This is a genomic window from Phenylobacterium kunshanense (assembly GCF_003254525.1).
In the GTDB taxonomy this organism is placed as follows: Bacteria; Pseudomonadota; Alphaproteobacteria; order Caulobacterales; family Caulobacteraceae; genus Phenylobacterium; species Phenylobacterium kunshanense.
In genome coordinates this window covers 171,206-281,897 of the sequence record NZ_QFYS01000003.1, presented here as the reverse complement: position 1 = coordinate 281,897, position 110,692 = coordinate 171,206, and the positions used below count along the sequence as shown (strand labels likewise).

General features: G+C 69.4%; 113 protein-coding genes, 1 other RNA gene and 1 pseudogene (2 of these 115 cut by a window edge). 44 read left to right on the top strand and 71 right to left on the bottom strand.

Going from position 1 to position 110,692, the window contains the following annotated elements:
* From ftsA to DJ019_RS09395, 5 genes are all read right to left on the bottom strand, one after another.
* Positions 1-927 carry the 5' portion of a cell division protein FtsA gene (gene ftsA / locus DJ019_RS09415; RefSeq protein WP_111275759.1) on the bottom strand. The gene continues 420 nt to the left of window position 1, outside the view, so only the first 927 of its 1,347 coding nucleotides appear in the window; the start codon lies at positions 925-927; the stop codon falls past the left edge of the window.
* 21 nt (positions 928-948) lie between these two features.
* Positions 949-1,851 (bottom strand): cell division protein FtsQ/DivIB, encoded by a 903-nt coding sequence (locus DJ019_RS09410; RefSeq protein ID WP_111275758.1) that lies wholly within the window; start codon positions 1,849-1,851, stop codon positions 949-951.
* Positions 1,787-2,764 (bottom strand): D-alanine--D-alanine ligase, encoded by a 978-nt coding sequence (locus tag DJ019_RS09405; RefSeq protein WP_111275757.1) that lies wholly within the window; start codon positions 2,762-2,764, stop codon positions 1,787-1,789. Before DJ019_RS09405 ends, DJ019_RS09410 begins: the two co-directional genes overlap by 65 nt.
* A gap of 60 nt (positions 2,765-2,824) precedes the next feature.
* Positions 2,825-4,102: a SulP family inorganic anion transporter gene (locus DJ019_RS09400; RefSeq protein ID WP_111275756.1), complete on the bottom strand. Its 1,278-nt coding sequence runs from the start codon at positions 4,100-4,102 to the stop codon at positions 2,825-2,827.
* A 78-nt stretch (positions 4,103-4,180) separates the two neighbouring features.
* Complete coding sequence (locus DJ019_RS09395; RefSeq protein ID WP_111275755.1) at positions 4,181-5,551, bottom strand: M20/M25/M40 family metallo-hydrolase; 1,371 nt, start codon at positions 5,549-5,551, stop codon at positions 4,181-4,183.
* Positions 5,552-5,653: 102 nt separating this feature from the next.
* On the opposite strand from DJ019_RS09395, the gene DJ019_RS09390 reads away from it, so the two are divergent.
* Positions 5,654-6,085: a PaaI family thioesterase gene (locus DJ019_RS09390; RefSeq protein WP_111275754.1), complete on the top strand. Its 432-nt coding sequence runs from the start codon at positions 5,654-5,656 to the stop codon at positions 6,083-6,085.
* Here the strand turns inward: DJ019_RS09390 and DJ019_RS09385 are convergent.
* The 18 genes from DJ019_RS09385 to DJ019_RS09300 all read right to left on the bottom strand — a co-directional run bounded on the left by DJ019_RS09385 (position 6,082) and on the right by DJ019_RS09300 (position 24,100).
* A complete protein-coding gene (locus DJ019_RS09385) occupies positions 6,082-6,630 on the bottom strand; it encodes a histidine phosphatase family protein (protein WP_111275753.1) in 549 nt (182 codons plus the stop codon). The two genes, DJ019_RS09390 and DJ019_RS09385, sit on opposite strands and share 4 nt — an antisense overlap.
* Positions 6,631-7,536: a UDP-N-acetylmuramate dehydrogenase gene (gene murB, locus DJ019_RS09380; protein WP_111275752.1), complete on the bottom strand. Its 906-nt coding sequence runs from the start codon at positions 7,534-7,536 to the stop codon at positions 6,631-6,633.
* A complete protein-coding gene (gene murC, locus DJ019_RS09375) occupies positions 7,533-8,954 on the bottom strand; it encodes a UDP-N-acetylmuramate--L-alanine ligase (protein WP_111275751.1) in 1,422 nt (473 codons plus the stop codon). The genes murB and murC overlap by 4 nt, the downstream gene beginning before the upstream one ends.
* A gap of 46 nt (positions 8,955-9,000) precedes the next feature.
* The gene (gene murG, locus DJ019_RS09370) at positions 9,001-10,098 is read right to left on the bottom strand and encodes an undecaprenyldiphospho-muramoylpentapeptide beta-N-acetylglucosaminyltransferase (protein ID WP_111275750.1); all 1,098 of its coding nucleotides are present in this window, start codon (positions 10,096-10,098) and stop codon (positions 9,001-9,003) included.
* 13 nt (positions 10,099-10,111) lie between these two features.
* Complete coding sequence (ftsW, locus tag DJ019_RS09365; protein WP_111275749.1) at positions 10,112-11,287, bottom strand: putative lipid II flippase FtsW; 1,176 nt, start codon at positions 11,285-11,287, stop codon at positions 10,112-10,114.
* Positions 11,284-12,699: a UDP-N-acetylmuramoyl-L-alanine--D-glutamate ligase gene (gene murD / locus DJ019_RS09360; protein WP_111275748.1), complete on the bottom strand. Its 1,416-nt coding sequence runs from the start codon at positions 12,697-12,699 to the stop codon at positions 11,284-11,286. The genes ftsW and murD overlap by 4 nt, the downstream gene beginning before the upstream one ends.
* Positions 12,700-12,718: 19 nt before the next feature.
* A complete protein-coding gene (gene mraY / locus DJ019_RS09355; protein WP_111275747.1) occupies positions 12,719-13,828 on the bottom strand; it encodes a phospho-N-acetylmuramoyl-pentapeptide-transferase in 1,110 nt (369 codons plus the stop codon).
* Positions 13,828-15,225, bottom strand: a complete 1,398-nt coding sequence (locus DJ019_RS09350) for a UDP-N-acetylmuramoyl-tripeptide--D-alanyl-D-alanine ligase (RefSeq protein WP_111275746.1) — start codon at positions 15,223-15,225, stop codon at positions 13,828-13,830. The genes mraY and DJ019_RS09350 overlap by 1 nt, the downstream gene beginning before the upstream one ends.
* On the bottom strand, positions 15,218-16,672 hold the full coding sequence (locus tag DJ019_RS09345) for a UDP-N-acetylmuramoyl-L-alanyl-D-glutamate--2,6-diaminopimelate ligase (RefSeq protein WP_111275745.1): 1,455 nt from the start codon (positions 16,670-16,672) through the stop codon (positions 15,218-15,220). The genes DJ019_RS09350 and DJ019_RS09345 overlap by 8 nt, the downstream gene beginning before the upstream one ends.
* Complete coding sequence (locus tag DJ019_RS09340) at positions 16,669-18,429, bottom strand: peptidoglycan D,D-transpeptidase FtsI family protein (protein ID WP_111275744.1); 1,761 nt, start codon at positions 18,427-18,429, stop codon at positions 16,669-16,671. Before DJ019_RS09340 ends, DJ019_RS09345 begins: the two co-directional genes overlap by 4 nt.
* A complete protein-coding gene (gene ftsL, locus DJ019_RS09335) occupies positions 18,426-18,890 on the bottom strand; it encodes a cell division protein FtsL (protein ID WP_111275743.1) in 465 nt (154 codons plus the stop codon). The genes DJ019_RS09340 and ftsL overlap by 4 nt, the downstream gene beginning before the upstream one ends.
* Entirely contained in the window at positions 18,887-19,831 is a 945-nt protein-coding gene (gene rsmH, locus DJ019_RS09330) for a 16S rRNA (cytosine(1402)-N(4))-methyltransferase RsmH (RefSeq protein WP_111275742.1), read from the bottom strand. Before rsmH ends, ftsL begins: the two co-directional genes overlap by 4 nt.
* Positions 19,828-20,295, bottom strand: coding sequence for a division/cell wall cluster transcriptional repressor MraZ (locus DJ019_RS09325; RefSeq protein ID WP_111275741.1), 468 nt, complete (start codon positions 20,293-20,295; stop codon positions 19,828-19,830). Before DJ019_RS09325 ends, rsmH begins: the two co-directional genes overlap by 4 nt.
* 251 nt (positions 20,296-20,546) lie before the next feature.
* An RNA gene (rnpB, locus tag DJ019_RS09320) (RNase P RNA component class A) lies at positions 20,547-20,939 on the bottom strand.
* Between the two features lie 84 nt (positions 20,940-21,023).
* Complete coding sequence (locus DJ019_RS09315) at positions 21,024-21,689, bottom strand: PEPxxWA-CTERM sorting domain-containing protein (protein ID WP_111275740.1); 666 nt, start codon at positions 21,687-21,689, stop codon at positions 21,024-21,026.
* Positions 21,690-21,834: 145 nt separating this feature from the next.
* On the bottom strand, positions 21,835-22,554 hold the full coding sequence (locus DJ019_RS09310; RefSeq protein ID WP_111275739.1) for an N-acetylmuramoyl-L-alanine amidase: 720 nt from the start codon (positions 22,552-22,554) through the stop codon (positions 21,835-21,837).
* On the bottom strand, positions 22,551-23,444 hold the full coding sequence (locus DJ019_RS09305; protein ID WP_111275926.1) for a DMT family transporter: 894 nt from the start codon (positions 23,442-23,444) through the stop codon (positions 22,551-22,553). The genes DJ019_RS09310 and DJ019_RS09305 overlap by 4 nt, the downstream gene beginning before the upstream one ends.
* Positions 23,445-23,506: 62 nt before the next feature.
* Positions 23,507-24,100, bottom strand: a complete 594-nt coding sequence (locus DJ019_RS09300) for a DUF3052 family protein (protein ID WP_111275738.1) — start codon at positions 24,098-24,100, stop codon at positions 23,507-23,509.
* 48 nt (positions 24,101-24,148) lie between these two features.
* Here DJ019_RS09300 and DJ019_RS09295 point away from each other — a divergent pair, with 48 nt between their 5' ends.
* On the top strand, positions 24,149-24,751 hold the full coding sequence (locus tag DJ019_RS09295; RefSeq protein WP_111275737.1) for a histidine phosphatase family protein: 603 nt from the start codon (positions 24,149-24,151) through the stop codon (positions 24,749-24,751).
* Positions 24,752-24,818: 67 nt separating this feature from the next.
* Here the strand turns inward: DJ019_RS09295 and DJ019_RS09290 are convergent, their stop codons facing one another.
* The 5 genes from DJ019_RS09290 to DJ019_RS09270 form a co-directional block, all read right to left on the bottom strand.
* Positions 24,819-25,961, bottom strand: coding sequence for an acyl-CoA dehydrogenase family protein (locus DJ019_RS09290; protein WP_111275736.1), 1,143 nt, complete (start codon positions 25,959-25,961; stop codon positions 24,819-24,821).
* A 6-nt stretch (positions 25,962-25,967) separates the two neighbouring features.
* On the bottom strand, positions 25,968-26,375 hold the full coding sequence (locus tag DJ019_RS09285; protein ID WP_276310002.1) for an endonuclease domain-containing protein: 408 nt from the start codon (positions 26,373-26,375) through the stop codon (positions 25,968-25,970).
* A 53-nt stretch (positions 26,376-26,428) separates the two neighbouring features.
* The gene (locus DJ019_RS09280) at positions 26,429-27,634 is read right to left on the bottom strand and encodes an acyl-CoA dehydrogenase family protein (RefSeq protein WP_111275734.1); all 1,206 of its coding nucleotides are present in this window, start codon (positions 27,632-27,634) and stop codon (positions 26,429-26,431) included.
* A 112-nt stretch (positions 27,635-27,746) separates the two neighbouring features.
* Positions 27,747-28,130 (bottom strand): energy transducer TonB, encoded by a 384-nt coding sequence (locus DJ019_RS09275; RefSeq protein ID WP_165843958.1) that lies wholly within the window; start codon positions 28,128-28,130, stop codon positions 27,747-27,749.
* Positions 28,131-28,184: 54 nt separating this feature from the next.
* Positions 28,185-28,562, bottom strand: coding sequence for a TonB family protein (locus tag DJ019_RS09270; RefSeq protein ID WP_111275732.1), 378 nt, complete (start codon positions 28,560-28,562; stop codon positions 28,185-28,187).
* 103 nt (positions 28,563-28,665) lie between these two features.
* On the opposite strand from DJ019_RS09270, the gene DJ019_RS09265 reads away from it, so the two are divergent.
* A complete protein-coding gene (locus DJ019_RS09265; RefSeq protein ID WP_111275731.1) occupies positions 28,666-29,397 on the top strand; it encodes an endonuclease/exonuclease/phosphatase family protein in 732 nt (243 codons plus the stop codon).
* 3 nt (positions 29,398-29,400) lie between these two features.
* Here DJ019_RS09265 and DJ019_RS09260 read toward each other — a convergent pair whose 3' ends face one another.
* Both DJ019_RS09260 and DJ019_RS09255 read right to left on the bottom strand, forming a co-directional pair.
* Positions 29,401-30,876, bottom strand: coding sequence for a phospholipase D-like domain-containing protein (locus DJ019_RS09260; RefSeq protein WP_111275730.1), 1,476 nt, complete (start codon positions 30,874-30,876; stop codon positions 29,401-29,403).
* Positions 30,877-31,106: 230 nt separating this feature from the next.
* On the bottom strand, positions 31,107-31,445 hold the full coding sequence (locus DJ019_RS09255) for a hypothetical protein (protein ID WP_111275729.1): 339 nt from the start codon (positions 31,443-31,445) through the stop codon (positions 31,107-31,109).
* A 171-nt stretch (positions 31,446-31,616) separates the two neighbouring features.
* Between DJ019_RS09255 and DJ019_RS09250 the strand changes: the two genes are divergently transcribed.
* The 3 genes from DJ019_RS09250 (at position 31,617) to DJ019_RS09240 (ending at position 32,885) form a co-directional block, all read left to right on the top strand.
* Entirely contained in the window at positions 31,617-32,045 is a 429-nt protein-coding gene (locus DJ019_RS09250) for a PaaI family thioesterase (RefSeq protein ID WP_111275728.1), read from the top strand.
* A complete protein-coding gene (locus tag DJ019_RS09245) occupies positions 32,042-32,251 on the top strand; it encodes a DUF1289 domain-containing protein (protein WP_111275727.1) in 210 nt (69 codons plus the stop codon). Before DJ019_RS09250 ends, DJ019_RS09245 begins: the two co-directional genes overlap by 4 nt.
* Before the next feature lie 127 nt (positions 32,252-32,378).
* Positions 32,379-32,885, top strand: a complete 507-nt coding sequence (locus tag DJ019_RS09240; protein ID WP_111275925.1) for a TIGR02281 family clan AA aspartic protease — start codon at positions 32,379-32,381, stop codon at positions 32,883-32,885.
* Here the strand turns inward: DJ019_RS09240 and dusA are convergent.
* Positions 32,829-33,881, bottom strand: coding sequence for a tRNA dihydrouridine(20/20a) synthase DusA (gene dusA, locus DJ019_RS09235; protein WP_276309997.1), 1,053 nt, complete (start codon positions 33,879-33,881; stop codon positions 32,829-32,831). The two genes, DJ019_RS09240 and dusA, sit on opposite strands and share 57 nt — an antisense overlap.
* Positions 33,882-33,978: 97 nt before the next feature.
* On the opposite strand from dusA, the gene DJ019_RS09230 reads away from it, so the two are divergent.
* Positions 33,979-35,040, top strand: coding sequence for a site-specific integrase (locus DJ019_RS09230; protein WP_111275725.1), 1,062 nt, complete (start codon positions 33,979-33,981; stop codon positions 35,038-35,040).
* Between the two features lie 82 nt (positions 35,041-35,122).
* Positions 35,123-35,305 carry a hypothetical protein gene (locus DJ019_RS09225; RefSeq protein WP_111275724.1) on the top strand — a complete coding sequence of 61 codons (183 nt, stop codon included), beginning with the start codon at positions 35,123-35,125 and terminating at the stop codon, positions 35,303-35,305.
* On the opposite strand, the gene DJ019_RS09220 is transcribed toward DJ019_RS09225, so the two are convergent.
* The gene (locus DJ019_RS09220) at positions 35,298-35,567 is read right to left on the bottom strand and encodes a helix-turn-helix transcriptional regulator (protein WP_111275723.1); all 270 of its coding nucleotides are present in this window, start codon (positions 35,565-35,567) and stop codon (positions 35,298-35,300) included. The genes DJ019_RS09225 and DJ019_RS09220 overlap by 8 nt on opposite strands.
* Before the next feature lie 185 nt (positions 35,568-35,752).
* On the opposite strand from DJ019_RS09220, the gene DJ019_RS09215 reads away from it, so the two are divergent.
* Positions 35,753-36,250: a helix-turn-helix domain-containing protein gene (locus DJ019_RS09215; protein WP_111275722.1), complete on the top strand. Its 498-nt coding sequence runs from the start codon at positions 35,753-35,755 to the stop codon at positions 36,248-36,250.
* Here DJ019_RS09215 and DJ019_RS09210 read toward each other — a convergent pair.
* Positions 36,247-36,537, bottom strand: coding sequence for a helix-turn-helix domain-containing protein (locus DJ019_RS09210; RefSeq protein ID WP_205854132.1), 291 nt, complete (start codon positions 36,535-36,537; stop codon positions 36,247-36,249). The two genes, DJ019_RS09215 and DJ019_RS09210, sit on opposite strands and share 4 nt — an antisense overlap.
* A gap of 239 nt (positions 36,538-36,776) precedes the next feature.
* Here DJ019_RS09210 and DJ019_RS09205 point away from each other — a divergent pair, with 239 nt between their 5' ends.
* The 7 genes from DJ019_RS09205 to DJ019_RS09175 are packed head-to-tail and all read left to right on the top strand — an operon-like array spanning position 36,777 to position 42,223.
* Positions 36,777-37,364, top strand: a complete 588-nt coding sequence (locus DJ019_RS09205; protein ID WP_111275721.1) for a lytic transglycosylase domain-containing protein — start codon at positions 36,777-36,779, stop codon at positions 37,362-37,364.
* Positions 37,361-37,663, top strand: coding sequence for a TrbC/VirB2 family type IV secretion system protein (locus DJ019_RS09200; RefSeq protein WP_111275720.1), 303 nt, complete (start codon positions 37,361-37,363; stop codon positions 37,661-37,663). Before DJ019_RS09205 ends, DJ019_RS09200 begins: the two co-directional genes overlap by 4 nt.
* Positions 37,663-37,995, top strand: coding sequence for a VirB3 family type IV secretion system protein (locus tag DJ019_RS09195; RefSeq protein ID WP_111275719.1), 333 nt, complete (start codon positions 37,663-37,665; stop codon positions 37,993-37,995). Before DJ019_RS09200 ends, DJ019_RS09195 begins: the two co-directional genes overlap by 1 nt.
* On the top strand, positions 37,988-40,372 hold the full coding sequence (locus DJ019_RS09190) for a VirB4 family type IV secretion/conjugal transfer ATPase (RefSeq protein ID WP_111275718.1): 2,385 nt from the start codon (positions 37,988-37,990) through the stop codon (positions 40,370-40,372). The genes DJ019_RS09195 and DJ019_RS09190 overlap by 8 nt, the downstream gene beginning before the upstream one ends.
* Positions 40,369-41,070: a TrbJ/VirB5 family protein gene (locus DJ019_RS09185; RefSeq protein ID WP_111275717.1), complete on the top strand. Its 702-nt coding sequence runs from the start codon at positions 40,369-40,371 to the stop codon at positions 41,068-41,070. The genes DJ019_RS09190 and DJ019_RS09185 overlap by 4 nt, the downstream gene beginning before the upstream one ends.
* Positions 41,067-41,285 (top strand): EexN family lipoprotein, encoded by a 219-nt coding sequence (locus DJ019_RS09180; protein WP_111275716.1) that lies wholly within the window; start codon positions 41,067-41,069, stop codon positions 41,283-41,285. Before DJ019_RS09185 ends, DJ019_RS09180 begins: the two co-directional genes overlap by 4 nt.
* Complete coding sequence (locus DJ019_RS09175) at positions 41,285-42,223, top strand: TrbL/VirB6 family protein (protein ID WP_111275715.1); 939 nt, start codon at positions 41,285-41,287, stop codon at positions 42,221-42,223. Before DJ019_RS09180 ends, DJ019_RS09175 begins: the two co-directional genes overlap by 1 nt.
* 12 nt (positions 42,224-42,235) lie before the next feature.
* Here DJ019_RS09175 and DJ019_RS09170 read toward each other — a convergent pair whose 3' ends face one another.
* The gene (locus DJ019_RS09170) at positions 42,236-42,553 is read right to left on the bottom strand and encodes a VpaChn25_0724 family phage protein (protein ID WP_133255274.1); all 318 of its coding nucleotides are present in this window, start codon (positions 42,551-42,553) and stop codon (positions 42,236-42,238) included.
* 360 nt (positions 42,554-42,913) lie between these two features.
* On the opposite strand from DJ019_RS09170, the gene DJ019_RS09165 reads away from it, so the two are divergent.
* The 7 genes from DJ019_RS09165 to DJ019_RS09135 all read left to right on the top strand — a co-directional run bounded on the left by DJ019_RS09165 (position 42,914) and on the right by DJ019_RS09135 (position 50,863).
* Positions 42,914-43,594: a VirB8 family type IV secretion system protein gene (locus DJ019_RS09165; RefSeq protein ID WP_111275713.1), complete on the top strand. Its 681-nt coding sequence runs from the start codon at positions 42,914-42,916 to the stop codon at positions 43,592-43,594.
* Positions 43,591-44,448, top strand: a complete 858-nt coding sequence (locus DJ019_RS09160; protein ID WP_111275712.1) for a TrbG/VirB9 family P-type conjugative transfer protein — start codon at positions 43,591-43,593, stop codon at positions 44,446-44,448. Before DJ019_RS09165 ends, DJ019_RS09160 begins: the two co-directional genes overlap by 4 nt.
* Positions 44,445-45,545: a type IV secretion system protein VirB10 gene (gene virB10, locus DJ019_RS09155; RefSeq protein ID WP_111275711.1), complete on the top strand. Its 1,101-nt coding sequence runs from the start codon at positions 44,445-44,447 to the stop codon at positions 45,543-45,545. Before DJ019_RS09160 ends, virB10 begins: the two co-directional genes overlap by 4 nt.
* Entirely contained in the window at positions 45,542-46,543 is a 1,002-nt protein-coding gene (gene virB11 / locus DJ019_RS09150; RefSeq protein WP_111275710.1) for a P-type DNA transfer ATPase VirB11, read from the top strand. The genes virB10 and virB11 overlap by 4 nt, the downstream gene beginning before the upstream one ends.
* Positions 46,509-48,368, top strand: coding sequence for a type IV secretory system conjugative DNA transfer family protein (locus tag DJ019_RS09145; RefSeq protein WP_111275709.1), 1,860 nt, complete (start codon positions 46,509-46,511; stop codon positions 48,366-48,368). The genes virB11 and DJ019_RS09145 overlap by 35 nt, the downstream gene beginning before the upstream one ends.
* The gene (locus DJ019_RS09140; protein WP_111275708.1) at positions 48,361-48,942 is read left to right on the top strand and encodes an LPD7 domain-containing protein; all 582 of its coding nucleotides are present in this window, start codon (positions 48,361-48,363) and stop codon (positions 48,940-48,942) included. Before DJ019_RS09145 ends, DJ019_RS09140 begins: the two co-directional genes overlap by 8 nt.
* 202 nt (positions 48,943-49,144) lie before the next feature.
* Entirely contained in the window at positions 49,145-50,863 is a 1,719-nt protein-coding gene (locus tag DJ019_RS09135; RefSeq protein ID WP_111275707.1) for a class I SAM-dependent methyltransferase, read from the top strand.
* Between the two features lie 39 nt (positions 50,864-50,902).
* On the opposite strand, the gene DJ019_RS09130 is transcribed toward DJ019_RS09135, so the two are convergent.
* Complete coding sequence (locus tag DJ019_RS09130; protein ID WP_111275706.1) at positions 50,903-51,748, bottom strand: protein NO VEIN domain-containing protein; 846 nt, start codon at positions 51,746-51,748, stop codon at positions 50,903-50,905.
* A 381-nt stretch (positions 51,749-52,129) separates the two neighbouring features.
* Positions 52,130-53,392, bottom strand: a complete 1,263-nt coding sequence (locus DJ019_RS09125; RefSeq protein ID WP_133255273.1) for a hypothetical protein — start codon at positions 53,390-53,392, stop codon at positions 52,130-52,132.
* Positions 53,393-53,693: 301 nt separating this feature from the next.
* On the opposite strand from DJ019_RS09125, the gene DJ019_RS09120 reads away from it, so the two are divergent.
* Both DJ019_RS09120 and DJ019_RS09115 read left to right on the top strand, forming a co-directional pair.
* Complete coding sequence (locus tag DJ019_RS09120) at positions 53,694-54,449, top strand: iron-containing redox enzyme family protein (protein ID WP_111275704.1); 756 nt, start codon at positions 53,694-53,696, stop codon at positions 54,447-54,449.
* A complete protein-coding gene (locus tag DJ019_RS09115) occupies positions 54,446-54,799 on the top strand; it encodes a tRNA-binding protein (protein ID WP_205854131.1) in 354 nt (117 codons plus the stop codon). The genes DJ019_RS09120 and DJ019_RS09115 overlap by 4 nt, the downstream gene beginning before the upstream one ends.
* A 362-nt stretch (positions 54,800-55,161) precedes the next feature.
* Here DJ019_RS09115 and DJ019_RS09110 read toward each other — a convergent pair whose 3' ends face one another.
* The 7 genes from DJ019_RS09110 to DJ019_RS09085 all read right to left on the bottom strand — a co-directional run bounded on the left by DJ019_RS09110 (position 55,162) and on the right by DJ019_RS09085 (position 58,824).
* The gene (locus DJ019_RS09110; RefSeq protein ID WP_111275703.1) at positions 55,162-55,548 is read right to left on the bottom strand and encodes a hypothetical protein; all 387 of its coding nucleotides are present in this window, start codon (positions 55,546-55,548) and stop codon (positions 55,162-55,164) included.
* Complete coding sequence (locus tag DJ019_RS09105; protein ID WP_111275702.1) at positions 55,549-56,616, bottom strand: relaxase/mobilization nuclease domain-containing protein; 1,068 nt, start codon at positions 56,614-56,616, stop codon at positions 55,549-55,551.
* Complete coding sequence (mobC, locus tag DJ019_RS09100; RefSeq protein WP_111275701.1) at positions 56,613-57,134, bottom strand: plasmid mobilization relaxosome protein MobC; 522 nt, start codon at positions 57,132-57,134, stop codon at positions 56,613-56,615. Before mobC ends, DJ019_RS09105 begins: the two co-directional genes overlap by 4 nt.
* A 163-nt stretch (positions 57,135-57,297) precedes the next feature.
* Positions 57,298-57,642: a hypothetical protein gene (locus tag DJ019_RS09095; protein WP_133255272.1), complete on the bottom strand. Its 345-nt coding sequence runs from the start codon at positions 57,640-57,642 to the stop codon at positions 57,298-57,300.
* A 4-nt stretch (positions 57,643-57,646) separates the two neighbouring features.
* Complete coding sequence (locus DJ019_RS09090) at positions 57,647-58,222, bottom strand: hypothetical protein (protein WP_111275699.1); 576 nt, start codon at positions 58,220-58,222, stop codon at positions 57,647-57,649.
* 1 nt (position 58,223) lies between these two features.
* Positions 58,224-58,388 (bottom strand): hypothetical protein, encoded by a 165-nt coding sequence (locus DJ019_RS20935; RefSeq protein WP_165843957.1) that lies wholly within the window; start codon positions 58,386-58,388, stop codon positions 58,224-58,226.
* 121 nt (positions 58,389-58,509) lie between these two features.
* Positions 58,510-58,824 (bottom strand): DUF736 domain-containing protein, encoded by a 315-nt coding sequence (locus DJ019_RS09085; RefSeq protein WP_111275698.1) that lies wholly within the window; start codon positions 58,822-58,824, stop codon positions 58,510-58,512.
* Between the two features lie 588 nt (positions 58,825-59,412).
* Between DJ019_RS09085 and DJ019_RS09080 the strand changes: the two genes are divergently transcribed.
* On the top strand, positions 59,413-59,721 hold the full coding sequence (locus tag DJ019_RS09080) for a DUF736 domain-containing protein (RefSeq protein ID WP_111275697.1): 309 nt from the start codon (positions 59,413-59,415) through the stop codon (positions 59,719-59,721).
* Positions 59,722-59,761: 40 nt separating this feature from the next.
* Here the strand turns inward: DJ019_RS09080 and DJ019_RS09075 are convergent, their stop codons facing one another.
* Complete coding sequence (locus tag DJ019_RS09075; protein WP_111275696.1) at positions 59,762-59,968, bottom strand: helix-turn-helix domain-containing protein; 207 nt, start codon at positions 59,966-59,968, stop codon at positions 59,762-59,764.
* Between the two features lie 69 nt (positions 59,969-60,037).
* Positions 60,038-60,220: a helix-turn-helix domain-containing protein gene (locus tag DJ019_RS09070; protein ID WP_205854130.1), complete on the bottom strand. Its 183-nt coding sequence runs from the start codon at positions 60,218-60,220 to the stop codon at positions 60,038-60,040.
* 157 nt (positions 60,221-60,377) lie between these two features.
* Between DJ019_RS09070 and DJ019_RS09065 the strand changes: the two genes are divergently transcribed.
* From DJ019_RS09065 to DJ019_RS09050, 4 genes are all read left to right on the top strand, one after another.
* Positions 60,378-60,860 (top strand): RNA polymerase sigma factor, encoded by a 483-nt coding sequence (locus DJ019_RS09065; RefSeq protein WP_165843956.1) that lies wholly within the window; start codon positions 60,378-60,380, stop codon positions 60,858-60,860.
* Between the two features lie 10 nt (positions 60,861-60,870).
* Complete coding sequence (locus DJ019_RS09060) at positions 60,871-61,893, top strand: FecR family protein (RefSeq protein WP_111275694.1); 1,023 nt, start codon at positions 60,871-60,873, stop codon at positions 61,891-61,893.
* A gap of 126 nt (positions 61,894-62,019) precedes the next feature.
* On the top strand, positions 62,020-65,103 hold the full coding sequence (locus DJ019_RS09055; protein WP_133255270.1) for a TonB-dependent receptor: 3,084 nt from the start codon (positions 62,020-62,022) through the stop codon (positions 65,101-65,103).
* Positions 65,103-67,622 (top strand): alpha/beta hydrolase family protein, encoded by a 2,520-nt coding sequence (locus tag DJ019_RS09050; protein ID WP_111275692.1) that lies wholly within the window; start codon positions 65,103-65,105, stop codon positions 67,620-67,622. The genes DJ019_RS09055 and DJ019_RS09050 overlap by 1 nt, the downstream gene beginning before the upstream one ends.
* Here the strand turns inward: DJ019_RS09050 and DJ019_RS09045 are convergent.
* From DJ019_RS09045 to DJ019_RS09030, 5 genes are all read right to left on the bottom strand, one after another.
* Entirely contained in the window at positions 67,522-69,315 is a 1,794-nt protein-coding gene (locus tag DJ019_RS09045; RefSeq protein ID WP_165843955.1) for an asparagine synthase-related protein, read from the bottom strand. The two genes, DJ019_RS09050 and DJ019_RS09045, sit on opposite strands and share 101 nt — an antisense overlap.
* Positions 69,305-69,946: a lasso peptide biosynthesis B2 protein gene (locus tag DJ019_RS09040; RefSeq protein WP_111275690.1), complete on the bottom strand. Its 642-nt coding sequence runs from the start codon at positions 69,944-69,946 to the stop codon at positions 69,305-69,307. The genes DJ019_RS09045 and DJ019_RS09040 overlap by 11 nt, the downstream gene beginning before the upstream one ends.
* 40 nt (positions 69,947-69,986) lie before the next feature.
* Entirely contained in the window at positions 69,987-70,112 is a 126-nt protein-coding gene (locus DJ019_RS21535; RefSeq protein ID WP_276309996.1) for a hypothetical protein, read from the bottom strand.
* Between the two features lie 85 nt (positions 70,113-70,197).
* Positions 70,198-70,839: a GntR family transcriptional regulator gene (locus tag DJ019_RS09035; RefSeq protein WP_111275689.1), complete on the bottom strand. Its 642-nt coding sequence runs from the start codon at positions 70,837-70,839 to the stop codon at positions 70,198-70,200.
* 180 nt (positions 70,840-71,019) lie between these two features.
* Positions 71,020-71,967: a DUF2493 domain-containing protein gene (locus DJ019_RS09030; protein ID WP_111275688.1), complete on the bottom strand. Its 948-nt coding sequence runs from the start codon at positions 71,965-71,967 to the stop codon at positions 71,020-71,022.
* Positions 71,968-72,117: 150 nt separating this feature from the next.
* On the opposite strand from DJ019_RS09030, the gene DJ019_RS09025 reads away from it, so the two are divergent.
* Positions 72,118-73,059, top strand: coding sequence for a hypothetical protein (locus DJ019_RS09025; protein ID WP_133255269.1), 942 nt, complete (start codon positions 72,118-72,120; stop codon positions 73,057-73,059).
* Between the two features lie 26 nt (positions 73,060-73,085).
* Here the strand turns inward: DJ019_RS09025 and DJ019_RS09020 are convergent, their stop codons facing one another.
* The 5 genes from DJ019_RS09020 to DJ019_RS09000 all read right to left on the bottom strand — a co-directional run bounded on the left by DJ019_RS09020 (position 73,086) and on the right by DJ019_RS09000 (position 77,417).
* Positions 73,086-73,298, bottom strand: a complete 213-nt coding sequence (locus tag DJ019_RS09020) for a hypothetical protein (RefSeq protein WP_111275686.1) — start codon at positions 73,296-73,298, stop codon at positions 73,086-73,088.
* A gap of 124 nt (positions 73,299-73,422) precedes the next feature.
* Entirely contained in the window at positions 73,423-75,219 is a 1,797-nt protein-coding gene (locus tag DJ019_RS09015) for a ParB/RepB/Spo0J family partition protein (protein ID WP_111275685.1), read from the bottom strand.
* 163 nt (positions 75,220-75,382) lie between these two features.
* Entirely contained in the window at positions 75,383-75,805 is a 423-nt protein-coding gene (locus DJ019_RS09010) for a DUF2958 domain-containing protein (RefSeq protein ID WP_111275684.1), read from the bottom strand.
* Positions 75,802-76,773, bottom strand: a complete 972-nt coding sequence (locus DJ019_RS09005; protein WP_111275683.1) for a DUF7146 domain-containing protein — start codon at positions 76,771-76,773, stop codon at positions 75,802-75,804. Before DJ019_RS09005 ends, DJ019_RS09010 begins: the two co-directional genes overlap by 4 nt.
* Positions 76,770-77,417, bottom strand: a complete 648-nt coding sequence (locus DJ019_RS09000) for a JAB domain-containing protein (RefSeq protein WP_111275682.1) — start codon at positions 77,415-77,417, stop codon at positions 76,770-76,772. The genes DJ019_RS09005 and DJ019_RS09000 overlap by 4 nt, the downstream gene beginning before the upstream one ends.
* Positions 77,418-77,943: 526 nt before the next feature.
* Between DJ019_RS09000 and DJ019_RS08995 the strand changes: the two are divergent.
* Positions 77,944-78,884, top strand: a pseudogene (locus DJ019_RS08995) (transposase); the annotation flags it as partial.
* A 226-nt stretch (positions 78,885-79,110) separates the two neighbouring features.
* On the opposite strand, the gene DJ019_RS08990 reads toward DJ019_RS08995, so the two are convergent.
* The 6 genes from DJ019_RS08990 to DJ019_RS08970 all read right to left on the bottom strand — a co-directional run bounded on the left by DJ019_RS08990 (position 79,111) and on the right by DJ019_RS08970 (position 85,833).
* Positions 79,111-79,728, bottom strand: a complete 618-nt coding sequence (locus DJ019_RS08990) for a LuxR family transcriptional regulator (protein ID WP_133255268.1) — start codon at positions 79,726-79,728, stop codon at positions 79,111-79,113.
* Between the two features lie 570 nt (positions 79,729-80,298).
* The gene (locus DJ019_RS08985) at positions 80,299-82,341 is read right to left on the bottom strand and encodes an ATP-binding protein (protein WP_111275680.1); all 2,043 of its coding nucleotides are present in this window, start codon (positions 82,339-82,341) and stop codon (positions 80,299-80,301) included.
* Between the two features lie 94 nt (positions 82,342-82,435).
* Entirely contained in the window at positions 82,436-84,037 is a 1,602-nt protein-coding gene (locus DJ019_RS08980; RefSeq protein WP_111275679.1) for a globin-coupled sensor protein, read from the bottom strand.
* A gap of 2 nt (positions 84,038-84,039) precedes the next feature.
* The gene (locus DJ019_RS08975; protein WP_111275678.1) at positions 84,040-84,522 is read right to left on the bottom strand and encodes a response regulator; all 483 of its coding nucleotides are present in this window, start codon (positions 84,520-84,522) and stop codon (positions 84,040-84,042) included.
* Positions 84,522-84,845 (bottom strand): hypothetical protein, encoded by a 324-nt coding sequence (locus DJ019_RS20770; protein ID WP_133255267.1) that lies wholly within the window; start codon positions 84,843-84,845, stop codon positions 84,522-84,524. Before DJ019_RS20770 ends, DJ019_RS08975 begins: the two co-directional genes overlap by 1 nt.
* Positions 84,846-85,179: 334 nt before the next feature.
* The gene (locus tag DJ019_RS08970) at positions 85,180-85,833 is read right to left on the bottom strand and encodes a BLUF domain-containing protein (protein ID WP_165843954.1); all 654 of its coding nucleotides are present in this window, start codon (positions 85,831-85,833) and stop codon (positions 85,180-85,182) included.
* A gap of 326 nt (positions 85,834-86,159) precedes the next feature.
* Between DJ019_RS08970 and DJ019_RS08965 the strand changes: the two genes are divergently transcribed.
* Positions 86,160-86,507: a DUF6869 domain-containing protein gene (locus DJ019_RS08965; RefSeq protein WP_111275676.1), complete on the top strand. Its 348-nt coding sequence runs from the start codon at positions 86,160-86,162 to the stop codon at positions 86,505-86,507.
* 167 nt (positions 86,508-86,674) lie between these two features.
* On the opposite strand, the gene DJ019_RS08960 is transcribed toward DJ019_RS08965, so the two are convergent.
* Complete coding sequence (locus tag DJ019_RS08960) at positions 86,675-87,634, bottom strand: TIR domain-containing protein (protein ID WP_111275675.1); 960 nt, start codon at positions 87,632-87,634, stop codon at positions 86,675-86,677.
* Between the two features lie 58 nt (positions 87,635-87,692).
* Between DJ019_RS08960 and DJ019_RS08955 the strand changes: the two genes are divergently transcribed.
* From DJ019_RS08955 to DJ019_RS08945, 3 genes are read left to right on the top strand one after another with little or no spacing between them, the layout of a single operon-like run.
* Complete coding sequence (locus DJ019_RS08955) at positions 87,693-87,905, top strand: hypothetical protein (RefSeq protein WP_111275674.1); 213 nt, start codon at positions 87,693-87,695, stop codon at positions 87,903-87,905.
* Positions 87,902-88,438, top strand: coding sequence for a hypothetical protein (locus DJ019_RS08950; protein ID WP_111275673.1), 537 nt, complete (start codon positions 87,902-87,904; stop codon positions 88,436-88,438). Before DJ019_RS08955 ends, DJ019_RS08950 begins: the two co-directional genes overlap by 4 nt.
* The gene (locus tag DJ019_RS08945; protein ID WP_111275672.1) at positions 88,435-88,992 is read left to right on the top strand and encodes a hypothetical protein; all 558 of its coding nucleotides are present in this window, start codon (positions 88,435-88,437) and stop codon (positions 88,990-88,992) included. The genes DJ019_RS08950 and DJ019_RS08945 overlap by 4 nt, the downstream gene beginning before the upstream one ends.
* Before the next feature lie 361 nt (positions 88,993-89,353).
* Here the strand turns inward: DJ019_RS08945 and DJ019_RS20930 are convergent, their stop codons facing one another.
* A complete protein-coding gene (locus tag DJ019_RS20930) occupies positions 89,354-89,518 on the bottom strand; it encodes a hypothetical protein (RefSeq protein WP_165843953.1) in 165 nt (54 codons plus the stop codon).
* On the opposite strand from DJ019_RS20930, the gene DJ019_RS20925 reads away from it, so the two are divergent.
* The 5 genes from DJ019_RS20925 to DJ019_RS08920 all read left to right on the top strand — a co-directional run bounded on the left by DJ019_RS20925 (position 89,519) and on the right by DJ019_RS08920 (position 94,671).
* Positions 89,519-89,827 carry a hypothetical protein gene (locus tag DJ019_RS20925; protein WP_111275671.1) on the top strand — a complete coding sequence of 103 codons (309 nt, stop codon included), beginning with the start codon at positions 89,519-89,521 and terminating at the stop codon, positions 89,825-89,827. It begins immediately after the preceding gene.
* 683 nt (positions 89,828-90,510) lie between these two features.
* Positions 90,511-92,238: a hypothetical protein gene (locus DJ019_RS21350; RefSeq protein ID WP_240606423.1), complete on the top strand. Its 1,728-nt coding sequence runs from the start codon at positions 90,511-90,513 to the stop codon at positions 92,236-92,238.
* A gap of 34 nt (positions 92,239-92,272) precedes the next feature.
* The gene (locus DJ019_RS08930) at positions 92,273-92,695 is read left to right on the top strand and encodes a hypothetical protein (protein WP_111275670.1); all 423 of its coding nucleotides are present in this window, start codon (positions 92,273-92,275) and stop codon (positions 92,693-92,695) included.
* 223 nt (positions 92,696-92,918) lie between these two features.
* Entirely contained in the window at positions 92,919-93,776 is an 858-nt protein-coding gene (locus DJ019_RS08925) for a type IV toxin-antitoxin system AbiEi family antitoxin domain-containing protein (protein WP_338066076.1), read from the top strand.
* Positions 93,763-94,671: a nucleotidyl transferase AbiEii/AbiGii toxin family protein gene (locus DJ019_RS08920; protein ID WP_111275669.1), complete on the top strand. Its 909-nt coding sequence runs from the start codon at positions 93,763-93,765 to the stop codon at positions 94,669-94,671. The genes DJ019_RS08925 and DJ019_RS08920 overlap by 14 nt, the downstream gene beginning before the upstream one ends.
* A 135-nt stretch (positions 94,672-94,806) precedes the next feature.
* Here DJ019_RS08920 and DJ019_RS08915 read toward each other — a convergent pair whose 3' ends face one another.
* The 3 genes from DJ019_RS08915 to ilvD all read right to left on the bottom strand — a co-directional run bounded on the left by DJ019_RS08915 (position 94,807) and on the right by ilvD (position 98,049).
* Positions 94,807-95,340 (bottom strand): Fic/DOC family protein, encoded by a 534-nt coding sequence (locus DJ019_RS08915; RefSeq protein WP_205854127.1) that lies wholly within the window; start codon positions 95,338-95,340, stop codon positions 94,807-94,809.
* Positions 95,341-95,400: 60 nt separating this feature from the next.
* A complete protein-coding gene (locus DJ019_RS08910) occupies positions 95,401-95,808 on the bottom strand; it encodes a DUF2188 domain-containing protein (RefSeq protein WP_111275667.1) in 408 nt (135 codons plus the stop codon).
* Positions 95,809-96,195: 387 nt separating this feature from the next.
* Positions 96,196-98,049: a dihydroxy-acid dehydratase gene (gene ilvD, locus DJ019_RS08905; RefSeq protein ID WP_111275666.1), complete on the bottom strand. Its 1,854-nt coding sequence runs from the start codon at positions 98,047-98,049 to the stop codon at positions 96,196-96,198.
* A gap of 99 nt (positions 98,050-98,148) precedes the next feature.
* Between ilvD and DJ019_RS08900 the strand changes: the two genes are divergently transcribed.
* Entirely contained in the window at positions 98,149-99,039 is an 891-nt protein-coding gene (locus DJ019_RS08900; protein ID WP_111275920.1) for a LysR family transcriptional regulator, read from the top strand.
* Here the strand turns inward: DJ019_RS08900 and DJ019_RS08895 are convergent.
* Positions 99,031-100,329, bottom strand: coding sequence for an APC family permease (locus DJ019_RS08895; RefSeq protein ID WP_111275665.1), 1,299 nt, complete (start codon positions 100,327-100,329; stop codon positions 99,031-99,033). The genes DJ019_RS08900 and DJ019_RS08895 overlap by 9 nt on opposite strands.
* 40 nt (positions 100,330-100,369) lie before the next feature.
* Positions 100,370-102,397 (bottom strand): amidohydrolase family protein, encoded by a 2,028-nt coding sequence (locus DJ019_RS08890; RefSeq protein WP_111275664.1) that lies wholly within the window; start codon positions 102,395-102,397, stop codon positions 100,370-100,372.
* A 217-nt stretch (positions 102,398-102,614) separates the two neighbouring features.
* Between DJ019_RS08890 and DJ019_RS08885 the strand changes: the two genes are divergently transcribed.
* Together DJ019_RS08885 and DJ019_RS08880 are read left to right on the top strand one after the other, a co-directional pair.
* The gene (locus DJ019_RS08885) at positions 102,615-104,111 is read left to right on the top strand and encodes a S10 family peptidase (protein WP_165843952.1); all 1,497 of its coding nucleotides are present in this window, start codon (positions 102,615-102,617) and stop codon (positions 104,109-104,111) included.
* A complete protein-coding gene (locus DJ019_RS08880) occupies positions 104,108-105,565 on the top strand; it encodes a S10 family serine carboxypeptidase-like protein (protein WP_111275662.1) in 1,458 nt (485 codons plus the stop codon). The genes DJ019_RS08885 and DJ019_RS08880 overlap by 4 nt, the downstream gene beginning before the upstream one ends.
* On the opposite strand, the gene DJ019_RS08875 is transcribed toward DJ019_RS08880, so the two are convergent.
* From DJ019_RS08875 to DJ019_RS08865, 3 genes are all read right to left on the bottom strand, one after another.
* The gene (locus DJ019_RS08875; RefSeq protein ID WP_111275661.1) at positions 105,562-107,256 is read right to left on the bottom strand and encodes a M61 metallopeptidase family protein; all 1,695 of its coding nucleotides are present in this window, start codon (positions 107,254-107,256) and stop codon (positions 105,562-105,564) included. The genes DJ019_RS08880 and DJ019_RS08875 overlap by 4 nt on opposite strands.
* Positions 107,256-108,197 carry an ornithine cyclodeaminase family protein gene (locus tag DJ019_RS08870; RefSeq protein ID WP_111275660.1) on the bottom strand — a complete coding sequence of 314 codons (942 nt, stop codon included), beginning with the start codon at positions 108,195-108,197 and terminating at the stop codon, positions 107,256-107,258. Before DJ019_RS08870 ends, DJ019_RS08875 begins: the two co-directional genes overlap by 1 nt.
* 84 nt (positions 108,198-108,281) lie before the next feature.
* On the bottom strand, positions 108,282-110,692 hold the 3' portion of the coding sequence (locus DJ019_RS08865) for a TonB-dependent receptor domain-containing protein (protein WP_205854126.1). The gene runs 562 nt beyond the window's last position; only the last 2,411 of its 2,973 coding nucleotides appear in the window; the start codon falls outside the window, past its right edge; the stop codon is at positions 108,282-108,284.

The window sequence follows — 110,692 nt, the reverse complement described above, 5'->3', positions numbered from 1 at the left end:
CGGATCGTCGCCGCGCGGCGGGGCCTCGATCATCTCGCGGTCCTCGTTGGCCGAGGCGATGGCCGAGCCGTGCAGGGTCTTGATCCGCTCGGCGCCGGCGATGGAGGTGGAAAGGCCGCGGGCGATGTCCTGTGTCACGTGATGGCCGCCGACCGGCACCGTCTCCACATGCACCAGGCTGCCGCCCCGGAACACCGAGGCCGAGGTCGAGCCACCGCCCATGTCGATGCAGACGGACCCGAGGTCCATCTCGTCCTCCTCCAGCGCGGCGAGCGCGGACACGAACGGCGCGGCAACGACGCCTTCGAGCTGGAGGTGGGCCCGCTCGACACACGCGCCCAGGGTGTTGAAGACCGTCTCGGCGACCGAGACCACCAGCAGTTCGACGCCCAGGGTCTTGCCGAACATCGCGCGGGGGTCGCGCACGCCGCCCTGGCCATCGACCGCCCAGGCGATCGGCACGATGTGGATCGCACGGCGACCCGGCAGCTTGATCTGCGCCAGCGCGTTCTGGATGGCGCGCACGAGGTCGTTGTCCGCGATCGGGCGGGCGCCGATGGAGACGCGGCCCTGCACCCGGCTGGACGTGAGCTGTCCACCGGCGGTGGAGATGGTCACGCCCTGCACGTTCACGCCGGCGACGTTCTCGGCGCGCTCGACCGCCTGGGCTATGGCCGCGGAGGCCTCATCCAGATCCACGATCGCGCCGCCCCGGACGCCCCGCGACTGCACATAGCCGACACCGCAGGTGGTGAGGGTCCGGTCGCCACGCCGGACGCCGTCCGGTTTCATGATGAAGCAGGCCACCTTCGAGGCGCCGAGGTCCACCGCGGCCACCACCTTCGGCGGCGCGAGGGCGGCCTTCAGCCCTTCGCGGCTGTCCTTCTTCGCGGCTTCGGCCTTCGGGCGGGCGGCGGTCTTGAGCATGCGGCGGACTCTTGTTGTTCGTTACACCCCGCTGGCGAGCGGCTCGCCGGGCGGAGTGGTGGTGGCGGCAGTGACCGGCGCGCGAGGCCGGACGGCTACGACGTCGGGATTGCGGAGATCGATGCGCTCGAAACCCAGCTCGAGGATCCGCGAGCGCAGGTCGAGTTGCTCAAGCTGGATCAGCGCCTGCTCTTCGTCGACAGCCGGAAGCTGGATCAGCGAACCGTCCTTCAGGCGCAGATCCCAGCGGCGGTCGTCGACACGCACCAGGGCTTCCATGCGCGCCATCAACTTCGGCCGCTGGGCCAGGACCGGCAGGATCTCGCCGGCATGGCGGTCGCCGCCCGCGCCCACCACGAGAGGCAGGCCGGTGAAGCGCGCCGGATCGGCCTCGGGGATGCGCCGGCCCTTGTCGTCGATGACCACGCTCCGGCCGTTGTGCTGCCAGACGGCGAGCTGGCGGCGCTCCTTCACCGAGATCATCAGGGTGTCGGGCAGAAGGCGGACGACTCGCGCCTCCTCCACCCAGCCCACCTGCTCCACCCGGGCGCGCAGAGCCTCCAGGTCCATGCCCAGCAGAGGCGCGTCCTTGTACACGCCCGCGGCGCGGACGATGTCCGGGGTCGCCATCTCCGACGCGCCCTGCACGTGGACCGAGGTCAGCCGGAAGCCGGCTTCACCGAACTTGCCATCGACCGTGGACCCGATCACGTGGGCCAGCTCAGCGCCTCGCTCGCCCGTCGTCAGGACGGCGGCCAGCGCCACGGTGATGACCCCGGCGGCGATGAGAAGAGTCTGTTTCGGGGAGAGCCGGAGGCCGCCGCCGCCCGCCTCCGCCGCCTTCGGGCGCCTGGCCGGACTAGCGGGCGCCTTGGCCCGAGGTTTCGCCGCGACTCGCGATCCCCCCCGCTCCGCCGCGGGCATAAGCGTCCTCCACAATCCAGAGCACCAACCGGTCGAAATCCACCCCGCCCGCCGCGGCCTGCTCAGGAACCAGAGACGTGGGCGTCATGCCGGGCTGGGTGTTGACCTCCAGTAGGACCAAAACGTCGTTAACATCGTCATAACGGAGGTCCGACCTGGTAACGCCTCGGCAACCTAGGGCGGCGTGCGCCATCTCGGAAAGTTTCTTCGCCTTTTCAATCGCATGAAGCGGAATTCGGGCGGGCACGATGTGCTCGGAGCCGCCTTCCCCGTACTTGGCCTCGTAGTCGTAGAAGGCGGTTTTCGGCACGATCTCGGTAACGGTCATGGCCTTGCCGTCCATGACGCCCACCGCCAGCTCCAGGCCGGCGATGTAGGGCTCGACCATGACCTCCTCGCCGAAGGTCCAGCCGGGGGCCACGACCTCCTGCGGCGGGCGATTCGCGCCATCGAAGACCAGGAACACGCCGACCGACGATCCTTCCGCGTTGGGCTTCACCACGTAGGGCGGCGGCAGCACGTGGTCACGGGCCACGTCGAACCGGTTGAAGAGCCCCCCGCCCGGCACGGCGACGCCGGCCGCCGCCAGCACCGCCTTGGCCTTGGCCTTGTCCATGGCGAGCGCCGAGGCCAGCACGCCGCAATGGGTGTAGGGCACGCCCAGGGTCTCCAGCACGCCCTGGACGCAGCCGTCCTCACCCCAGGCGCCATGAAGGGCGTTGAAGCAGACGTCCGGCTTAAGGCGCGTCAGGACCTCGGCAATGTCTCGGCCGGCGTCGACTCGGCTGACCTGGGCCCCCAGCCGCTCCAGGGCGTCGGCGCATTCGCGGCCCGATACGAGGCTCACCTCGCGCTCGGAAGACAGCCCGCCCATGAGGACGGCGATGTGGTGTCCGGAAAGGGGGGCGGCCATGGGCGACTCGATGCAGCGGGGAGAACGACCCCCGCCGGGTGGCGGACGGGCCGCCTTGGGTCAAGTCAGCTTTCGATGCAGCTTCGACGCAGCCCAGAAGATCGCGGCCAATCCGCAGCCCGCGGCGATGCCGGCCATGAGGTCATGCACGACGGTCAGGCCGAAGGTGGCCAGCAGGACGACCGCAGCGCGCCAGTTCCGCAGCAGGCTGGCGAACTCTTCCTTCTCCGCCATGTTCCAGGCGACCACCACGAGCAGGCCCGCGAGGGCGGCCAGCGGCACATAGCTGGCCAGGGGCGCCGCCAGCATCATGAACGCCAGCAGGAACGCCGCATGCAGCATGCCGGCGATGGGGGTGTGGGCGCCGGCGCGGATATTGGTGGCCGTCCGGGCGATCGTGCCGGTCACCGCGATGCCGCCGAAGATCGCCGAAGCGACATTGGCGAGGCCCTGGGCGACCAGTTCCATGTTCGAGCGGTGGACGCGGCCGGTCATGCCATCGGCGACCTTGGCCGACAGCAGGCTCTCGAGCCCGCCCAGGAGCGTAAACGACAGCGCGGCCGGGAAGATCGCCACCAGCAGGTCGAGAGAGACCGTCGGCAGCTTTGGAGCCGGCAGGCCGCTGGGGATGCCGCCGAAGCGGCTGCCGATGGTCTCGACCGGCATGTGGATCAGGGTGGCGACCACCGTGGCCGCGACGACCGCCACCAGCATTCCAGGCCAGGTCGGCCGCAGGCGGCGCATGACGAGGATCACCGCCGCGGTCCCGAGGCCAAGGGCCAGGGCCGCGGGGTTCAGCGTCCCCGCCGCGTCGGCAAGGGCCATGATCTTGGGCAGGACCGGGCCGGGCTCGGCGCCCGAGAGCTTCAGGCCCGCCAGGTCCTTGATCTGGCTTGCGAGAATGGTGACCGCGATCCCGGCGGTGAAGCCCACCGTCACAGGGTGCGGAATGTAGCGGATGAAGCGTCCGAGCCGCAGCGCGCCGAGCAGCGCCAGCATCAGGCCCGACAGCATCACCGTGAGCGCAAGGCCCGATAGCCCGAACTTGGCCACGGTGGCCGAGACCAGCACGATGAAGGCGCCCGCCGGCCCGCCGATCTGGAAGCGGCTGCCCCCGAGCGCGGAGACCAGGAAGCCACCGATGATGGCGGTGTAGAGCCCCTGCGCCGGCGACACGCCCGACGCTACCGCGATGGCCATCGATAGCGGCAGCGCCAGGATCGCCACGGTGAGGCCCGCCATCGCGTCGGCGCGCAGGTCGCCGAGGCCGTACCCCTCTTTCAGGGTGCTGGCCAACTTCGGCTTGTAGAGGTGCGCCTTGGCGGCTCCGTCGGGCATGGCCCTAAATCCTCACTCGGCCGAAACTTAAGTGCGACGACGGCCCAGTTGCACGCGTTCTCTCGTCGCACCACCGTCCTAAGGCGCGGGTTTTGTCCGGAACTCCACGTCCGAATTGGCCACGGTGTGGAGGAAGCTCGCCCAGACGGCCACGTTCTGGGCCAATTCGGCGGGGTCGATCTTGTCCAGCGTATCGTCGGCCGAGTGGTGCAGGTCGAAGTAGCGGCTGGCGTCCTGGTTGAAGTCCACGAACGGCGCACCGAGGCCGATGATGCCGCGGATGTCGGCCCCGCCGAACGCCGGCGGCTCTGGGCTCACGCCGACCTTCAGTGGCGCGAGGCTCGTGCGGAACGCCTTCATGGCGGCGTGGTCGGCCCCAGCCTTCGGAAGACTGACGCTCCAGATGCGCCCGGCGCCGGAGTCGCTTTCGCCCGCGACAACGATCTTCGCCGCCTCGTCCTTGTGGGCGGCGGCATAGGCTTCGGACGAACCGCCCTGCTCCTCCGAGCCCCACATGACGACGCGGATGGTCCGGCGCGGCGGGCCCGCCTGGGCGACCAGCTTCGCCGCTGCCGTGGTGATGGCGATGCCGGCGGCGTCGTCCACGGCGCCCGTCCCCGGATCCCAGCTGTCGAGGTGTCCGCCGATCACGATGACCTCGTCCGGCGCCTCCCGGCCCCTGATCTCGCCCGAGATATTCCAGGCCTGGGCCTTCGGGTTCACGCTGGACGTCATGGCCATGCGCACGGTCACCGGCTGGCCGCGACGGGCCATGTTCTCCAAGAGGTCCGCGTCCGGCGTCGACAGCGCGGCGGCCGGAATGCCCGCCGGCGCCCCGCCGCCCGTGTGCGGCAGGCGCGTGTCGTCGGTGGAGAGCGAGCGCATCAGGTAGCCAACGGCGCCCCGCTTGGCCGCCTCGGCCGCTCCGGTCCAGCGCTGGGGTCCGATGGCGCCATAGCCCGAGCCGTCCTGGGTCCGCCCCATGCGCTGGGTGACCACGGCGATCTTGCCGGCCAGGGCGCCCGGAGGCTGGTCCAGCATGGTCTGGTAGCTGGTGAAGACAGCGATTGGCGCGGTGATCCCGCCCGCAGGGGTAGAGACCGACCCGCCCAGGCCGAGAACGTGGAGCTTCACCGGCCATGGGGCCACCACCTCCACGGATTCCGCGCCACGCGACCACGCCGGCGTCGTGAACGACTCCACCCGGACGTTCTCGAAACCGAGCGCCTTCAGCTTCGCCACCGCCCAGTCGCGAGCCCGTTCCATGCCCTGGGAGCCGACCATCCGCGGGCCGACTTCGGTGGTCAGGGACTCGGCGATACTCCAGGCGGTCTGGTCGGTGAGCGCCTTGTCGCGGACGGCGGCGGCGCCTCCCGCAAGGTCCTGGGCGGCGGCGGGAGCGGCGATGGCGAGGGTCGCGGCGGCGATGGCGATGGACAGGCGCTTCATGACTTGCCGGTCCCATCCCGCCCGAGTCCCGTCAAGCTGCGGCTCCTGCCAGCATGCTGTCAGCAGTCTGGCGCCAAGGTTCGAGGCGAAGAGGAGGCCTCGATGCCCGTTCCAACCGCCCTCGACGGTCTGCCCCGCCCGCCCTGCGCCGAGTTGTTGGGCTGGGACGTCGTCGATGCCCGTCCGGCCGACGGCTGGATACGGGTCCGCTTCGAGGGGCGCCCCGAGTTCGCCAACCCCGCCGGCTTCATCCAGGGCGGCTTCCTGGCGGCCATGCTGGACGACACCATGGGCCCGGCGATGTTCATCTATGGCGAGGGCCGCGTCTTCACGCCCACCATCGACCTGCACGTGAGCTTCCTGTCGCCCGCCCGACCCGGGCCGCTCTACGGCGAGGGGCAGGTGGTGCAGGCCGGCAAGAGCATCGCCTTCCTGGAAGGTCGCCTGATGGATCTGTCGGGGACCCTGGTCGCGCGGGGGACGGCTAGCGCCCGCCTTGTGGCCGCAGAGCGGATGCTGCCCTCGGCGGCCTAGCTGATCCGTTCGATCAGCCCGCCCTCGGCGTCCAGCACGAAGGCGTCGGGCATGTGCAGGCTGCGCCAGAGGTCGTGGGCGTCGCAGCCCAGGCGCTCGGCGAGGTAGAGGCTGAGGACTGTGCCGTGCGTCACCGCCACCAGCGGCTGGCCGTCGTGCTTCGCCAAGGCGGCGGCGATCCGTTCCGCGGCTTCGTGCGCTGTCTCACCGCCGTGGACGGCCTCGGCCGGTCGGGCGAACACCGCCGCCACGCTGTCGCGGAATTCCTGCTCGGTGCCGAAGGCCCGGTGCTGGCGCTTGTGTTCGTGAAGGCCGGCGTCGAGCTCGACCTTGAGGCCCAGACGGACGGCGATGATCTCGGCGGTCTCCGTGGCCTTCGGCTCCGGGCTGGCGACGATGCGGGTCGGCGCGTAGGCCAGGAGCCGCTCCGCCAGCCGCTCCACCGCCTCGCGCCCCTCGGGGCACAGCGGCCAGCCGGTGGCCGGCGTGTCGGGATCGATCTTCGGCCGCCCGTGACGCACAAGGATGAGGGCCGCCTGGGTCATCTAGCGCTTCCCGATCCTTTTGATCTCCCAGTGGAGATCGATGCCCGTCCTTGCCTTCACGTCCGCACGCACCGCCTCGCCCAGGCCCTCCAGGTCGGCGGCAGTGGCGGTTCCCGTGTTGATCATGAAGTTGGAATGCAGCGGCGAGAACATCGCTCCACCATAAGGCTTTCCGCGCCAGCCTGCCTCGTCCACGAGCTTCCAGGAGGAATGGCCCGGCGGGTTCTTGAAGGTCGAGCCCCCGGTCTTCTCGCGGATCGGCTGGGTCGTCTCGCGACGTGCGGTGATCTCGTCGATACGGGCCTGTACGGCCTGAGGGTCGTCGGGACGCCCCTGATAGACGGCCTCGATCCAGATGATGTCGGCCGGCGCCTCGGAATGCCGGTAGGTGTAGCCAAAATCCGCCAACGCCAGCTCCCGCCGCGTTCCGGAGCGATCGTAGCCCCAGGCGGAGACCAGCACATCCTTGGTTTCGGAACCGTAGCAGCCGGCGTTCATGGTCAGGGCGCCGCCGATCGTGCCCGGGATGCCGGCATAGAACTCGAGGCCGGCGATCCCCGCCTTGGCCGCGGCGCGGGCGACCTGGGCGTCCAGGGCGGCCGAACCGGCCACGATGCGCTGGGTCTGCGGGTCCGCCTCCACGCCCGCGAAGGCGCGCCCCACGAGGCGGATCACCGCCCCGGGCACGCCGCCGTCGCGAATGATGACGTTGGAGCCCACGCCCAGGACCGTCACCGGAACCTCGGCCGGCAACGCCTTCAGGAACGTGGCAAGATCCTCGGAGTCGGCCGGTAGGAAGAGTAGCTCGGCCGCCCCACCGACCCGGAACCAGGTGAACGGCCCCAGCGGCTCGTCGCGCAGCAGCTTGCCGCGCACCGGCGGGAGGTTGTCCCTCCAGTCCGTCATGCGCCCGCCTTGCCCAGGGCTTCCAGCTCTCCCGGCAGGGCGTAAGCCCAGCTCGTGATGTCGCCGGCGCCCAGCAGCACCACGAGGTCGCCCGGCGCGGTCTCGGCCTTCACCAGCGCCGCCAGCTCAGCCGGCGAGCCCAGCGGCAGCGCCCGGCGGTGGCCGTAGCGGCGCAGGCCGTCCACCAGGCTGTCCTTGCTGACGCCCTCGATCGGCTGTTCGCCCGCGGCATAGACGTCGGCCACCAGCACCACGTCGGCGTCGGCGAAACAGGCGCTGAACTCGTCGAACAGGTCGCGCAGGCGGGTGTAGCGGTGCGGCTGCACCACGGCGACGACCTTGCCCTCGGTCACCGCGCGGGCGGCCTTGAGCACCGAGGCGATCTCCACCGGGTGATGGCCATAGTCGTCGACGACCCGGACCCCGTTCGCCACGCCGGTGGTGGTGAAGCGCCGCTTCACGCCGCCGAACTCGGCCAGACCCTTGCGGATCGCAGCCTCATCCAGGCCGAGCTCACGGGCCACCGCCACGGCGGCCAGGGAGTTCAGCACATTGTGGTGGCCGGCCATCGGGAGGTGCAGGTCGGCGTAGCGCAGAGGTTCGCCCTCACGGGGCCGGATCACCGCGTCATAGCGTGCGCCGTCCGGGCCCATGCGGATGTTCTCGGCCCGCACCTCGGCCTGCGGATTGACGCCATAGGTGACCAGGCGGCGGTTCTCGACCCGCGAGGCCATGGCCAGCACCTCGGGGTGATCGGTGCAGATCGCCGCGAAGCCGTAGAACGGGATGTTCTCCACGAAGTCGCGGAAGGCCTTTTTCACGGCCTCGAACTCGCCGTAGTGGTCGAGGTGCTCGGGGTCGATGTTTGTGACGACCGCACAGGTGGACTTCAGCTTCAGGAAGGTGCCGTCGCTCTCGTCCGCCTCCACCACGATCCAGTCGCCAGAGCCGACCTTCGCATTGGTCCCGTAGGCGTTGATGATGCCGCCGTTGACCACCGTGGGGTCCAGGCCGCCGGCGTCCAGAAGGGAGGCGATCATCGAGGTGGTGGTCGTCTTCCCGTGCGTGCCGCCCACAGCCACCGAAAACTGGAGCCGCATCAGCTCGGCCAGCATCTCTGCCCGGCGAACGAGCGGCAGCCGCTTCTCCCGAGCGGCGACCATCTCCGGATTATCGGGCTTCACGGCCGTGGAATAGACGACCGCATAGGCCCCCTCGACGTTCGCCGGGTCGTGGCCGATGAAGATCTTCGCGCCCAGCTTTTCAAGCCGCTCGGTGTTGGCGCTGGCCTTTGCGTCCGAGCCCTGCACCGTATAGCCGGTGCGCATCATGATCTCGGCGATGCCGCTCATGCCGATGCCCCCGATGCCGATGAAGTGCACGGGGCCGATCTCGAAGGGGACTGGACGACGGTTCATGTCGCAGTCCTAGGACGCTTCCCGGCGTTGCGGAAGGGGCGCGTCCTCAGCGCTTGGCCGCCGTCTCCTCGACGACGTCGGCAAGGCGCTCGGCGGCGTCGGGAATGGCGACCGAGCGGGCCGCCGCCGCCATGCGGGCCAGGCGCGCCGGGTTGTTCAGCAACGTCTCCAGCGCCTTGGCCAGGCTGTCGACGGTGAGCTGGTGCTCCCGCGCCACCTCGGCGCCGCCCACGTCCGCGAGCAGCTTGGCGTTCTGGCCCTGGTCGTCGTCGATGGCGATGGCCAAAGGGACCAGGATCGACGGTTTGCCCGCCACGGCGAACTCGCAGACGCTGCCCGCGCCCGATCGGCCGATCACCAGGTGCGCATCGCGAAGGCGCCCGGCGATGTCGCGGAAGAAGGGCGCGATCTCCGCGTCCACCAGGGCGTCGCGATAGGCCCGGCGGGCGGTGTTCATGCTTTCGGCCCGGGTCTGCTGCTGGACCACCAGCCGGCGGCGCAGGTCTTCAGGCAGGGCCTTGATGGCTTCCGGCACCAGTTCCGACAGCAGCCGGGCGCCCTGGCTTCCGCCGGTGACCAGCAGGCGGATCTGTCCATCGGGCTCTGGCGCGACGTAGGGCAGCTCCGCCAACGCCCGGATCGGCGGGCGCACAGGATTGCCCACCACCTTCGCCCGCTCGGCCACGCCCTTCGGCGCCTTCGCGAGCGTCGGGAACGCGCAGGCCACCGTCTTCACATGCGGCGCGAGGAACCGATTGGCCCGGCCCATCACCGCGTTCTGCTCGTGGATGACGGTCGGACGGCGGTCCATGATCGCGGCCACCAGCGCAGGCGCCGACGGATAGCCGCCGAAGCCCACCACCACATCCGGGCCGACCTCGCGGAAGACCGCCCGCGCCTGCAGCGCCCCGCGCGTCACGGCGAGACCGGCACGAAGCATCCCCACCGGGTCGCCAGGCTTGAAGGTGGCGGCGGAAAGGCCGATGCGGCGTTCGGCGGGGAAATCCTGGGCCAGGCCGGCGACGCGCTCGTCCGAGGCCAGCAGGATGCCCCAGCCGCGCGCGATCAGCGCCTCGGCCAGCGCCTGGGCGGGAAACAGATGTCCACCGGTTCCTCCGGCGGCGACGACGGCGATCTTGCGCATGGGTCTGGCGCCTCTAAGCGTACGCGCCGGCCTTGGCGAGGCCTTCGGTGGGGGTGTAGGCGCCCGGCCGGCGCCGCGTCAGCGCCAGGGCAAGGCCCATGGTCAGGCCCATGGCCAGCATCGACGAGCCGCCATAGCTGATGAAGGGCAGCGTCATCCCCTTGGTCGGGATCAGGTTCAGATTCACGGCCACGTTGATGATCGCCTGCTGCCCCACGAGCACGAACAGCCCCGCGGCCGCCACCTGCTCGAACGGATCGCTCAGCTTCATGGCGCGATAGAGGCCGCGGACCACGACGAAGCCGAACAGCGCGACCAGCAGCAGGCTGAAGATCAGGCCATACTCCTCCGCGCCGACCGAATAGATGAAGTCGGTGTGCAGATCGGGCACGTGGCGCTTCATCACGCCCTCCCCCGGGCCGCGCCCGAAGAAGCCGCCGGCGGAGATGGCCTCGGCCGCGCGGTCCACCTGGTGGGTGTCGGCCTTGTCCGGGCTGAGGAAGCGGTCGACGCGGCTGGCCACGTGCGGGAACAGGAAATAGGTCGAGGACAGGCCGGCAATGGCCGTCGCCCCGAGCAGCATCACCCACGACATCGGCACGCCCGCCATCCAGAAGGCCGCCCCGAAGGCCACGGTAATCAGCACCGTCTGCCCCACGTCCGGCTGGATCAGCAAGAGCCCGACGGAGATCGCATAGAGCCCGAAGGCGATCGAAACCCCCGGAACGCCCTGGCCCTTCTGACCCTCGGCGAACATCCAGGCCACGAGGATGATCAGCGCCGGTTTCATGTACTCCGACGGCTGGAAGGTGAAGCTGCCGAACTGCAGCCAGCGGGTCGCTCCCTTGGCGCTGTGTCCGATGAACGGCAGGGCGATCATCACCGCGATGGCGAACAGCCAGATGAAGAACGCCGCGCGGCGCACGCCCTTCACGTCCAGCATCGAGATGGTCAGCAGCACGAAGGCGGCCGCGCCCGCGAAGACGCACTGCCGGACCGCGAAGTGGAACGGATCGCCGATGTTCATCCGCGCCGCAGCCGCCGGGCTGGCGGCGAACGACATCAGGACGCCGATGCCGATCAGCAGGGCCACGACGCCCAGCATCCAGCGGTCGACCGTCCACCACCAGACGCCCAGCGGGGAGCGGTCGGAGCGGGCGAAGGCGTGAGCGTGGCTGACCGGCTTCATATGGCCCCCTCCGTCGTGCGGCCGGCGGCGATCGCCTGGGCGGCGGCGCGGAAGGCCTCGCCGCGCTGTTCGAAATCCGCGAACTGGTCGAACGAGGCGCAGGCGGGCGACAGCAGGACGATGGCGTCCTTGCCGCTCGCGGCGGCGTCGGCATAGGCGGCCCGGGCAGCGGCCTCGATGGTTCCGCACTTCACCGCCGGGGCTTTGCCCTCCAGCGTGCTGGCGAACGCGTCCTCCGCCTCGCCCACCAGATAGGCCTTGGTCACGCGCGGAAAGAGGTCGGCCAGGTCGTCGATGCCGCCGGTCTTCGGCTGGCCGCCCGCGATCCAGTAGACCTGCGGATAGCTGGACAGGGCCTGGCGCGCGGCGTCCGCGTTGGTCGCCTTGCTGTCGTTCACGAAGCGCACCCGACCGATCAGGGCGACCGTCTCCATGCGGTGGGCAAGGCCGGGGAAGGTCATCAGCGCCCGGGCCGCAACCGCTGGATCGATGCCCAGTCCCTTGGCAGCGGCGAACGCCGCGGCGGCGTTCTGCCAGTTGTGGCGGCCCGGCAGCGAGCGGGCGCGCTTCAGGTCGGCCACCTCGGCGGCGCGGTCTCCCGAGGCGTCGTAGAGCAGGCCATCCAGCGCGTAGATCCCGCGGCTCATGGCCTTGCTGGCCGAGATCGGCACGATGGTCCGACAGTTCGCGGCCGTGATCTCGGTGCAGATCCGCTGGCCGCAGGCATCGTCGACGCCGATGACCGCGGTGTCGCCCTTCCCCTGGTTGAGCAGTATCCGCCGCTTGGCCGCGACGTAGTTCTCCATCGTCCCGTGCCGCTCCAGATGATCGGGCGAGATGTTGAGGATCACCGCCACGTCGGCCTTCAGGCTCGTGGTCAGGTCGAGCTGATACGACGACAGCTCCAGGACGTAGACGGCGCCGCCGTGCATGTCGTCGAGGCTGAGGACGCCCAGACCGATGTTGCCGCCGACCCGGGTGTCACGGCCGGCCTCGCGGCAGATGTGGCCGATCAGGGCCGTGGTCGTGGACTTGCCGTTGGTGCCCGTGATCGCCACCACCTTAGGCCGCTTGTGCTCGGGGGCCGCGTTCACGGTCCGGGCGAAGAGCTCGATGTCACCGAGGATCTCGACGCCGGCGGTCTTCGCCTTCTCCACCGTCCAGTGCGGCTTGGGATGCGTCAGCGGCACGCCCGGGGACAGCATCAGGGCGTCGAATTGCGACCAGTCGGCGGCGGTCAGATCGGTGAGTTGGAACCCCTCGGCGGCCGCGGCCTCCCGCGTCGCGGGCTTGTCGTCCCACAGCGCCACCTTGGCCCCGCCGGCCAGGAGGGCGCGCGCCGCGGCCAGGCCCGTGCGGGCCAGACCGAACACGGCGACGGTCTTCCCTTCGAAGCCGCGGACCGGGATCATGACGCGCCGACCGCCCTCCCTAGCGCAGTTTCAAGGTGGCGAGGCCAAGCAGCGCCAGCATGACCGCCACGATCCAGAACCGGATCACCACGGTGGATTCCGACCAGCCCAGCTTCTCGAAGTGATGGTGCACCGGCGCCATCAGGAAGATCCGGCGGCCCGTGCGCTTGAACCAGAAGACCTGGATGATCACCGACAGGGTCTCGGCCACGAACAGGCCGCCGATGATCCCGAGCACGATCTCGTGCCGCGTCGCCACGGCGATCGCGCCCACGGCGCCGCCCAGCGCCAGCGAGCCGGTGTCGCCCATGAAGATCTTCGCCGGCGGGGCGTTGTACCAGAGGAAGCCCAGGCCGGCGCCGAGCACCGCCCCGCAGAACACCGCCAGTTCGCCCACCCCGGGGACGAAATGGAGCTGCAGGTAGTTCGAGAAAACGAAGTTCCCGACCAGATAGGCGATGAGCCCATAGGCGGCGGCGGCGATCATCACCGGCACGGTCGCCAGGCCGTCGAGACCGTCGGTGAAGTTCACGGCGTTCGCCGCCCCGACGATGATGAAGGCCCCGAAGAGCAGATAGCCCCACGAGAGATCGATGAAGTACTGCTTGAAGATCGGGAAGGTCACCGAGGTCAGGAGTTCCGGATTCTGGGGCGGCTTGGGCGCCATGACGATGATCAGGGTGATGGCCGCCATCGCGATGGCCACCTCCAGCACAAGGCGCACCTTGCCCGATACGCCAGCCGTCGATTGCTTGGTGACCTTGGCGTAGTCGTCGGTGAAGCCCAGCAGGCCATAGCCGCCGGTGACGAGCAGCACGGCCCAGACATAGACGCTCGACAGGTCCGCCCACAGCAGCGTGCCGGCGAACAGGCCGGCAAGGATCATCACCCCGCCCATTGTGGGGGTGCCGGCTTTCTCGATCACGTGGCGCTCGATGCCCTCGGCGCGGATCGGCTGGCCCTTGCCCTGCTTGGCCTGCATCCAGCGGATGAAGCGGGATCCCATGAGCACGACCACGAACTGCGCGGTCACGATCGCGAGCCCCGTCCGGGTCGTCTGGTACTTCAAGAGGTTGAGGACGGGCACGTAGTGCGTCGAGGCGAACGCCAGATACAGCCAGTAGAACATCAGCGCGCCTCCCCGGGATCGCGCGCGAGCAGGGCCTGGGCGATCAGCCCGGCCTTCGACCCGTTCGACCCCTTCACCATCACCACGTCGCCGGGCTCTGCGGCTCGGACGACCTGCGGCGCGAGCTCCGCCGCCGTTTCGGCGTAGCCGCCGCGCCGAGTCGGCGGAAGGGCGTCCCAGAGGGATTTCATCAGAGGACCGGCGCAGAAGACGAGGTCGATTGACGCAGCCTCCAGCGGCTCGGCCAGGCCGGCGTGGAAGGCGAGGGCATCGGGGCCCAGCTCCAGCATGTCGGTCAGGGCGACGATCCGCCGTCCGGCGGTCGTCCGGGCGCCCAGGGTGCGGATGGCCGAGGCCATGGAGATCGGGTTGGCGTTGTAGCTCTCGTCGATCAGCGTGTAGGCGCCGCCGGGCATCGCGACCGTGCTTTCCGCCCCACGGCCGGCCAGGGGCTCGAATGAGCCCAGCGCCGCCAGCGACCTGTCGAGGTCGACGTTCAGCGCCTCCAGCATCAGCAGCACGGCCATGCTGTTGAGGCCCCAGTGCAGGCCGGTCTGCAGGATCGGGAAATCCAGCGCCTTGCCGTGCAGGCGCGCCTGGATCACCGCGTGGCCTGCCGGAACCTGGAAATCGATCAACCGGGCGTCGCACGCCTCGCCGGTTCCGAAACTCAGCACCTTCGCGCCAGCCTTGCGTGCTTCGCCGGCCAGCAGCTCGAACCAGCGGTTGTCGGCGTTGAGGATGGCGACACCGCCGGGCTCCAGCCCCTCGAAGATCTCCGCCTTGGCGCGGGCGACGCCGGTCTCCCCGTCCGGGAAATTCTCGGTGTGCACCGGCCCGACGGTGGTCACCACCACGACGTGGGGCCGGACCATCCGCGTCAGCGGCCGGATCTCATCGGCGTGGTTCATGCCGATCTCGAACACCGCCCGTTCGGTCGCCGCCGGCATCCGGGCCAGGGTCAGCGGCACGCCAATGTGGTTGTTGTAGCTCTTCACCGACGAGTGCGCCGGCCCGGCCAGCTTGAGGCCAGCCATGATCGCCTGGGTCACCGAGGTCTTGCCCACCGAGCCGGTTACGGCGCCGCGCCGCGCCTTCACCGCGCGCTCGCGGGCCGCGAGGCCGAGCTTTTCCAGGGCCGCCAGGGTGTCGGAGACCTTTACCGCCGGCGTCCCGACATCCCGCGAGACCAGCGCACCGGCCGCCCCGTTCGCCATCGCCTGGGCGACGAACTCGTGGCCGTCCCGGACGCCGGCCAGCGCCACGAACAGATCGCCAGGCTCCAGGCTGCGGGTGTCGATCGACACGCCCCCCGCCGTGAACCGTCCGCTCGCCGCCCCGCCTGTCGCCCTGGCGATTTCGTCCGATGTCCAGAGCGGGACGGTCGCATCAGCCATGGACCAGCTCCAGCGCCTTGGCCGTCTCCTGCACGTCGTCGAAGGGGTGGACCACGTCGCCCACGATCTGGCCCTGCTCGTGGCCCTTGCCGGCCACCACCAGGATGTCGCCGTCCCGCAGCATGTCCGCCGCGGCGCGGATCGCCTCACGGCGATCGCCGATCTCCTTCGCGCCAGGGGCGCCGGCCAGCACATCCGCGCGGATCGCCGCCGGAACCTCGGAGCGCGGATTGTCGTCGGTGACGATAGCCACATCCGCGAGGTTGACCGCCACCTGCCCCATCAGCGGGCGCTTGCCCCTGTCGCGATCGCCGCCCGCGCCGAACACCACGATCAGCCGGCCCCGCACGTGCGGGCGCAGGGCCAGCAGTACGGTCTCCAGCCCATCTGGCGTGTGGGCGTAGTCCACATAGGCCTCACCCCCGCGAGGGCCCACGCCCACGCGCTGCAGCCGGCCCGGCGCCCCGGTCAGCGCCTCAAGACCCGCAAAGGTCGCCTCCCAGCTCAAGCCCGCAGCCCGGCAAAGGCCCGCGGCCACCAGCGCGTTGGAGGCCTGGAAGCCTCCCGCCAGCGGCAGGCGCACGTCCCACATCCGATCGTCGGCGCGGATCGACAGCCGCTGGCCATCCGGCAGCAGGGTACGCTCCACCAGCTTCAGCGCCTGGCCGGTCTCGCCCACGCTCATCACCCGCTGGCCGGACACCACCGAGGCGGCGGCGAAGAACGGGAAGGCGTCGCTGTCGGCGTTCAGCACCGCCGTTGCGCCGCGGGGCATGAGCTGTTCGAACAGCCGCAGCTTGGCCCGCATGTAGGCGTCCATGGCGCCGTGGTAGTCGAGGTGGTCCTGGGTGAGGTTCAGGAACCCCGCCGCCGCCAGGCGCACCCCGTCCAGCCGACGCTGGTCGATCCCGTGCGAGCTCGCCTCCATGGCGAAGTGGGTCACGCCGAGCTGACTGATCCGCATCAGCAGCTCGGCCACGTCGCCCGCGTCGGGCGTGGTGAGGCCCGGCGGCGTGATCTGGTCGTGGGTCCCGTCCGGGCGCGAGACGGTCAGTCCTAGGGTGCCCATGCTGGCCGAGACGTGGCCCGCGCCGGCGAACATCTGGCGGCAGAAGTTGGCGACCGAGGTCTTGCCGTTGGTCCCCGTCACCGCCACGCAGGTCTGCGGCTGTCGGCCCCAGAAGTTGGCGGCGGCCAGGGCGTAGCCGCGGCGGGGGTCGCGGCAGACCACGGTCGGGACGGAGAGGTTCAGGTCCTGGTCGGCGATCACCGCCGCCGCTCCGGCCTCGACGGCCTTCTGGGCGAAGACGGCGCCGTCGACCTTCGAGCCCGGCAGGGCCGCGAACAGGAAGCCGGGCTTCACCTTGCGGCTGTCGGCCGTGACGCCGGTGATCTCGGGATCAGTCCCGAAATCTCGTTTCACGAGACGGGTCAGGCGGACGCTCATCGGCCTTCGCCCATGGCTTCGACGTCGCCCATGTCCACCGGGATGGCCTGGGCCAGTTCCGGACGCCGGTTCACGCCCAGGAACGGTGCGATGCGCTCGATCACCCGGCCCGCGGCCGGCGCGGCGACCCAGCCGCCGGTGGCATAGCCCGCCGAGGCCGCCGTGCCTCGCGGCTCGTCCAGCAGGACCAGCACAAAGTAGCGCTTGGTGTCGATCGGGCCATGGGTCGGGAAGACCGCCGCGAACGAGGAGACCTGCCGCTGGTGGTTGTAGCCGCGGATCGCCGGGTCGTACTTCTCGCCGGTGCCCGTCTTGCCGCCCACCGCAAGGCCCGGGATGTTCGCCGAGCGGCCGCTGCCGGCCTCGCCGGCGACATTGGCGCGCATGATCGACAGCATCTGCAGCGAGGTGCGCTCACTCATCACCCGGGGACCATCGACCTTGGCGCCGGGTTCCAGCTTGCGGACCGTGAGGGGGATCAGCTTGCCGCCGTTGAGCACCGCACCGTAGGCGCGCGCCAGGGCCAGCGGGCTGACATTGATCCCATGCCCGAACGAGGTGGAGGCCACCGCGTCTTCGTTCCACACCTTCGGGGTCAGCGGGCGGGCGCTCTCGATGAGTTCCACCTTGGCCGGCGAAGTCAGGCCCAGGCCATTGAAATACTTGCCCATCCGCTCGGGGCCGATGCCCACGCCAAGCTTGGCGGTGCCGATGTTGGACGAATGCTGGAACACCTCCACCAGCGTCAGCACCTTGCGGGCGGCGTGGTAGTCGTTGATCGTCCGATAGCCGAGCTTGTACGGCTCTCGCGCGTCGAACGTCGTCTCGGGCGTGGCGATCCCGGCATCGAGGCCGATGGCGACCGTGAAGCCCTTGAAGGTCGAGCCCATCTCGAACACCGTCGCCGCGGCGCGGTTCGTCTGGGCGTAGACGCCCGCCTTGCCGGGCTTGTTCGGATCATAGACCGGCCAGCTCGCCATCCCCAGGATTTCTCCCGTGTGGATGTCGGTCACGAGACCCACGGCGCCTACCGGCTTGAACTCGGCGACGGCCTTCCACAGCTCGTCCTCCAGGGCGCCCTGCACCCGAAGGTCGATGGAGAGCGGCAGAACGCCCCCGTTGCGGGCCAGGCCCCGGACTTCGTCGTTGAAGGCCGCCTCGACGCCGGCGACGCCCTCGCCGCCCGCGTCCGCGAACCCGATCACGTGCGCGGCCGTCGGCCCAAGCGGATAGACCCGACGCTGTTCGGGTTCGAAGGTCACGCCCGGCAGGCCCAGCGCATGGACGCGGTTGCGGTCAGCCGGCGTCAGGGCGCCCAGCACGAAGATGCGCCGATTGCCGCGCAGGGCCCGCTCCAGCCGGGCCGGATCCAGATCAGGCAGCGTCGTCAGCAGGGCCCGGCGGGTCTCCGCCGTGTCCCAGATCTCGCGCGGGTCCACGTAGAGACCGTAGTGCAGCAGGTCCGCGGCCAGCAGGCGGCCATTGCGGTCCACCAGGTCGGCGCGAGAGGCGCCCAGCGGCGCGCCGCCGACCCCGCCCCTGGCGTCGGAGAAGAGGGCCGCCCGGGTCGCGCCGATGGCCAGGGTGAGGAAGCCGAGGCAGAACAGCGCCAGGACGAAGAAGATGCGCAGGCGCGTGTCGTCCTCGGCGCGCCCCGATGCACGGGCCCGTTCAAACGCGTGCTCCAGGCCCCACATCCGCTCGATCAGCCAGCGCGGCAGGCCCAGACGGGAGAATGTCTGCTGGCCCAGGCTCATGGCGCCGCCCCGGGCTTCGGCGGAGGCTCGGCCTGCGCGACCCGGACGGGATTGGCGATGGCCGGCGGGGGCGGCGGCACGCCGGGGACATGACCGGCGCCGCTCACCATGGCGGCGACGGCGGACGGGGCCTTGTATTTCGGCGGGGGACCGGCGCGGGCAAGATCCACGATCTGGTCGACGGTGGCCTCGCGCTGAACGTAGACCGGCTCCATCTTCAGATAGGTCACCGCCAGGCGCTCGATGCGGCCGGGCTGCTCCAGGTGCGCCACCTCGGCCTGCAGCAGGCGGATGCGCGCCTTCTCAGCCTTGATCTGCCGCTCGACCTTGGCGATTTCCGCGCGCTCGCGGCCGGCCATGGTCTTGGCGAGATAGACACCCAGGATGAGAGTCACCAGCAGGCCGACGCCGACGAGGTCCAGCAGGCGGAAGCCCCGCACCTTGCGGGTGAACACGCTCATGCCGCCGCCCTCCAGACCGGCGCGTCGGTGCGCACGGCCGCCCTCAGCTTCGCCGAACGGGCGCGGGGGTTGGCGCGGATCTCCGCCTCGGACGGGCCCTGGGCGCCGTTGAAGAGCAGGCGGAAGCTCGGCGCGGCCCCCTGCTCGACCGGCGGCGCATGGCGCGATCCGGCCGGTGTCCGGCCTGCGCGCACGCTGAGGAAGCTTTTGACGATTCTGTCTTCGAGCGAATGGAACGTGACGACGCAGAGCCGACCGCCGGCTTTCAGCACCCGCTCGGCCGCGACCAGCCCGGCCTCGAGCTCGCCCAGTTCGTCGTTCACGGCGATGCGGAGGCCCTGGAAGGTCCGGGTCGCTGGATGGATCTTCGCGCCACGCCGGCCGCCCAGCGCCTGCTCGACGAACTCGGCCAGCTCGAGAGTGCGGGTGAAAGGCTGCTCGGCGCGGCGCTTCACGATCGCCCGGGCCACCCGGCGGCTCTCGCGCTCCTCGCCATAGACGAAGAGGATGCGGGCCAGCTCCTCCTGCTCGGCCGTGTTGACGAGGTCGGCCGCCGTGGGACCGTCGCTGCCCATCCGCATGTCCAGCGGCCCATCCTGCATGAACGAGAAGCCGCGCTCGGCCTGATCGATCTGCATGGAGGAAACGCCGAGGTCGAGGGCCACGCCGTCGGCGTGACCCTCGCCCAGCACTGCGTCCATTTCCGAGAATCGCGCCTCCACAAGGCGGAAGCGGTCTTCCGGAAATCCCGCAGCGAAGCGACGCACCGTAGGGTCGCGGTCAAACGCCACGACCTTCGCGCCCGTCGCGAGAATGGCGCGGGAGTAGCCCCCCGCGCCAAAGGTCCCGTCGATGACGATATCGCCCGGCCCGCAGGCCAGGTTCTCGATCACTTCATCGAGCAGGACCGAAACATGAGACTGATTCGAGGCCGCGTTCACGCCGCACCTCCCAGCCGAGCCGCGCGCTGCTGCGCCCGGAGTTGCGCCAGACCCTGGCGAGCCGCGTCGCGCTGGGCGGCGCGATAGGCGTTGAATGCGCCGCGTTCCCAGATCTGGAACCGATCGCCCAGCCCCACGACCGTCACCCAGTCGCTGAGACCGAACATCTCGCAGAGGGTTTCCGGCAGGGTGATCCGGCCGGCGGTGTCGAATGACAGCTTGGCCATGCCGCCCAGGATCGAGGTCTCCAGCGCGGTCCGCAGCGGATCGCCGAAGTCCAGCTCCTCGATCACCCCGTTGTAGCGATCGAACAGCGCCTTGCCGCCGCCTTCCAGGCAGTCGGCCTCGATCGAGGGGAAGCAGAAGACGCCGTCAAAGGGGCCCGAGACCGCCGCGCGGAACTCCTGCGGCACGACGATGCGCCGCTTCGAGTCCAGCTGCTTCTCGAAGGTCGAGAGAAACATCTCGCCCCAGGCCCTCCCTCCGCCAAATCCCCGAGCCCGCGCCCGACCCACCGCTCGGATTGGCGAATGGTTATTGGGTTAACATGGGACCAAATGGGTTTCAATGACACTGAATGGGCACTTCTCGTGAATTCAGGGGGCTGGACAAGGTTTATGGTTAAGAAACAGCAGTTATCCACAGAACGTACAGAGAACTGGTTAATTCAGCAGTCTTCAGCCGCGTCAGCGCGCCGCAGTCTTTGGGGAGAAGTGGGATCAGACGGCCTGTAAGCCGGGTTCTGTGCCGCCCCCTTGCGGGAACGCGGCGGTCATTCCTCTGGACCGACCCTCGCGGGCCGGTTCTCGCGACCTACCCGGATCCCTCGGGCCGGCGACGGCCCTACCTCCTTGCGAAGGCGCGGGATCCCTATTCGGTCTTGCTCCTGGCGGGGCTTGCCATGCGGCCTCTGTTACCAGCGACCCGGTGCGCTCTTACCGCACCCTTTCACCCTTACCGACGCCGAGGCGCCGGCGGTCTGCTCTCTGTGGCGCTATCCCTGGGGTCACCCCCGGCGGGCGTTACCCGCCGCCATGTCGTCGTGGAGCCCGGACTTTCCTCGACACCTCCACCGAAATGGAGGCGCCGCGACCGCCCGGCCGTCTGATCCGGGCGGAAAGTGGGCGCGCGCGACGCCGGGGTCAAGCGCAGGAACGCCCCGCCTCACGGCGGAGCGTCCAGTCTTCGAGGGTCAGGCGACGACGGTCGTCCGGCGTCGAAGCATCGCGCCGGCAGCGCCGAAGCCGAGGATCATGATCGCCCAGGTCGACGGTTCAGGCACGACACCGCCGCCGCCAGCGCTCCGGAAAGCGACCTCCCCGATGGCGCAGGCATTGAAGCTGGCGTCGCCAGCTTGCGGGCAGCCGTCCATGGCCAGGGTCAGGTAACGAGTCGAAATACTCTGGGCGAAGGCGAACACCTGCGGGCCGTAGTCGTTGTTGAGCAGGCTGTTGGCCGGGCTTCCGAAAAGGAAGTTCGGGTTGGCGTCGCCCGAGAGAGCGAAGCGCGTGAAGCCCGAGGCGTCCTCGTGCCAGAGCGCGAACGCGTCGATCTGCACCACCGATCCGAAGTCATAGGTGACCTGGGCGCTGGTCGCACCCTGGTTGCTGAACCACTCGTTGCCGGAGAACACATAGCTGTGCTGCGGATTGCCCGCCATGTAGGTGTCGAAGTCGGTGACGCCCGGCGTGTAGGTCACGGACAGGCCGGATTGGTCGAAGGTCTCGGATATCGGCCCGTAGCCGGGCCCGCCCGAGTCGATCACGCCGGAAACCGGGGCGATGATGACGCCGGCATTCGCCGTCGCCGACACGCCCAAGGCCAGGGCGGCGCACAGCGCCACGTTCGAAAATTTCATGTAGCACCTCCACAGATGGAACTGGGCAGCACCACCCCCTTAACCATCCTGGACATTCAACACCCGATCGGGTTCCGCCCAAGCTCGTTCGCCTGGTTGGGGAGCCGCAGGCGTCCCGGCACGCCATAGCTGTAATCGTGCGCCCTCAGCCGCCAGTTCGCAGCAGAGCGATCAGCCGCGCACGAGTCTCGCCGTCGGCGATCCCGTCAACCCGCTCGGGCCGCCAGTGCCGCTGGAACGCCCGCACCACCGCCGTGGTGTCGGCGTCGAACTTGCCAGACGGCGGCAGGTCGTAACCCAGCCGCGTGAAGCCTGCCTGCAGGGCGAACACGGCCGCGCCTTCCTCGCCCTCCCCGATCGGCTCGCCCGGCGCCGGCGGCGCCTCGACCCACAGGCCATGCCCGGCCTCGGCCAGCCGCTTCCAGGGGAACAGCTCGCCCGGGTCGTCCTTGCGGTTCGGCGCCACGTCGGAGTGGCCGACGATGTCGCGGTCCTCGATGTCCCAGCGGCTGCGGATATCTCCCACCAGCGCGATCACCGCCGCGACCTGCGCCTCGGGAAAGGCGCGGTAACCGAACTCGTGCCCGGGATTGACGATCTCGATGCCGATGGAGTCGCCGTTCACGTTGCGCCGGCCGCGCCAGTACGAGACGCCGGCATGCCAGGCCCGGCGCTCCTCGGGCACGAGCCGGAAGATGCGGCCGTCTTCCTCAACGACATAATGCGAGGACACCTTCGCCTCGGGGTCCCGCAGCCGGGCGATGGCCTCCTCCCCCGTCTTCATGCCTGTGTAGTGCAGCACCAGGATGCTCGGGGGCGCCGTCCGGGGATCGAAGTTGGGAGACGGGGCCTCGATGAAGGTCATTGGTCGCGGTTCCGGATGGCCAGCAGCATCGGCATCACCTGGTTGCCGCGCAGCACGATGATGAGCACGCCCGTGAGCGCGACGGCGCTGCCGATGATCATGCGCGGCCCGAACGGGTCGCCCATCACCGCGACGCCCAGACCGATGGTGGCCAGCGGCGTCATCAGGGTCAACGCCGAGATCAGGTTCGCCTCATAGCGCTGGATCAGCCAGTAGTAGACGGTGTGCGCCACCAGACTGACGACCAGGGCCGAGAAGACGACCGCCCCCCAGAACGGCCAGCCTGCCGCCACCGCCTTGGCCGGGGCGCCCGGCTCCAGCCAGAACGACAGCGCGGCCAGCGGCCAGACCGACGTCCAGCCCACCCACGCCTGGTAGGTCAGCGGCTTCACGCCTTCCATCTGCTTCATCAGCACCGCGCCCATCGAGCCCATGAAGGCCGCCGCGGCGACGAACAGCAGCCCTGTGGAAATCGAGAAGCCGTGCGGATCCCACATCACGGTCATCGCCCCGGCGAACGTCAGCGCGATGCCGAGACCGCGACGCCAGCGAATCTTCTCGCCGAGCATCAGCACCGACAGCAGGGTGGTCATCGGCATGCCGAGCTGCAGGACCACCGCCGCGGACGACGCGGTGGACATCTTCAGGCCCACGAACATCAGCGCGAAGTTGCCCCCGCCCATCAGCAGGGCCACGGCCACCAGCCGCCACAGGGGCTTCGGCGCAGGCCAGAGGAACGGGAAGGTGCACGCTGCGACGATCACGAACCGTGCCGCCGCATAGAACAGCGGCGGCACGTCCAGGCCGCTCACCACATGCTTCGACAGCACATTGTTGACGGCCCAGACCAGGCACATCGCCAACAGCAGCGCGAAGTCACGGGGGGACATGAACACCGGTTAGTTTGGCCCGGCGTCGGCGACAAGCTTCGACCGGAAGAAACCGCCGCTCGCTAGACGCGCCGACGAACGAACCGCAGGGCGGTCAGCGTCTCGGAGAACCCGACCACCTTGTTGTCGACGAGCCCAAAGGACTTGGCCGCGGCCATGACGTCCACGTCCCTGACCGTCGCCGCCTTCCCCTTGCGCGACACCACCCAGAGCGCCCCCTTCTCGGCGAGCGCGGGGACCAGCGTCTCTATCCGGCCCAGCGCCTCCACGCTGTCGGCGCCATAGAACAGCAGGTCAAGTCCGGAGAGGTCGTCTATGGGCGCGGCGTCACGCTCAGCGAGCTCGGCCGGGAAAGCACCGTCTTCCACCTCCAGCACACACACCCGCATGCCCGGCTTCACGCCCAGCTTGTCGAGCCGACCCTTGGGATTGGCGATGGCGTCCGCCCAACGGGCGGCCTGAACCTCGCCGAGATGGACACGCGACCCGTCGGCCAGCACGAGGTCACCCGCATCGGCGCGGAGGCCCTTCAGCCCCTCCCCCGACCAGACCCGCCGTTCGCGGCCACGGAAAACCAGCTTCGGCGCCTCCCATTGCAGCCGCCCCTCGTCGGGGCCGTCGGCGAAGACGCCGGTCGTGTGAATCTCCTTGCCCATCGCAAAGCTGTGGCGCAGCCGGATGTTTCGGACAACCCGACAGGCCGCATGAACGCGATCATCTTCATCACCCACCCGGAGGTGGTCATCGATCCGGCCGTCCCCGTGCCCCGCTGGCCCCTGTCGGCGGTTGGCCGAGCACGGATGGAGACCTTCGCTCACGCGCTGGCCGGGCGCTCCGTGGCGGCCGTCTGGTCCAGCGATGAACAGAAGGCGCTGGACGGCGCCGCGATCCTCGCCGACCGGCTGGGCGCGCCGCACCACGTGGACGAGGGCCTGGCCGAGAACGATCGCAGCGCCACCGGCTACATCGCCCCGCCCGAGTTCTGGGAAGTCGTCGACCAGTTCTTCGAGAACCCCGAGGTTAGCGTGCGCGGCTGGGAGACCGCCCGACACGCCCAGGACCGCATCGTCTCGGCCATGGGCGGCGTCGATGCGGGCAGCCCCGACGGCGTGGTGCTGGTGGTCTCGCACGGCGGCGTCGGCGCCCTGCTTACCGCCCATCTGCAGGATGTGACGATCGGGACCGAGGATCGCCCCGGCCACGCCGGCGGCGGCTGCTACCTGGTCCTGGAGCGCGGGCCCCTGGCGCTGCGGCGGAGCTGGCGGGCGATGGAGGAGCCGGCGGCGGCGCTGGCCGCCTGGCGCTGAGGCCCGAAACGAAAACGGCCGCCAGCATCTCTGCCGGCGGCCGCCCAATTCGACGCGGTGAGGCGGCTTAGGCCGCCTTGCCCAGCGAGAGGCCCTCGTAGCGGGCCAGATGGTGATCGACCGAACCGAAAGCGCTCTCGATCATGGTCGCGCGCTTGAAGTAGTGGCCGATGGCCATTTCGTCGGTCATGCCCATGCCGCCGTGCAGCTGGATGGCGTTCTGGCCGACGAACTTGCAGGCCTTGCCGATCTGCACCTTGGCGGCCGAGGCGGCCTTCGCGCGCTCAGCGTCGTCGGTGACCTTGATGGTGGCCATGTAGGTCATGGAGATCGACTGCTCGAGGTTGATGAACATGTCGACCATGCGGTGCTGCAGCACCTGGAACGAGCTGATCGGCACGCCGAACTGCTTGCGCTGCTTGGTGTACTCCACGGTGCCTTCCTGCAGGCGGCGCAGGACGCCGCAGGCCTCGGCGCAGGTGGCGACGATCGCCTCGTCCACCACCTTCTCGACCAGCGGCAGGCCGCCGTCGGCCGGGCCGACCAGGGCGTCGGCGCCCAGCGACACGTTCTCGAAGTAGACTTCCGACGCGCGGTTGCCATCGACGGTCGGATAGTCCCGGGTCGTGACGCCCTTGGCGCCCTTCTCCACGATGAACACCGAGACGCCGTTCGCATCTCGCGGACCGCCCGAGGTGCGGGCGGTGACGATCAGGTGGGTGGCGAACGGCGCGCCGATCACCACGGCCTTGTGGCCGTTCAGGACCCAGCCGGCGCCGTCCTTCTTGGCCGTCGTCTCGAGGGCGGCCAGGTTGTAGCGACCCTTGGGCTCGGCGTAGGCGAACGCGAAGATGTTCTGGCCGCCGATGATGCCGCCGATCAGGTCTGCCGCGCCGGCATGACCCGAGTGCTTCAGGAAGCCGCCGCCGATCACCACCGTGCCCAGGTACGGCTCGACGACCAGCGCCTTACCGAACTCCTCCATGACGATCATGTTCTCGATGGCGCCGCCGCCCAGGCCGCCCAGATCTTCCGAGAACGGCGCGCCCAGGATGCCCAGCTCCTCGGCGAAGGCCTTCCATACGTCGGGACGCCAGCCCGGCTCCTTGGTCACCACGGCCCGGCGCTTGTCGAAGTCGTAGTGGTCCGCCAGGTACGCCGCGACCGTGTCACGGAGCATCGACTGTTCTTCGGTGAAGCTGAAATCCACGCGGGTCTACTCCTTCTGCTCCCCTCCCCCTTGCGGGGAGGGGTCGGGGGTGGGGGTGTCGGCGCTGATCCGTTCCAGGATCACCCGCACGACGTCTTCGGGATGCTCGTTGTTGCTGAACCGCATAACCCTGTATCCGCGGCCTGTCAGCCATGCCTCACGGTCAAGGTCGCGGGCAGCCACGGATGGAAGGTCGTGGATGCCGCCATCGAGTTCGACGATCAGTCGAGCGTCATGGCAGGCGAAGTCGACGATGTATGAGCCCAAGGGGACCTGGCGGCGAAAATGGAGGTCGGTCTTGCGGAGGACCTTCCAGAGATCGCGCTCGGCGTAGGTGGGGACGCGCCGCATGCGTCGCGCCGCGCGATCAGCGCGGTCCGACTTGTGGATTGCTCCAGGCGCTCGCTCCAACACCCCCACCCCCGGCCCCTCCCCGCAAGGGGGAGGGGAGCCCTCAGCTATTGCGATCAGAGGCCCAGCACCATCTTCGAGATGATGTTGCGCTGGATCTCGTTCGAGCCGCCGTAGATCGACGTCTTGCGGCCGTTGAACATCTCGCCCGCCGAACCGTCGGCGTAGTCGGGGCCGACGGTCTCGTTCGAGGCGGCGATGTCGCGCAGGAACGGGGCGCCGTAATGGCCCACCGCCTCCAGCGCCAGCTCCTGCAGGCGCTGCTGGATCTCGGTGCCCTTGATCTTCAGGATCGAGCTTTCCGGGCCAGGGCCCTTGCCGCTCGACTCGCCGGCCAGGGTGCGCAGCTCGGTGAACTCCAGCGCGGTCAGGTCGATTTCCAGCTCGGCCACCTTGCGGCGGAAGAAGGCGTCGGCCAGCAAGGCCGAGCCGGTGTCCGAGCGCTCGGTGTTCGCGATGGTCCGCAGCTTTTCCAGGTTGCGCTTCGAGCGGGCGACGCCAGCGATCCCGGTCCGCTCGTGGGCGAGCAGCGCCTTGGCGCAGGTCCAGCCCTGGTTCTCGTGGAAGATGCGGTTCTCGACCGGCACCTTCACATTGTCGAGGAAGACGTCGTTGACCTCGTGGCCGCCTTCCAGGGTGATGATCGGGCGCACGGTGATGCCCGGCGTCTTCATGTCGATCAGCAGGAACGAGATGCCCGACTGCGGCTTGGCGTCAGGGTCGGTGCGGACCAGGAAGAAGCCCCAGTCGGCATGCTGGCCGAGGGTCGTCCACGTCTTCTGGCCGTTGACGATGTAGTATTCCTTGCCGTCGTCGCCCTTCACGCGCTCGGCGCGGGTCTTCAGGCTGGCGAGGTCGGAGCCGGCTCCCGGCTCGGAGTAGCCCTGGCACCACCAGACGTCGCCGTTGTAGATGCCCGGCAGGAACTTCTGCTTCTGCTCGTCGGTGCCGAACGTGTAGAGCACCGGCGCCAGCATCGACAGGCCGAACGGCAGGGTCGGCAGGCAGTCGGCCTTCGCGGTCTCTTCCGACCAGATGTACTTCTGGGTGGGGGTCCAGCCCGTGCCGCCCAGCTCCTTCGGCCAGCCCGGCGCCACCCAGCCCTTCTTCGCCAGCACCTTGTGCCACAGCAGGTACTCGGTCTTGGTCAGCGGGCGACCCTCGTCCTGCGCCTTGCGCAGCTCGGCCGGATAGTTGTCGCGGATGAAGGCCCGGACCTCTTCGCGGAAGGCGTTTTCTTCGGGGGTGAAGTCGAGGTTCATGGCCAGGCTCCCTTGCGCGCGGCTTACGCCGTATCGGATTGCGCCGACCCTATACGCAAGGGGATGCCGGGAGAAAAGATGACGCTAACGTCAACGTAAGCGGATGCCGCGCTCAACGCGCGTTCGGATGAAGAAAGCGGATCGGGATGCGGACGGTACCGCCATCGACGGGAGCCCCATTCTTCGTCTGCGGCCTCATCTCAAACGCCTCCGAGACCTTGATCGCCGCCTTGCCGAAGCCTTCTCGAGGCGGGTGCTCCTCGGCCACAGCACAATCTGCCAGTAGCCCGTCCTTTTTCACGCGGCAGGCAATAATCGCGGCTCCAGACAGGCCGCGCCGCTTGGCTGAACGCGGATACGCGCGATCAATGTCCGCCCACGTGGGACGCCTGCGCCATTCAGGCTGCGTGGTCACTAAGGCGGGGGCGACGGCGGAAACCTGTTCATTGGCCTCGGGCGAGCCCTGCAGCAGCGCGGCCAGCAACATCGACAGCATTGCCATTCCCCCGGAAACCCCGGGGAGAAGCCTAGAGCTGAATCCCGACCGACCTCAATCCCCGGTCGTCACGATCTGGAACATGATCGGGATGCGGATGGTGCGGCCGGCGACGTCCGAGCCGTCGGGGGCCTTGGCGGCCATCTTGAAGAGAGGCGCGAGCTCCAGCGCCGCGAGGCCGAACTCCAGGCCGACCGGGTCCTCGATCTCCACCTGGCAGGCTTCCAGCGAGCCCTCGGTGGCGACCTTGCAGTCCAGCAGCACCGCCCCGCTCTTGCCCGCGGCCACGGCGGTCGGCGGATAGACGTTGGCGATGTCCTGGCCGGTGGGCGTGGCCACCCATTCCACCCGAGTCAGCGCGGGGGCCGGCGCCGCCTGGATCGTCGAGGCGGAAGAGACGGCGGCCGCGGCCATGGCGATCAGGTGGAGCATTTCGGTTCCCTACGCTTTGGTTATGAAACCGTTAAAGCAAGAGCGGCGCCATAGCCAATGCCGCCTTGCGTTCGCCGCACAACCTCTCCAAACCGCCGATCACATGCCCCGCATCGTGACCTACAATGTGCATCGCTGCGTCGGAAACGACCGCCGTCTCGACGTGGCGCGGATCGCCGACGTGCTGGCCGCGCTCAACCCGGACATCGTGGCCCTTCAGGAACTGGACGTCGGACGCCGGCGGACGAACAACGTCGATCAGGCGCACGAGATCGCCGAGCGGCTGGAGATGGTGTGCCATTTCCATCCAGCCTTCGTGGTCGAGGAGGAGCGCTACGGCGACGCCATCCTGACCTCCCTCCCGGAGCGGCAGGTGAAGTCCGGGCCCCTGCCCGGCTATCCCCGGATGCCGGCGCTGGAGCCGCGCGGCGCCCTTTGGATCGAGGTGGACGTGGGCGGCAGGCCGCTGCAGATCATCAACACCCACCTGGGGCTCGTCCCTCGCGAGCAGCAGATCCAGGCCTCGCACCTCGCCGGCCCGGCCTGGCTGGAACACAAGGACTGCCAGTGGCCGGTCATCCTTACCGGAGACTTCAATGCGACGGCGAGTTCGGTGGTCTACCGCACCCTGACCCAGCGCCTGCTGCCGGCGCGGCGGGTCGCCAAGCGCAAGCAGCCCAACGCGACGTTCCCCTCGCCGCTGCCGGTCCTGCGGATCGACCACCACTTCGTCAGCCCCGGCATCGAGGTCGAGGACATCTTCGCCCCCTACGATCCACTGGCCCGGGTGGCGTCCGACCACCTGCCGCTGGTGATGGATTTCGAGCTCGCCTGAGCCTCAGTTCCGCGCGCGCGGGTCGCTCCGCTCGTCGCACAGGCTCCGGGCCTGATCGAACAGCCGCTCACGCCTGCGGACCGGCAGCCAGGAATCCCCCACATCGGCCGGATCGCCCAGGTGGTAGGTGGAGATGAAGTCCCCGACCGCCGAGCGCGGGTGCGGATCGATCTGCGCCAGCCGGCCGTCGCGGTTGAGGTCGTCGATGGCTGGGACCAAGCCGCCATACTGGGCTCGCGCCTTGGTCACGGCGTCTCCGGTCACGCCCAGGAAGTGCCCCACCAGGCGGTCCCGCAGGACCGACACAGCGAGCCGCGACTCCTCGTCCTCGGCCTCCACGCCCAGCTCGATCTCGGTGTCGAAGCCGAACGAGCGGTTGTTGATGTTGGCCGAGCCGACGCGGACGATGCGGTCGTCGAAGACACTGGTCTTGGAGTGCACGATGATCTTCGTGCCGCCGGTCGTCAGCGGATAGAACGCCCGGAACCGGCCGAAGATGTCCGCCGCGCGCAGGCGCCAGACGATCGCGCCGCGCGCCCGGTCCATGGTCATCCGGTCGAACCAGCTTGGGGACGCGCCCGTCGTGACCAGCACCACCTCCGGCCCGCCCGGCTCACCCAGCCGTCTTGCGAGGGCCTCGGCGACCACTGGCGAGGTGAAGTACTGGTTCTCCAGGTAGATCACGTCCTTCGCCTGCGCGATGCAATCGAGGGTCAGGTCCCGGATCTCCTGGATGCAGGTCCGCTTGCGCCACGCGGGATGGGTACGCTGGACCGACACCTGGGTGTGGACCAGATGCGCCGGCACGTGATCCGGCCAGGGATCGCCCCCGGCGTCGGGCGGCGGCTCGATCGGCTCGTTCTTGGTGCCATTCGCCCAGCGCGCCCGGAAGTGGTCGCCCAGCGCGCGGGCGGCCTCGCCGTCGACCATCGCCATCACCTCGTGCCGGGGTGGGTGATAGTCCTGGTCGGGCATGATCCGCCGCTGGTCGTGGTGCAGGTGGCCGGGCGTGTCCCAGCGGTCGATGCTGATGTCGCCGCCCCCGCAGAACGCGAGGCGATCGTCGATCACGACGACTTTCTGGTGGTGGCAGGCTCCGAAGGGCACCTGGTCGTCGAGGCGGAACTTGATCCGCGTGCCGTGGAACCATCGGCGCGCCTTGTGCGGGAAGAACTGCTGGCTGGCCGCGATCGGCAGGGCCGAGCGCCAGATCAGCAGCCGGATGTCGAGTTCGGGCCGCTCGGCGGCCAGACGCAGCAGCACGTGCCCAACCTCGTCCGGGTCGTTGGGCGCGTCGTAGCCGTCCGGGAACAGGCGCGCGCGGGGATCGAACCCCCAGCCCAGGATCAGGATCGACCGGCGCGCCTTCTGGAACGCCTCATAGAGGGCGGTGAAATAGGCCTCGTTGTCGATCAGGAACGCGACCCGGTCGGCGCGCTCCTTGCGCCAGCAGGTCCTGCCGGGGATCAGCACGCTCATGAGGCCCTCGCGGCGGCCCACTGCGGCCGCGCTTGCACAAAGCTTATGGTCTAGCTGGGTTCCGCACAAAAAAAGAGGCGTGCCGCGATCAGGATCGTGACACGGCCACCTCAAGAAAAAAGAGGCGTGCCGCGATCAGGATCGCGACACGGCCACCTCAAGAAAAAAGAGGCGTGCTGCGATCAGGATCGCGACACGCCGGCGGGGGGCCTGGAGTTGGGCTTGGGAACTTACTGCTTGGCGACGCTGGACGAGCCGCCGAGATAGGCTTGGCACGGGCCGGTAAGTTCGGCGGTCAGCCGTTCCTTGCGGTCCTGGCTCTTCGCCTCCTTGCGGGCGCGGTTGAACTCCTCGCCGGCGCGATCGACGATGTAAGTGTGGCGGCCGGCACGCTCGGACTTGATGAAGCTGTCCAGCGAAGCGGTGTCGACGACCCCCGAGATCGAGGTCGCAAGCCCCTTGCAGCGGTTGGCCTTCAGGAAATCCACGTCGGTGACGTTGCTGGAGGCGGCGGAGGCGGAGCCGGCGGCGAGCGAGGCGGCGATGAGCGTAATGGCGGCGAACTTCATGGGGGCTTCTCCCTGGTGACTGATCGAATGCTGCCCGCACCCCCGCATCAACTCAAATGAACAAGCTGCAATGAATAGTATTCCCGGATTAATATTCAGTCATGATACAGCCGCGTTACAGATGAGCATAAACATCTTGTAATTCTTCGGTCACACCGGTCAGAAAGTGACATGGCCGCACCAAACCCGAAGCTCGACGCCGACGGCGTCAACGCGCTGATCCGCCGCGCCTTCCCGGACGCGGCGCCCGAGGGCTTCCCGCGCGTCGAGACGGTCGGTCCGGGGCGTGTGACGGTGATTTCGCCCTATCGCCCCGGCGTCCTTCGGCCCGGCGGCGTGATCTCGGGGCCGACCCTGATGTCGCTTGCCGACACTGCCGCCTATGCGCTGGTGCTGGCCCATATCGGCGATCAGCTCATGGCCGTCACCTCGCAGCTCAACATGAGCTTCCTGCGTGGCGCCCAGCCGGGCGACATGCACGCCGAGGCCGAAATGCTGCGCCTGGGTCGCCGGCTGGCGATCTGCGACGTCCGCATCTGGACCGAGGCGCCCGACAGGCTGGCGGCCCAGGCCAACGTCACCTACGCTATCCCCGGATGACCGCGACACCGCCCGCCCCCATCAAGACCCCCTGCATCAAGGTCTGCGTCGTCGACGGCGAGAGCGGCCTGTGCCTGGGCTGCTATCGCAAGCTCAACGAGGTCGCGACCTGGTCCCGCCTCAGCGAGGCGGAGCGCGACGCGATCCTGGCCGAACTCCCCGGCCGCCGCGGCCTGATCCGGCCCGAGAAACTGGCGATGTTCTGAGGTCCGCCAGCGAGCAGGCCGGCAAGGTCTCGGAAACCCTGATCCTTCATCGGATACCAACCGAACTCCACCCAAAGTCGCATCCATAAGACAGGCCGAACGGCCGCTTTTTTTTGGGTGATGTGTGGTGTCTTCCCTCGGCAGGCTCGCCGTCGTGGCGGGCGCGTCGGCGATCGTGAGCGCGGCCCTCGTGGCCACGCTCACGCCCGAGCCCCTGCGGATGGCCCGGTTCGGCGTCGACGGCTTCGCGGCCGGCTCGCCGAAACCCGGCTCCGGCGCGGTCGCCAAGGGTCCTGACGGCCACTTCTGGGCCGACGCCGAGGTCAACGGCCGGCCCGTCCGTTTCCTGGTCGACACCGGCGCCACGGCCGTGGCCCTCACGCCAAGGGACGCCGAGCGCCTCGGCATTGACGTCGCCGCGCTGAAGCCCGGCTACAACGTGACGACCGTGGGCGGCTCCGCCCGCGCGTCGGCCGTGACCCTGGCGTCGGTCTCGGTGAACGGGGCGAAGCTCGAGAACGTCCAGGCCCTGGTCGTCTCCGAGGGGCTCGACGTGTCGCTCCTCGGGATGAGCTACCTAGGCCGCCTCACCCGCTTCGAGGCCACCCGCGACACCCTGCGCTTCGAGCCCTGACGCCGCGCGTTCGGCGATCGCCGCCAGCGCGCGGTCGATCACCTCCAGGCCGGCCCCGGCCTTCACACCCTCGACCGTGAGGATCCGCCGCCAGGCTCGCGCCCCCGGCCGACCGTGGAACAGCCCCAGCATGTGCCGGGTCATGGCCGCCAGGTGCGTTCCCCGCGCCAGCTCCGAGCCCACGTAGTCCCGATAGGCCGCCACCGCGGCGAACGGATCGACCGCCTCGCCCTCGCCGAAGATCCGCGCGTCCGCCTCCGCCAGGACCAGTGGCGTGTGATAGGCCGCGCGGCCCAGCATGACCCCGTCGACGTTGGCCAGGTGGGCCTCGGCCTCCTCCAGGGTCGCGATCCCGCCGTTGATGACGATGGTCAGCTCTGGCCGCTCGCGCTTAAGCCGCCAGACGAGCGGATAGTCCAGCGGCGGGATATCCCGGTTCTCCTTCGGCGACAGACCTTTCAGCCACGCCTTGCGGGCATGGACGACGAAGGTGGTCACCCCCGCGTTGGCGCACAGCTCCACCAGGCGGAAGAGGCTCTCCTCCGGATCCTGGTCGTCGACGCCGATCCGGCACTTCACCGTGGCCGGAACCTTCACCGCAGCAGAGATCGCCGCCATGCACTCGGCCACCAGCTCGGGCTCGCGCATGAGGCAGGCGCCGAAGCGCCCCGACTGCACCCGGTCGGACGGGCAGCCGACGTTCAGGTTGATCTCGTCATAGCCTTCGGCCTCGCCGATCCGCGCCGCCTCCGCCAGGTCCGCCGGCTCGGACCCGCCGAGCTGCAACGCCACAGGATGCTCCACGGGCGAGAACCCCAGCAGCCGCTCGCGGTCGCCGTGCATCACCGCGCCCGTCGTGACCATCTCGGTGTAGAGCAGGCTCCGGCGCGTCAGCATCCGATGCAGGACCCGGCAGTGCCGGTCGGTCCAGTCCATCATAGGTGCAACGGATAGCGAATAAGCTTGTTTTTTCAATGTTTTGTGCTTACATTTCAACTGACTGGAAGAACGCTCTGGCCCGCCATTTTACGACGTTCCACGATCCGTTTCGCCCGGTTTCGATCCTCTACCGCACCCGTATTGCACGCGAAAAATGGCCTCCATCCGCAAGCAAAAGTCCGGCCACTGGCGGGTCTGGGTCCGCCGCAAGGGCAAGTCCCTGACGGAGACCTTCGTCAACCGCGAGGACGCCAAGAACTGGGGTCTTGAGGCCGAAAGGCAAATCGACCGCGGCGGTTCGCCCCTGCCGTCCCGCGTTTCGCGTATCACCAAGTTCAAGGACCTCATCAACCTGCACATCGCCGACATGACCGATGTCGGCAAGCCGCCAGGCCGCTCAAAGGCCGCCACCCTGGAGATGCTCAAGCGCGAGCTGGGCGCCAAAAGCGTCGTCGATCTGGATCGCAGCGAGCTTCTGAAATTCGGGCGCGCCCGCGCCGCGCAGGGCGCCGGGCCGGTCACCCTGTCGATGGACATCGGCGTGATCAAGCTGGTGGTCTCGCATGCTGCCGCGGTTCACGGCCTCGATGTCAGCGTCGAGCCGATCAACCTCGCCCGCATCGCGCTGAAGCGGCTGGGCCTGATCGGCAAGAGCAACGAGCGCGACCGGCGGCCCACCGACGACGAGCTGGAGAAGCTCTTCCAGCACTTCGACAAGAACGAGCGCTACACGATCCCCATGTCGCGCGTGATCAAGTTCGCCATCGCCACGGCGATGCGCCAGGAGGAGATCTTCCGGGTCACCTGGAGCGACTACAACCCGCGCACCAAGATGCTCCTGATCCGCGACCGCAAGGACCCGCGAGAGAAGAAGGGTAACGACCAGCGCATTCCGCTCCTCGCGGTCTCGGGCTTCGACGCCGCCGCCCTGATCGAGGAACAGCGCGCGATCCGCGCAAATGAGGATGACCGGATCTTCCCGCACCATCACAAGTCCGCAGGCACCGCCTTCACGCGCGCCTGCATCATGGCCGGGGTGTTCGATCTGCACTTCCACGACCTGCGCCATGAGGGCACCAGCCGGCTGTTCGAGGCCGGGTTCGCGATCCAGCACGTGGCGCTCGTCACCGGGCACAAGGACTGGAAGATGCTGCGGCGCTACACGCACCTGAAGCCCGAGTCCCTGCACGCCATCGCTGCGGGAATGAGCCGATGACGTGGCGGTCGGGAGCCAATGATCCACAGCCATCGCAGCGCCGCCGGTTGGCCGGCGCCGCTTGTAAGCGCATCATCGGGGCATGAGCGAGCGGTTCGTGGTCAGGCCCGACACACGGGGATTCAGCGTCTTCGACCTGGTGCTTGGCCAGGTGGCGGAGATCGCAAAGATCCCGCAGCAGGCCCTGTCGACCGAGGACGCCCAACACCTCGCACAGTTGCTGAACCAGCAGCCGACCGCGTCGGCGACCGAACCTCTCAACTAAGGAAGCTGCGGACCTCGCGACGGGCCCGGGCCGCGCTGACGGCGGCCTCCGTCGGTTCGGTGGTGGAGGTGCGCGCGCCGCGATCCGCCCACGCCTGTAGGTCAACCATTGCATAGACGACCCGGCCCCCGATCTTACGATAGGCCGGGCCGGTCCCGAATGTGCGGTGCTTCTCGAGCGTCCGACCCGACAGGCCGAGCCAGTCGGCGGCCTCGTTCGTCCGGAGCAGTCGGTGGGGCGTAGCGGTCAGGACGTCGCTCATCTCGCGGTCTCCAACGGATCTTCGCCATCCTGCGCGCCCGCCGCGCGACCGCCGAGGGCGTAACCCTACCCTCGCCCCGCCCCACGCCGCGGGCCGAGAACCGTCCATCACCCGACCTTGGCTTTGACACAGGCCCTCCGCGCATGAACACCATATGACAAGTTCAGGTTGTTCGTGTGCATGGCATGGATATCTTGCAGGACCAGGATGCGGCCGCCCGGCGTGCGACGCTGAGGACCATCCTGAGGCACTTCCGCAAGCGCAGCGGCCTGAGGTCGGCCGAGATGGCCAAGCTGATGGGCAAGGGCCTGCGAACCTACCAGCGCTGGGAGTCCGGCTACTATGGCGTCCAGGTCGAACCGATCCGGCGGTTCGCGGAGATCGTGCACGTCGATCCCTGGGGCATCATCTTCGCCGTGGAGTTCGGCTCCGTGGACTTCGCGATCGACACGTCCGGAAACAACGCCGCCTCGCTCCTCCTCGTCGCGCTGCGCCGCCTGCATCGGCGACCGGGCGGCAAGGCGCTGCGCGAACTCGATCCCCGCTCGCTCCTGCTCACCTACGCCCGCGGCTTCGACCTGCTCATCAAGCGGGCGGAGGAGTACGCTGCCGATCTCGAGCAGTGGATGTTCGACGAAGACCTGGGCGGCGGCGACGACGATCCCGAGGACGGAAAGCGCTAGCTGACGCGGCCCGTGCCGTTGCGCCCGGGCGGGTCGGCGATCAGGCCGAGCGACCGGGCTCGCAACACGGCCTGGAGCCGCGTTCGCACGCCCAACTTTGCGCACGCCCGGAAGACATGCCGTTCGATGATCCGGTGCGACACGCCAAGAATGGTGCCGATATCCCGCGAGCTCTTTCCTTGTTGAACCCAGAACAGACACTCCGCCTGGCGAGGCGACAAGGTCACGACCTCATCATCAAGATCTACAGCCGGCGACGCCAGGCTGTCTTCATGCAACGCACGCATTACGCCGTTCCTTCGAATGCCGGCCGCCCAACACGGCCCGGCTTCCGAAGACATGCAATTACTCCGTCGTCTTCGCGGTTCCCGCCTCGCCACGAGGGGACAACCTAAGTCGCCTCGTGCGCCAATAGGGGCGCCAAGCCCGCCATTTTTTGGCGCATCGGCCCAGCTCGCCAGGGAGGAGGTTACGCCCTCGCGCCCACCCGCCCCGCCCGCCAGCCTTCTGGCGAAAGGACGGGCCCATGCTGGATCCCCAAATCGTCGCCGACCTCGCCGTGCAGTGCGCTCCCGGTGTCGCCCCCGCCACCCTGCTGGCCGTGGCGCGCGCCGAGAGCGACCTCGATCCCCTCGCGATCGGCGTGAACGGCGCCCGCGCCCGGCGGCCACAGCCGTCGACGGCCGCGGAGGCGGCCGCAGCGGCGAGATCCCTTGCCGCGGCCGGCCGCGACATCGATCTTGGCCTCGCGCAGATCAACGTCCGCAACCTGGCGCGGCTGGGGCTCTCCATCGAGGCTGCGTTCGACCCGTGCCGTAATCTCGCCGCCGCCGCAGTGGTCCTGCGCGAGGGCTATGCACGTGGGCGGGCCCGGCACGGACCTGGCCAGGCGGCCCTCCGGGTCGCGCTCAGCGTCTACAACACCGGCCATGCCGAGCGCGGGTTCGCCAACGGCTACGTGGCCCGCGTCATCGCCAAAGCTGGCACACGCCTTCCCGCCAACTCGACGCCGCCGCCGGCGCCGCAGCCCCAGCCGCCCGCCTGGGACGTCTTCGGCCGCGCCGCCTCGCCATCGCCTCGTCTCGTCATCTCCGTCTCAGGAGCCACGCCGTGAACCTTCCGCGCCGCGCACGTCGCATCGCCCTGCTCGCCCTCTCCACCTCGCTCGCGGCGAGTCCCGCCTTCGCCCAGGATGTCGGCGGGGACCTCGGCGGCTTCATCCAGAACATCATCGACCTGCTCAACAGCGGCGTCGTGCGCGGCCTCGCGGTCCTGGCCGTGATCATCACGGGGATCGTGTGGATGTTCGGCCAGATCGACCTGCGTCGCGCCGGCACGGTCGTCGTCGGCATCATCGTGATCTTCGGCGCGTCGACCATCGTCGATCTGATCACCGGCGGCGGAGCCGGCTGATGACCTCCGCCGAACGCCTGCAGGAAGACGTCCTGCTCCTCGCCTGCACACGGCCGGCCCTGATCCTGGGCGTGCCGATGGAGGCCATGGGCGCGAACCTGATCGTTTCGACGGTCGCGTTCCTGGGCGGTGGGTCGCTCCTCTACCTCCTGATTGCCCCGGTCCTCCACGTCGTCTTCAAGGCGATCTGCCGCGCGGACCCCAACGCCTTCCGGGTCCTCTACCTCTTCGTCGAGACCAAGGGCCGGGCCCGCAACGGCGGCCTGTGGGGCGGCAGCTCGCCGAGCCCCCTGTCGCTCGGTCGCCGCCGCGCGGTCGTGCGTCATGCCTGACCTCGCCTCCCACGCCGCGCCGGAGCGCGCACGCGGACGCGAGTTTCTGGCGGCCCGTACCCTGCCCTACGCGCGGCACGTCAACGATCGGATCGTGGCCCTGGACACCGGGGCCCTGATGCTTGCCTTCCGCCTCGACGGCGCCAGCTTCGAGACGGCCGACATCCGCGACCTCAACGACCGGCACGCCAAGCTCAACGGCGCATGGCGCAACCTGGCCTCGGACCGCCTCGCCGTCTGGCATCATCTGGTCCGTCGCGAGGCCGAACCGCCCGCGACCGGCGCCTTCCGATCCGACTTCGCCCGCGACCTCGACGCCGCCTATCGCGCCCGGCTGGGCCGCGAGCGCGTCTTTGCGAACGAGCTCTACCTGACCCTCGTCCTGCATCCCGCCGGGGACGCGGCCGAGCGGACGCAGGCCTGGGTGGGCCGGCTCATCCGCGCCAGCCGGGTCGACCTTGAGACCGACGACGCGGTACGTCGGCTCGAGGAGGCCGGCGACGCGCTGCAGCAGCACCTGGCGCGCTATCGCGCCGAACCGCTCGGCCTCTACGAGCGGGACAGCCTCTGGTTCTCGGCGCCGATGGAGATGCTGCGGCTGGTCCTCACCGGCGAGCCGGCGCGGGTTCCCCTGGTGCGCGGACACCTGGGCGAGGCGATCTACACGGCGCGCCTAATCTTCGGGCGCGAAGCGCTCGAGATCCGCGACGTCGCCAGCGCCCGCTACGCAGCGATGCTAGGTGTGAAGGAGTATCCCGCCGCGACGCGGCCCGGCCTCTGGGACGGCCTTTTGTCAGCCCCCTACCCGCTCGTCGCGTCGCAGTCCTTCAGCTTCCTGTCCAAGGCCGCCGCCCAGGCGATCATGACCCGCAAGCAGAACCAGATGCTCTCGGCGCGGGACCGCGCCGCCTCGCAGATCGACGACCTTGACCAGGGCCTGGACGGGCTGATGTCCAACCGCTTCGTGATGGGCGAGCACCAGGCCAATGTCCTCGTCTATGGCGACACACCCCGGAGCCTGGCCGAGCACCTCGCCAGCGCGCGGGCCCTGCTCGCCGACGGGGGCCTCGTCGCAGCCCGCGAGGACCTGGGCCTGGAGGCCGCCTTCTGGGCGCAGTTTCCGGGCAACTTCCGGCTCCGGTTGCGGCCCGCGGCGATCACCAGCCGCAATTTCGCGGGCTTTGCGCCCTTCCATACCCATCCGGCCGGCCGCGCCTCCGGCAACCACTGGGGCGCCGCGGTCACGACCCTGCGGACCTCCGCGGGCTCGCCCTTCGCCTTCAACTTCCACGTCGGCGACCTCGGCCATACCTTCATCTGCGGCCCTTCGGGATCGGGGAAGACGGTCGTCCAGAACTTCATGCTGGCGCAGCTCGAGAAGCTCGGCGCGCAGCAGGTGTTCATCGACAAGGACCGCGGCGCCGAGATCTTCGTGCGCGCCTCCGGCGGGACCTATCTCGCGCTCACGCCCGGCCAGCCCAGCGGCTTCGCCCCCCTGAAGGCGCTGGCGGACACGCCCGCGGAGCGCGCCTTCCTGGGCGCCCTGGTGCGCCAGATGGTGCGGCATGGCGAGCGTCCGCTCGCGCCGCAGGAGGAAGCGGCGATCGACCAGGCCGTCGCCGCCCTTCTGCCGCTGCCGCCGGCCAGCCGGTCGATGGCCGCGCTCCGCTCCCTGCTGGGCCAACGGGACGCCGGCGGGATCGGCGCGCGGCTGGAACGGTGGCGCGCGGGCCAGGCGCTCGGCTGGGCGCTCGACAGCGACGAGGACGTCCTCCCGCTCGAGGCCCGCTTCGTCGGCTTCGACATGACCCACGTGCTCGACGCGCCCGAGGTGCGGACGCCGCTCATGATGTATCTCTTCCATCGCCTGCAGCGCCTGGTGGACGGCCGCCGGCTGGTCATCGACGTGGACGAGTTCTGGAAGGCGCTGGGCGACGAGGCCTTCCGCGGCCTCGCCCAGGACGGCCTCAAGACCTTCCGCAAGCAGAACGCCTTCCTGGTGCTGGGGACACAATCCCCGGCGGACGTGCTGCGCTCCCCGATCGCGCACACCATAGTCGAGCAATGCGCCACGAAGATCTTCCTGCCGAACCCGTACGCGGCAGAGCGCGACTACATCGACGGCTTCGGCCTCAGCGCGCGCGAGTTCGCGCTCGTGCGCGACGAGCTCTCCGCGAGCTCCCACCGCTTCCTGGTCAAGCAGGGCCTCGACTCCGTCGTCGCCGAGCTGGACCTCGGCGGCCTCGACGATGCCCTGGCGGTCCTCTCCGGACGGGCTGAGACCGTCGAACTCCTCGACCATATTCGCAGCGAGCACGGCGACGATCCGGCCCGCTGGATGGTTCCTTTCCAAACGGCCCGGAGGCAGCTCCCATGAGATCCCTCGTCCCTCTCGCGCTGGCGGGCGCGCTCGCCTTCGCCTCGCCGGCCTCCGCGCAGCTCATGGTCCACGACCCGACCAGCTATGCGAGCCTGATCCGCCAGGCGACGACCGCGCTCGACCAGCTCAAGGAGCTGCAGTCGCAGGTCAGCGAGGCAAAGCGGCTGTACGACGGGTTCAACACCGGCTCAGGCGCTGGCGCGCTCGCCGGCCTCCTGAAGGCTCCCGAACTCCGCGCCTTCGTGCCCGAGGTCGACAAGTACGTCGCCGCGGCGCAGGGCGATCTCGCTGCGCTCGGCGAGATCGGTCGCCGCGCCGCCACCATCCGCGCCGATGCCCGGCTCTACACGGCGCCGGCCGACGATGCCTTCGGCCAGGAGCTGGAACGGCAGGGCGACCGCGCGGCCCGCGACCTCGCGCTCGGGCGCGCGGCCGCCACGGCCGGCGCACAGCGGCTTAAGGGCCTGAACGAACTCCTGGCCGCGCTGGACAGCGCGCCCAACGCCCGCGCGGTCATGGACCTGCAGGCGCGGATCAGCGCCGAGCAGGCCCTCAGCCTCAACGACCAGATGCGGCTGCAAGGCCTCGCCATGGCCCAGGACGCCGAGGCCCGCCTTCAGGCTCAGCGCGAGCGGGAGCGCGCGACCGCTGAGGGGGAAGCTCGCTTGCAGCTCTTCCGGAGGACGTTCCAGTGAAGCGCATATTCGCCGCAGCCCTGTGTCTCGCCGGATGCCAGGCCGAGCCCCGCTCAGTGTCGTACTTCGAGGCCCATCCCGAGGATGCACAGCGCGTGGTGACGGCCTGCAAGGACGGAACCCACCGCGGCGGGGAATGCGAGAGCGCGCGAGCTGGCCTCGCCGCGATCGAGGCTGACAAGCGACTGAAGCTCTTCAAGAAGAGTTTCGAGTGATGGACGGCGACTTCCGAATCTTCTCTCCGGCCTACGCCTTCATCGACGGGAAGCTTGATCAGTTCCTGGATGCTGGCGCGGGTCGCATGCTGAGCGAGGTGGCAGGGCCCTTGCGGCTCGCTGTCGTGCTCTATGTGCTGCTGTACGGGTTCGCCATCCTGCGCGGTGTGATTGCGGAACCGATCATGGATTTCGCGATCCGCTCGGTGAAGCTTGCTCTGGTCATCATGCTTGCCACCACCGCCGCCTACGGCGATTGGATCAGCCAACCCCTCTTCCATGGCTTACCGGATACGATCGCACGCGCCGTCTCGGGGGCGTCGAACCAGGACGCCGGCGCTGCCTTCGACGAGTTCTTCGGGCGAGCGGCCTACCTGGGGCAGAAGACGGCGGACCGCACCACCCCAATGAACTGGGTCCCGCTCGTGGTGAGCGGCGCCGTATTTGTCTTCGGCGCGCTCGCGGCTGCGCTAGGTTTCGGGATCGTGGTCCTGAGCAAGGTGGCGCTCGCGCTACTCGTGGCGCTAGGCCCGGCCTTCGTCGCCTGCTCGCTCTTCGAAGCCACGCGGCGCTACTTCTTCGGCTGGCTGAGCCAGGCCGTGAACTACCTCGTCCTCTTCGCCCTCATGTTGGCGATCTTCCAGCTGGTCCTGTCTCTGGTTGGGGAACAGTGGGGCAAGATCGACGGGCAAGATCCTGTCGTCGGCTCGCTCATTTTCATCGCCCTCTGCCTCCTGGGCGCGATCTTCTTCCTGCAGACGCCGGCCATCGCGGCCGGTATCGCCGGCGGGGCCAGCATCGGCCTGGCCGATTTCGGCGACGCCGCGGGCCTGCGCGGCGGCAGTGGGGGGCGATATGGCGCGTCGTCGGCCGACGGAAACCGGGGCTTCGCGCCACCGCAGGGCGGCTCGATCCGGCAGATCCGCGGCCCGCGCTGACGTGCAGCGGCCTCAGTAGGGACAGTCGGCGCCCACCTTCGGCACACCTTCGAGCTCCGTGCAGCCCTCTGCGGCATCCGCGCCGCGCCGGGTCAGCTCCGCGACCATCAGCGATAGGTGCATGCGGGTATGGACCGCACCGACGCGGTCGAGATGATCCAGTGCGCTGCGCGTGGCGTCGCAGCCTCCGTAGAGCGCCACCTGCCGCAGGTATTTCCCGAGCACCTCCTCGTTCGCGCAATGGCCCGGCGACTTCCACAGGCAACGGAGGATGGCCAGCCGGCGCTCGTCCGAAAGGATCTGCTGCATCGGGTTCGTTTGGTTGCTCAACGGCCATCCTCTCGTGGCGACTCTGGCGGACGCTACGCCGAGTCCCGCGTCAGTTCCGGACGTCCGAGGAGGGGTAGCCTTACGTCCTCCCGCGTCGCGGCTGGACTTGGCAGGGTCAGGCAATGAGGTCGTCATGCCCCTTGCGCCATCCGTGAATCCGCTCCGCACCGCCCCTCGTCGCCGGCTATGCGCATGGCTCGCCGCGATCGCCCTCCTGGCGGAAGGGTGCGCCTCCACCCCGAACGACGCTCCCGGGTGCTCGGGCCAGCGCCGCCCCGCGAACCCGCACGGTTCGGTGCTGACGCCCAATGTCCAGCCCGCCCCCACCGTCGGGGCGGGCCAATGCCAAGGCGGATCGCGATGAGCGGCGTCCGAACCCCCGACCTCAGGGCCTATCTCGCGGAGGCGAGGACCTGGGACCACGACCGCCTAGCCGCCGCCTACCGGTCGCGCCGCCTTGCTTGGAGCATCGCCTCCGTCGCGGCCCTGCTCGCCGGCGCCGCCGTGGCGGCCATCGCGGCGCTGACGCCGCTCAAGACTGTTGAACCGTATGTGGTCCGCGTGGACCGTGCGACCGGGGCCGTCGAGGTCCTGCGGGGCCTTCAGCACGACGGGCCGGCCCGCTACGACGAGGCGGTCACCAAGTCCTTCCTCGCGACCTATGTCCGGGCTCGGGAAGGCTGGCTGCCGCAGGCCGCCGAAGCCAACTTCCGCCAGGTCTCGATCATGTCGACGCCGGACGAGCAGCAGCGCTGGGCGCTGGCTTACCGCCCGACGAACGCGGCCAGCCCGCAGGTGACGTATGGTCCCGCCGCCGACGTCCAGATCGCGGTGCGCGCCATCAGCTTCGTGGCGCCCGGCGTCGCCAACGTCCGGTTCCACCGGACCGTCCGGCGCGGGGCCCAGGTCGAGGAGTCCGACTGGATCGCCACGGCGGCCTACGCCTACACCAAGGCGCCGATGGGCGAGAGCGACCGGCTGCGCAATCCCCTCGGCTTCCAGGTCTCCTCGTATCGCGCCGATCCGGAGGTGGTCCGATGACCCGCCCCACCGTCGCACTCGTCCTGCTGGCGGCGCTGGCCACGACTGCGCCGGCCGAGGCCGTCGAAGTCCCTCGGCCCGGCCCAGCCGACCCACGCATCAAGACCATCGACTACGATCCGCAACAGGTCGTCCGCATCGTCGGCGCGTTCCGCACGGCCACGCAGATCCGGTTCGGAGGCGATGAGACCATCCTGCACGTGGCGCTGGGCGACACCTCCGGCTGGGAGGTGGCGCCTGAGACCAACATCCTCTTCGCCAAGCCGACCACGCCCCGGGCGCCGACGAACCTCATCGTCACCACGCGGTCCGAGGCCGGCGAGACCCGGCACTACACCTTCGAACTCGCCGCCCGGGCGGGGCGGACCAGCCGGAGCGCCGTCGACACCTACTTCGTCGTGCAGTTCCGCTATCCCGAGGCCGAAACCCGCAAGCTCCAGGCCGCGCTGTCGGAAGAGGCTCGGGCGCTCGAGCAGCGCGTGCTGCAGCTCAAGCTCGAACGTGGCGTGCTCGAGGGCCCGCGGAACCTCGCCTACGCGCTGCAGGGGTCCGCCGCCATCGCGCCGTCCGAGGTGACCGACAACGGCCGCTCTACGGTGCTGCGCTTCCCGGGAGCCCTGGCGGTGCCGGCGGTTTACGCCGTCTCGCCCGACGGCTCCGAGGCGCTGGTCCCGTTCGACGTGCGCGGCGAATTCCTGGTCGTCCACCAGACCGCCGCGCAGCTGCGGCTTCGGAAGGGCCGCGAAGTCCTCTGCATCTTCAACCTCGCCTACCAGCCGGCCGGCCGACCGACCGGCACGGCCACCGCGGCGCCGGACGTCGATCGCCCGTTGCGTGAGGAGGCCAGCAAGTGACCGACGTCCCCACAGCCTCCAGCCCCGATACCGACCCGCCGCTCGATCGTACGATCTCCCCGATCGCAGGCCCCCTGTCGTCGGGCGGCCGCGGCAAGGCATTGGCCTTCGCGGGCCTGCTCGTCGGCTGCGGCGCGGTGGCGCTCGCCACCTGGAGCGCCGAGCAGCCGCGCCCAGAGCGCAAGCGCGAAACACCTGCACGCCAGGTGGTCGCGTTCGAACCGGCGAAATCCCCGCCCCCGACGCTGGCGCAGCCCGGCGCCGGCTCGCCGAGCCTGACAAAACCCGGCGGCGGCGACATCGTGCCGGCGATCGAGGGCTCGACCACCGAGGCCTCCACGCCGACCACCAGGACCGGCAGCGTGTCTCCTCGAGAGGCGGCGCGGAGGTCGCCCCTGATGGCGTACTCCCGGGGCGGGGGCCTGTCGCTCGCCGGCGGCGCCCCCGCCCTCATCCCGGCGCTGGCGCCCGACCGCGCCGCAACCGAACTCGACGACCTGCGCCGCGGCTCGACCATCGGCCGCGCGACTGCGGCGCCTGTCGGCGACCGCAACTTCCTGGTCCTCGCCGGCGCGACGATCCCCTGCGTGCTGCAGACAGCGATCGACACCACCACGGCGGGCTACGTGACCTGCTTGATCGACCGGGACGTTTATTCCGACAACGGCGCGGTCGTGCTGCTCGAGAAGGGCGCGCGCGTGCTCGGCGAGTACCGGACGGGAATGCGCCAGGGCCAGGCCCGGGTCTTCGTCCTCTGGACCCGGGCGGTCACTCCGAACGGCGTGGCGATCTCGCTCGCTTCGCCGGCCAGCGACGCCCTGGGGCGGGCCGGGTTCGGCGGGACGGTCGACACCCACTTCTGGGACCGCTTCGGCGCCGCGATCCTGCTCTCGATCATCGACGGCGGCGCAGCCGCCCTCGCCGACGACGGCGCGGTCGGAACGGTGCGGCTCCCGTCCGACGCGGCCGGGCTCGCCGTCCGCCAGGGCGACGACATCCGGCCGACCCTTCGGAAGGACCAGGGGAGCGAGGTGGCGATCCAGGTGGCCCAGGATCTCGACTTTTCCTCCGTCTATGCCCTGCGGCCGCGGCCATGACCTTCGACCCCGCGATCCTGACGCATTACCTGGCCCCCATCCGGGCCGAGCTGGACGGGCCGGGCGTCACCGAAGTGGTCGTCAACCGGCCCGGCGAGTTCGGCGTGGAAGGCCCGCAGGGCTGGCGCTGGATCGCGGCGCCGGAGCTGACGGCCGCGGTGCTGACGCGGATCGCGGTGGCGGCCGCGGCGGCCACGGCTCAGGACGTCTCTGCGGAGCGGCCGGTGTGCTCGACGGTGCTGCCGAGCGGTGAGCGCTGCCAGATCGTCCTGCCCCCGGCCGCCGAGCACGTCTCCCTGACCCTCCGCAAGCCGTCGGCGGCCACCTTCGCGCTCGAGGACCTCGCCCGGGACGGCTACTTCGACGACGCCGCCTCCGCCGTCACGCCCCTGCGTCGCGCCGATCCCGCTCTGGCGAGCTTGCGCGAGACCCGCGACTGGCCGGCCTTCTTCCGGCAGGCGGTCAAGGACCGGCGCAACATCCTGGTCTCGGGCGCCACCGGCTCCGGCAAGACGACCTTCGCCAAAGCCCTCGTCGGACTGATCCCGGAACATGAGCGGCTGATCACGATCGAGGACGCCCGCGAACTCGTGGTCCCCCACCGCAACGCCGTGCACCTGCTCTACGCCAAGGATGGACAAGGGCTCGCCCGGGTGGGTCCGCGCGAACTGCTGGAGAGCGCGCTGCGGATGCGCCCGGACCGCATCCTGCTGCAGGAACTGCGCGACGCCTCGGCCTTCTTCTACCTGCGCAACGTCAACACCGGCCATCCCGGGTCGATCACCACCGTGCACGCCAATTCCGCGGGCCTGGCCTTCGAGCAGCTGACCCTGCTGATGAAGGAGAGCGAGGCGGGCCGCGACCTGCACCGTGACGACATCCGCCATCTGCTCACGACCCTCGTGGACGTTGTCGTCCACGTCGAGCGGAACGGCGGCCGGTTCCGGTTGGCGGAGGTGTGGCATGAGCCGCTTCGCCCACGCGCCGTGGCCGCTTAAGGCCGCCCTCGGCGCCGGCGCGGCGGCGGCCGTCCTGGCCCTCCTTGCGGGCCTGACGGCGGTGATCGCGCTTTCCGGCCTGCGCCGCCTGTCCGGCGACATCGACTGGGCCGCGGTCCCCGCCTGGTTCTGGTACTTCCGCCACGACCCCGAGGTGCAGCGCTGGCTGAAGGTCGGCGTCCTCGGCGCGGGCGGAGCCGTGCTCGTGCTCGGCTTCGCGACCGCCAGCCAGATCCGCCGCTCGCTGTACGGCGCAGCGCGCTGGGCGAGCGAAGCCGAGGTCCGGCGGGCGGGCCTGCGCGCTCGCACCGGCATCCTCCTCGGGCGCAAGTCCGGACGGCTGCTAGTCTTCGGCGGGCAGGAGCACGTCATGCTCTATGCCCCAACCCGCACCGGCAAGGGCGTCGGCGTGGTGATTCCGAACCTGCTGACCTGGCCGGACTCGGTCGTGGTCCTCGACGTGAAGCGGGAGAACTGGGAGGCTACCGCCGGCTTCCGCGCCCACCACGGCCAGGCGGTCCACCTGTTCGATCCACTCGATCCGCAGGGCCGCACCTCGCGCTACAATCCGCTCAGCCACATCGACCGCGCCGACCCTGTGGCGGTCCTCGACGAACTGCAGCGCATCGCGGCCATGCTCTTCCCGCACCCGCCGAACGCCGATCCGTTCTGGGCGGAGTCGGCGCGAACCGGGTTTGTCGGCGTCGGCGCCTATCTCGCCGAGACGCCGGAGCGCCCGCTCACGCTGGGCTCGCTCTACGCCGAGCTGACCGCCGGCGACCCCCGCACGCGCTTCCCGGCCCTCATCGCCAGCCGCCGCGAGGACGGCCGGCCGCTGTCGACCGGCTGCGTCCGGGCGCTCACCGACTTCACCTCAGCCTCGGAGAACACCTTCGCGTCGGTTCGCCAGAGCCTGACCGCCAAGCTGAACCTCTGGCTGAACCCGCGCGTCTGCGCCGCGACCGCGGCCAGCGACTTCGACCTTGGCGCGCTTCGCAGCCGCCGCACCTCGATCTATCTCGCCGCGTCCCCGGACAACCTGATCCGCCTCGCGCCCCTGTACGCCTTGCTCTTCCAGCAGCTCATCGACCTGTCGTGCCGCGAGCGCCCCGACTCGGATCGTCATCCGCACCAGGTGCTCGTCTTGCTCGACGAGTTCGCGCGCCTGGGCCACGCCGAGGTGCTCGCCAAGGCCTTCGCGTACGTCGCCGGCTACGGCCTGCGCCTACTCCCGGTCCTGCAAAGTCCCGCCCAGTTGCGCGCGGAATACGGCGCCGATGTCACAGAGGAAATCCTGTCCAACTGTGCGGTGGAGATCGCCTTCGCGCCAAAGGAGCTCCGCCTCGCCCGCGAACTCTCCGAGCGCCTCGGCGACACCACCGTCCGCAGCCCCTCCCGCAGCCGCCCCAGCGGCCTTTCGCGCGGACATCGCAGCGTCAGCGAATCCGAGCAGCGCCGCCCGCTCCTCCTGCCCCAGGAGCTCACCCAGATGCCGGCGGACGACCTCATCGTGCTGAAGGCCGGCATCCCGCCGATCCGAGGCCGCAAGCTGCGCTACTTCGCTGAGGCGGCCTTCCGGCGCCGCCTTCGTCCCCCGCCGCCCATCGACCCGGCCGCCCCCATCGACGACTATCCCATCGACGACGCCCCCGCCGCATCCTCGGCCGATCCGCTGACGCTCGAGGCGATCGCCCCGATGCTCGCCGCCGAGGGCCTTGAGGCGCTCCCGCCCGAGGGCGCGACGCCCGCCGAGGTCGAAGCCTGGGTCGAGCGGTTCATCGACGCCACCACGCCAGCGCCCGCCAAGGAGCCGTCCCATGGCTGAAGACCTCAACATCGTCGCCCCCGAGGGCGACCGCCGGACCTCCACGCCCGGCGACGTCCCGGAGCAGCTGCGCCGCCGCTACTTCACCGAAGCTCGCGGGGGCCGCGGCCTGGGCTTCTACGCCGGCGCACGCAGCGAGGCGGCCGCCTTTCGTGACCACGGCGGCCGCCTCACCACCGACCGCAACGATCCCCACGTGGTCCGCGACCTCCTCGCCATCGCCCAGCACCGCGGCTGGAACGCGATCAGCGTCCGCGGCCACACCGAATTCCGCCGCGAAGTTTGGCTCCGCGCCCAGGCCGCTGGCCTCGAAGTCCGAGGCTACCGCCCCACGGAGCGCGACCGCCAGCAAGTCGACCCGGACCGCTCGCGTTCAGGCTCAAGACAGCACTCGCCCCTCGACGCCCAGACCCGCCTCCGGATCGTCGAAGGCGTGGTCAAGTCGCGGATCGTGGAACCCGCCGAACAGCAGCGCATCCTGGCCGCAGCCCGGACCCGCCTTGCAACCTGGCTCGAACGGGGAGCGTCTCTCACGCCGGCACGGGCGAAATCGAGGGACCATCAGCGCGGGTAGTGGCTTGCCTAGCCGGGGGTTGCCTTCGCCTCCACCCGACGCGGTGCTTCAGGCTCAGCCTGTGCCGCTCGCAGGGCGTGTGGCCGAGCAACTCGTACAGGCAGCCGAGGCTGCCGAAGCGTTCGAAGTCCAACCCGGCGAGGCTTGAACGGCGCGCCCCTCCTCCCCTAGCTTCCACCGCGGGTGGGGAGTTGGTTGAGACGTGCAGGATCCGGTTGTCGGATATGACGCAAATGGCGCGGCGTTGGTCGCGCGCTATGAAGAGCTGCGCGCGGAAGATGTGCACGCGGCGTTCCTCGGCTTCCTGCCGCCAGGCTCCGACCGCCTCGCTCTGGACATAGGCGCCGGCTCCGGCCGAGACGCCGCCTGGCTCGTGAGCCTCGGGTTCGAGGTTGTGGCCGTCGAGCCCGCCCGCGGAATGAGAGAGGCAGGCGCGGCGCGTCATATCGGATCAGGCATCCGCTGGCTCGACGACCGCCTCCCCGCCCTCGCCGCTACTCATCGCCTCGGCCTGGCGTTCGACGTCATCCTCATGAGCGGCGTCTTCATGCATGTTCCGCCGGAGCAACGGTCCAGAGCGTTCCGGAAGATCGCAACCTTGCTCAAGCCCGGCGGACGTCTGCTCATATCGGTGCGGGACGGCGCCTGCTCGACCGACCGACCGATGTGGCCCGTCTCCACCAGCGAACTCGAGGCGCATGCCCGGGCGCAAGGCCTGATGATCCTGAAGGTCGCGGCCGGCGCGGACCTTCAGCAACGCTCGGAGGTGGAATGGACGACCTACGTCCTGCAGATGCCTGACGACGGCGCCGGCGCCCTGCCGCTGCTGCGCGGCATCATCCTCAACGACGACAAGTCGGCGACCTATAAGCTCGGCCTTCTTCGCGCCGTCGCGCGGATCGCGGACACCGCCCCGGCGCTCGCCGTCGAACGTCACGACGAGGACGTTGTCGACCTTCCACTCGGCGCGGTGGCGCTGAACTGGCTGCGGATGTACCTGCCGCTGGCCGCCGCCGATCTCCCGCAGCTCCCCGGCAACCGCGGCGCCGATCGCCTTGGGTTCGCGGGCGACGCCTTCCGGCAGCTTCTCGCCGACCGCGTCGCCGGGCAGGACCTCAGGATTGGCGCCAGGTTCACGGGTTCGCGCGCCGCGACCGTGGCGCAGGCGCTGGCAGATGCTCGCTCGAACATCAGCCGAATGCCGGCGCACTTCACCCGCTATCCGAATTCTCAGAAGCCGGTCTTCGAGGCTGCGCCCGCGCGCGCACCGCGCTTTGCGGGCGAAATCACCATGGACGCGGAGACGCTCCGAAGCTTCGGAATGATTGGCGTACCTGGTCCCGTCTGGCGCACGCTCCAGCGATTGGGCGCGTGGGTGGAACCTGTGCTGATCACCGAATGGGCGCGGCTCATCCAAGGATTTGGTCTGCGGATGGGCCGCACCGTGGCCCCGGGCGAAGCCGAAGGTGCGCTGCTCTGGCTCGACCCGGCGCGCGACACCGCCCTCGCCCGCGATGTCGCAAAGCGCCTCATGGCGCGCGGCGAGACGGTGCGGTGCGTTTGGACGGGCAGCCGCCTTCGCGCCGACAGTTTGGACATCGATCACTGCCTTCCCTGGACGGCTTGGCCGTGCGGCGATCTCTGGAACCTCTTTCCCGCTCGTCCGAGCGTCAACCGCAACGCTAAACGAGACCGGCTCCCGTCCGCGACGGCCTTGAACCAGGCGCGGGATGGGTTTCAGAAGTGGTGGTCGCTCGCCTGGGAGGCGGATGACGCCCTCGCCGACCGGTTCTGGCGGGAGGTGGACGCCGCCCTCCCCGTCCAAGGCGGGCGTGACCTCGATGACGTCTTCGCGGGCCTCGAATGGCGCCGTCTCCGCCTCAGGCAGGATCAGCAGGTACAGGAATGGACAGGGCCGTGACGCGAAGCCCAAAGAGCGGCGAACTGTTCGGCGCCGGCTCTAGGAGAACCGAGCTTCGAAGGTCAGCGGCGAGAGACGAACGACTTCGGACAACGGCGGCTCGAGTTCGAACGCGCGCCGGTCTTGCGCAAACGCGTACAGGCGCACGAGGCGAAACGCATCAGGCCGCTCCTCGGACAGCGCACACTCGTTTCGGGTCAGGTAGAAGGGAGTCATCCGATTGCCGAGCGTGGTCTTCACCTCCACGAAGCGCTCGCGGCCGGCATGATCGAACGAAAGAATGTCGTAACCCGCCCCGTCGCCGTCTTCCTGGGCGACCCAGCGCACCTTGCGCGCAAGATCGGGGCGTTCTTCGGCTTCTAGACGCGTCCGCTCGAACGCCAGCACCACTTCCTCGCCGGCCTTTCCTAACGCGCGGTTGCGGAAGTCGCGTTCTCCAGCATCGAACTTGTGGACCAATCGTCGGAGTCCTTCCGGCCGTTCGGTGCTTGGACTCAGGAGCGGCGGCGGCTCCAGGAAGGGAAGCTGTAGGCCATCAACAACACCTCCCGCATCGAAATCGTTTGCCGCGGGCTCCCAGAGGACCGGCTCCTTAGCCAGGTACCTCTCAATCGCCTGGAGTATGGACCGTTGGTAGTTCGGGTAAGGCTTGTACCCGGCGATCGTGGGTCGCCCCAACTGGTCCAGCACGGCCGAAATATTCATATGCTTCGACTCGACGGACCTGTGGGTCCGGCCGGTCAGCTTCATGACTTCGCGACAGTGGTGGGCCTTCACGTATCGCTCGCCGCGCAACTCGGCGGTCAACATCGCGAAGTAGTCTGCAACGATGAGATCGAGCTCAGAGTCGGTCCAGTCCGTGCCGTACTTATTCTGATCGACCATACCGCTCCGCCCTTGGCCCTAGCTTGCGCGGAGGTCCTGGGTGCTTCAAGGGCTTCGCCTCTGCGCCAGTTGCGGAAGTTGGGGCCGCTACGCAAAGCGGACATTGCATGAGGCGGAGTGGGGAGGGCAGCCTTCACCGTCAGTCACCCGCCAAGCGAGCGCGTGGTGTTCGGGACGCTCAGCTCGGGAGCGGTCCGACTCTCAGGCCACGCTCTCAGACGCCGGGACGGGTCGGCTGGCGCGAGAGCCATCGTCCGACGTTGGTGGTTGGTCGAGTAGTTCGGGCCGCGAAGGACGGCTGTCGGTCGAGCAACGGGACTCTTCGAAATGTACCTCGACGCCGATGCCCCGACGCCATTTCGGCCGGCCTGTCGTGACGGGTTATTCCGCCTCTTCGGAGGACCATATCTTCAAGGCTGCGTTGAACGTGTAGAACTCGTCATCCGCCGGGTTGAATTCGACGAGTTCATCGTCGTCCGGGATCTTGAACCGCGGGGTGCCGTCCGCCCGCCGGAACTGGTCCTGCACTTCGTGGACCATGTCCTTCTGGGAAATGGGTCGATCGTCGAAGGTCACCGGACGATGCGGGTCGAACTCGAAGTCGACGCGGTTGCGGATCGAGCCGAGGAGGTCTCCGATCTCTTCCCGAATATCTTCAAGTTCGAAGACGCCGATGTTGGCTTGATCGTGCCGTTTCGCCTCACAGCGTCGCATGACGAACCGCGCCGCGATGGGCGTTTCGCTGTCCATGGAGAGCGCTAGTCCGTGGAACCGCTTCGCGCGCCGGAATCGCCTCCCCTTCACCATCATGAGCTTCAGCGCATTGTACTCCTTCATCGCGCCGAGGAAGTAGACCCACTCTCCGGCAGGCACGACCAGACCCCGAGTGAACCGCGGTCCCTCCTCGTCCAGATCGACAAAGGCGTGGAAGAAGGAGCAGCCCGGAAAAGCTGGTGTCGGTGCCATGATGGCCATGAAGCTCTTGACGACGTACCCAGGCCGCGAATGGAAGCGGTAGCAGACGAAGTGAGCTTGCCCAGCTGCCTTGTCTTCCTCCGTCAGGAAGCGATCCGCGACCAACGAGAAGTCGCCGGCCGGTGCGCCCAGCTCGGCTGTCAGCTTCTCGATGGCGAGCGCCCCGAACGCTTCGAGCTCGGCGCGGGCAGGGTCCTTGGCCGGAGCCTTGGCGGGCGCGGGCGTCGCGCCGACCTTCGCCTCCAAGTCCTTTATCAGCGCCCGCAGGCCTTCGCCCACCTCGGCCAGCTTCCTTTCGGGGTTCAAGCCGTCGTGGTCGTCGATGATGTGGAGGAGGACACGCGCAACCCGGCTGAACTTGCTGGGCGGGTTCAGGGTCCCTTTGCGCGACGTACGCGCCGAGCTGTTCGCCCCGGGGACCGATACCTGCGCTAGCTTCGTTCCCATCGGCTTCGTGATGGCCTCCTCGGCCTCCAACTGCCTGGCGTAGGTCTGCACCCGCTGGATCGACTTTGCGTCCACCTCAAGGCTCATTGACCGTGCGACACTGACTAGCCGCGCGGGTTTGAGCTTCAGCTCATTGCAAACGGACCCCAGGGCCCGGGCGACCGCTTGACGCCGCCGGTCCACGGTGCTCCAGAAAGCATTCTCGGCTTCGTCGTTGGCCATGCCGCACTGCCCCCTCGCGCACGGTCGTGAGGACGAGTTCGGGACGTGTCATGGACGTGACCGGAACGCGTCAGAGTTGTTAAGGTTGTTCATACGGGCTGTGGGGCGACCTCTGCAAGGCGCGGATGCGCCGCGACCGGAACGCGGATCGGCCACCTCATGACCCGGTGCGGGCGCGACGCTCGATCCAAGGCCGCATTCGCGCCGCGCGGGTTCGAATCGCCTGATCGCGCCGCTCGCTAGTCCGTTTCCCGCCGCGACTTGCGCCTCGATCCTGCTGGCGTTCAGCAGGAGCGAAGCCATGACCCACCCCCACGCCACGGCATCCCTCGAAGCCGTCGTTGAAGCCCGCTTCGATCGCCACCCGTTCGAGAACGGATTGACCCGCGCGAACGCCGAGCAGGTCCTCAGGCACTATCTGGCGATGTCGATCTCGTTCCCCTTTCTGCAGGCAGGGGCTATCGCCGACACCTTCCAGTACCTCGTCGACGCCCAAGGGGACATCGACGCCGAAGCGGAGGCAACCGCGGTGGTCGGCGCCTTCCTGGTGTGGGACGAGTTCGGGGGGCACGCGTGCCTTATGCAAGAAGGGATGCCGGGCCTGCCCAACATCCTCCGGACGTCGGCCTTCCACGCCAACCTGCTGCGCCGTGACCTGCACACGATCTTCGGGCGCGAGATCACGCCCGAGTTCGGCGAGCCGACGGCCAGCTACCTCCGCGCGCTGCGGGTGGGCCTCTCCAATGCCGATCCGCTGCGTAGGGTCGCCCACATGGCGGCGTTCGAGAAGCACGCAAACCAGATGATCAACGCCCTGTGGAACGGCCTGGAATCCGGCATGGGCTGCAAGAAGGAATCCCTGGCGTACTTCCAGACCCATGTCGGCGGTGATGATCCGGCGGAAGCGTACCATGTCATGATGACCGAGCGTCTCCTCAGCAACACCGTCTGCGCCGCCGAAGCGCCGGGCTTCCTGAAGTGGTTCGAGGACGCGTACGCTTTGAACTGGGAGTGGTGCGAAAACCTCACGTTCCTGAGCCCGGAGAGGGGCCAGTGACGGCCTACGACGCGCATCCGTTGACGTGGGACGAGTTCCTCCGCGTCGAGATGCGCGTCGGCACGGTCCTCTCTGCCGACCGGAACCCGATCGCGCGCAAGCCCGCGTTTGTGCTGAAGATTGACCTTGGGCCGAGTCTCGGTGTCCGTACCAGCTCGGCCCAACTTGTCGCCCGCCACGACGTGGCCGATCTGGTCGGCCGACAGGTGATCTGTGTGGTGAACTTTCCGGCCAAGCACGTCGCAGGCGTTCGCTCCGAGGTGCTGGTCCTGGCGGCTACCCCGTCCGAGACCGAGGCCGTGGTCATTCGCCCCGACCAAGTCGTGCCCAACGGGGTGCGAATCGCGTGAACAATTGAACGTTGTTCGTGCAGGCCCTGGCCGGATCCCTACGCGGCTTGCTCCCGGGATGGACCCTGGCAGACGGCGACCGCGCGGTCGCGGTGGGCGCCCCTGATGCCCCGGCTGCTCGGAGACTGGATTAGGGACGCGTTGGCGGCGCCGGCCTGCCGCAATCGGCGGCGGCGCGCGTGCCGTCCTCCTTGAACGACGGGCGTAACAGGAGGCCAGGGCGCGTTCCGCGCGCCAGGCGAGGGCAGCCCGAAGCCAGCTCAACGAAGACTCATGTCCGAGACGCGCCAGGAGTTGACCTTCGCGTCTTTGCCGAAAGCCGACATCCGCAATCGGCGTCGACGGATTCGTCTCAGAGGTACCTATTGGCGGTGAGCGGATGCTCCACCCAATCGCTGCCGGAGCGCAGCCAGGTCGGCCGGGCTCAAGGGACCGCTTTCATCCGAAAGCCCAAAGAGCACGTCTGCGACGGCATCTTCCTCCCAGTCGAAGTCGTCGCTGAAGATCAGAGCATCCGCGATGTATGCGGCAGAGCTAAGTGGGAGAGCTCCGCTCTCCAGAGCCTGCAAGAGCCGGTCGATGTGCACGCAACAGATGCTGGTAGGCACGCCATCCGTGATGATGACATGACCCGTCCTGCCATTCGTGACAGCAGCAGCACTCGCAGCGACTTCGGGCTCGATCTCCAGCCAGAGCGCTTGTGGCTTCATCTCGCCGGAAAGGAAGGCTCGGAGCGATTGGTGCTGCATTCATCGACCATCACTACAACGCCTCATGTCCGCAACGCGCCACGCCCGGTCCTTCGTCCTGCCCGCTCCGCGTTCCTTCGACCGAGCTCGTTCATTCGCGTCGCGCAGCGTCCGCGCCAGCGCCAACCGCTCCGTGTCCGGCGGGCGCAAGCTCCTGACGAAGACCTCGACCTCGGCTCCAAGCTTCCGGTCGGCGGGATCGAGAGACGACTGCAGCAGCTTCGCCTGGGCGAGGTAGATCCGCCGGATCTGCGACTGCCGCGCGGCGACCTGCCGCTCCCAAGGTGTGAGCTCGATGGATCCGCCGAACGCCAGCAGCCCGGCCTGGCGCAGCTTCTCGCGCGCCACGCGTCCAACGGCGCCATGTCCTCCTTCGTGCCGCTGTCGCAACCGACGGATCGCACCCCGCTCGGCCTTGCGCGTGACCCCTCGCGCGCGGCGCGGCGTCGCCTCGGCCTCGACCCCCCGCTCCCGAAGCGCACGGGCGAAGCTTTGACGCCATGTCTCGAGATCCGCCTTCTTGGGGTTCAGCCTCACGCCATCGTCCGATCGGGCGCGCACCGTGAGATGGACGTGGGGATGTGCGGTATCGGTGTGGAGGACGAACACGTAGTCGTGCCGATCCGCGAAAGCTTCCCGCGCGAAGGCTCGCGCGGCATCGCGAAGCCTCAGCGCGTCCGTGCCCGCCGGCATCGATAGAATGAGGCTGACACCGAACGGCGAATTCTGACGCCGGCGACTATCCATCATCTCCGCCGCCGACCAGTCGCGGGCCAGGTCGGCAACCTCGCGCCGCCCCTCGATCATGCAGCCGTCCCGATCCTCAGCCGCAAGCTCGCCATTGCGGGTGAGGTAGCTGAGGTGCGCCGCGAGATGGGCCGGGTCCCGCGTCCGGCCGGTCACCTTCACCATCACCTCTGGCGCGCGCCGCACGATGCGCTGCAACCGCGCGCGGGTCGTCGCGCCAGAGGACCCGGGCGAGAGCACCTCCTCTGGGCGGCGTGCTCTGGTCCGTACCGGCGGCCGCCACACGTCCTCGAACCCGGCGACGGTCCGGAACTCGCTCACAGGTCCGCCGCCCAGTAGGCCAGGTTGCCGGCGAACGCCTCGCCAAGGCTCGCGACGTGGGCCCGCAGTTCGCGGCCGAGATCGGCGACGGCTCCGAGTTCGGTGTCCAGGACCCGCCCCTCCATCACCGCGGTGTTCAGCGCCCGGGCGATCTGGTTGACGTTCACGCCGATCCGCCGGACCTCGCCGTGAACGGCAATCAGAGCCAGCTCATCTGACCGGGCGAAGCGCGGCGCGCCGGACGCGTGGCGACGTACCAGCGCCGCCACCCAAGCCGCCCGCGAAAGGCCCAACGCCGCGGCCTGGTCCGCAACGTGGCGCGCCTCCGGCGCGGCGAGCCTCACCATCAGTCGCGCGGCGTCGCGCCTGCCGGGCGATAGCGGGGCCGCCACCGGGGCGCTGCCCGCCGCATCCTCCACCAGGCGACGGAGCATGGCGGAGCGTCCGCCGACGGCGGCCGAGGCGGCGTCGAAGCGCCCCGCCAGGTCGTCCGTCACGCGCGTACTCAGCACGGGCACCGACAGGCCTCCTGTCTACAATGCTGCCGCCAAGGCTATCCTGCCCTAGACCACCGCCTTGCAGATTGGCCCCTCCCCTCAGCCGTCACGAGGGCGCAAGGCTACCCCCGCGCCGTCCACCCGCCGGCCCTGCGGGCCGCCCAGCCGGGCCAAGACATGACGCTCAACGTGGGCCCGGATAGGTCCGCTGTCGCTTGCTGTAGGCAGCCATCGCCACGTCGCCGGGCGCCTGAGCCATCGACACCCAGGAGCCGCCCCGGAGCGCGCGGGCTGCATAGGTCAGGCTCCCGCCATCGCACTCCAATCCAGGACAGGCGGGCTTGCGGCCCCACCACACCGCGTCTGGCCCATAGGTGCGGATCATGGCCGGGAGGCTCACGCGGAGCTTGATGCCGCAGCAGCTGCAGACGGCCTTCAGCTCCCACCGGCGCACGTGCATCTCGGCAAGGGTCAGCGCCGTCATCGCGCTCGGCGGCGCGACCACCACGTCAGGGTGCTTCGTACCCATAGGATCAGGCGTGCAGGTCGTCGATGGCGCGGCGGCCGTTGCGGGCCTTGCGGCTCAGCGGCCAACCCAGCACCAGGCGCCCGCGCCAGGCGGCGATCACGTGGGCGGCCAAGTAGGTCTCTTGGCCTGGCAGGCAGGCACCGACGCGGATTGGCGCGTCGAGGTCCTCCAGGATCGGCGGCTGGTGGGTTTCCGTCACCTCCTCGGCCATGGCCTGGATCCGTGCGATGTCGCGGCGGCTGAGATGGCGGCGGCGGGCCGATGGCCGGCGGTCCGGCGGCCACAGCACCGCGAGCGTGCCGCTCCGCGACCCGCAGCCACCCTCCCCGCACACCAGGCGGGCGACGATCGCGCCCACCGTGAGACCGGCCGGGGCGGCCGCAAGCTCATCGGCCAGCCATTGCCGCCCGTGCCCGCATCGGGCGCAGCCGGCTGCCAGCGCGTGCCCGCGGGCGACGAGGTCGCCCACCGTCCGCGTGGCGTCGCGCGGCGCCACCCAGAACCCGGCCGGCGGCGATGGACACGCGATCTCCTCCAGCAGGTCGGGTGGAGTGTCGGCGACGGGGAAGGTGCGTGCCACGTCACGCCTCCCGGGGATCGCTGGGCCAGGGGGCGCGCGGGAAGTCGAGGATCTCGGCGTTCAGCGGCCGGTCGAGCCGCAGGCGGCCGTCCGGGTCGACGCGACCCAGGATCGGCAGGACGCGGCTCGCCTCCGGCGGCGGCTTATTGTCGTTGTGCGCTTCCATGCGAAAAAGAACGAAAGCAGAACTTCGAACCGTTGGCGAGTCCCATCTCACCGCTCGTCGCTCGCCGACCTCGGGAGTGCGGGGCGGTGGCCCCTGCTTGAGGAGCCACCGCCTGCACGGCCTAGCTGTTCATCCGGTTGCGGGACCAGACCAGGCTGTAGCCGTCGTCCGCGTCGACGAGGTTCGCGTAGATCGGCGCCGGGAAGCTGGGGTCGTCGAGCTTGACCGAGAGGTAGTCGCGGTTGGTCTCGCGCGAGGTTTTCTTCCAGGCCGCCCCGAACTCGGTGCCGCCGGCGAAGATCCGGTAGTCGGGGGCGTTGTCGCTCTCCTTGTCGACGGGCCGCAGCTGGGCCTGCTTGACGTTGAGGCTGAGGGTCTTGATCGAGCCCGCGTAGGAGCCGTCGCCGCTCTTGGTGAAGGTGCCGATGGTCGCCATTGGAAGTCTCCTGATCTGTTCGGACCGCGCCTGCCGCGGCCTCGATGGCGTCCGGAGTCGAGGTTCGCAGGTTTGCGGCGCAGCCCACGGCCCGCAGCGCAGCGGAGGACGGCGACCAGGACCGGCTTTCTTGCCTCGCGAGGAATGCGCGCCAGCGCAGGGGAGGAAAGCCGGGCCCGCCGTTGCGCCACGGACCGGACCTTGACCCATCACGCCACGAGAGGCCGCGACAGGCCGACCGAGCTCCTCAGGAATCCCGGCGCCCCTCGCCACCGGCATCCGCGGCGCATCCGACGCCTGCGATCATCCGGCGCCGACGACAACGCCCAGGAACCCCTGCGAAGCGAGCGTGACCGCCCCTGCCCGCTTCCGTCGCCGAGCCACCGAACCTCACGGCGGCCAGGACCGCACCTGCGCCGCCACCCCGCCACATCCCTCCGGCGAGCCCGGCAGACCCAGACCCGGCCGCAACGGCTCCGCCGTCCTCCGCTGACGCTGCGGGCCTACGGCTGCAGCCAGTCTCCAGGGCCTGCCCAGGGCGCGCCATCGGGCCGCGGCAGGCGCGGCTCCAGCGCAGGAGACGATCCCATGACCACCATCGGCGTGTTCCAGAAGACCCCGGACGGCAGCTTCCACGGCGCCATTCGCACCCTCGCCCTCAGCCTGAAGGCGGTCGACATCCGGCCGATCGAGGCCAGCGGCGAGCACGGCCCGAGCCACCGGGTCTACGCCGGCTCCGCCGAACTCGGCGCGACCTGGCCTCTCACCAGGGCCGACAAGCCTGATGGTCTCTCCGTCCGCCTCGACGATCCGAGCTTCGCCGCCCCCATCAACGCGCTGCTGGTCGAGACCCCGGACGGCCATGAGCTTTGGTGGTCACGCCGCAGCAAGACTTGACCTCTCAGGGACGCCTCCGACCAGGGGCGTCCCTTCTGCCTCACGGTTTGAGGAGTTCCCACGTCTGCATATCTAGCGCTCGCGCGATGCGCTCGATCACGTCGATAGTCGCCGCATAGACGCCGCGCTCCAGCGCACTGACATATGTCCGGTCGATATCTGCGCGATACGCGAGTTCTTCTTGCGACAAACCCTGCCGGCGCCGAGCGGCGCGCAGGTTCGTCGCAAGTGTCTCTCGGGCGCCCATTAGGCTCAGAGCGCGTCAGCGTCGAGGATTCCTCCACGGAGTATCCTCTACACGAGAGGTCTTCGCCTGCTACGGCTCGGCCCGAAGAAGCTCCGCCGGATCGACTTCAAATGCTCTCGCAATCTTCTCGATGATATCGATCGATACGGCTGCCTTCGTCGTCTCAAGCTGGCTCAGCCAAGTTCGATCCATGCCAGCGAGGTCCGCAAGCTCCTCCTGCGACAGGTCGAGCGCCTTGCGCCGCCTGAGCACGTTCCTTGCGAGGATCCGCCGGAGCTCCATCGCCCGGAGACGATGGGATTGTAGAGTATTTCACCACGGAGTATCCTCTACAAAACGTGGCCTGCCATCCGGTAAGCACCTAGTGGGAACGCGAGTGTCTCAGGCGGACCCTGCCAATAAGCCTGAAGTGAGCAAGACTACTGGCTGGTCGGTCGAGGTCACCGCCCTCTACCGCACCTACGCCTCCTGGCTGACCGCCTTCCTCGCCCGCCGCTTCGGCCGCGAGATCGCCGAGGACCTGGCCCAGGAGACCTTCCTGCGCCTCGCCCAGCATCCGCTCGACTGGCGCAGCCCCAAGGCGCTCCTCGCCCGCATCGCCCTCAACGTCGGCCAGGACCATCTGCGCCGCGAGAAGGCCCAGAAGCGCCCCCGCCTGGTCACCGGCGACGACCTCCCGGAAGGCGTCAGCCCGCCCGACCAGCACGAGACACTGCTTCACCGCGAGGTGGTCGCCAAGCTCCCCCGCAACCTGCGCGACGTATATGTCTTGAGCCGCTTCGGCGGGATGACCTATGCTGAGATCGCCACGCACCTCGGGATCTCGGTCAAGGCCGTCGAGAAGCGGATGACCCAGGCGCTCAGGCTCTGCATGGCGCGGTACCGCGGCTAGGCGACGACGCATGAGCGATCCCCAACCGAAGCCTAGGCCCACGCGCGCCCAGGAGGAGGCCGCCGAGTGGCTGGCCCGCCTCGGCAACCATTCGATCTCCACCCAGACCGTCCGGGAATTCCGCGACTGGCGGGACGACCCCGTCAACGACGCCGCCTACGAGGAAGCCGAGGCCTTCTGGGATGCGTCGGGCCGCCACGCCGCCGACCCCGAGATCCTGCGCATGACCCAGGACGCCCTGGACCGCGGCAAGCGCCGGTCCGGCTGGCGCGCCTGGCTGAGGGGCCCCCGCCTCGCCGGCGGCCTCACCCTGGCCGGCCTGGCCGCGGCCGGCGGGACGATACTGGCGGTCCAGCAGCTGGAGCCCGCCTACGCCACCGACGCCGTCGAGCAGAAGGTGGTCCGCCTGGAAGACGGCAGCCGGGTGCACCTCAATGTGGACAGCAAGGTGAAGGTCGCCTTCCGCGACGGCGAACGCCGCCTCGTCCTCGCCAAAGGCGAAGCCTTCTTCGACGTCGCCCACGACGCCGCGCGCCCCTTCGTCGTCGAGGCCGACGGCGCCCGCATCCGCGCGCTGGGCACCAAGTTCGACGTGCGCCGCCAGGACGGCGGCGTGCGCGTGACGCTGCTGCAGGGCGCCGTCCAGGTCAGCCCCGAGGCGGGCCAGGGCGCCGTCGTGCTCGCGCCCAACCAGGAAGCCCTGGTGTCCGCGAAGGGCGCGATCCGCAAGGTCGCCACGGATGCGGCCCGCACCACCAGCTGGACGACCGGCCGCCTCGTCTTCCGCGAGACGCCGCTGGCCGCCGCCGTCGCCGAGGTCAACCGCTACAGCGACCGCAAGGTCGAGCTCGCCGGCCCCGGCCTGGCGGAGCGCCCGGTCAGCGGCTTCTTCGACGTCGGCGATTCCGAGTCATTCGCCCGCGGCGTGGCGGAGCTGTTCGACCTCAGCCTCAGCCGTGGCCAGGGCGGGTCCTGGAAGCTCGCCCCCGGGGCGGCGGCCACCTCCGGTCCCCAGGCCGGTCCTGGCGCGTGACAGATTTTTTTCGTCCCCCGGTAGGGTCCATCCCGCCGCTTCACGTCTCCCGCGCCTGACGGACTGCGACGTCAGAAAGCCCGGTTGACGTGACCGGCTCGACCGCGGCCCGCGGGGGAAGCTTGCATGCGACGGGTTGCGTTGGGTCGGAGTCTGCGCCGCGTTCTGTTGGGGTCCCTGGCGACGAGCGTCCTCGCCGTCGCGGCGACGCCCGCCTTGGCGGCGGGCCCGAAGCCGATCAGCATCCCCGCCGGCCCGCTGGAGCAGGCGCTCGGGACCCTTTCCACCCAGACCGGCGACCAACTCCTCTTCCCGCCGGAGCTCGTGACCGGCCGCACCGCGCCGGCCCTCTCCGGGCGCTTCACCACCGAAGAGGCGCTGCGGCGACTGCTGGCGACGCAGGAGATCGAGGCCCGTCGAACTTCGCCCCGCGTCGTCGTCCTCAAGCCGCGGCGTCCGGCGCCGCCGCAGGCCGGACCGAGAGCCCGCGCCGCCGCCGCTTTCGGCGGTGACGGCGACGGTCCGCCGCCCGCCGCGCAATCCTCGGCTGCCCTCGCCACGGCCCCGGCCGAGCCCGCTCCGCGGCCGCCGCCGGCTCTGCTCGAGGAGGTACGCGTCACCGGCACCCACATACGCGGCGGCAGCCCGGCAGCGCCGGTGATCCTCCTCGATCGGGAAGCGCTCGAGCGCTCCGGACATGCGACGGTGGCCGCCGCCCTGCAGGTGCTGCCGCAGAACTTCGCCGGCCAGTCCACCGAAGGGACGGTGACGACGCGCGCGGACCCGCTCGGCACCAACTCGGGCTACGGCTCGAGCGTCAATCTGCGGGGCCTGGGCAGCGACGCCACGCTGGTGCTCCTCAACGGCCGTCGCATGGCCGGATCCGGCAACAAGGGCGACTTCGCGGACCTCTCAGGCCTGCCGTCCATCGCCGTCGAGCGCGTCGAGGTCCTGCTCGACGGGGCCTCGGCGCTCTACGGGTCCGACGCCGTGGGCGGCGTCGTCAACGTCATCCTGCGCCGCAACCTGGACGGCGGCGAACTGCGCGTCCGGGGCGGGGTCGGGACCGCGGGAGAGCCGCGCGAGGGTCTGGTCGGCGGGGTGATCGGCCGCGACTGGGGCTCGGGCAACATCCTGGCGGCCTTCGAACTCTACCGCCGCGAGGCGTTGTCGGCGGACGACCGGGGCTTCGCCGCCACCTCGGACTTCCGGAGCCAAGGCGGGGCGGACCGCCGGGACACCTTCAGCTTCCCGGGCAACGTCCTGCGGACCGATCCCGCGACGGCGGCGAGCGTCCCGTTCTGGGCGATCCCGGCCGGACAGCCGGGGACCGGCCTCAAGGCCGCCGATTTCGCGGCCGGCACCGTCAATCGCTACGAGCAGAACCAGGGCGTCGACCTGCTCCCAAGTCAGCGGCGCTCCAGCGCCTACCTCGCCTGGCGCCAGGATGTCTCCCCCGACGTCGAGCTGTCCGGGGACCTCCGCCACAGCTTCCGCAGCGCCAAGGTCACGGGTTCGGGGCTGATCTCGACCTTGTCGGTCGGCCGCAACAACCCGTTCTTCGTCTCGCCGAACGGGGCGGCCTCCAACCAGATCCAGTACGCCTTCGCCGAGCTTCCCAACCCGGAGATCCGCGCCACCACGGAGAGCCTCTCCGGAACCGTGGGCGCCGAGGGTCGCCTGTTCGGGGATTGGCGGGGCGGAGGCTACGGCGCCTTCGCGCAGGAGATCATCGAAGGGACCACCACCGGCGCACTGCACGCGCTGATCCTGTCGGAGGCCCTCGGCAACAGCGCCGACAATCCGGGCACGGCCTACAGCGCCCGGCGCGACGGCTTCTTCAATCCCTACGCGGGCCAACCCGCCAACACGCCGGCCGTCCTGGCCGCGATCGGCTCGGGCTTCAACAAGACCCGCTTCCGCAGCCGGGTCTATTCCGCGAACCTGCAGGCCGACGGCACGGTGCTGGTGCTGCCGGCCGGCGACCTGAAGCTGGCGCTGGGCGCCCAGGTCCGCCGCGAGACCTTCGTCCGCGCGGGCTCCGGTTACACCTCCACGGCGGCGCCCCGCGCTATCGAGGGCCTCTCCACCGACCGTACGGTGACGGCGCTCTACGCCGAAGCCCGCGTGCCGCTCATCGGCGCCGGCAACCGCGTCCGCGGGATCGAGGCGCTCGAACTCTCCGGGGCGGTGCGCGCCGAGCGCTACAGCGACTTCGGGTCCACCGTGAACCCGCGGGTCAGCCTGCAATGGACCCCGGCCGAAGGCGTCCTCGTCCGCGCCACCTACGGCGAGTCCTACCGCGCCCCGGCCCTGCAGGAGCTGGCGGACTCGCGCAGCAACGGCCCCGTCCGGCTCGCGGATGGGCCGGCGCGCATCCTCACCCTGGCGCCGCAGGGCGGCAATCCCGACCTCGGCCCCGAGACAGCCAAGACCGTGACGGTGGGAGTCGACTGGTCTCCGCCGTCCATGCCGGGCCTGCGCCTCTCCCTCAACGGGTTCAGCACCAAGTTCGAGAACCGCATCGACCGGCCGGCCTTCACCAACCGCACGGTGGCGCTGACCGATCCGCGGTTGACGCCGTTCGTGCGACGGATCTCGCCCGCCACCAACCCCGCCGACCTCGACTATATCACCGCGCTCCTCGCAGAGCCCATCACCACCACCGCACAGGGCGTCTTCCCGCCCACCGAATACGGCGCCGTCGTCGACATGCGCTTCGTCAACACGGCCGGGCTGACGGTGCGGGGCGTGGACCTGCAGGCCACCTATGCGGCCGACCTCGCCGGCGGCCGCCTCAGCCTCGGCCTCAACGCCTCGCGCCTGCTCGACTACCAACAGGCGGTGACCCCGGCGGCCGACTTCGTCGAACTGCTCGGCCAGCCTGGCGTGCCGGCCCGGTTCCGGGCCCGCGCCACTGCCGACTGGAGCCGCGACGCCTTTGCGTTCGGGGTTGCGGTGAACCGGCTCAGCGGGTTCGAGGACGCCCTGGGTTCGAAGATCTCCGGCCAGACCACCCTCGACCTGCAGGTCCGCTGGACGGGTCCGGCGGGGACACGCTGGGAGGGCGCCGGCGTTCTCGTGGGCCTGCGCAACGCCTTCGACCAGAAGCCCCCCTTCTACGACAACCCTTCCGGCTTCGGCTTCGACCCGGCCACGGCCGACGTCATCGGCCGCTTCCTCTCGATCCAGCTCACCAAGAGCTGGTGATGCGCACGCCCCGTCGGCGCTGCGGCCTGCTGGCCGCGGCGGCTCTGATGGCGCTCGCCTGCGCGCACGTCGCGCTGGGCCGGGCGCTCACCGTGGAGGACGTCCTGCAGCGCGAGGCGTTCGGGCGGGTCGAGCTCGCCGAACGCTGGCTGTTCGTGGAGGCGCAGGGTCCGTACGCCTCGGCCGCGCGTTTCGACTACGACAGCCGCACAGACCTGTTCCGGACCCGGCTGCAGGTCGCGCCGCTCAGCGCGCCCGCACAGCTTCGGCCCCTCGTGCCGCGCGAACCGGGGGTCGGCTATGCGCTGGGACCGGTCTCGCCCTGCGGCGACCGCGCGGCGGTCTTCCGCCTGAAGGCGGGACGCTGGGAGTTGGGCGTGGCGGAGGCCGCGACGGGCGCCACCCGCTGGCTGAACGTCGCGCCCCTGCTCACCGCCACGGGCCGCGCGGTCGCCTGGCAGGACGCCCAGACCCTGGTCGTTCTCGCCCTCCCCGATCCGGCCTCGGCGCCGCTGGAGTTGCGCCTGCGGCGCTATCCGCTGGAGCTGGCCGCCCAACGCGCCCGCGCCGCCACCGGCGAGACCAGCGTCACGGCGGTGGGCAGCGGACGCTATCGGACCCTTCGGCCCCGCAGTCCGGGCCGCGACCTGCTCCGTATCGATCTCAAGACGGGCGACGTGCGCCGGCTGGCCAGCGGCGCCTTCGCCGACTTCGAGGTCTCTCCCGACGGTCGGCGCGCCGCCCTGCTGACCGAAGGCGAGGACATCCCGCTTGACCCCGGCCGCCCGGTCCAGGGCGCCTGGGGCGTCGAGACGACGCGTACGGGGCTGACGCTGGTCGACCTCGCCACGGGAGACGGCCGCGCGCTGGACCGCGCCTGGGACGTCCTCGGCCAGCTGCTCCGCTGGTCGCCGACGTCCGACGAACTCCTGATCTTCGCGCGACAGGCGGACGCACCGTGGACAGGCGGGGCGCTGCTCCGTGTGGACGCCGCCGCCGCCGCCGCCCGCCCCGTCGGCCAGGATCTGAGGCCTGTGGTGTCGGGCCGGCCCGCGGTGGTGCGGGCCGGCTGGCTGGGACGCGACCCGATCGTCTTTGCCCGGCCGGTCGGGGCCGTCGGCGCCGGCCGGGCGGACTGGTTCCGCCTGGCCGGCGATCGCACCCGCAACCTGACCCACGCGATCCCGGCGCCGGCCGGCGACCCGGCGATCCTGTGGCGGGAGGCGCTTTGGCTGGTGAGTGGCGGGCGGCTCTGGCGCGTGGATCGGGCGGGCGCGCATCCCGCCTGGAGCGGCAGCGCGCCCGCCATCCGCCTGGTCGCCCCCGCCGCGGTGGGGCTGCGCCCGCGCGCGGAGCTCTCCCCCCGCGCGGCCGATCAGGTCTCGGTGGCGCTGCAGGGGACGTCGGGCCCGCAGCTCCACCTCGGCGCCGGCCGGGCGGGGGTCGCGCTGGCGGCCGGCGCCCAGGTCCTGGCCGCCGGGCCCTCCGGCGCCGTCGTCCGAACCCCACACGACGACGGTCCGGAGGTGCTGAGCTGGGTACGGCCGGGCGCGCCCGAGGTATCGATCTCGGCGATCAACGGGCGCCTCAGCGACGTCGATCCGCTGCGGATCGCGGCGGTCCACCACCGAGGACCTCGCGGGGAGCACCTCACCAGCTGGCTGATGCGGCCCGCCGCATCGGTCTCTCGACCGCCGCTGGTCGTGTGGCCCTACCCGGGCTCCGCCTACCCGACCTTCCCGGACTACATGGACGCCCGGCGCGGCGGCGGGATCGAGACGCCGACGCTGCTGGTCGGCCAGGGCTACGCCGTCCTGATCCCCAGCCTACCCCGCTCACCGGGCCCCGACGGCCCGGCGGCGGGCCTGGCGGACCAGGTGCTCGCCATCGTCGACGCCGCCGCGGCCGACCCTGCGCTGCGTGACGCCTTCGACCCGGACCGGCTGGGGATATGGGGCGCCAGCTTCGGCGGCTACGGGGCGCTGGCCGTCCTCGGGCAGACCGATCGCTTCGCCGCCGCCATCGTGCAGGCCGCGCCCGCCGACCTCTTCAGCATGCACGGCGACTATGGGCTGAAGCGCCTGGTGCTGCCGCAGGGCGGAGTCGGCAGCTACGCGGCCGCCGGCTGGACCGAGGACCTGCAGGGCGGCATGGGCGCCCCGCCCTGGGCGGACCCCGACCGCTATGTCCGCAACAGCCCGGTGCTGACGGCCGACCGCATCCGCACCCCGCTGATGATCGTGCACGGCGAGCTGGACACGATCCCGATCGGCCAGGCGCAGGAGATGTTCTCCAGCCTGCAGCGGCAGGACAAGGACGCCGTGCTGGTCACCTACTGGGGCGAAGGCCACGCGTTCGCGAGCCCGGGCAACATCCGCGACTACTACGCCCGCGCCTTCGCCTGGCTCGACGAGCACCTCAGGCGCGGGACCGCAGCCGCTCGCGTGACGCGGTCCGCAGGTCCGGCGCCCGGCCCTGCCAGTGCCGCACCCAGGCTTCCACCATCGCCGCCCCCATGACCCGTGCACCATCCGGCCGGCGGATCAGGGCGTCCGGCTGCAGCGCGGCGTCCAGGGCGCGGCGATCGAGCACGCCGGCCTCGGCCAGCACGCCCTCGATCAGGAACGGCCGCAGCACCGCGAGGCTCGCGGCGGTGCGGCGACTGTAGAGCGACGTCAGCGCGCCCTTTGAACGCCGCTCGGCGACGACGGCGGGCAGACGGTCGGCGAAGGCGCGACGGGCCACCGCGCGGTCCCGGCCACCGGCGACGTGCGCCCAGGCCGGAATGGCGAGGCACAGCTCGACGACCGGCTGCGCCAGCAGCGGATGACGCACCTGCGCGACCGCCGTCCGCCGGCACGGTCCCGCCGCCATCTGCGAGGCTGCGACCAGCTCCACCTGCATCCGCTTGGCCGGGGGCATGTCGTCGAGATCGGTGAGCCAGCGATGCGCCGGCGTCGTCACCGCCTCGCGGGTCCGCGCGCCCCAGATCCCCGCCCGCGCGCCGTAGGCCGGCGCGGACGAGCGCCGGGCCGCGCGGCGGGCGGACCAGACCGAGCGCCGCAGCCAGCGGGCCACGTCGAGGGCAAAGGGGTCGCCCCACGGGATCCGGCCATGGGCCAGACGGTAGTCCTCCAGCACGCGCGGCGTCGGCGACTGGAAGAGGACCGCATCGCCGCCCTTGCCGGTGAAGACGGCGTCCACCCCCTCCGCCAGGGCCAGGCGCGAGGTGTGGCGATCGCGGTCCCCGTCCAGGGCGTTGAACGCGGGGCGCGCCGCCCGCGCGAAGTCGGTGAAATCGGACAGGTCCACTTCGCCCACCGGCTTGGCGACCTCGACCAGCGGCAGGCCTGCGGCCGCGCAGGCGGCCCGGGCCCAGGGGCGTTCGTCGCCTTCGGGCCGGTCACCGTAGTAGTTGAGGCCGATCAGGTTGGCGGCTGGGTCGGCGGCGCGGGCGAGCGAGATGGCCACGATGGCGCTGTCCAGCCCGCCGGACACTTCGGCGACAGCCCGACCGACGCGCCTCGCCTGCACGTCCACGACCTCGTCCACGACCGCCCGCAGCCGCGCCTCGGCGTCCTCCATCGCCGCGTTGCCCGCGAACGCCGCCGGCCGCCAGATCGGTACGGCCTCCCCCGGCGACGCGCCCAGCGGATGCAGGTCGCCTGGAGTCACCGTGTGGAAGCCGGCGAGCCCGCAGCGGTCCAGGCTCGCCAGGGGGCGGCGCACGAAGTCGGTAATGGCGTCCCAGTCGAGCGCCAGGTCGTGCGGCGACAGCCCGAACGGCAAGTGCGTGATCTCGTTGGCGACCGCCACGATCTGCCCGGCCCTCCAGGTCAGGGCGTCCAGGCCCCCGGACGGATCGCGGAAGACCCAGGCCCGGTCCGCGCCCGGCTCGCGCAAAAGGGCCAGGTATTCGCCCCAATGGTGGTCGGCGAGCGCGCGGGCGGTGCGCAACAGGGGCTGGTCGAACTGCGGACACGACGCGCCGGGGGTACGGGGGTGCGCTTCGCCCACGAGCAGCAGCCCGGCGTGAAGGCGCCTGACCGCCAGCGGCCGGCCGTAGCCCCAGACTTCGAGCCCAGGGCCCGCATCGAGAACCCTCCAGCCGCGCGCGCGCAGGGCGTCGCGCCAGGCCTGCGCCTCTGCGCCGGCGTCAGGGCTCTCCCGCGGCCAGGCGAAGGCCAGAATCTGCGGCGCCTCAGGCGACATGGATCGTCGTGTAGGCGCGGAGCTGGTCGGCATGGTCGTCGAGGGCGACATCGCCGACCTGCAGCCAGCAGTGCGCGGAGAACGGCCAGGTCCGCACGCCGAAACACCAGTGGGCGTCCTGGCCCCGCCGCTGCAGGAAGCACAGCAGGGCGAAGCTGCGGACCAGGCACTTGGCGGGCAAGGGCAGCCAGGGCAGCACGTGAGCAAACGTCGCGCTGAGCCGCACGGTGGCCGCCACCGAAGCGGCCGGCCCAACCCCGCGTCGCCGCACATGGCGAAGGATGTGGGTCAGCGAGCGACCGCGATAGTGCAGCAGGACGTCCCAGAGCGCGCCGGTCAGGGCCAGGCGGTCGCGGAACGTCAGGGGCTCGGGGGGAAGGTCGCAGGCCGAGCGATGCGCCAGCGGAAGCGGCGCGCGAGAAACACGCGTATGGTCCGTCCCGAGCAGCCCGGCGGCGCGCAGCTGGGCCGACAGGTCGGGGTCGCCGACGCGGCCGTCGGCGTCGACCGCCAGCCGCCAGAGCGGCGCAAGGCCCGGAAGGCAGAGATAGTCGTCGGCGCCGATGTCGAGGACGACGACGTCGTCATCGACCACGGCGGCATGGACGTCGGAGCGAAGGGTCAGCGTCATGGCGACAGCGGCGCCGGCCGCAGCCGGCGCCGCCTCGGCGTCACGGCTTGAAGTAGAGTTGCTCGTCGATCTCGACCTCGTCGCCGTCCGGGTTGCCGTAGGTCGACGCCTTGGCGCCGCCGAGGCTCAGGAGCCGGAAGCTCCGCAGGCTGAACAGCTTCATCATCTTGACCTCCCTGGGTCGTAACCGCCGCTGATTGCGACGAGCCAATCGGACAACCTGGGATGTGTATATTCAATCTATATTCGGTCTATTTTTTCAGGTCCCGCGCGCCGGCCTCGATGAGGGCCGCGAGCCGGTCGGATTCCCGGATCCGCACGGCATGGAACTGGCGCAGCAGCGCCAGCCGCTCGGCCCGCGACGCCGCCCCGCTCGCGAGCAGCGCCAGCGCCTCGCCGTCCAGGTCGGCCAACAGCTGGGCCTCCAGCCGACGCACCGGCCCGAGCTGGATCTGCCCGATGCGGAAGGCGGCGTACAGCGGCCGGCTCCCGGTGGCGGCCACCCAGCGCCGGAAGAGCGACTCGACGCCGGCGACCGGGTCAACACCGCCCGCCGGTTCGGTGTCCAGCGGGCCGGGCGAAGCCGGGGCGACCCGGTTCGCACGCCGGGGGTCCAGCGCGATGAGGAGCTGCGCCAGACTCATCCGGTAGAGGTCCGCGACCTCGACGGGGCCGAGCAGGCGGACGAAGTAGCCCTGCCCCCGCCGGTCCTCCAGCAGCCCCTCCCCGGTCAGGCGCGAGAGCGCCTCGCGCACCGGCGTGGTCGAGAGGCCCAGCTCGTCGGCTAGGTCGACGGCGGTCGCCCGGCCGCCCGGCGCGAGCGTCCCGTTCTGCAGGCGCTCGCGCAGCGCCGACAGGGCGACATGGAAGGGCTCGGCCTGGGGCTCGGCCATCACAAACTCCGCTGGCCTGGATCAGGCGAAGCGGCAAGGAGGCGCGGCCGCCCCGGATCGTGACAAGGGCGATATTTCCCCCTCGCGGGCGCCGCCGCCTGGGCCGCCCGCCAATATTCACAATGCACGCCAGGAAATGGCGGGCCGGTCGCCGGATTCGACACAGCCCGCCGGCCGGGCTCAGGCGGCGGCGGGCGCGCCGGGCTTTGGACCGATCCGCACACAACGCACGCCGCGCGCCTGGGCCTGTTCGGCGAGGTTCATCGCCGGCCCGAACGGCGGCGCGCCGGCCTGCGCGGCCAGGCCCAGGCTTTCGGGCAGCACCAGCACGCAGACCGGCTGCAGCGCCAGCAGCTGGTCGTTGGCGCGGAACGGCGCGGCGCGGCCGAAGCGCTCGAAGTCGGGACGGGCCAGGACCAGACGGACGCCCTTCTGCTGCGCCCAGCGCTTGGCGATGCGCTCGCCGCCCTTCGCGCCGGTAAGCGCGAGGGACATGTCGGGGTGCTGGGTGCGAGCCCAGTTCAGGGCGTCGAAGATCCGTCCGGCGTCCTCGGGCGTGTCACTGCGCGGCGAAGCGCGGAACGCGACCACCGCATCGCCGGGGTCGGCGGCGTCGCGGCGGCGGACTTCGATCGCACGCAGCGCAGCCTGGGCGTCGAGCTGCGCCGCAGTCGCCCCGCCGCGGACCGATCCCCGCCAGGGGCTCCAGACTTCTCCGGTCGAAATGCCATAACTCTCGGCGGCGGCGTCGCGCACAAAGGCCAGGGCCTCGGCGGCCACGTCCATTGCGTCGGCCCGCGCCTTCGCCTCCTGCAGGTCCACGTCGGCGACCTCGGAGCCGTCGAAGTCGCGCAGCAGGCCGGCGAGCCGCTCGCGCTCGCGGTCGGCGTCCCGTTCGAGGCGCTGGACACCGGCGTGCAGCCCGCCGATCAGCGTCTCGCAGATGGTGACGGCGTGATCCTCGAGGGCGCCGCCCAGCACGGTGTCGAGCACCTCGCCCAGAAGGGCCCGGCCCAGCTGGACCAGTTGCGGCTCGGTGGGATGGGGTCGCGGGTCCTGCAGCGCGGCGGTGCGTGCATCGAAGCCGTCGAGGTCGGCGGTGTTGAAGAAGGTGGATGGCGGTCGCATGGCGGTCTCCTGAGGCTGCGAGCCGAAGCTCGCGACCTCCGGCCGCCGGACCGGCCCGCAGGCCAGGGCGCCGAAGGCGGCGCCAGCGCACCCTTGCCGGCGGGCCGGCCCGGTGGCGCTCCGTCGCGATCCTCCGCTTCGGCGGCGCCGGTGACGCCGGCCGCACCCGGCCAACGCGACCCGCCGGAATCGCGGCACGCTCGCCGCATGCGTCCAACCCTCCGTCCGCTGCTCGCGTCTGCGTCCTGGTCGCTGATCGCCGTGCTGTTGGGTCCGGGCGTCACTGCCGCGGCCGTAACGGCGGCGCCCGCGCAAACGCCGGTGGCCAGTGAGCCTGCGCCAGCGCCCACTTCGATCGACCGGCCATCCGCTTTCGAGCGCGAGACTTTGGCCGCAGCCCAGCACGCGAACCGCATCGCCGAGGAAGGGATCGCCGCCCAGGTCGAGGCCGCGCGCTGGCAGACGTACCTGGGCTTCAGCGCTCTGGGACTGTCCGCGATCGCGGGCCTCGCTGCGGTAGCCGCGGCCGTCTACGCCCGCCGTGCGTGGCGGGAGAACCGGCGCAGCGCCGACGTGGCGGAGCGCATGTTGAGCGGCTACGAGCGGCCGTTCCTGCTGCTTGAGGTCGTGAAGAGCGGCGTCACCTTCGGCGACAACTCGATCACCTACGACGTGACGAAGTACCGGTTCCGCAACCTCGGCCGCGTGCCGGCGCTGATCACCCGGCGGCATTTCGAGCTTGGCAACAGCGGCGAGATGCCGGACCCCATCGATCCGGACAAGGAGGCTGGCAAGCCCGTCGTCCACGGCGTCGCCGTCGGTGCGAATGATGTCTCTCAGGAGATCGAAACCGGTCGCGCGCTGCCGCTGTTTTCGGCGCTGAAGCCGGGCCGGAAGGTGAGATCCGGCGGCGAAGATTCACGGCCGAGCGTCTACTTCCACGGCTTCGTGGAATACCGCGACCTGGCCGGCCGCGGCTGGATCACCGGCTTCTGCTTCGCGCAGTCCGACAACGAGGCGGGCTTTCAGCCACTGAGCCTGGCGGCCCGCGACGCGCCGGATCCCTACAACTTCGACCGCCAGATCGGCTGAGCTGTCGGCCGTCAGCTGGCGGGTCCTCAGTGCTGCGTGATGGGCTTGCGCTCCCCGAACCGCAGGATCAGGTCCCGGCGCAAGGCCTCGAATTCGAGCTCGATGACCTCCACCTCGGCCGGCGACGCCCCGTCAGCGCGGGCGATCATTCCGATGCAACGGTCGACGATCGCCACCGCTTCGGCGCGGCCACGCAGCCGAATCCGCAACTCCAGGAAATAGGCGAGGTGCTCGTCCATGGGTCAGCCCCTGCAATGAACGAACCAAGTTCGCCCGTCAAAGCTGTGGCGTGCGTTCGCATCCACTGCAAAGGCGCACGCCCCCGCGAGAAACGGGAGCGTGCGTGGAGAAAAGCTGCTGAGGCTATTCGGCGGCGATCGCGGCCGGTTCGGGCGTCAAGGCCGCCTCAGCCCGCCGCAGCAGCGGGGCGACCCCGCGGGCCCGCCGCGCCGGATCGAACGGCCGCCGCGTATAGGCCTGCGCCGGGAACGCCATCCACTTCGGCGTCCAGGCCTCGGGCTTGGCACGCCCGTTCGCCCCGTCCACGAAGTCCCTCAGGATGCCCTTCTGGGTCTTCACCTTCTCCGTCAGGTTGCCGTCCGCGACCTTCTTGCCGCCGACCTCCTTCAGCATGGCGTTGACCGTCTCGCGGTCCCGCATCAGGTCGAAGAAGGCGTCGTCGGGCGACCAGAACCGGGCGATGTCGACCTTCAGCCAGACGCCGGCCGCGTCGACCGCTTCGCCCCCGGCCTCCAGGCTCTCGGCCATGACCACGGCCGCCACCGCGAGCACAGCCTCGTCGGGCACGCTGAGCAGCCGCGCGAAGACGGCCGCAACCCCGCCCAGGCCGCGGCGGCCCAGCACCTGGTCGACCTCCTTGCCCAGGTCGAGGATCGCCGCCACGGCCTGCCGCCGCTCGGCGAACGCCGCCTCCGCCGGGCTGGCCGCCAGGCTGACGGCAATCCCGGGGTCGTGGGGCGCGCGCGGCTCGGGCTTCACCTGCCAGTAGGGCGAACCGGCGACAGCGTGGGCGACCAGCAGGCGCAGCGCCACCGCCGGATGTTCGGTGAGGGCCACCCGAACGGCGGCATGGCGGTGCAGGTCGATGTAGCGCCCCTGCGCCTGGGTCACCTCGGGCCACGCCAGCTTCGCGGCCTCGGCGGCGTCGGGATTTTCGCCGCGCGCCGCCTTCTCGGCCGCCGCGTGCGCCCGCTTGGCCTCCTTGTCGGTGAGCCAGCCCTCGTGAACCTCGACCTCGCCCTTCATCCCGACGGAGATGAACACCTTGCCTCCCCTGGCCTTCGGCGTCCTGACGTGCTTCCAGCTGTAGAAGGGCTCGCCCACTTCGAGGACCGTGACCTCGCTCCATCCGTCGGCGAGAAGCGCCTCCACCCGCGCGGCGACCGCCTCGTTCTGGCAGCGCCAGAAGAGGTCGCTTTCCACGAAGTAGCTCTCCTCGCCGAACAGGTCGGCTCGGATTTGGCCCGGATAGTCGTCCAGCGAGAACAGCGCGTGCTTCGTGGGGACCGAGGCCCCGCCGAACAGCCAGGCCTTCAGCGAACCGCCCATCGGCGCCCGCTGCTCGGGATCGTCGAACATGGCGAGCCAAGCCTTCTGTTGCGCCTTGCTGGCCAGCGTCAGGCAGCGGACCGTCGCCACGTCGATCGCCTCCTTGCGGTAGAGGCTCCGCACTCGCGGCAGGAGGTTGCCCAGCGCCAGGGTCCGCTTCACCACCACGTCCGACAGGCCGAAGGTGGCGGCGATCTGCTCGGCCGTGCGCCCGGACTTCACCAGCCGGGTGAAAGTCTCCCAGCAGGTGACCTCGTCGGGCGGCAGGCGGCCCAGGTTCTCGATCAGCGAGGCTTCGATGGCCGCGGCGTCGTCGCCGGCTTCGAGGATGCCGATCGGCACCGGGTCGATCTCGACACCCTCGGCGATCGCCGCGAGCGCGGCCTTCCAGCGGCGCCGACCGGCGACCACCTCGAAGCGGTCGGGCACGACAGCGCCGTCGGCCACGGTCTCGAGCACCAGCAGCGTCAGCAGCACCCCGCGCTGGCGGACCGAGGGCAGGATGTCCGAGACGTCGGGATCGGGTCGCCCATAGTGCATGTTGAGCGGCGAGAGGGTCAGGTTGCGGGGATCGGCAAAGGCCAGTCTCATGGTCGTACTCCTGGGGGTCAGGGGTGTGAGTCGGTCCTCGCCACCCACGCTTTGGCGGGACAATGGCGAGGGCAGCTTGCGCCGGGAGGGCGCGGATCGCCCGGCCAAAGGGGCCGGACAGGTCCGCCGGCGGCCGCAACCGCCGGCGGATGGGCGGAAGGGTTCAGTCGGGATCTACGGCCGGCGCAGTGTCGGACGCGGGCGCAACCGTGCGCACGATCTGCTCGGCCTCGCGGATCGAGCCGCAGCGCCGTGCGATCTCGGCCCACTGCGAGATCGGCAGCCGCCCCTCAAAGTGGATGTCGCGCTCGATGGTCAGCCCGAACGGCAAGGTCACGCCGGTAAGTTCGCGCAGGCTCACCGAGCCCAGCTCCGGACAGCCCATGTCGAGGTCGCAGAGTCCGAACATCGTGTCGCCATCAGGATCGAGCTCGGTGATCAGCCAGGTCCCGGGCCCGGAGGGGTTGAACAGCTTCAGGACGGGGACGTGATCCCCGTCCGGCTCCGCCGCATTGGCGGCGAGGCGCGGCCGCAGCGCGTCCGGGATCAGGACGAGGCCGTCGTCGTCGGGTTGGGTGTCGGTCATGGCGTGGGTCTCCGGGCCGACGGCCCGGACCTCCCGTCCGCCGCGCCCGCCCGTCCGCGCCCTTCCTTCCCCTCCACCTCCCCGGGGCCCATCCCAAGCGCCTCGTTCCAGTCCCCGAACGGCGGTGGCGGCCATCGCAACGCCACCGCCACCCCGGACGCGCGCAGGCTCGCCGCCAGCGCCCGCGCCGAGGCCTCGCCGTCGGCGCCGCGGTCCGCAGCGATCAGCACGAAGCGCACCCCCGCCGGCGGCCGCCATCGACGCAGGTTACGGGTCGACAGGAGCGCCCAGGCCGGCAGCCCGAACCGCCCCGCCGCCGACAGGCTGGTGAACACCCCCTCGCCCACCAGCAGGCGTGGACCGGCCGGCGCGAAACGCACCGCGGCGCCTGGCGGACAGAGGCCGACGGTCTTGCGCGGCAGTCGGAGCAGGGCCCGCGTCCCGTTCGGCGCGAGGTAGGTGACCTCGACACCGACGAGATCCCCGGAGGCGGCGTCCCGGATCGCCGCCAGCAGCGCCGGCCGGCGCGGGCCCGCGCCGGCGTAGACCGCCGCCGGAACCTCAGGATGGTGCCGCAGACCCTCCGTGGGCGCGGCGACGCCGCGCAGGTCGAGGTGCCGCGCCGACAGTGAGCGCCCGAGCGGCCGACCTTCCGACCAGAGTTGCTGCGCCGCGGCCAATCGTTCACGCCGTCCGGGCGCCGGCGGCGGGACCACAAGGGCGCCCCCCGCCCCGACCAGGCGGCCCTCGCCGTCCACAAGGCCGAGGTCCTCGATCTCGGCCAGCACGGTCCGCCAGTCGTCGCCGGCGAAGCAGTGGACCACCACCCGGTCGCGCGAGAGGAGCAGCGACACTGAGCGGTCATCGGGACCATGCCCGGGGCCCGGCACATTGGCGCGTCGCCCGCCGGCCCAGAGGTCGCCGCCGAGCGCGCGGACGATCGGCGCCAGGGTCGCGGCCCGGCTCACAGGAGGCCCAGGCCGCGGAAGCTGATCACCTCCTGGTCAGCGACCAGGAAGTGATCGTGCACGGCGATGCGCAGCAACCGTCCGGCCTCGACGACCTGGCGCGTGGAGTCCACATCGCTGGTCGAGGGTGTCGCGAGCCCGCCAGGGTGGTTGTGGGCGAGCACCACCGCCGCGGCATCGAGCTCCAAAGCTCGCCGCATGATCTCACGCGGGTAAACGGGCACGTGATCGACCGTTCCCTCGCCCAGCACTTCGTCCCGGATCAGACGGTTGCGCTTGTCGAGGAAGAGCCCGAGCAACTGTTTGCGCGAGCGCCCGGCCAGCATGCCCCGCAGGTAGGCGGCGACGCTCTCCCAACCGCTAAGCACGGGCCGCTGGCGAAGCGGCGACGCGAGAAGTCGCCGGGCGATGTCCTTCGCGAGGGCGAGGCGCACGGCGGCTTCGGCCGGCGCGGACCGCGACAGGGCGGCGACCGAGGCCGCCAGCACTTCCGGCAGGGAGCCGAACTCGGCGAACAGCGCGGCCGCCTCCCCGGCGTCCAGGCCGGCGGCGACCTCCAGCGCTTCCTGGTCGTCCAGAGCGGACGGACCGGACCTGATGAGCCGGGCGAGGACCTCTGCGGGGGTGGAAGTGGAACGGGGCATGGCGGTCCCCTGCGATGGAGGCGACCCCCGATGCGGGGCCGCCCCGCCTCGTCCTCCCTCCTCCTCCCGCGCGGGCAGGCGCGGGAAGCGATCTGCATCATCGGACGGCGGAGCCGTGCGCAGGACAGGCCATCATGCGGGGCGTTGCGGGGGCGCGGGCCCCGCAGAAGGGGTCGGCCGAGACCACGGGCTCGGCCGTAGGGGAAGGCATTCCCCTCCCGGGAACGCGCTTGCACACGCTATCGCCCGCCACGCCTGGACACTTCGCTGCGGACGGCCGGTCGGCCACGCCGGGAAAGACCGGTCGTGATGCCCGCCGAGTGAAACGGTCCACAGGTTTTCGCGCGCCGCCCGGAGGGAGCCGTCGCCCCTTCTGCGTCTTCGGCGTCTCCGCCCCATGGCGGAACCCAGAGGGATCGAACAACCGACTGAGGCTGTGTAAGAACGCGAAGCAGTTCAGGCTCCTGACGTCACGGTGTCGGGGGCGCAGATGGGCCGCTTCGTCGAGGGTGAGGATCGCAGGCAGGCCACGCTGCTAAAGCTCTACGTCTATGGCTACCTGAACCGCGTGCCGTCGAGCCGCCGGCTGGAGCGGGAGGCGGGGCGCAACGTCGAGCTGATGTGGCTGATGGGCAAGCTGGCGCCGGACCACAAGACCATCGCCAACTTCCGCAAGGACCACGGTCCGGCGATCCAGGCGGCCTGCGCGCACTTCGTGGTGCTGTGCCGCCAGATCGGGCTCTTCACCCAGGCGCTGGCGGCGGTAGACGGCAGCAAGTTCAGGCGGTGAACATGCGCGACAAGAACTTCACCGCCACGAAGCTGAAGAAGCGGATGGAGCAGGTGGCTGAGCACATCGAGGGCTATCTGGTCGACCTCGACACCGCCGACCGGCAGGAGGGCGAGGCCGCCGAGGCGCGGGCCGGGAAGCTGAAGGACAAGATCGCCACCCTGCGCGCACAGATGCAGGCGCTGAAGGCCATGGAAATCCAAGTGGCTGAGGCGCCGGACGGCTAGGTCTCGCTGACCGACCCGGACGCGCGATCCATGGCGACCAGCGGCCGGGGCAGCGGGATCGTCGGCTACAACGTCCAGTCCGTCGTCGAGGCTGAGTCACCTGATCGTGGCCCACGACGTGATCATGACCGGCAGCGACCGCCAGCAGCTCACGGCCATGAGCGAGAAGGCCAAGTCCGCGATGGGCGTGGACGGCCTCGAGATGCTGGCCCACCGGGGCTACTTCTCGGGCGAGGAGATCGTGGCCTGCGAGTCCATCGGCGTGACGCCCTATGTGCCGAAGCCGCTAACCTCGGGCGCCGCTTCGGCAAGCAGGACTTTACCTACCTGTCGGACCAGGACGTCTACCGCTGCCCGGCCGGCGCCCTGCTGCCGTATCACATGACGACCGTGCAGCGGGGCCTGACGCTGCACTCCTACTGGGACCTCGCGAGCTGCCGCGCCTGCGCTCCGTGAACTTCGCCGCGTTCGACAGGAGATTGAGCAGTATCTGCCCCAGGCGGGCGCCGTCGCCCGCGTAGACGCCCTTGGCGGCCGGAGCGGACCCGGCGCACCGCCTGCCCACGATCGGGGGCGTGAAAGTCCTCGACCAGCTGGCTGCCCCCCGGCAAGCGCTCCACCAGTCGGAACACCGGCTGTCCGCGGGCGCTCATGGTCTCCGGCCGATCGTTCATGCTTAGCACCCCTCCAGCACGTCGCAGCTGGGGCAGGGATGGTCGGCGGCCGGCGCATAGATCGCCGCCTCCGTCCGGTTCTTCGCGCCGAGCGTCTTGAGGATGGCGTTCACGTGGACCTTCACCGTCGCCGGCGAGGTTCCGAGCGCCGCGGCGATGTCCTTGTTGCTGGCGCCCCGGGCCAGGAGCCGATGAACCTCCCGCTGGCGAGGGGTGAGCCTCGGCGCCGTAACCGCAGCGCCTTTCCCGTCGCGCGCCGCGCAGTCCCCGCAATGCGGGGCGAACCAACGGCGGCCGGCGATGATCTCGGCGACGATGTTCCGCATCTCGTGAAGATCCATCGTCCAGGGCACGAAGCCATCCGCGCCAGCTGCCTTCAGCGCGCGCAGCTTCACGGCGTCACACTCGAGCCCGAAGTAGATGCGGCGGGTCGGAACGTCGCCTCCCAGCTCGAGGCGAAGGAAAGGCCAGTCTCTCAGCCGCAGCCCATCGACGCCGACGGCGATGACGTCGACGCATGAACGTTCAAGCGCGGCGTAGGCCTCCTCCGCGGTTCGAGCCGATATTATCTCCGCGCTCCCCATCAGGTCGGCGAGCAAGGCCTTGAGATGCGCGGCCATGACCGGAACCCGGGACACCACCAAGGCGCGCGGCGACACGCAATCCGCCCCCCCTCTCAAACGCTTTCCTCCCCGCTGAAAAGCCGAAATCCGGTGAGTGCTGAAACTGCTTAATTTGCGTACATATGAACATACGCCGATGGGTCTAGGCGCGTTCGGGGCTCGAACGGGAAATTCAGTTATACTAACAATCGCCACGCGCAGTCTTGCAGTTGACCGTCTCCACCCTACCAGCAACCCTGTCCGGCATCATAGCTCCAACGCTACAATTTCACTATTTAGATCTATACCTATCTATTTCCTTTCCAATCCCGAATATTGCATCGCAAATCCGTCACAAATTCCCGCAATCTTCCCATTCATCTAGAGAGTTGCCCGGCGGGCCGCGATCCAGGATGGACGTTCCGCGTGCGTCTTTTCCGCGCACCGAGGTCCAAGAAACGCGCTCCCCAGCGGCCCGCCCACGTCCGCCCGGGCCGCAAAGGGGACGCCCGCCAAGAGCTCACCTCTCCGAGGACTCGGCGGCGGTAGACCGGATGTTGACCGACCGGATCACCCCCCCGGAGACGGTCAGTCGTCTTCCAGGTTGAAGAGGTACCCGATCAGCTTCTCGGCGCAGATCGGCTTGGTCAAAACTTCATCCGCGCCAGCGTCAATCGAGTCGGCGCGATGCCGGTCGAGGGCGTTGGCGGTGACGACACAAATGGGCGTGCGGGGCAGGCCACGGCTCAGTTCCGCCTGCCGAATCCGGCGAACGGCCGTCAGCCCGTCCATCACCGGCATCTGCATGTCCATAAGGATCACGTCCCAGCCGCCCGCCTCCGCCGCGTCAACGGCCTGCTGCCCATCTTCTACACAGGTAAGGTCGACGGGCAGGTCCTGGAGAAGGAGTTCGACAGTGCGCCGATTGATCGGATGATCCTCCGCCAACAGCACGCGCAGTCGGCGATCCTCTTCATCCTCGGCCGAGCGCGGACCAGCGCTTTCGCAGCCATTTGCCGGGGCGTCGCGGCGCGACAACGGCAAGACAACCTCGAATGTGGAGCCCGCGCCGGGGGTCGATCTCGCCGAAATCGTTCCGGACATCAGTTCGACGAGCGCCTTCGAAATGGCGAGGCCCAGTCCCGTCCCGCCAAAGCGGCGGGTGATCGACCCATCCGCCTGTTCGAAGCGCTCGAACAGCAACGGCGCGATAGAAGGCTCGAAGCCGATGCCGGTGTCAGCCACCGCGAACGTGAGTTGCCCATCGATAGGGCCCAGCGCGACATACTCGACGCTCAGCCGAACCGCGCCTGCTGATGTGAATTTCACCGCGTTGCTGAGGAGGTTCGACAGGACCTGCCGCAGCCGCAACTCATCGCCTTCATAGAGGCCCTCCGCGGAGAGGGGCAGGTCCACTTCGATCGCCAGCCCCTTTTCAAGGGCCCGCTCGTGAAACAGCAGAGCCGTCTCGCGTACCACCCGCCCGAGCTCGAACGGCTCACGGCGGATTTGGATATGGCCCGCCTCGACCTTGGCCAAGTCGAGGATGTCATTGAGCAGCCCCTCCAGGGCGCGACCGGACACGCCGATCAGGTCGACCATCTCCCGCTGGGTCGGCGAAAGCTCGCTGCGGACCAGCGCGCTGGCAATGCCAAGCACGCCGTTGAGCGGCGTGCGGATTTCATGGCTCATGTTCGCCAGGAAGGTCGACTTCGCGCGATTGGCCCGCTCCGCCTGCTCGCGGGCGTGGATGAGCCGCTGCTCGGCGGCTTTGGCCTGCGTCAGATCGCGAACGATCGCAGTGAACACCCCTCCATTGCGAGTCGAGAGCTTCGCCAGAGACGCCTCGGCGGGAAACACTTCCCCCGACTTTCGTCGGCCGCGTATCTCGGCCCGCTGATGCATCCGCAGACTCTCGCGTGCTCCCCTGCCGAAACCTTCCACATGCAGGCGGTGAGCCGCCCGCGCTTCGTCAGGAAGAAGCACTTCGATGGGCTGCCCGATCACCTCGCGACCCTCATAGCCGAACATCGCCTCGGCGCCGGCGCTGAACAGCATGATGTTCGCCGACTGATCTGTGACGACGATCGCCTCCGGCGAGACCCGCAGGAGGCTTCCGAGCATCTCCTGCGTCTCGCGATGCGCAGCCTCGGCTTCCCGTCGTTCGGTCACATCCGTGACCGCCCCCGTCATCCGCACCGGCGCCCCAGACTCGTCGAACTCGACGAGTCCCAGTTCGTGCACCGTGCGTATCGACCCGTCTGGCAGCACAATGCGGTGATCTATCGCGTAGTCGGCTTCGCGGGCGAGCGCCTTCTGGACAGCGCCTTCGACCAGGGGCCGATCATCGGGATGCACCCGAGCCAGGAAGCGCGGATAGGTCGGCTCGAACACATGCGGTTCCAAGCCGAATATCCGGTAGATTTGGTCGGACCAGATCAGGCCGTTCGTTGGGATGTCCCACTCCCAACTGCCGGTGTTGGTGACCACCTGGGCCCGCTCGAAATGTTGCAGGCGTAGGGACATCAGTTCGTACGGTATGTCCCGACCCGCCCGGGTCGACACATAGCGACGCCCCCTTCGCCAAGTCGGGCGACTGTCGGGCAGCGGAGCCTTGATCGTCTTCGGCATCAGGTGAAGGGTGCTCTCAGGATTGGGAGCGTCAGGTCGACGCGCCCCGCATTCGCCCAGGGGCCGCTTTCAGGCTGCGGCCCCGCCGAGATGCTCAGAATTCCTCCCAGCTATCCTGTGGAACCTCCGCAAGTCTCAGGGCCGTCGCAGCGCCCCCAGCCCTCCCGGCCCTGGCAGTCCTGGCAGGAAGCGGGGTTCGGCGAATCTGCCCCCGATCCCCCTGCGCTCCACCATCTCCGGCGGCGCTCGTTCTGAACTGCTGGACAAGCTGCACCATTTCGAGGGTCTCGCCCTTGAGCGACTGGGTCGCCGCCGTCGCCTGCTCGACCATGGCCGCGTTCTGCTGGACCACCTGGTCCATCTGGTTCACGGCGGTGTTGACCTCGGCCAGCCCGGTGGCTTGCTCCTTCGACGACGCGGCGATGTTGCGGATGACGCCATCGATCTCTTCGATCTTGGTGACGATCGACTGCAGGGCGCTTCCGGTTTCGCCGACTAGGGCGACCCCCGACTCGACCTGGCTGGAGGACGCCATGATCAGGCTCTTGATCTCCTTGGCGGCTTCAGCCGAGCGCTGCGCGAGGGCGCGCACCTCCGAGGCGACCACGGCGAAGCCCTTGCCGGCGTCGCCCGCCCGCGCGGCCTCGACGCCGGCGTTCAGCGCGAGAAGGTTTGTCTGGAAGGCGATCTCGTCGATCACACCGATGATCTGACCGATCTGCCGGGACGACTGCTCGATTTCACCCATCGCGCCCACGGCCTGCCGGACGACCTCTCCGGAGCGGTTGGCTTGCTGGGTCGCCTCCGCCACGACTTTTCCGGCCTGGGTCGCGCCATCCGCGGTGGTCTTCACGGTAGAGGTGATTTCGTCGAGCGCTGCAGCGGTTTCTTCCAGACTGGCGGCCTGCTGTTCGGTCCGGCGAGACAGGTCATCCGACGCCTGGGCGATCTCTTCAGAACTTGCGCCGATACTCGTCGCCGCGCCCACCACGGCGGACATGGTCTGCTCGAGGGTGGAGAGGGCGCTGTTGAAATCGCCCCGCAGCCGCGCGTACTCGGACGGCAGGGTGTCAGGTAGTCGGTAGGTGAGATCCCCGCCGGCCAGAGCCGCAAGGCCCGCGCCGAGCGACTCCGCCACGCTCGCCCGCTCAGAGTTCAGAACCTCAGCCTCGGCGCGTTTCCGCGCCTCTTCGGCCGCCTCCAGATAAACTGAGATCGCGAAGTCCATGTCGAGCAGAGTGGCCTTGGCCAAAGCTCCGAGCTCGGCTGCCACCTTGTCCGCGGAGGCGCCGCGCCCGCCACCGAAGCGATGCTTGGGCCAGCGCGCTTTTACGACCGCATGGACCAACGCCTCGAGGACGAGGGCGTATCCCCCAATGTACCACCGCGGCTCGAGACCGATCCGAGCGTGGGTCTCCCCCACCGTGGTCACCGCGCGGACATACTGACCATCAAACTGGGCGCTGGAGATCGTGTCCCAGTGAGCCTCCTGCCGCGACTTGGCGCTGGCGACATGGCGCTGATCAGAGAAGAACCTGCGGGTTTCGGGAAAGGTCGAAATCTGCTGATAGAAGTCCTCGAGCGCGCCAGGAAGCGACGAGGCGATAATTGCCTTTATGTCGCGCAGATGGGCCCGGGTGGCGGGGTCCATTTTCATGAAATCGAGGCGGCGGTCGAGGTCGTTGTTATTGTCCATGTTTAGTCCCCCTGGGGCGCCGTCGCTTGACGCGACTGGCTCTGATTGGTGGCGAGTGCGACCGAGAGCAGCGTCTCGGCGTCTATGGGCTTGGCGAGAAACTCATCGGCGCCGGCCGCAAAGGCTAGCGACCGGTGGTCCGGATCGGCGTTGGCGGTGAGCACGCAAATGCGACAGCGATTGCGACCGCCGGCGACTTCCAGTTCGCGGATCATGCGGGTTGCGACCAGTCCGTCCATGACGGGCATCTGCAGGTCCATGAGGACGAGATCGAAGTCCTCGCGTTGCATGGCGGAAACCGCCTCCGCGCCGTCCCCGGTTACGGTAAGCTTGACCGGGGCGTCAGCCAGGATGAGCTGAACCACCCGCTGGTTGATCGGGTGATCCTCGGCGAGCAGTATATGGACGACCCGAGCCGCGCTCCGCGGGCGACGGCGGCGCGTGCCGAGGGGTGACGCCGGCTGCGGCGGGCGGCACGAGGCCATCACTCGCCTCTCCGGATAGGATGAAAGCCCGCACTTGTGAGAGCGAAGCGAAATTCCGGCGTGAAACCCCACGCCTCAGCGCCGCGCAGACGAACCTGCTGAAAAAGTGCCACTGCGTTCTCACGCCTGGCGTAGTAGGCCAGGGCCGCCTCGACCGCAGTCCGATCGAACGGCTTCACCGCGACAGGAACATTCACGATCGCTTCGACGATTTCAGCGCTGGTGGCAGGTTCACCGACCCGCCTCAATCCGACGATAACCCACGCGATAGGAGCCAACTCCGCAGGCGCCGGCGACGGGGCCATGCGGGGGAAGGCGATCACATTGGCGTCGCACGCAGGATCCGCAACCGGCTCATCGACAGCGCGGCTCCGCGCTGCGGCTACGGCGGACACCGGTCCTACCTCGTCTGCTCCACCCTGCATTTCCGCCCCCGCGATTGGGTCCATTCGGGCCCGTCAGTAGCGAGGATATTTGCGCTGGCGGTCTAGCGAGTGGTTAATTTGCGATAACGGTGATACCCATTTTGAGTATTGTTAGATATTTGAGGGAAATCACAACCAGCACGGTTTGGGCGTTTACTTGCAACCTCAGACCGGCTCTAGATGGAGTGCGACAACATAACGCATCGCGCGAGTCTATTCTACCCCAGATTGCCTAACGGCTGTCTGTCCATTTAGACTCTCCTTCCACTAGAGTGCGAAGCAGGACCAGCGCCGCTCCTGGGGCGATGGCGGGCGAAAGCGACGGGACGCCGATCAGACCATCCGCCCGATGACGGCGACACAACAGCCATTGAGGAAACGTCCGCTGCTCCACCGCGCCGTGTTGCAGGACAGCAGGCCGGCGGTGTCGCGCATCCAGCGCGATGAGTCCGTAAAGCGCCTCAAGGCTGGACTTCGGGCCTTCCAGCGCCTGGAGGAAATAACCATCCTGGAACCAAAGCGCGCCTGTTACAGCCAAGCGGGGATTTCGCCGCGAAGCTGCTACACGGATCGCGTCAAGCAGGCCATCGACTTCGCCCTCGGCAGCGTCGCACTGGCTGATGTAAACTACGCAGTGAACGTCGACCCCTTCCTGCTCGACACCACGGTTCCGCGCCGGACCAAATCCGCTGTCGTGCAAGGCGACCAGTTCCGAGCAATCGTCGTCGTAACGCAGCGAAACACCCCGAACGGCGAAGGCGGAGATGATCCGTGCGATCGTGTCGGCATGCGCCCGTACAGGTCCGCGAGACTTTTCCAGACGTTTGACCGTATCAAGGCTTACGCCCGCCAGGATTGCCAGCTCTTCCCGGCTGAGCCGGGCCAAGGCGCGTGCAGCCCTAATGATATCCCCGCTAATGATCCCAACCCGATCACCGCCCATGTATTGCCCATCCAAGCCATAGTTTTTCGAAGTCAATGATGAGCCAAATGGCGTACATCCTAGTATCTACATTTTCACTTGGCGTTAGACTTCGAATCGCGACATCGTATACTTCAATTTCGACCCCATCAAATCGCGCAAAGCACGAATGGCCTCCCAAAATAACTTAGGCGTGCACGCAGAATGCTACGAGCGGCCGTCGCCGCCCGCGATGTGTCGGCAGCGATGACGGCATGCGCGCGAGGCCCCGCCCCGATCTGACGGCTCTCATGGCCAATTATTTCGATGGCCGCGATGACGCGCACGCCGCGATCTACCAAATGGCCGACACCGACCCCGCGCAGTTCTGGATGCTTCTCAAGTCCGTCCGCACGGCCCGCCTGTCCGAGCTGCAACTCGTGTTCCTGGCCGCGGGGCCGTTCGAGGAATTCCTTCGGCGCCATGGCCGTTCATACGCCGGGCCCATTGTCCGCGCGGCTGAGGCCGATGAGAGCCTGCGGTTCCTGCTGCAGGCGCTGGGATGCCCCGGCCCCCGCGAAGAGCTTGGCGCCCAGATGGCCAGACTCTACCGGAACCGGCAGTCACAAGGTCCTACCAGCCGACCGGGCGGGGCCTGAGAACGATTGGACCTACGGAACGGGAAGCTTGGCACGTGTCGTCGGACCCAGGCTTTCTGGTGGCCCCGCCAGCATCTGGCTTGCGACCACAGAAACGATGAACCTCGGGGCGGAGAAGATCCCCGCCACCCAGGGGGCTCGAACGCGCGACCCGTTCGGGACAGCCTTCAACCGCCCTGGAGGCGCTCGATGAGGATGCCCCAGTAGAACTCCGCAGCGCCTTCGAGGGTGAGCTTGTCGGGGGCGTTGTTCCCGAAGCGGGCCATGCCCATGCTCCGAAGGAACATCGACTGATCGTCAGCGTCCACCGTCAGACACTCGTTGTAGGAATTGCTCTCGGTGGTCTCCTGGGCGACGTAGGCGATCCCCGGAGAGAACCGCCCGCCGCCCATGAACACGGTGCAGCGGGCCACCGCCTTCCCGTGCCGGTAGATGACGGCGGTGAAGCGGTTCGCGTCGATCCTTCGGAAGGCGCCCTCAACGCCAGGGTTGCGCCGATCGAGCTCGGCCAGCGAGTTCTCGAAGAACTTCGCCAGGAATTCGAAAGCCTCCGTCTGAAAGCCGTCCTTGTCTCGTTCGGTGAACTGCTTGGCCAAGCGCAGGTTGCTCGACCGCGCCACCGGTTCTGAAGGCGAGGGCATCGCCGCCGGGGACCTCGGCGACGCCGCGGGCGCCGACGGGCCGGGCGCGGCAAGCCGTTGGGCGGCGCCCCGCACGGCCTTGGCGGCCTCGAGCATTGCCTGGTCGCGATCAGGCCACTGAGTGATCGGCTTTCCGTCCGGGGGCGTCGCATTCAGCTTGCCGAACGGCGCGCCATGCCAGTCGCACGCGCGCAGGATGATCGGGATCACGATGGCCTCGCCCCGGTCGTGCCGCTCCATCGCGCGCTTCATCTCGCGGTCATAGCAGTAGTCCGAGGTCAGGAAGTCGGCGCTCACCAGCAGCAGGATGATGTCGTCCCTCTCAACGTGGGCGCTGATCTCGGCGTCGAGCTCCTGCCCGGCCCCGATCCGCCGGTCGTGCCACGTCTCGATGACGCCCTGACGCTTGAGGAGCGCCAGCTGCTTCTCGAGCTGGTCTCGCAGGGCCTCGTCGGCATGAGAGTATGAGAAGAAGACGCTGGCCACGCGTGGCTCCGAGGTGATTCGCGAATACCTTGACCCTAGATGGAGGGGCGGACCGCCGATGGACAAGATCGAACGCGTCGCGCGCGCCATCTGCGCCGCGCGGGGCAAGAACCCCGATGGGGACTCAGGGACCGGGGCGCTTCGTACGGTTCGCCGCGGCAACCTGGTCACGCAGGATCGTGACCCGATCCCGAACTGGCGTCTCTCGGAGACGGACGCGAAGGTGTTCATCGCCGCGCAAGAGGCGCTCGAGATGGGCGACGATACATGACGGCGTTGTCTCGGCTCTTCCTGCCGGCCCACGCCCTGCTGTCTCGGCCGGTTAGCGATATAGCGCCCGGGCGGCTTGTCCTGCGGATGGCGCACGGCGGCGAGAAGAGCGCCAAGCTCGGCATCCGCTTCGATTTCGACGATGGTCGCTTTGTGCTGCCAGTCCTCGGACAGGAGAACCTCGACGGGCACAGAGCGGTCGAGGTCACCGGCAACGACGAGCGGGCCTACCAAGTCGGTCTCGAGTTCTCTTTAGAAGCGGACCTTGAGGCCCCTGTGCGCGGTTGGGGGGTTCGCGACGCACGCGCCGGGGAACTGGCGTGCGGAGCTAGCGGATGTGCGCTCATCGTCGGCCTGCACCCGCTCGGGCGCTATCCGTTCAACACGCCCATCCGCCTCAGCGATTGGACCAAGGGTATGGAGTCCGAGCTCGACACGGTGTTCGGAGGCTGGCGCGTCCGCATCACGATCCCGCAGTCCGAGCCTGTCTACATTAATCCCGTCCGCGCGGCGGGACCTGGAGCCGCCGCATGACCATCACCCGCCCGCCAGCCTGGATTCCCACGCCCCTGTTGCGGCAGGACGATCTCGTGAATTTCCCGCCGGGCACCCTGGTCCTGGAGCCGGCCCCGGTGGAAGGCGGCGCGGTGTTGCTCTTCCTGCGCGTGACGCTCGGCGACAAGGCCGGGCTCATGCAACTCACGCCTGGGCCGGAGGCGCCGACCGGCTGCATCTTCGACATCGATGAGGACGAGACGGGATTCGGTGTCGTGACCGGACCGTCGATTGCCCTCGAATGGGACCTCGGGGGCGCCACGTCTCCACCTGGCTTCACGCTCGCCGAAGTCGGCCAGGTCGCGCTGGGTAAGGGCGGTGTCCGTCTGGTGGTGACGCGGCGCAAGGCGCGGGGCGCCAGCTATCTCGACCCGACCGACTGGGCGCTGCGGCCATTCAAGGACGGCCAGGAGCCCCGTATCATATCCGCGGCATGGCGGCTGGTGCTGCCGCTGACGCCCGATCGACCTGCGGTGGTGTTCGACGTGCCCTCTGCAGGGACGGCCGGTAAGGGACCGGTCAAGCTCCCATGAGTTCGGTAACGCGGGAGGATGCGACGGCTGGGCTCAACGAAAAGCGCGCGACGACTCCGGTGATTGGTGGCCAATCCGCATCTGTACTCCCGGCGATGGACTGAATGACCGTAGGCCTGCGAGGCCGGTCGTCCCGCGCAGGTCAGCGTCAAGCTATCCACAGCTTTCGCTGACGCCGTGTTCCGGTGCGACGGCCTCAACGACGTCTCTGCCGTACGCCGCCACATGGCGGGGAACCAGCGCATCGAACGACGGACCATGACCCGCCTTCAGTCTTCATCCATCGAACGCCGACCGGGCGACCTCACGGTCGCCGGGCTTTCACAGGCGCGGAAGCACAAGCGTCGGTTCGACGCCGTGCTCACGCTGGAGGATCCGGAATGCCGCCCAGCAAACCGGCTTCGCTTCCATCGCCATCCAGCTCCCGCGTGTACTCGCGTTCGAGGATGTCGACGACGACACGCTTGGCGTTCGGGTGGCGACGCCGGATCAGGTCAGGGAGGCTCTCGCGTTCGCGCGTGTGCATGTGGGCCGCGCACTCCTGGTGCATTGCTTCCACGGCGTGGGTCGGTCGGCGGCGGTCGCCCTGGCCATTCTCGCGGACCGGGCTGGTCCGGGCAGAGAGCAGGCCGCGCTGGATCGCCTGCTTGCGATCCGCCCGCAGGCCACCCCCAACCTGGTTGTTGTCAAGCTCGCCGACGAGGTCCTTGGACGAAACGGCGCCTTGGTAGCCGCCGTGTCGGCGTGGGAAATTGCGATGCCTGGTTTGCAGGAGCAGCGTGCCACCCGTCGCCGCTTCTTGTTGGCTAATCCAAACCTGTATTCTTGGCTATGAGCTGAGTAACGTTGGCTCCGGGACAGGCGTCTGCGTCGCTTAAGAGCTTCGTGCAAGGCGTTGCGCGCCTACGATGCGCTCGTCTCGCACTGGCGAGCTTCAAGCTATCCACAGCCTTTGCCTTTCCGGTCGTAGGGTGCGACAGCGTCAACAGCGTCTCTGCCGTCCTTACCGCATGACGCGAAACCTCCAACAAGGACGGCGACCCTGGCCCGAGAGCGGCGCAACCCCGCATTTTCGCGGATGATCTCAGACTTCGTGAAGCTGCGAGGGCCGATGGTGCTCTCGCCGCGGGACGTCGAGAAACTTAGGCTTCACTTAGTGGAGCTTCTCCACCGCAACGAACGCCTTCCGGCTCGCGGCCAGGGCCTCGATTGGCGGGCGATTGCGGACGATTGCGGCATCGACGCCGAGGCGCTCGTCAGAGGGCGCGATGTCCTGCGGCCCGGGCTGGAAGCGCTGCGGCGCGAGCTCCGCAAAGCGCCCCTCATTCCGCCCGCAACACCACCCTCGCGACCGCGCCCTCGGCGACCGCCACGCGGCGCACCCTGGCTCACGCAGAGGCGAACTCTCGTCCTCCCCCCGCGCCACCGTCCCGCCCTGAGCCAACGCGCGCCACGGACGGAACGGAGCCCTTCCATGTCTCCCTCGACCGGGAGCTAACCCGACACCACGAACGCACCATGGCGCTGTGCCGAGAGCTGGCGGCGTCCGGCCTGCCCGTCGAGGCCTCCACGCTGCGCATGTGGCGCATCGGTCAGAAGGCGCCGGTTTACGCCGACAGTCTGGCGGTGCTGGCGTTCCTTGAGCGCCGCTGGGGACTCGAGCCCGGATACTTCCGCCGCCGGCTGCCGCACCCAGCTCGGGCCACGAAGGGTCAGTCGATGCCGGGAATTAGCTCGGCCGAGCGTCGCCGCTTGGCCTGGCATCTGCCGGATGATTTCGATCGCCTTCCGCCCAAGGACCAGGAGGAGATCCTGGAGTGGGTTCGGCGCGTCGTGGTGACGGGCGCAACGGATTACCGCCGCTACCAAGCAAACGCCGCCCGCCATCGCTTCGCCGTGCGTTTCCCGGCCCTGCAGGGCGTCCGCAGGTGCTCGGACGAAGGCGGTCTGGCGGAGCGTCGATCCGGAGGCACGATCATCGCCCCGCCCCGGCTCGCCCAGGAAATGGCGGCTCTGCTGGCCTTCAAGACGGCCACCCTGAGCCCCGCCGGCTATCGGCGCAGAGGCACCTGGGGCGCCGAAACCGCCTCGCAGAAGGTCGAGCACTTCGGCCTGCTCTTCGGTGCGCTGGCCGCGCCGCCGGAGGGGCCCGTCCGCGGCTTCGGCGCGCCGGTCTCCTCCCTCACCTTCGCGCTCCTGACGGCCCCCGCGGTCTGGGACTGGTACCTGCAATGGCGCGAGCGGCGGCGCGGCTTCTACACGGCGTGGGAGGTCGACATGCTCTCGATCGCCGTCGCCCTAACGGGCGAGGAGGCCGGTTGGATAGCGCAGACGCCTGCCCTCGCCGACCGCCTGGAGGCGATCCCTGGCCTCGTCTCCGTGGACGACGTCCAGGCCATTCGCGAAGATTGGCCGGCCGCTTGCGCACGCCTGCATCGCTTCGCGCTGGCCCGGTCGAAGGAGATCGCCCGCATCGCCCAGGTCCACCACGATCCGTTCGAGCCCATCCTGACGGTTCTCGAGGCCGACAGCCCGGTGGGGGAATACCGCAAGATCGCCGATGAGGTGCTGGCCCTCCGCCCCTGCCCCCGCCGCTACCCGCTCGCCGCGGCGGAGAGCGCGCGGGCCTATCTGATGATCCGATTAGGGCTGCACCTCGGTTTTCGCCAGAAGAACCTGCGCCAGCTGCTGGTCTCCCCGAAGGACCAGGCGCCCAGGACCGAGCGACGCCTCCGGGACCAGGCCCGCGGCGAGCTCCGCTGGAGCGAGCGGGATGCCGGCTGGGAGGTCTTCGTTCCGGCGAACGCCTTCAAAAACGCGAAGTCGTCGTTCTTCAACGGACGTCCCTTCCGGTTGCTGCTGCCCGACATCGGCGGGCTGTACCGGGAGATCGACGACTACGTCGGAGTCCATCGCCCGCGCCTGCTCGGCCGCGCGCCCGACCCCGGGACCTTCTTCGTAAAGACCGTGAAGGCCAGCCGGTCCGAGGCGGCCTACGATCAGAACACCTTCTACGAGGCCTGGCGTTGGATCATCCAGCGCTACGGGATCTACAATCCCTACACGGGCCGCGGCGCCATTCCCGGGCTGTTGCCGCACGGGCCGCACAGCATCCGCGACGTGCTGGCCACCCACATCCTCAAGCAGACCGGCTCCTATGAGCAGGCGAGCTACGCGATCCAGGACACACCCGAGACCGTCGCCCAGCACTACGGCCGCTCCTGCCGCAGGACAAGGCGGCCATAGCCGCCGAAGTGCTCAATCGCGCGTGGGCGGCGGAATGACGGACCGCGGCAAGCCGTTCATCCCCTATGCGTTCCCTGGCTTGCCGATCGAGGACGCCTATCGGCTGGCGGCATCGCGCGTGCAATACGACAGGTTGATCAAGGGCCAGGAAGCCTTCCTGGACGACGCCGCTCGGCGCTGGCGCAGCGTGGGGCGCCTGCGCGCGTTCCTAGGCGCCCTCGAGGATCGGTGCGCCGGCGCGGCGCTTACCGCCGAAATGCGGAGCTGGCTGGCCTGGGCCCACGCCCACTGCGACGAACTCGATCCCCTATCGGCGGCGGCGCTGGAGGACCTGCAAGTCTACGGTGCGGCGCTTCGCTCACCGCCCGATCTGCCGCCGCGGCATCCGGAGGAAGCGGACTGGCTCGATGCGGGCTGTCTCGACGAATGGCTCGATGACGAGGAGCCCGAACGCTAGTGACGCCAAAAACCGTGCCTAAAGCGCCTATACGCACGATTTATGGTGCAACAAGCGGGCCGAATGGCTCGAAATTTTTATCGAGCTCGATCGAATTGGGCGCGCGTGATTTGGGCGACATGCAGGCGCCTAAGGCTCATTGGTTTAATTATCTCCCCCAGCGCTAAGTTTGACTTAGCGTTGAGTCACAATTTTAAACCTTGATATGGTTTGAGAGTTGCCCATGATGTACAGTATGACTAAGCGCGGAGATGGAAAACTAAACCAGCTCATGCGCGAGCTGCCGCAGGGGCTGTTCGTCGACGCGTCGTGGATGACCGCGCATGACTATTCCCGGTCCCTCCGAAGCCAATATGTCTCAGGAGGCTGGCTGGAGCAGCCCGCGTACGGCGTCTATCGTCGCCCACAGATTGGTGTCCGCTGGGAACAGGTGGTCATCTCCCTGCAGACGATGCTGGGGAAGTCCCTTCTCGTCGGCGGGCGCACGTCGCTCGATCTCCAGGGCCTGGGACACTACCTGGCGGCGGACCTGCGCGACATCCATCTCTACGGGCCCACCCCCCCGCCAGGATGGATCGACGCCCTCGGCGTGGCTCAACGCTTCCGCTATCACAACAGCGGCCGGCTGTTCCGGGACGACCCGCTCGCGGCAGGCCCGGTCCTCGTACAGGACGCGGACGCCCTCGACCGCAGTGTTCCCCCGCCGCTCGCAGACTCGGCTCGCAAGCTGCCGGCCGGTCAGGGCGAGTGGCCCCTGGTGGTGTCGACGCCGGAACGTGCGCTGCTGGAAACGATCGACGGCCTGCCCGGCAAGGAGAGCTTCCACCAAGTAGACAAGCTCGTCGAAGGCCTGAGTACGCTCAGCCCCCGCCGCATGGCCGCCCTCCTTCGGCTCTGTCGAAGCGTGAAGGTGAAGCGGCTCTTCTTCTATTTCGCGACCCGCCATGGACACGCCTGGCTATCGCGTCTCGACCCCAAGGACTTCGACCTGGGGTCCGGCAAGCGCGTGCTCGTGCGGGGCGGGCGCCTCGATCCTCAATTCCAGATCACGTTGCCCGAGGACCTCGATGCCGACGCATGAGGCCTACGAGCGGCAGGTCCAGTTGCTCGTCCGCATCCTGCCGGGCGTGGCAGAGGAAGAGGTCTTCGCGCTGAAGGGCGGCACCGCCATCAACCTCTTCGTGCGCGACCTGCCCCGACTGTCCGTCGACATTGACCTCACCTATCTGCCGATCGAGGACTGGGCCACATCCGTGGCCCGTATCGAGGCGGCGCTGACGCGTATCGCAGGCCGAATTCGCGAACGCATCCCCAACGCCCAGGTGAACCTGGCGCGCAATGCCGAGGGCCAGATGGTCAAGGCCCACGTGCAGGCGGGCGCGCCTGTGAAGATTGAGGTCACACCCGTGTCCCGCGGCGTCGTCTTCGACGCCGCCACGCGCACCGTCACGCCAGCGGTGGAAGACCGCTTCGGCTTCGTCGAAGCGCCAGTTGTGTCCCATGCTGACCTGTACGCGGGGAAGCTCGTCGCCGCACTCGATCGGCAGCATCCACGTGACCTGTTCGATGCCGGCCTTCTGCTGGACGCCGAGGGGATCGACGACGATCTTCGGGTCGCCTTCATCGCCTACCTCCTGAGCAGCCCGCGTCCGATGCACCGGATCCTCAAGGCTCCGACGCGGCCGCTGCAGCCCCGCTACGACCAGGAGTTCGTCGGCATGACCTCCCTCCCGACCTCGCTCGGGTCGCTGGAGCAGATACGGGAGCGGACCATTCAGGTGATGGTCCGCGAGATGCCCGCTGACCACCGCCAATTCCTGATGTCGTTCAAGACCGGCGCGCCCGATTGGTCCCTTCTCTCAGCGCCGATCATCGCAGACCTGCCCGCCGTGCGCGGCCGCCAGGCGCGACTAGAGGCCCTGCCCCCCGAAGTCCGTGCGATCCAGGCCCGGTTGCTGGCCGAGGTCCTGGCCTAGCCGGACGCGACTTGAATTCAGGCTTTCCAAGGCGAACTTCGCCGGATGGCAGAACACGAGCCGCAGGCAAGGTACCTGCGGAGAATGGAGACGGCATTCTCCGCAGGTTTTGCGGAGATTAGGCCGGCCGCCCCTCTACCCGTCGTCGATGAGCCGGCGGATCTGGGCGGTCAGGAGTTCTGTTCCATTGTAGAAGCTGACAATCATCGCCTGCATCCACGCGGCCGTGTCGAGCCGCTCAAAATCAAGTGGATGACCGGCGTCCGCCGCAAGCATGGCGAGGAAGGCGGACTGAGCACGCCCATTCCCCTCGCGGAAAAGATGAATTGCGTTCAGCTCGCTCAGGAAGTGCGCGGCCGCCTCTGCGAACTCGTCGCTCGTCAGACCGTGCAAGTGGTCGCGCGCCGCCAGCCATCCAAAGAGCTTCGAAAGTTCCTGGTCGAAGCTCTCCGGGTAGCAGAACGGACTGCCATCCTTAAACGTGCGGATCGTCCTGGGCTCGCCGGCCCAGTCGTAGACGTCCTGGAAGAGATGGCGATGGATCGCGCAGAAATGATCTGCGTCGAAGACGCCCTCTGGGAAGGGTTCTTCGGACCGCTGCGTGACTGAGAAGGTCTCGAACGCCTCGAGCGCCGCAGGATCCGCGATCCCGGGAAGATTGCGAAGCACCTCCGTGCCGTTCGCGCGGTAGGGGTCCTCATCGACGAAGTAGCCTTCGAACGTCAGGGACTAGACCTTCGTTCGTTCACTCTGCGAGGAACGCGGGGACTGTGGAGACCTCACCCCAGCCGTCAGCTTAGTCGGATCCTTGCGCAACTTCGCGCGCCGCTCGCTCGGCGTCAGTCCCTTGCGATCAAACTCCTTGAAGGTCCGCTTGCCCGCGCCAGATAGCGTGACACCCTCGACCTCATTCAGCTTGGTCATGGCCGCTCGACCAAGCGTGAAGCTCTTTTGGGTGCGGCCGTCGCTGTTCTTGATCTCAAGCACGCCGCCGTCTTGACGCACGATCTGCCTCGCCGCCTTTACCGCGGCGTCCTTCGTCTCGAACACCTTCGACGAAGCTCCCGATCGGGTCACGGTCCAGCTGCCCGTGGCATTCTTCGCGACGAAGTACGTACGGCTTTGCGACCGGCTCATGCGCAGAATCTAGCACGACGCTTCAAGTGTCGCACAGCGGAATAGGGCTATCGGGGTGTGCCCATTCTGGGCGTCGCGCAGATCCCCGAAGGGCCATAAGACACCTGTTATTTTCCCAGTCGGTCCAGTTCTGGAACTACCGACTGAGCACGAACAAACCCGAAATTTTACGCGAACTCACGCGAACAAAAGTGTGCAAATTTCGCACACTTCATGTTGGAAGATATTGATTACATTAAATAATCCGTCCCATCCATCATGGGCGCAATGGAGAGAGTGTGGCTGGGTCGGGTCAACGCGCGTGGTCGCAGAGGCTGGCCCGTCCTGCGGGCCGCCGGCTCTCTACGACGTTTTGCTCGGCATTCGAAGCCGCAGGGCGTCGCAGCCCTACTTCCGCTCCACCTGGCTGACGTCGCGCACGGCGCCGCGCGCGGCGTTGGTGGTCATGGCCGCGTAGGCGCGCAGCGCCGGCGAGACCTCCCGCTGGCGGCCCAGCGGCTTCCAGGCGTCGGCGCCGCGGGCCAGCATGGCCTCGCGCCGCGCGGCGATCTCGGCCTCGGGCAGGTCCAGCCGGATGCTGCGGTTCGGGATGTCGATGACGATCGGGTCGCCGGTCTCGACCAGGGCTATCAGGCCGCCCTCGCCCGCTTCCGGCGAGACGTGGCCGATGGAGAGACCCGAGGTGCCGCCCGAGAAGCGGCCGTCCGTCACCAGGGCGCAGGCCGCGCCCAGGCCCTTCGATTTCAGATAGGTCGTCGGATACAGCATCTCCTGCATCCCTGGGCCGCCCTTTGGCCCCTCGTAGCGGATGACCACGACCTCGCCGGCCTTGACCTGCCCGCCCAGGATCCCGCTGACCGCCGCATCCTGGCTCTCATAGACCCGGGCCGTACCGGTGAAGGTCAGGATCGACTCGTCGACCCCGGCCGTCTTCACGATGCACCCTTCGGGCGCAAGGTTGCCGAACAGCACGGCCAGGCCGCCGTCCTTCGAGAACGGGTGCTCGACCGAGCGGATGACCCCGGACTCCCGATCGAGGTCCAGCTCTTCCCACCGCTCGGCCTGGCTGAAGGCGACCTGCGTGGGCTTGCCGCCGGGCGCGGCCCGGAACAGCTCGTGAGCGATCTGGCTGTTGGTGCGGCCGATGTCCCATCGCGCCAGCGCCTCGCCCAGGGTGGCGGCGTGAACGGTCGGCTGGCTGGCGTCCAGCAGTCCGCCACGCTCCAGCTCGCCCAGGATGGCCATGACCCCGCCCGCGCGGTGGACATCCTCCATGTGCACGTCGCTCTTCGCCGGGGCCACCTTGCACAGGCAGGGCACGCGCCGGGACAGGCGGTCGATGTCCGCCATGCCGAAGTCGACCCCGCCTTCCTGGGCCGCGGCCAGCAGGTGCAGGACGGTGTTGGTCGAGCCGCCCATGGCGATGTCCAGGCTCATGGCGTTCTCGAACGCGGCGCGGGTCGCGATCCCGCGCGGCAGGGCCGTCGCGTCCTCCTGCTCGTACCAGCGCTGCGTCAGGTCGACGATCAGGCGGCCAGCCTCCTTGAAAAGGGCCTCGCGGTCAGCGTGAGTCGCCAGCACCGAGCCGTTGCCCGGCAGCGACAGGCCCAGCGCCTCGGTCAGGCAGTTCATGGAGTTGGCGGTGAACATGCCCGAGCACGAGCCGCAGGTCGGGCAGGCCGAGCGCTCGATCGCCTCGACCTCGGCGTCGCTGTAGTTGTCGTCGGCGGCCACGACCATGGCGTCGACCAGGTCCAGGGCCCGCTTCTGGCCCTTCACCACCACCTTGCCGGCCTCCATCGGCCCGCCGGAAACGAACACCACCGGGATGTTCAGCCGCATGGCCGCCATCAGCATCCCGGGCGTGATCTTGTCGCAGTTCGAGATGCACACCATCGCGTCGGCGCAGTGCGCGTTGACCATGTATTCGACGCTGTCGGCGATCAGCTCGCGGCTGGGCAGCGAATAGAGCATCCCGCCGTGGCCCATGGCGATGCCGTCATCCACCGCGATGGTGTTGAACTCCTTGGCGACGCCGCCGGCCGCCTCGATCTCGCGCGCGACCAGCTGTCCCAGGTCCTTCAGGTGCACGTGGCCCGGCACGAACTGGGTGAAGCTGTTGGCGACGGCGATGATCGGCTTGCCGAAGTCGGAATCCTTCATGCCGGTCGCGCGCCACAGGCCCCGGGCGCCGGCCATGTTGCGGCCGTGGGTGGAGGTACGCGAGCGATAGGGAGGCATGGACAGGGCTCCGGCTGGATAGCGGCCGACGGATGCGCCACCCTGGAGGCTTTGTGAAATATATAATTCTGCGGCTATAAGGTCGCTTGGCGAATGACTATCGACACCCGACAGCTCCGGCACTTCGCGGCGGTCGCCGACACGCTACACTTCGGCCGCGCGGCCGAGCACCTGCACATCACCCAGCCGCCGCTGAGCCAGTCGATAATGGCGCTGGAGCGCACGCTGGGCGCCCCGCTTTTCGTCCGCACCCGGCGCAGCGTCCGCCTGACCCCTTTCGGCGAGCAGTGGCTGCCCGAGGTCCGCGCGGCGCTGGCGGCGCTGGACGCCCTGCCCGAGAGCGCCCGGCGGCTGCGCGACGGCCTCAGCGGACACCTCTCGCTCTCCTTCGTCAGCACCGCCGACTACAGCATCCTGCCCGACCTCGTCCGCCGCTACGCCGAGGCGTTTCCGGAGGTGGAGATCCGCCTGGTCGAGGCGACCAGCGACGTCCAGGTTCCGGCCCTGGTCGCGGGCGAGCGGCATGCCGGGATCATCATCCCACCACACGACCGGGCCCTGCCGTCGAGCCTCGCCTACCGCCGCCTGGTCTCCGAGCCGCTGGTCGCGGCGGTCCCGGCCGCGTGGATTGAGGACGGACGGCTGTCGGTGGCGGGCGGCGTCATTGCGCCAGAGGCCATCGCGGGCGGACCGCTGATCCTGTTCCCGCGCGCCGTCGCGCCGGCGTTCCACGACCTTGTCACCGGCTACTTCGCTGCCCAGGGACGCCCCGCGCGGATCGTCCAGGAGGCGATCCAGATGCAGACGATCATCAGCCTCGTCTCGGCCGGTCTCGGCCTTGCGCTCGTCCCCGCCTCGCTCCGCAACCTCGCGCGCGCTGGCGTCGCCTATGCCGAGATCCGCGATCCGCCGACGCTGGAGACGGGCCTCGCCTGGCGGCGCGACGACGAGACGCCGACCCTCAAGGGGCTCCTGCGGCTGCTAGGCTGACGCGGGCGCCCGCCGCGTCCGCACTGCATAGTAGGCCAGCCCGCCCACGAGCCAGACCGCCAGCAGCACGTACGGCCGCCAGTCCGAGGCGAGGCCCAAGAGCGCGATCACGACCGCCGCCACCATCCCGAGCGCCGACAGCGCCTTCACCAGCCCCCGGCTGAACGGCAGCCGCGCCTGGGCGTGGATATCGGGGTGGTGGGCCGCGACGCTCCAGGCCGCCAGGCAAGACCCGAGGTACTTCATCATCGTCGGGATGTTCACAGCGATCAGCAGGAACAACAGGCTGGACGGCAACAGCAGGCCCGCCACGCAGGCCCCAAAGGCCACGATCGTGGCCACGTGCGGCGTGCCGAACTTCGGATGCACCTTGCCCAGCGCGGCGGGCAGCACACCCGAGCGGCCCATGGCGAACAGGAACCGGGAGAAGACGAGGAACACCGCGTTCATCGACTTGGTCAGGGCCAGGACCGCGGCCACCACGATCAGCGGCGTCGCCACCGGCCCCAGCGCCACCTTGGCCGCGTCCAGCAGCGGCGCCTGGCTGGCCGCGAGCGCCTCGGGCCCGACGAGGCTGAGCGCGGTGAACGAGATCGCCAGGTAGACCACCACCGTCAGCAGCAGGCCGAGCGCGAGGCCCAGCGGCACCGTGGTCTTCGGATTGTCCACCTCCTCGCCGACCTCGGTCGCCGTCTCGATGCCGAGGAAGAGCTGGATCATCAGCGGCAGCGCCGCCACGATCGGCAGCCAGCCGCCGGTGGCCGCCTCGACGAACAACTGCGGCTTCAGGCTCGGCGCGCCCGCGATCACCAGAACCATGAACACCGCCAGCAAGCCCAGCATCAGCACCGTCTGCGCCCGCGCCGCGATCGCCACGCCCAGGAAGTTCAGCGCGAAGACGGCGGCGAAGAAGGCCAGCATCACCGGCTTTGCCGGTAGAGGCAGCACCATGGAGAGGTAGTTCACCAGCACCTGCGCCAGGATCACCATCACCACGGCGTTGGACAGCACCCGCAGCCAGACGATCCCGAACGCGATGACGGGGTGGGTAAACTGCCGCTGCCACTCGTACGAGGCCGCCGTTTTCGGGATGGCCGAGGCCATGAAGGCGTAGACTAGGCCGAAGAGCACCATCGGCAGGGCCGCGACGCCCACGGCGATCAGGATGCCGGCGCCGCCGACCTCCGCCGCCGGCCCGAGCACCGAAAAGATCGCCGCGCCGATGGCGGTGCCGGCGCCCAGCATGACCAGGTCGATGAGGCGGACGCCGTGGCGGAGCTGGTCGGTCATGCGGTCTCCCTGAACCCAAATGATCCCGCCAGAGTCGTCCTCACTTCGCCACCGTCACCGGCGGCTTCGCCGCGAACGGCTTGATCGCCAGGTGCTCGTAGATCTCGGCCGGGTAGTACGCGACCCCGCCCACCATGGTCATCCGGTTGCGGCGCACGGCTCTGATGTCGGCGGTCGGGTCGCCCTCGACCAGGAAGAAGTCCGCCAGCTTGCCGCGCTCGATCGAGCCCAGCTCGCGGTCGCGCCCGAAGTACCGCTCGGCGTCCAGCGTCGACAGCCGCAGCGCCTTGCCCGGGGAGATGCCGGCCATGACGTAGACCTCCAGCTCGCGCAGGTTGGAGAATCCCGTGCCGTCGTCCGTGCCGGGCAGCAGCTGGACGCCGGCGTCGTCCAGCATCTTCAGCACCTCGAGCACCTTCCGGAAGCCGGCCTGATAGTCGGCGTCGTCCTGCGGGCTGTTGATGGTGACGAAGTTGCGCTTGCGGTAGCGCTGGTAGCCGATCGGCACGTGGTCGAGATACGGCGCGTCGCCCGCCTGCACCTGGCCAGAGCGCGACAGCATCAGGCGCTCCAGGATCATCGCCGTCGTGTCCAGGGCGACCTTGCGCTCCTTCATCAGGCGCACGGTGGCCTGCACGCGCTCGGACCTCAGGTCCAGGTCCTTGCCCCGCGCCATGCCGGTCAGGCGCAGCGGCGTGCGGGTGTCCTCCTTCGGGTCCAGGATCCAGCCCAGCATGAGCTGGTTGATGTGCGCGATGTCGTCGTAGCCGGCCATGATCACCTTGTCCGGCGAGCTGAACGCCGGGACGTGACCCGTGACGCCCATGCCCAGCCGCTTGGCCTCGGCCGCCACCGGCGCGATCCAGTCCGGGTTGAAGGAGTTGTAGAGCTTGACCTGCCAGTAGCCGTGCTCGGCGTACCAGCGCACGTCCTTCAAAGCCTCATCCAGGCTGTCGGCGATGAAGCCGTGGCGGGCCGAGTACGGGCTGCGCCCCTCGAGGAACCCGTTCCGCACGATGCGGGGCCCCGCCAGCCGGCCGGCCTGCAGCTCGGTCAGCATGTGCAGCAGCTCTTCATTGTCGTTGCCCTGGTCCCGCGTCGCCGTGACCCCGGCCGCCAGGTTGAAGAGGTTCGACGAGAAGCTGGTGTGCGAGTGCATGTCGTGCAGGCCGGGGACCAGCGTCCCGCCCTGCCCGTCGATCACGGTGTCACCTGGCTGTGGAGCGCCGGCGCCGCCCTCCGGCTCGACCAGCGTGATGCGATCACGGAACACGACCACCGACGACGGGGCGCCGACGGTCATCGTGTGGGGGTCGTAGATTCTGACGTTGCGAATGCGGATCGGCCCGTCGAACCTGTGCGCCAGTTTCTTCTGCGCCGCCTCGGCCCGGGCCACCGCGATCTCGCGGGCCAGTTCCTGCAGGCGCGGATAGTGCGCCTCGTAGCCCTCGCGGATCACCCCGCCGCCGCCGGTGGCGAACATCTCGCCCTTGGCGTCCACCAGCACATAGTCGGGCGCGAGGTCGATGCCCGAGATCTCGTAGACCGTGAGCGGGACCGCCGCCTTGCCCTCGCCCAGGGTGATCTTCCTCACCTCGGTCAGGCGCAGGCTGCCGGCCGGCGCCACCGGCAGGGTCCGGTTGGGCGCCTTCAGGAGCTGCTTCACGTAGACGTTCAGCATCCATGGGCTGACGTCATTGCCGACGTAGAGCAGCGGCTTGGCGGCCGGGATCGCGCCCTTGTCGGCCTGGCTGGTCCATTCGGCCGTCCCTGGCGTCCAGGCGAAGCGTTCCGACACCGGGCTGCCGAACAGCGACGAGCCCTCGATGGTCCACGTCACCGGCATGCCGGCGCCGTCGAACACCACCTGTTCCTTCGCCTTCGGTCCGCGGCCGTTGTTCGAGACCGCGTAGTCGACGCTCGCCGACCGGGCCTGCACGTCGGCGGTCAGGTGGCCGACCTTCTCGCCGTTGGCGATGACAGTGAACTTCTGGATCTCGGCCTGGGCCGGCGACGAGAGCAGCAGCGCCGTCACGGCGCCCGCGAGCAGACCAGCACGAAATCGCATCGAGACCCCCAAACCGGCTCGGCATCATCGTACCCCGCAGACCGGGTTTTTCTATTCGAACTGCGTCAGGCGCCCCCGCGGCGCGACGACTTCAATGCAGGCGCGGCGCCCGGACGGCATAGCCTATGCCGACGCTCCGGCGCGCCAGCGGCACAACGAAAGGAAAATCCGTCGGCGCTGGGTTAGCGTCCCCGGGAAGCTCGCGAGGGGGATGTCCATGCCGCAGGTCACCAAGAGAGCGCTGTTGGCCGCCGGCGCGTTCGCCATGGCCGGCGCCACCCGCGCCCAGGACGCCGCCGCCCAGGGTCCCGTCGCGACGTCCGGCGGCCCCTTCGTCACCCGCCACAAGGGCGTCTTCAACGGCCGCAAGGTCGACTACGTCGCCACCGTCGGCGAGACGCTCATCGCCACCCCGGACGGTCGTCCGACCGCGCGGTTCGTCTCCACCTCCTATGTCGCCCGCGGCGGCGATCCGGCGAAGCGCCCCGTGCTCTTCGCCTTCAACGGCGGTCCCAGCTCCTCCTCGGCCACGCTGCACATGATGGCGCTGGGTCCAAGGCGGCTGGTTGTGGCGCAGGATCCAGCCGCGCCATCGCCCGGCCCACAACTCACGGACAACACAGCCACCGTCCTCGACGTCGCCGACATCGTCTTCATCGATCCGGCGGAGACCGGCTACTCCCGCGTGCTGCCCGGCGGCCGCCGCGAGCTGTTCTACTCGGTGGAGGGCGACGCCCAGTCGGTGTCCGACTTCGTGATCGCCTGGTGCAAGGCCAACGGCCGTGAGGCCTCGCCGAAGTACGTGCTGGGCGAGAGCTACGGCACGCTGCGCGCGGCCCTGATGGCAGGGCAGCTCGCGCCGGTCCTGCCGCTCGACGGCGTCTTCCTCTTCGGCCAGGCGGTCAACATGATCGAGACCAGCCAGCGGGCGAAGAACGTGGTCTCGTACGGAACCAACCTGCCCGCCCTGGCCGCCATCGCCGCCTACCACGGCCGCGCGGATCTCAAGGGCCGTTCGATGGCCACCTTCATCGATGAGGTCTACGCCTGGGGCATGGGCGAGTACGTCCAGGCGCTGCTGCGCGGCTACGACCTGCCCGAGGCGGGCCGACGCCGCATCGCGGTCCAGCTCCAGGCCTACACGGGGATCTCGGCCGACTACTATCTCGCCAACGACCTGCAGATCACCAAGATCGCCTTCCTGCGCGAGCTCTTGAAAGACAAGGGGCAGGTGCTCGGCATGTACGACGCCCGCTACGCCGGCCCCGCCCCCGGGCCGGGCCAGCGCCACGTCGACCCCTTCGCCAAGGTCACCGCCCCGATCCAGCCGGCCATGCTGGCCCACTACGCCCAGACCCTCGGCGTGACCTGGCCGGCGTCGGAGTATCGGAGCCTGGCTCCCGAGACCGGCGGCTGGGCCTGGAACGGCACGCTCGGACCCGGCGGCCCATTCCTCGACTACGACTACCCCGCCCGCCTCACCGCCGCCTTCAAGGCCAATCCAAAATTCCAGCTGATGATCGGCACCGGCATCTACGACCTCACCACGACCGTCGGTCCGGCCCGCTACATGGTCACCAAGAGCGACTGGCCGCGCGACCGGGTCATCCAGCGTCAGTACGAGGGCGGCCACATGGCCTACACCCACGAACCCAGCCTGAAAGCCTTCACGGACGACATCCGCGCCTGGGTCCAGGGCGGCCAGCCCGCATGAGACGCCTCGCCCTCGCCGCCAGCCTGGCGCTCGCGGCCGCAGCCCCCGCCGTCGCCCTGCCCGCGGCCGAGACCCCGGTCGTCTCCCAGCACCGGATGACGGTGAACGGCGGGCCGCTCGCCTACACCGCCGAGGTCGGCCGTCTCGCGATCCGCGACGCCGAGACCGGCGAGGTCCGGGGCTGGATGGGCTACATCGCCTACCGTGTCCCCTCCGCGAAGCCGCGGCCGCTGGCCTTCGTGTGGAACGGCGGACCGGGGGCCAATTCGGCGACGCTGCACTTCGAGGTCGCCGGCCCGAAGCGCGCCGAATCCGGCAAGCTGGTCGACAACCACGAGACCTGGCTCACCGACGCCGACCTCGTCTTCGTCGATCCCATCGGCACGGGCTTCAGCCGGCCGGCCAAGGCGGAATACGGCGAACAGTTCTACGGCACGGTCGGCGACGTGGCCTCGGTCACCGAGTTCGTCCGCGCGTGGCGCCTGACCCACGGCGCCGAGGCGAGCCCCCTCTACCTCATCGGCGAGAGCTGGGGCGCCGGCCGGGCGGCCGGCGTCGGCCATGCGCTGCTGAAGCGCGGAGTCCGTGTCGATGGTCTCGGGCTCGTCTCAGGGGGCACGGGCCTCTCCCGCCTGGGCGACGACGGCCCGGTCGGCCCGCTGAAGATCGTCGGCTTCGCCGCGACGGCCTTCCACCACGGCAAACTCGCGCCCGACGTCGGCGCGACGTCCGCTGCTGTGGAGCGCGCTGCGGCCCAGTGGATCCGAGAGACCTACGCTCCGGCGATCGCCCGCCTTGAGCAACTCACCCCCGACGAGCGAGATCAGGTCGCTGCGGGCCTGTCGCGCTTCACCGGTGTCCCGGCCGACCGGATCGACCGCAGGACCCTCGCGATCACGCCCCGCCAGTTTCGGACGCAGCTGGTGGCCGGCAAGACGCTGAACATCTTCGACATGCGCCTCGCCGACGAGCCTCGGGAGTCCTCCCGCGAGGCCATCCTCCGCTACCTGCGCCGCGACCTCGGCTACGCCACGGACCTGCCGTACGTCGGCCTGGAACCGCTGGAGGACGCCTACCTGCCCGACGGCAAGCCGCCCGCCTCGGTCGGCGCGCGCTGGGACTACGCCACCGCCAAGGTGACGCCCGAGGAGCGCCAGGCCGCCATCGCCGAGGCCGTCCGCACCGGCGCTGGCCCGCCGCGCCTGGGTCCGCCGCTGCCCGGGACCGCGGAAGCCGTCGCGCTGAACCCGAAGCTGCGCGTGCTCGTCGCGTCAGGCCTCTACGACTCCCTCGCCAACTGCGCCGGCGACGAGGAGATCGCCCGGACCCTGCCCGCGCCGCTGAAGGCCTCCATGCGGTTCAAGTGCTACCCCGGCGGCCACATGATGTACCGCGACCAGCCGACACGTCTGCAGTTCAGCCAGGATATCCGGGCCCTGGTTTCTGGCCGCTAGTTCCCGCAGGCGCCGTCAGGCACGCCGGGCACACGCCTCCACTGCCAGGCCTCGACCAACTCGCCGCGCGGAAGGTAGGTGATCGGGAAGGTCCTGCCGTCGCGGGTGACGTTCAAGGTCAGGGTGCGCTTCTGGTCGCCCTGCACCCCGTCCAGAGCCGCGGCATAGGTCACCACGTCGCCGTCGCGGAGCCCCGCCTTGGCGGCTTCCGATCCCGGCTGCACGCCGCGGATCGTCTTCACGGCGCCCACCAGAGACTTCGGCTCGAAGCCCAGCTCGAAACGACGGAACCGAGCGGTCGTGCGCGTGAAGCAGGGGCCGAAGTCCCCCGCCTCGGGCAGCATCAAGCGGCCCGCCAGCATGTCGGCGTGGACCTTCCGGCCCTCCGGCCCCAGCGCGCCGTCCAGCAGCTCCAGCCACACTGCGTCCGTCACCGGCTCGCCGACGCGGCGCCGGCGCGACATCTCGATCACCAGCTCGTCCAGCGACCGCTTGCCGCCAGACGCGCGGCGGATCTTCCCGTCCAGAACCGCGAAGTACATGGCGCCGCGGTCGTACGGCAGCACGCGGATCCGGGTGTCCTCCCAGAACCGCGGGGCGATCTGGTCGTCCGGCGTGTCGTTGAGCGCATTGGTGTAGTAGCGCCGCGCCGTGTCGTTGATGTCCTCGAGATAGGCCTCGGGCTTGATCAGGCCCGCGCGCAGCGGCAGCAGCGCCTGGTAGTGCACCGCGATCCCCTCGCCGTACCATTGGCCGCCAAGCCCGCCGGCCGTCCAGGTATGGATCATCTCGTGCGCCAGGGTGCCCTTGAGCCCCTCGGGGTCCTTGGCGGTCTCGCCCCAGGTCAGCAGGAAGGAGTTGGCCAGCGCCGCCCCGCCGCCGGCATTGATCGGGTTGTAACGCAGGATCACCCGGTACGGCGGCTGGGTCGGGTCCTGGAAGAAGCCGCTCATCCAGCCGTGAAGCTCGCCGGCCCAGGTCATCAGCGGGCGCGGGTCGAACGGCGGGTCGCCCAGCCAGGCGGCCGAGAAGCCGGTCGGCTTCACCTCCGCCGGCACGCGGCGCATGTCCCCGGCCATGAACAGCGAGCGGTGCAGGCGCTCGACCGGGCCCGGCTCCAGCCGCACGTCACCCTCACCCAGGCTGGACATGGCCTTGGCCCCGGCGCCCAGGCGCGTGAGGTCCCAAGTCAGCGCGATCCGGTAAGAGCGGCCGCCCTCAGGGAGTAGGATGAAGGTGTTGCCGACACCCGATACGCCGCCGCCCTCGGTCCGCAAGCTGTAGGGCGGGCCCGAACCGCGCGTCGGCGGCGTGTTGTCCACGGGCGCCCGATAGGTGACGGTCACATCGCCCTTCACGGCCCGCCCGGCCAGCCAGCGCCGCGCATAGGCGATGGCGACGGGGTCGTCCTTCACGGTCAGCGGGACCTCGCCGAGGGCGTCCACCGCCTTCAGGCCGGTCAGCGTGTTCGCCACAGTGTCCGTATTGGCGATCACCACCGGCAGGGTCAGCAGCGGCGCGCCCTCTGCCGCGTCAACCTGGGGAACGGTCAGGGTCACATCCACGAAACCCTTGCCGGCGGTCTGGTCCATCGGTCCCGGCGCGAGGCGTACGCGGAGCTCCGGCGGTGTCTGGGCGTGGACGGCGGTGGCGGCGGCCGCCGCAGCAAGGACGAACGACAGGCGACGCATCAGCCGGCCTCGTAGAGCGCCTTGGCGGCCGCCAGGTCCTGCACGATGTGTCCGAGCGACTTGTAGACCGTGATCTGGTCGCGCGACTGCCGCCCTTCCAGGTCGCCGGCAAGCACCTGGCCGATCTCGCCCACGACATGGCTGTCGTCCACCAGCCCGGCAGCCTTGGCGCGCAGGAACTCGGCCCCTTGAGCCAGCACGCCCTCGCGGCTGTCGGCGATGAAGCGCGAACGGACCACCACCTCGTGATCCACCTCGGTCGGTCCCGCGCCGCTCGAGCCCACAAGGTTCAGGTGCGTGCCCGGCGCCAGCCAGGCCCCCTCCAGGATCGGCTCCCGCGCATTGGTCACTGTCGTCACGATGTCGACGCCGGTGACGGCCTGGCGGACGGTCGAGGCGACGAACACTGGCAGGCCCAGTTCGACCTCCACCGACTTGGCGAACGCCTTGGCGCGCGCGGGGTCCCGGCCCCAGACGGTGATCGCCTCCAGCTTGCGCACCTTCGAGATGGCCCGTGCGTGGGTATGGGCCTGCTCGCCATAGCCCAGGATCGCCATGCGCGCCGCGTCGGGCCGCGCCAGCGCGTCGGTGGCCACGGCGCTGGCGGCGGCGGTCCGGATCGCCGTGACCTCGCCGGCATGGGCGATGCAGACGGGCGCCCCGCTCTCGCCGTCGAACAGCACGACCACGCCCTGGTGCGACTGGATGCCCTTGGCGAAATTCCCGGCAAAGACGCTGATCAGCTTGGCGCCGAACATGGCGTGTTCGCCCAGGGCCCCCGGCATGATCCCCAGCACCCGCCCCTCGCTGAGCGGGAGGATCGAGCGCAGGTGCTGGCGGGTCTCCCCACGCGAAAAGGCGATCATCGCCTGCCGCACGAGGGGGATGCACAGTTCGTAGGTCAGCCGCTCGCGCACCTCGTCCTGGTCGATGAACCGCATGGGTGACCCTCCAATGACGAACGCGGCGGCGAAGTGGGGTCCGCCGCCGCGTCCACGCGATCCGATACTCTGGCTCGCGCCGTACTAGAACCTGGCCTTCACGCCGACGAAGTACCGCCGGCCAAGAATGTCGCCATAGGTGCGGGTGGGGAACGACGGCTCCTCGTCGGTCAGGTTGGTGACCCCGGCCCGGACCGTGTAGTTCAGGAAGTCGTACGAGGCCGACACATTGTGCCGGATGTTCTCCTTGATCGTCGGCGTCGGCACCGTCTCGATGGTCGAGTTGGCCTGGAATTTCACCGGCGACAGATAGTTCATGGTGTAGGTCGCGCGGAACGGACCCTTGCGGAACCGCGCGTCGAACTTCGCTGCGAAGTCCGGCGACGGACCGTAGCCGGTCGTCGAGGAGGTGTTGTCCACGCGGAGCACATCGAAGCCGGTCACCGACACTTCCAGCTTCTCGGTGCGGGTCGCCTCCAGGTTCAGCTCCAGCTCGCCCAGATCGCGGTCCTCGAAGAACCGGCCGATCGGGAAGGTGTAGTTGATGTTGTAGACCTCACCGCGGAACGTGGTTCGGCCCGCGTTGAACGTCGTCGAGCGCGCCGAGATGATCTGGCCCGCCGCATCACGCGCGAAGGTCGAGCAGATGTCGGCCGGCTGCGGCGAGGAGTCGAAGCAGGTCTCCAGGAAGTTCTGTGGCGTGAACGCCGACAGGCCGTTGGTCAGGTCCACCTCGACGCGGTCGGCGACGATCGTCAGGCCCGGGATGAACGTCGGCTGGAAGACGAAGCCGTAGGTCCAGGTCTTGGCGATTTCGTTCTTCAGCGCCGAGTTGCCGCCCGTGGTGATCTGAGCCGAGGAGAAGTTCTCGGCCAAGTCCTGGAAGGTGGCGAGATTGCCGTAGCCGGGGTTGGCCCGGAACAGCGCCTGACAGTTGGCGAGGCGCGTGGCCGGCGCGGGGCCGGACGCGATCCGGTCGGCGTCGCATGGATCCACCCCGATCGAGCCCAGCGCCGTCCGCGTCGGCGCGAAGAGCTGGTCGAGGGTGGGAGCCCGGAAGTTGCGGCTGCGCGAGGCGCGGAGCGTGAAGCCCTCGACCACTTCCCAGCGGCCGCCTACGCCCCAGACGTCTTCCTTGCCGGCGATGGAATGGTCCACATAGCGGTAGGCGCCGTTCAGCTCGACCGACCGGGCGAACGGAAGGCTGAAATCGCCGCCCAGCACCGGGACCAGCAGCTCGGCCGAGAACTCGTCGGTGTTGAACTTGCCGCCGGTGGCGACCGTCGGCACCCGCGAGCCGACGAGGCCCTGCTGGTTTGCCGCCAGTGGGACGAACTTGGCCTTCTCCGCGCGGTGCTCGTAGGCGACGCTGAACTTCGCCTTGCCGCCCGGCAGGGCGATCAGGTCGCCGCCCAGGGTCGCCAGATAGTCGTCTTGGGTGTTGAGGTAGTCCTGGCCGATCGGCGTGGTCACGTAGAGCCGCGCCTCCTGGCTGACGTTGCCCACGCCGAACGGGTTCAGCGGCGCGCAGGCCGGGTCGTCATTGGCCGTCGAGGCGTCGGCGTTGATCCCGCAGACGATGTTGCCGGCCGAGTTCCGCACCGCGTTGACCGCATTGTTGAACCGCGAGGTCCAGACGCCCCAGCCGCGCAGTTCGCCGTCGGTCTCGGCATGGCTGGCCGAGACGCTCCAGTAGAAGTTCCGCTCGCCCACGTCGAAGTCACCGTCGAGGGCCAGCAGGGCCCGGACGGTGTCGGTCTGCAGGTTGTTCTCGCGGGTCGGCAGCAGGTCGCTCCACCACTTCGAGAGCGTCAGCGGCGCGCCGGCCGGCCCAAGGATCGCCCGCACCTCGGGCGACAGATACGGGTTCGTGCGGGACACCGAGATCGCGCCGGCGCCGCTGGCGGCGTTGTTCAGCACCGTATTGCTGGCCTGGTTGCCATAGGGGTCGCGGCTTCCGACCCGGGCGTAGAGAAGCTCGCCCGACAGCTTGATGCGGTCGGTGATGTCGTAGTGACCCACCACGGTGCCGGCCCAGCGCTCGACACCCGTGTAGAGCGCCGCGAGTTCCTGGTACGGATTGCCGTCGCCGCCGCTGGTGAAGGGCGGGACCGCGTTGTTGAGCAGGTTGCCGATGCTGTACGGGACCAGCGCCGTGCCGGCGGCGTTGAACTGCTGCGGCACGCCTCCGACGCGGTAGATCGAGCTGGCGAAGGGCGGGCCCGGATTGAACAGCACGCCGTTGGCGTTGAAGCTCACGAACCGCGTGTTGAGGTTCTCGGTGACGGCGGGGATCCCGTCGGAATTCGAGCGGTTCAGCGGGTTCGAGATCGTCACCCGGCCCAGGTTCGAGCGGGGGCGGTCGTAGTCGTACAGCGGCCGGGTCTTCGACCATTCCAGGTTCACCGCGAGGTTCGCGCGGTCGTCCAGGAAGTTGCGGCCGGCCGTCGCCCGCAGGCTGGACTCCGGATAGTCGTTGCGCGAGCTGATGCCGT

Excerpts from the sequence above, each read along its gene's own strand:
- DJ019_RS09410 (WP_111275758.1), bottom strand. The coding sequence starts at position 1,851 with ATGCCCGCGGCGGAGCGGGGGGGATCGCGAGTCGCGGCGAAACCTCGG.
- DJ019_RS09405 (WP_111275757.1), bottom strand. The coding sequence starts at position 2,764 with ATGGCCGCCCCCCTTTCCGGACACCACATCGCCGTCCTCATGGGCGGG.
- DJ019_RS09400 (WP_111275756.1), bottom strand. The coding sequence starts at position 4,102 with ATGCCCGACGGAGCCGCCAAGGCGCACCTCTACAAGCCGAAGTTGGCC.
- DJ019_RS09395 (WP_111275755.1), bottom strand. The coding sequence starts at position 5,551 with ATGAAGCGCCTGTCCATCGCCATCGCCGCCGCGACCCTCGCCATCGCC.
- DJ019_RS09390 (WP_111275754.1), top strand. The coding sequence starts at position 5,654 with ATGCCCGTTCCAACCGCCCTCGACGGTCTGCCCCGCCCGCCCTGCGCC.
- DJ019_RS09385 (WP_111275753.1), bottom strand. The coding sequence starts at position 6,630 with ATGACCCAGGCGGCCCTCATCCTTGTGCGTCACGGGCGGCCGAAGATC.
- murB (WP_111275752.1), bottom strand. The coding sequence starts at position 7,536 with ATGACGGACTGGAGGGACAACCTCCCGCCGGTGCGCGGCAAGCTGCTG.
- murC (WP_111275751.1), bottom strand. The coding sequence starts at position 8,954 with ATGAACCGTCGTCCAGTCCCCTTCGAGATCGGCCCCGTGCACTTCATC.
- murG (WP_111275750.1), bottom strand. The coding sequence starts at position 10,098 with ATGCGCAAGATCGCCGTCGTCGCCGCCGGAGGAACCGGTGGACATCTG.
- ftsW (WP_111275749.1), bottom strand. The coding sequence starts at position 11,287 with ATGAAGCCGGTCAGCCACGCTCACGCCTTCGCCCGCTCCGACCGCTCC.
- murD (WP_111275748.1), bottom strand. The coding sequence starts at position 12,699 with ATGATCCCGGTCCGCGGCTTCGAAGGGAAGACCGTCGCCGTGTTCGGT.
- mraY (WP_111275747.1), bottom strand. The coding sequence starts at position 13,828 with ATGTTCTACTGGCTGTATCTGGCGTTCGCCTCGACGCACTACGTGCCC.
- DJ019_RS09350 (WP_111275746.1), bottom strand. The coding sequence starts at position 15,225 with ATGGCTGATGCGACCGTCCCGCTCTGGACATCGGACGAAATCGCCAGG.
- DJ019_RS09345 (WP_111275745.1), bottom strand. The coding sequence starts at position 16,672 with ATGAGCGTCCGCCTGACCCGTCTCGTGAAACGAGATTTCGGGACTGAT.
- DJ019_RS09340 (WP_111275744.1), bottom strand. The coding sequence starts at position 18,429 with ATGAGCCTGGGCCAGCAGACATTCTCCCGTCTGGGCCTGCCGCGCTGG.
- ftsL (WP_111275743.1), bottom strand. The coding sequence starts at position 18,890 with ATGAGCGTGTTCACCCGCAAGGTGCGGGGCTTCCGCCTGCTGGACCTC.
- DJ019_RS09325 (WP_111275741.1), bottom strand. The coding sequence starts at position 20,295 with ATGTTTCTCTCGACCTTCGAGAAGCAGCTGGACTCGAAGCGGCGCATC.
- DJ019_RS09315 (WP_111275740.1), bottom strand. The coding sequence starts at position 21,689 with ATGAAATTTTCGAACGTGGCGCTGTGCGCCGCCCTGGCCTTGGGCGTG.
- DJ019_RS09310 (WP_111275739.1), bottom strand. The coding sequence starts at position 22,554 with ATGACCTTCATCGAGGCCCCGTCTCCCAACTTCGATCCCCGGACGGCG.
- DJ019_RS09305 (WP_111275926.1), bottom strand. The coding sequence starts at position 23,444 with ATGTCCCCCCGTGACTTCGCGCTGCTGTTGGCGATGTGCCTGGTCTGG.
- DJ019_RS09300 (WP_111275738.1), bottom strand. The coding sequence starts at position 24,100 with ATGGGCAAGGAGATTCACACGACCGGCGTCTTCGCCGACGGCCCCGAC.
- DJ019_RS09295 (WP_111275737.1), top strand. The coding sequence starts at position 24,149 with ATGAACGCGATCATCTTCATCACCCACCCGGAGGTGGTCATCGATCCG.
- DJ019_RS09280 (WP_111275734.1), bottom strand. The coding sequence starts at position 27,634 with ATGAACCTCGACTTCACCCCCGAAGAAAACGCCTTCCGCGAAGAGGTC.
- DJ019_RS09275 (WP_165843958.1), bottom strand. The coding sequence starts at position 28,130 with ATGCTGTCGATGTTGCTGGCCGCGCTGCTGCAGGGCTCGCCCGAGGCC.
- DJ019_RS09270 (WP_111275732.1), bottom strand. The coding sequence starts at position 28,562 with ATGCTCCACCTGATCGCCATGGCCGCGGCCGCCGTCTCTTCCGCCTCG.
- DJ019_RS09265 (WP_111275731.1), top strand. The coding sequence starts at position 28,666 with ATGCCCCGCATCGTGACCTACAATGTGCATCGCTGCGTCGGAAACGAC.
- DJ019_RS09260 (WP_111275730.1), bottom strand. The coding sequence starts at position 30,876 with ATGAGCGTGCTGATCCCCGGCAGGACCTGCTGGCGCAAGGAGCGCGCC.
- DJ019_RS09255 (WP_111275729.1), bottom strand. The coding sequence starts at position 31,445 with ATGAAGTTCGCCGCCATTACGCTCATCGCCGCCTCGCTCGCCGCCGGC.
- DJ019_RS09250 (WP_111275728.1), top strand. The coding sequence starts at position 31,617 with ATGGCCGCACCAAACCCGAAGCTCGACGCCGACGGCGTCAACGCGCTG.
- DJ019_RS09245 (WP_111275727.1), top strand. The coding sequence starts at position 32,042 with ATGACCGCGACACCGCCCGCCCCCATCAAGACCCCCTGCATCAAGGTC.
- DJ019_RS09230 (WP_111275725.1), top strand. The coding sequence starts at position 33,979 with ATGGCCTCCATCCGCAAGCAAAAGTCCGGCCACTGGCGGGTCTGGGTC.
- DJ019_RS09225 (WP_111275724.1), top strand. The coding sequence starts at position 35,123 with ATGAGCGAGCGGTTCGTGGTCAGGCCCGACACACGGGGATTCAGCGTC.
- DJ019_RS09220 (WP_111275723.1), bottom strand. The coding sequence starts at position 35,567 with ATGAGCGACGTCCTGACCGCTACGCCCCACCGACTGCTCCGGACGAAC.
- DJ019_RS09215 (WP_111275722.1), top strand. The coding sequence starts at position 35,753 with ATGGATATCTTGCAGGACCAGGATGCGGCCGCCCGGCGTGCGACGCTG.
- DJ019_RS09210 (WP_205854132.1), bottom strand. The coding sequence starts at position 36,537 with ATGCGTGCGTTGCATGAAGACAGCCTGGCGTCGCCGGCTGTAGATCTT.
- DJ019_RS09205 (WP_111275721.1), top strand. The coding sequence starts at position 36,777 with ATGCTGGATCCCCAAATCGTCGCCGACCTCGCCGTGCAGTGCGCTCCC.
- DJ019_RS09195 (WP_111275719.1), top strand. The coding sequence starts at position 37,663 with ATGACCTCCGCCGAACGCCTGCAGGAAGACGTCCTGCTCCTCGCCTGC.
- DJ019_RS09190 (WP_111275718.1), top strand. The coding sequence starts at position 37,988 with ATGCCTGACCTCGCCTCCCACGCCGCGCCGGAGCGCGCACGCGGACGC.
- DJ019_RS09185 (WP_111275717.1), top strand. The coding sequence starts at position 40,369 with ATGAGATCCCTCGTCCCTCTCGCGCTGGCGGGCGCGCTCGCCTTCGCC.
- DJ019_RS09175 (WP_111275715.1), top strand. The coding sequence starts at position 41,285 with ATGGACGGCGACTTCCGAATCTTCTCTCCGGCCTACGCCTTCATCGAC.
- DJ019_RS09165 (WP_111275713.1), top strand. The coding sequence starts at position 42,914 with ATGAGCGGCGTCCGAACCCCCGACCTCAGGGCCTATCTCGCGGAGGCG.
- DJ019_RS09160 (WP_111275712.1), top strand. The coding sequence starts at position 43,591 with ATGACCCGCCCCACCGTCGCACTCGTCCTGCTGGCGGCGCTGGCCACG.
- virB11 (WP_111275710.1), top strand. The coding sequence starts at position 45,542 with ATGACCTTCGACCCCGCGATCCTGACGCATTACCTGGCCCCCATCCGG.
- DJ019_RS09145 (WP_111275709.1), top strand. The coding sequence starts at position 46,509 with ATGAGCCGCTTCGCCCACGCGCCGTGGCCGCTTAAGGCCGCCCTCGGC.
- DJ019_RS09140 (WP_111275708.1), top strand. The coding sequence starts at position 48,361 with ATGGCTGAAGACCTCAACATCGTCGCCCCCGAGGGCGACCGCCGGACC.
- DJ019_RS09130 (WP_111275706.1), bottom strand. The coding sequence starts at position 51,748 with ATGGTCGATCAGAATAAGTACGGCACGGACTGGACCGACTCTGAGCTC.
- DJ019_RS09125 (WP_133255273.1), bottom strand. The coding sequence starts at position 53,392 with ATGGCCAACGACGAAGCCGAGAATGCTTTCTGGAGCACCGTGGACCGG.
- DJ019_RS09120 (WP_111275704.1), top strand. The coding sequence starts at position 53,694 with ATGACCCACCCCCACGCCACGGCATCCCTCGAAGCCGTCGTTGAAGCC.
- DJ019_RS09110 (WP_111275703.1), bottom strand. The coding sequence starts at position 55,548 with ATGCAGCACCAATCGCTCCGAGCCTTCCTTTCCGGCGAGATGAAGCCA.
- DJ019_RS09095 (WP_133255272.1), bottom strand. The coding sequence starts at position 57,642 with ATGGGTACGAAGCACCCTGACGTGGTGGTCGCGCCGCCGAGCGCGATG.
- DJ019_RS20935 (WP_165843957.1), bottom strand. The coding sequence starts at position 58,388 with ATGGAAGCGCACAACGACAATAAGCCGCCGCCGGAGGCGAGCCGCGTC.
- DJ019_RS09085 (WP_111275698.1), bottom strand. The coding sequence starts at position 58,824 with ATGGCGACCATCGGCACCTTCACCAAGAGCGGCGACGGCTCCTACGCG.
- DJ019_RS09080 (WP_111275697.1), top strand. The coding sequence starts at position 59,413 with ATGACCACCATCGGCGTGTTCCAGAAGACCCCGGACGGCAGCTTCCAC.
- DJ019_RS09075 (WP_111275696.1), bottom strand. The coding sequence starts at position 59,968 with ATGGGCGCCCGAGAGACACTTGCGACGAACCTGCGCGCCGCTCGGCGC.
- DJ019_RS09060 (WP_111275694.1), top strand. The coding sequence starts at position 60,871 with ATGAGCGATCCCCAACCGAAGCCTAGGCCCACGCGCGCCCAGGAGGAG.
- DJ019_RS09055 (WP_133255270.1), top strand. The coding sequence starts at position 62,020 with ATGCGACGGGTTGCGTTGGGTCGGAGTCTGCGCCGCGTTCTGTTGGGG.
- DJ019_RS09050 (WP_111275692.1), top strand. The coding sequence starts at position 65,103 with ATGCGCACGCCCCGTCGGCGCTGCGGCCTGCTGGCCGCGGCGGCTCTG.
- DJ019_RS09045 (WP_165843955.1), bottom strand. The coding sequence starts at position 69,315 with ATGTCGCCTGAGGCGCCGCAGATTCTGGCCTTCGCCTGGCCGCGGGAG.
- DJ019_RS09040 (WP_111275690.1), bottom strand. The coding sequence starts at position 69,946 with ATGACGCTGACCCTTCGCTCCGACGTCCATGCCGCCGTGGTCGATGAC.
- DJ019_RS21535 (WP_276309996.1), bottom strand. The coding sequence starts at position 70,112 with ATGATGAAGCTGTTCAGCCTGCGGAGCTTCCGGCTCCTGAGCCTCGGC.
- DJ019_RS09035 (WP_111275689.1), bottom strand. The coding sequence starts at position 70,839 with ATGGCCGAGCCCCAGGCCGAGCCCTTCCATGTCGCCCTGTCGGCGCTG.
- DJ019_RS09030 (WP_111275688.1), bottom strand. The coding sequence starts at position 71,967 with ATGCGACCGCCATCCACCTTCTTCAACACCGCCGACCTCGACGGCTTC.
- DJ019_RS09020 (WP_111275686.1), bottom strand. The coding sequence starts at position 73,298 with ATGGACGAGCACCTCGCCTATTTCCTGGAGTTGCGGATTCGGCTGCGT.
- DJ019_RS09015 (WP_111275685.1), bottom strand. The coding sequence starts at position 75,219 with ATGAGACTGGCCTTTGCCGATCCCCGCAACCTGACCCTCTCGCCGCTC.
- DJ019_RS09010 (WP_111275684.1), bottom strand. The coding sequence starts at position 75,805 with ATGACCGACACCCAACCCGACGACGACGGCCTCGTCCTGATCCCGGAC.
- DJ019_RS09000 (WP_111275682.1), bottom strand. The coding sequence starts at position 77,417 with ATGCCCCGTTCCACTTCCACCCCCGCAGAGGTCCTCGCCCGGCTCATC.
- DJ019_RS08990 (WP_133255268.1), bottom strand. The coding sequence starts at position 79,728 with ATGGCCGCGCATCTCAAGGCCTTGCTCGCCGACCTGATGGGGAGCGCG.
- DJ019_RS08985 (WP_111275680.1), bottom strand. The coding sequence starts at position 82,341 with ATGCCGAAGACGATCAAGGCTCCGCTGCCCGACAGTCGCCCGACTTGG.
- DJ019_RS08980 (WP_111275679.1), bottom strand. The coding sequence starts at position 84,037 with ATGGACAATAACAACGACCTCGACCGCCGCCTCGATTTCATGAAAATG.
- DJ019_RS08975 (WP_111275678.1), bottom strand. The coding sequence starts at position 84,522 with ATGGCCTCGTGCCGCCCGCCGCAGCCGGCGTCACCCCTCGGCACGCGC.
- DJ019_RS08965 (WP_111275676.1), top strand. The coding sequence starts at position 86,160 with ATGGCCAATTATTTCGATGGCCGCGATGACGCGCACGCCGCGATCTAC.
- DJ019_RS08955 (WP_111275674.1), top strand. The coding sequence starts at position 87,693 with ATGGACAAGATCGAACGCGTCGCGCGCGCCATCTGCGCCGCGCGGGGC.
- DJ019_RS08950 (WP_111275673.1), top strand. The coding sequence starts at position 87,902 with ATGACGGCGTTGTCTCGGCTCTTCCTGCCGGCCCACGCCCTGCTGTCT.
- DJ019_RS08945 (WP_111275672.1), top strand. The coding sequence starts at position 88,435 with ATGACCATCACCCGCCCGCCAGCCTGGATTCCCACGCCCCTGTTGCGG.
- DJ019_RS20930 (WP_165843953.1), bottom strand. The coding sequence starts at position 89,518 with ATGCACACGCGCGAACGCGAGAGCCTCCCTGACCTGATCCGGCGTCGC.
- DJ019_RS21350 (WP_240606423.1), top strand. The coding sequence starts at position 90,511 with ATGGCGCTGTGCCGAGAGCTGGCGGCGTCCGGCCTGCCCGTCGAGGCC.
- DJ019_RS08930 (WP_111275670.1), top strand. The coding sequence starts at position 92,273 with ATGACGGACCGCGGCAAGCCGTTCATCCCCTATGCGTTCCCTGGCTTG.
- DJ019_RS08925 (WP_338066076.1), top strand. The coding sequence starts at position 92,919 with ATGATGTACAGTATGACTAAGCGCGGAGATGGAAAACTAAACCAGCTC.
- DJ019_RS08920 (WP_111275669.1), top strand. The coding sequence starts at position 93,763 with ATGCCGACGCATGAGGCCTACGAGCGGCAGGTCCAGTTGCTCGTCCGC.
- DJ019_RS08910 (WP_111275667.1), bottom strand. The coding sequence starts at position 95,808 with ATGAGCCGGTCGCAAAGCCGTACGTACTTCGTCGCGAAGAATGCCACG.
- ilvD (WP_111275666.1), bottom strand. The coding sequence starts at position 98,049 with ATGCCTCCCTATCGCTCGCGTACCTCCACCCACGGCCGCAACATGGCC.
- DJ019_RS08895 (WP_111275665.1), bottom strand. The coding sequence starts at position 100,329 with ATGACCGACCAGCTCCGCCACGGCGTCCGCCTCATCGACCTGGTCATG.
- DJ019_RS08890 (WP_111275664.1), bottom strand. The coding sequence starts at position 102,397 with ATGCGATTTCGTGCTGGTCTGCTCGCGGGCGCCGTGACGGCGCTGCTG.
- DJ019_RS08885 (WP_165843952.1), top strand. The coding sequence starts at position 102,615 with ATGCCGCAGGTCACCAAGAGAGCGCTGTTGGCCGCCGGCGCGTTCGCC.
- DJ019_RS08880 (WP_111275662.1), top strand. The coding sequence starts at position 104,108 with ATGAGACGCCTCGCCCTCGCCGCCAGCCTGGCGCTCGCGGCCGCAGCC.
- DJ019_RS08875 (WP_111275661.1), bottom strand. The coding sequence starts at position 107,256 with ATGCGTCGCCTGTCGTTCGTCCTTGCTGCGGCGGCCGCCGCCACCGCC.
- DJ019_RS08870 (WP_111275660.1), bottom strand. The coding sequence starts at position 108,197 with ATGCGGTTCATCGACCAGGACGAGGTGCGCGAGCGGCTGACCTACGAA.